Below are 115,343 nucleotides of genomic sequence, written 5' to 3'. Positions count from 1 at the left end.
AGCGCTTCGGCGACCGCGTGCCGACGCACCTGCGTGAGCACGTGCGCGCGGCGGCCGACCGGCTGACCAGGTCCGGGAGCGCGTCATGACCGAGTTGAGGGACTCCGGCGCGGCGGCGTCGGCGCGCAAGCGGGAGCTGCTGGCGCAACGGCTGCGGGCCCGTGCCGCCGCGCCCACCGCGTACCCGCTGTCGTTCGGGCAGCAACGGCTGTGGTTCCTGGACAGGTTCTCCCCCGGCAGCGCGGTCTACAACGTGCCCGTCGCGTTGCGCCTGCGCGGACCACTCGACCGGGCCGCGTTGCAGCGCGCGCTGGACGTCCTGGTGAACCGGCACGCGTCGCTGCGCACCACGTTCCCGGACTCGGGCGGCGAACCGGTGCAGGTGGTCGCGCCTACGGGGACCGCCACGCTCACCGCGCACGACCTGCCCGAGGGCGACCGCGACGGCGAGGCGCAGCGGTTCGCCGACGACCGCGGCGGCGTCGGGTTCGACCTGCACCGGGGGCCGCTGTTCACCGCGAGCCTGGGCCGGTTCACCGACGACGACCACGTGCTGGTGCTCAACCTGCACCACATCGTCGCCGACGCCTGGTCGCTGTCGGTGCTGCTCGGTGAGCTGGGACGGGCCTACGACGCCGCCCTGGAGGGCCGTGACCCGGACCTGCCCGCGTTGTCGTTGCAGTACCCGGACTTCGCGGTGTGGCAGCGCGACCGGATGGCCGACCTGGCCGCCGGGCACCTCGACCACTGGACGCGGCACCTCGCCGACGCACCGGAGCTGCTGACCCTGCCCACCGACCGGCCCCGCCCGCCGGTGGTCACCCACCGGGGCGCGCTGCGGTACGGCCACGTGCCGCTGCGGCCGCTGGAGGACCTGGCCCGCACGCACGGCGTCACCGTGTTCATGGTGCTGCTGGCCGGGTTCGCGGCCCGGCTCGGCCGGTTGGCCGGGCAGGACGACGTGGTGGTCGGCACGCCGGTCGCCGGGCGGTCCCACGCGGACCTGGAAGGCCTGGTCGGGTTCTTCGTCAACACCCTCGCGCTGCGCACGCCGGTGGGCGGCGACCCGACGTTCACCGAGCTGCTGGCCCGGACCCGGGAGGTCGCCGCGGCCGGCCTCGCGCACGCCGACCTGCCGTTCGAGCGGCTGGTGGAGCACCTGAGCCCGCGGCGCAGCACCGGGCACGCGCCGATCTACCAGGCGCAGTTGATCTTCACCAACACCCCGCCGATGGACATCGCCCTGGCGGGGCTGGACGTGACGCCGCTGGTGCCCGACCCGAAGGTGGCGAAGTTCGACCTGACGGTGGCCGCCGACCCGCAGGGCGACATGCTCGCCCTCGGCGTGGAGTACAACACCGACCTGTTCGACGAACCGACCATCGCCGAGTTCACCGACCGGCTGATCGCGCTGCTCCTCGCCGCCGCCGAGCACCCGGAACGGCGGATCAGCGAGCTGGACGGGCTGACCGGCGTGCGGCGGTGGGAGGTGCTGGAGGGCTTCAACGCCACCGACCTGGACCTGCCGCCCGCGCGCACCGCGCTGGACCTGATCGCCGGGAGCGGCACCGCGGTGTCCGGTGTGGGCTCCGCGCTGTCGTACGCGGAGCTGGACACCCGGGCCGCTCGGGTCGCCGCGCTCCTGCGGGCGCACGGCGCGGGTTCGGGGTCGGCGGTGGCGTTGTGCCTGCCGCGCACCCCGGACCTGGTGGCCGCCGTGCTGGGCGTGTGGCGGGCGGGCGCGGCGTACGTGCCGCTGGACCCGACCTGGCCCGCGGACCGGGTGACCGCGATGCTGGCCGACTCCGGCGCGACCGTGCTGGTCACGGACCGGGCGTTGCCGTTCGGCGGCACGGTGCTGGGTCTCGCCGACGCCGACCGCTTCGAGCCGTCCCCGCAACCGTGCCCCGCGTCCGGCGAGGACTTGGCGTACGTCATCTACACGTCCGGCTCGACGGGCACGCCCAAGGGCGTGGAGGTGCCGCACCGGGCCGTGGTGAACCTGCTGGTGTCGTTCCAGCGGCTGCTCGCGCTCGGCGACACCGACCGGCTGGCCGCCGTGACCACGCTGTCGTTCGACATCTCCGTGCTGGAACTGCTGCTGCCGCTGACCGCGGGCGCGGAGGTGCTGGTGGTGCCGTCGGAGGTGAGCGCCGACGGTGGCGCGCTGCGGGACCTGCTGGTCGAACGCCGCGTGACCGCGCTCCAGGCGACCCCGGCGACGTGGCGGCTGCTGCACGCGGCGGGCGGCGTGCCCGCCGGGGTCGCGACCCGGATCTGCGGCGGCGAGGCGCTGCCCCGCGACCTGGCCGACGACCTGCTGACCGACGACGCGGTGCTGTGGAACGCCTACGGTCCCACCGAGACCACGGTCTGGTCGTCCGCCGGCCTGGTCGAGCCCTCCCCGGCACCGGTGGTGCTCGGGCCGCCGATCGGCAACACCCGGCTGTACGTGCTGGGCCCGGGGCTGGAGCCGGTGCCGCCGGGCGTGGTCGGCGAGCTGCACATCGGTGGCGCGGGCGTGGCCCGCGGCTACCGCGGCCGGCCGGGGCTGACCGCGAGCCGGTTCGTGCCGGACCCGTTCGCCGCGGCGCCCGGACGGCGGCTGTACGCGACGGGCGACCTGGTGCGGTACCGGGCCGACGGCACGCTGGAGTTCCTCGGCCGGGCCGACCACCAGGTGAAGGTGCGCGGGTTCCGGATCGAGCTCGGCGAGGTCGAGGCCGCGCTGCTGGACTCCGGCGAGGTGCGCGAGGCGGTCGTGCTGGCCGCCGACGAACGGCTGGTCGCGTACGTGGTGCCCGAGGACGTGCCGCGGGACGGGCTGTGGACCCGCGTGCGGGCACGACTCGCGGAACGGTTGCCGGACTACATGCTGCCCGCCGCGGCGGTGGTGCTGGACGCGTTCCCGTTGACGCCCAACGGCAAGACCGACCGCAAGGCGCTGCCGCCGCCGGTGTGGGACGTCGGAGGCGACCGGGTGCCGCCGCGGGACGCGGTGGAAGAGGTGCTGGCGGGCATCTGGGCGGAGGTGCTGGGCGTGCCGGAGGTCGGCGTGCACGACGACTTCTTCGCGCTCGGCGGCCACTCGCTGCTCGCGGCGAAGGCGCTGGCCAGGGTGCGGGCCGCGTTCGGGGTGTCGGTGCCGATCGGCCGGCTGTTCGCCGCGCCGACCGTCGCCGGGGTCGCCGCCGCGCTCTCCGCCCTGGACGACCCGGCGCGGGTGGCCGCCGTGGCCGAGCTGCGCCTGGAGCTGGCCGGGATGTCGGCCGAGGAGGTCGAGTCCATGCTCGGTGGTGAGCGATGAGCGCGGGTTTGCGCCGGTTCGCCGTGGTGTGGGCCGGTCAGCTGGTGTCGGTGATCGGCTCCGCGCTGACCGCGTTCGTGCTGGGCGTGTGGGTGTACCTGGGCACGGGGTCGGTGACGACGTTCGTGCTGATCCAGTTCTGCGCGGTGGTGCCGGGCATCCTGCTCGCGCCGTACGCGGGCGCGGTGGCCGACCGCTACGACCGCCGGCGGATCATGCTCCTCGCGGACTCCGGCGCGGGCGTGGTCACGGCGCTGCTGCTGGTGGCCGTGTCGACGGACTCGCTGGCGGTGTGGCAGGTCTACGTCGCCACCGCGCTGACCGCGACGCTGAACTCGTTCCACATCATCGCCTACACGGCCCTGGTGCCCGCGCTGGTGCCCAAGGAGCACCTGGGCCGGATCAACGGGCTGATGCAGGTCACGCAGGGCGTCCAGATCGCCGCGCCGCTGGTGGCGGGGGCGTTGCTGGCCTGGGTGGGGCTGCGGGGCGTGCTGCTGGTCGACCTCGTGTCGATGGTGTTCGCGGTCGGCGCGCTGCTGCTGGCCCGGCTGCCCGACGACGCCGTGCGGCCCGCGGGTGCCTCGGACGCCGGGCGCGAGGGCATCGGCGCCGGGTTGCGCTGGCTGCGCGGCGCGCCCGGGTTGTTCGCGCTGTGCGCGGTGTTCGGGGTCTGGAACTTCCTGTTCGCCATCGCGGGCGGGCTGGTGCAGCCGCTGATCCTGTCGTTCTCCAGCCCGGCCACGCTGGGCGTGCTCATGGCGGCGGGCGGCAGCGGGCTGTTCGTCGGCGGCCTGGTGATGGGCGTGTGGGGCGGGCCGCGACGCCGGGTGCACGGCATCTACCTGGGGTTGGCCCTGGGCGGGGTGTTCCTGGTGCTGCACTCGCTCGCGCCGTCGCCGTGGCTGATCGGCGTGGCCGCACCCGCGTTCCTGTTCACCCTGCCGTTGATCAACACGTGTTGCGTGACGTTGCTGCAGACCAAGGTCGACCCGGCCGTGCTGGGCCGGGTGCTGGCCGTGGTGCGGATGCTGAGCACCGCCGCGATGCCGGTCGCGTTCCTCCTGATCGGTCCGCTGACCGACCGGGTGGCCGAGCCCCTGATGGCCGCCGACGGCCCGCTGGCCGGTGGCGTCGGCGCGCTGATCGGCACCGGTGAGGGCCGCGGCATCGCCCTGATCTTCCTCGTCGTCGGCGCGCTGATGCTCGCGCTGGCGGCCTACGCCTGGTCGCGGCCGCGCCTGCGGACCGTGGACGACCTGCCCGACGCGGTGCCCGACGAGACGCCGTCACCTGAAAGGACCCGGGGATGACCGAGCTCTCCGACCACCGCGAACGACTCCTGGCCAAGCTGCTGGCCGAACGCGGCCTGGCCGCCGCGCCGCGCCAAGCCGTGCCGCGTCGGCCCGAGGGCGCGGTCGTGCCGCTGTCGGGCAACCAGCGCGGCCTGTGGCTGACCGGGCGGCTCGGCCTCGACGCGGGCGCGTACGTCATGTTCGCCGCGCTGCGGGTCGCGGGCGAGGTCGACGAGGACCGGCTGCGCGCGGCCGTGCGGACCGTGATGGGGCGGCACGAGGCGTTGCGCACGCGGATCGTGGACGTCGACGGCGTGCCCGAGCAGCAGGTGGTCGACGACGTGCCCGCCGACGTGGTGTTCTCGTCGGTGTCGGGCCAGGCCGAGCTCGACGCGTTCCTGGTGTCCGAAGTGGACACGCCGTTCGACCTGGCCGTGGCGCCGTTGTTGCGCGTGCGGGTGGTGCGGGTCGGTCCCGGTGACACGGCGGTCGTGTTCAGCGCGCACCACATCGTGTGCGACGACCTGTCGCTCGGCGTGGTGGCGGGCGAGGTCGGTGACGTCTACGCGGGCTCGACGCCGGAGCCCGTCGGAGCGCAGTTCCCCGACTACGTGCACTGGCAGGCCGACCGGCTCGCCGACGGCGAGCGGCAGCGGCAGCTCGACCACTGGCACGACCGGCTGGCCGGCGCGCCGGACGTGCTGGACCTGGCCTCGGACCGGCCCCGCACCCCCCACCGCACCACCGCGGGCGGCAGCCACCGGTTCACCGTGCCCGCCGCACTGACCGGGAAGCTCGCCGAGGTGACCCGTGCGCACGGGTGCACGACGTTCGCCGGTCTGCTGGCCGCGTTCGGCGTGCTGCTCTCGCGCCGGTCGGGCGCGGACGACCTGGTGATCGGCTCGCCGACCACGCACCGGCCGTTCCCCGAGCTGGAGCGCTCGGTCGGCATGTTCGTCACCACGACCGCGCTGCGGCTCGACCTGTCCGGTGACCCGACCGTGGCCGACCTGCTCGGCCGGGCGCGGGGCACCGCGATCGACGCGCTGGACCACGCCGAGGTGAGCTTCGACGAGGTCGCCGCCCGGGTCGCGCCCCGCCGCGACCTCGCCCACCACCCGGTGTTCCAGGTGATGCTGGTGCTGAACCGGGGCGGTGCCACCGGGTCGTGGGCGGGCATGGACGCCGCCGAGCTGCCCGTCGACCGCGGGACGAGCCGGTTCGACCTCACGCTGCACGTGCGCGAGACCGACGGCGACTGGCCCGCCAACCTCGACTACAGCACCGACCTCTTCGACGCCGACACCGTGGCGCGGCTGGCCGACCACCTGCTCACCGTGCTCGCCGCGCTCGTGGCCGACCCGTCCGCCCGGCTGTCCGCGGTGGACACGACGACGCCGGCCGACCGCCTGGCCGCGGGCCGGCTGAACGGCGAGCCGCAGGACGCCCTGGACCCGGCGCTGTCGCTGCGCCACCCCGGTGTGCTGGACCGGATCGCCGAGCAGGTCGCCGCCCACCCCGGCACCACGGCGGTGCTGGACCTGGCCGACGGGCGGGAGGTGACGTTCGCGCAACTGGACCGGCGGGCCAACCGGGTCGCGCACGTGCTGGCCGGGTGGGGCGTGGGCCCGGAGACACCGGTCGGGCTGGCGGTGAAGGCCGGGCCGGAGGCGTTGGTGGCGCTGCTGGCCGTGCTCAAGGCCGGCGGCGCGTACGTGCCGCTCGACCCGGCGCACCCGCCGGCCCGGCTCGCCGGGCTGCTCGCCGACTGCGGCGCGCCCGTGGTGATCACCACGCCGGCCGACCGCGACCGGTTCGGCGGGTTCCACGGCGTGCTGCTGGACACCGGTGACGACGCGTTCACCGGCGAAGCCGACGCGCCGCCCGCCGCGGACGTGCCCGAGGACGGGTTGGCCTACGTCGTCTACACGTCCGGGTCGACCGGCGTGCCCAAGGGCGTGCAGGTGCAGCACGACACGCTGGCCAACCTGACCGGGGCGTTCATCGACCTGCACGGGTTCGGGCCGGGCCGGCGGATCCTGATGGTCCCGCCGCTGAGCTTCGACGCGTCGGTGGGCGACGTGTTCCCGGCGTGGTGCGCGGGCGCGGCGGTCGTCGTGCACCCCGAACCGGCCTCGATCGGCGGCGCGGACCTGCTCAAGCTCTGCGCCGACCACGCGATCACCGCCGTCGACTCCCCCGCCGCGCTGTTCAAGCGCTGGGTGGCGGACCTGGCCGGGCTCGCGGTCGACCCCGGTCCGCTGACCGTGATGATGATCGGTGGCGAGGCCGTGCCGACGGCCGCGGTCGCCGAGTGGGCGGCGTCGACCGGCGGGCGGGTGGCCGTGGTCAACCACTACGGGCCGACCGAGACCACGGTCTGCGCCACGGCGTACCGCACGGTCGACGCGTCCGAGGTCGACCCGCGCGCGGTGACGCTGCCGATCGGGCGGCCGCTGCCCGGCGTGCGGGCGTACGTGCTGGACGCCCACTTGCGCACGACACCCGTGGGCGTGCCCGGCCAGTTGCACATCGGCGGTCTCGCTCCCGCGCGGGGCTACCGCGACGACCCGGAGCGCACGGCGTCGGTGTACCTCGCGGACCCGACGGTCCTGGGCGGCCGGATGTACGCCACCGGCGACCTGGTCCGGTTGCTGCCCGACGGCACGCTGGAGTTCCTGGGCAGGGTCGACGACCAGGTCAAGCTGCGCGGCCACCGGATCGAGCCGGGCGAGGTGCGCTCGGCGCTGGTGGCGCACCCGGCGGTCGCCGAGGCCGCGGTGGCGGTGCGCGGTGACGTGCTGGTGGCCTACGTGGTGCCGCGCGCGCAGGCCCCCGAGCTGGACGAGCTGCGGGCGTTCTGCGCGGGGCGGCTGCCGGACGCGATGCTGCCCGGCGCGGTCGTGGTGCTGGACGAGCTGCCGCTCACCCGGCACGGCAAGGTCGACGTCGCGGCGCTGCCCGACCCGGACCCGACGGCCCGGCTGACCCCGTACGAGCCGCCGCGCACGCCGGTCGAGCGGACGTTGGCCGAGGTGTGGTCCGAGGTGCTGGACGTGCCGCTGGTCGGTCGCCGGGACAGCTTCTTCGGCCTGGGCGGGCACTCCCTGATCGCGGCGGCGGTGCTGGCCAGGGTGCGGTCGCTGCTCGGCGTCACGGTGCCGCTGCGCGCCCTGTTCGCCACCGCCGACCTCGCCGAGCTGGCCGGGGTGGTCGAGCAGGCCGCCGCGTCGGACCACACGTTCGCCAAGCGGTACAAGTCCGGGCTGCCGTCCGTGCCGGAGATGCGGGCGGACGCGGTGCCGCCGGAGGACGTCCAGCCGCGGCACCCCGTGCGGACCGGGCCGGCCGAACGGGTGCTGCTGACCGGCGCGACCGGGTTCCTCGGCGCGCACCTGCTGGCCGAGCTGCTGTCCCGCACGGACGCCGAGGTGCACTGCCTGGTCCGGGCCGAGACGCCGGCCGTGGCGCTGGCCCGCGTCCGGGCCAACCTGCGGCGCGCGCGCCTGGACGTGCCCGAGGAGCGGTTCGCGCGGGTGGTGCCGGTGGTCGGCGACATGTCCCAGCCGCTGCTCGGCCTGGCGGAGAAGGACTTCGACGCGCTGGCCGAGGGCATGGACGCGATCTACCACAACGGCGCGGTGATGAACTTCGTCCTCACCTACCAGTGGATGATGCCGCCGCACGTCGGCAGCACGGTGGACGTGCTGCGGCTGGCCACCCGGTACTCGACCAAGCCGCTGCACCTGATGTCGACGCTGGGCGTGTTCCTCGGCGCGAACTACGACAAGCGGCTCGTCACCGAGACCGACCGGCCCGAGGACCCGACCGGCCTGGACACCGGCTACCACACCACCAAGTGGGTGGCCGACATGATGGGCGTGCTCGCGCGGGACCGGGGCGTGCCGGTGTCGATCCACCGGATCGCCGCGATCGTCGGCGACGTGCGCACCGGGACGGCGAAGACCGAGTCGTACCTGAGCCGGCAGATCGCGACCTGCGCGCACGCGGGCGCGGTGCCGCGCACACCGGACGTCATCGACATGCTGCCGGTGGACCGGTTGGCGGGCGCCATCGCGGGCATCTCCACGCAGCCGTCGACGCTGGGCCGGGACTTCCACTACTACCGGGCGGACGGGTTCAGCTACGCCGACCTGGGCGAGGTGCTCACCGCGAAGGGCTACCCGACCCGGCTGCTGGAGTACGCCGACTGGCGGTCGTTGATGCTGGAGAGCCCGGACAGCGCGTTCGGCCCGCTGGCGTTCGGCCTGACCACCACCCACCGGGCGCACCCGGTGTTCGACTGCTCGGCCACGTGGGCCGCGGCGGCGTCGTGCGGGGTGGAGTTCCCGCCCGCCGACGCGGAGATGATCGCCCGCCACGTCGACTTCCTCGCCGCCGCGGGCGTGCTGCCGGAAAGGGGCTGACCATGCCACTGCACCTGGGACCGGACGACGGCCCGCCGTCGTTCCACGACCTGCTCGCCACCGCGGGCTACCGCGCCGTCGCCGCGGGCCTGCGGCTGGGCGTGTTCGACGCGCTGGCCGACGGCCCGCGGCCGGTGGCGTCGCTGGCCGCCGAACTCGGCGCGGACCCGCGCGGCACCGGGCTGCTGGCCGACGCGCTGGTGTCGTTCGGGTACCTGACCGGCGGGCCGGACGGGTACGCCAACACCGACGGGACCACCAGGTGGTTGGCGGGCGGCGGGTACTCGGAGGTGGACAGGTTCTGGTCGGTGGTGCTGTTCGAGTCGTGGGAAGGGCTGGCGGAGTCGGTGCGCACCGGCAAGCCGGCCCTCGACTTCTACGGGTGGCTGGCCGAACGGCCGGAGGTGCTGCGCCGGTTCCAGGGCATGCTGGCCGGGCACGCCGACGCGATCGCGCCGGAGGTGGCGTCGATCGTGCCGGTCGGGTCGACGGTGCTGGACGTCGGCGGTGGGCACGCCAAGCACGCCATCCGGCTGTGCACGGCGCACCCGTCGTTGGAGGCGACCGTGATCGACCTGCCGGACGCGTTGGCGGTGGGTGCGGCGGCGGTGACCGACGCGGGCCTGTGCCGGCGGATCACGTTGCGCGCGGGCGACTACGACACGCTCGACCTGGGCTCGGACTACGACACCGTGCTGCTGTTCAACGTCGTGCACGGCCGGACGGCCGCGGCCAACCGGTCGCTGCTGGACCGGGTCGCCGCGGCGCTGCGCCCGGGCGGCGCGGTCGTCCTGCTGGAACACGACGAGCACTCCCCCGACCGCGCGTCCGACGCCTTCGCCCGCGTCTTCAGCCTCAACCTGTTCCACGGCCAGGGCGGCCAGGTCTACGGCGCGGCCGAGATCACCACCTGGCTCACCGCCGCCGGCCTGACCCCACCGACCACCCACCCCCTGACCACCTCCCCCGGCCAATCCCTCCTCGTCTCCCACAAACCCCAACCCGCGTGAGTCGAACCCCCAGGTCCCGTGAGTCGAACGTTCAGGACCCCTGAATTCAACGCTCAGGACAGGGTCGACCGCCCGGTCGCACCCGGACGGCGCGGCGGAGGGTCGGTGTGGCCACCGCCCCGAGCACGACCACCCACCCGGCGAACAGCAGGGACGTCGTGCCCGGGGTGGCCACGTCGAGCAGGACGCCCGCGGCGGCGGCGCCCACCGGTGTCGCCGCCCAGATCAGCAGGCTGAACGCGGTGCCGACGCGGCCGAGGAGGTGGTCGGGCGTGACTTCCAGCTGGTAGCTCAGCGCGGCCACCCCGAAGCACGGCATCGACACCGTGAACAGGGCCAGCACGACACCCACCGCGATCAGACCACCGGAGAAGGCCAGCACGACCCACAGCACGCCCTGCAGCCACAGCACGGACAGCAGCAACCCGGTCAACCCGAGGCGTGCCTCGAGCTTCGGCGCGACCACCGCGCCGACGACACCGCCGATCCCCAGAGCGGCGAACAACCCGCCGATCGCGGCCGGTGACGCGTCCCGCGCGGCGACGATCGCCACCAGCGCGACACCGGAGATCGCCACCTGCAACCCGGCCGCGGTCAGCGCGATCAGCCGCAACGGCCGGTGGCCCCACAACCACCGCACACCCTCGACGACCTCCGTGCGCAGACCGCCGCGCGCCCGCACGGGCCCGGCCCGGAAGTCGGCGCGCACCAACGCCAGGCACAGCGCCGACGCCAGGAACGACACCGCGTCCACCAGGAACGGCACCCCGCGACCGACCTGGAGCAACGCGCCGCCGACCGGCCCGGCGAGCACCCCCGTGGCCGCCTGCGCGGTCTCCACGCCCGACACCGCGTCGGTCAGCCGGTCCTTGCCCACCACGTTGGGCAGCACGGCGTTCTCGGCGGCGGAGAAGAACACGTACAGCACGCCGCCGAGGAACCCGGTGACGAACAGGTGGGCGGGCGTCAGCGCGGAGAACACCAACGCCACCGGCACGGTCGCCATGTTGACCGCACGACCGAGGTCGCACAGCACCATCGTGCGCCTGCGGTCCCAGCGGTCCACCAGCGCGCCGGCGGGCAGGCCCAGCACCAGGTACGGCACCGCGCGCACGGCCGCCAACGCCCCCGCCGCGGTCGCGGAGCCGGTCAGCGCCAGCATCAGCAACGGGTACGCGAGCTGCGAGACCCCGTTGCCGAACGAGGACAGCGTCTGGGCCGCCCACACCAGCCGGTAGTCGCGGACCCGCCACACGCTCCTCACGAGAACCGCTCCCACGCCGACTGCCTGCTCATGCCCAGCGCGGTGCCGATCCGCGCCCAGGTGACGCCGCGGGCGCGCAGTTCGGCGACCCGCTCCTTGAGCCCGGTCTCGACCTGGCTCGCGGTGGCCGCGATGCGCGGCAGGTGGGCCAGCAGCTCGTCGTCCGACATCACCGACCACTCCGGGACGGTCACGTCGGACTGCCCGTCGTCGGCTTCCAGGATCGCCACGCACGCGGACACGCACCCGTCGCAGATGTAGATGCCCGGCCCGCTGATGATCTTGCGCACGTCGGCGGCGGCCCTGCCGCAGAACGAGCAACCCGGCGGGTACGTCATCAGCCCTCCCATTTGTCAGGCACTGCCTGACAAGCGTAGCGGTGATCACCGAATGCCATCGAACCGGCCTCGAACCTCCCGATCCGTCCCGTTCTGGGGGAGGATGCGCTCCTCCCGATGCGGGTCCGACGCCGGACGCGGACGCAGAAACGCAGGTGATCGCCGTGGATTCCGCCCTGACGAGCGTCGGCCTCCCGATCGCGCTGGCCGTGGTGATGTTCGGGCTCGGGCTGTCGTTGACGGTCGCCGACTTCGCCCGGATCGCGCGCGAACCGCGGGCGGTGGCGGTCGCGCTGGCCACCCAGCTGGTCCTGCTGCCGGTGGTGTGCTTCGGGCTGGTGGTCGCGCTGGGCCTGGACCCGGTGCTCGCGGTCGGCATGATGCTGCTCGCCGCGTCACCCGGCGGCACCACGGCGAACCTGTTCAGCCACCTGTTCCGCGGCGACGTCGCGCTCAACATCACGCTGACCGCGGTGAACTCCGTGGTCGCGGTGATCACCCTGCCGGTGGTGGTGAACCTCGCCCTCGACCACTTCGCGCCGGCGGCCGAGGGCGCGGTCGGGCTGGAGTTCGGCAAGGTCGCGCAGGTGTTCGCGATCGTGCTGGTGCCGGTCGTGCTGGGCATGCTGGTGCGCAGCTGGTCGGCGGCCTTCGCCGAGCGCGCCGACAAGCCGGTGCGGATCTTCTCGGCGGTGGTGCTGGTGGCGGTGATCGCGGGCACGATCATCGCCGAGCGGGACAACGTCGGCGCGTACCTGGCCGACATCGGCCTGGCGGCCGTGCTGTTCTGCGCGTGCAGCCTGGCCGCGGGCTACCTGGTCCCCCGGCTGGCGAAGGTCGGCGAGCGGCAGGCCATCGCGTCGGCGTTCGAGGTCGGGGTGCACAACAGCACGCTGGCGATCACCGTCGCGGTGACCGTGCTCGGCAGCGAACGGCTGGCCGTGCCGGCCGCCGTCTACGGGGTGGTGATGTTCCCGCTCGCCGCCGCGGCCGGGTTCCTGCTGTCCCGCGCGCGGGTCGCGCGCGACACCGTGCCGGACTGACCGCCGGCCCGAACGCCGAACCGGCCTACGGCGGACGGAGTACGCCGGGGCCGATTTTTCGGGGTGACCGATAGGCCGCCCGGATGAGACCGCTCGGTAGCCCTATCCCAGACGGACAAAGCAATGCGTGACGGACATCCCACGTGTCACCCTTCCGTGCTCACCCAGAAGTGTCACGAAGGGAACGAAACGGGCCATGCGATTACTCCGCCGCGCACCATTTTCCCCGCGATCGAGACGCGCGACCGCCGTGGCCGCCGCGGCACTCGTGGTCGCCGCCACCGCGGTGGCTCTCCCGCCGACGGCTGCCGCCGCCGTGCCCGCCGGCTTCGCCGACACCCTCGCCATCGGTGGCCTCACCTCGCCCACCGCCGTCTCGTTCGCGCCGGACGGCCGGGTGTTCATCGCCGAGAAGAGCGGTCTGGTCAAGGTCTTCGACTCGCCGGCCGACACCACCGCCACCGTGTTCGCCGACCTGCGCCCGCAGACGCAGGACTTCTGGGACCGCGGCCTGCTCGGCCTGGCCGTGGACCCGCAGTTCCCGACCCGCCCGTACGTCTACGTCGCCTACACCTACGACGCCGTGCCCGGCGGCACGCACCCGCGCTGGGGCGACCAGTGCCCGACCCCGCCCGGGGCCACCGACCAGGGCTGCGTCGTCACCGGCCGGGTCTCCAAGCTCACCATGGGCGCCGGCGGCACCATGACCGCCGAGCAGCCGCTGGTCACCGACTGGTGCCAGCAGTACCCGAGCCACTCCATCGGCACGGTCGTCTTCGGCCCCGACGGGGGCCTGTACGTCGGCGGCGGTGACGGCGCGAGCTTCAACTTCACCGACTACGGCCAGGTCGGCAACCCGTGCGCCGACCCGCCGTCACCCGCCGGGACGAACCTCACCGCGCCCACCGCCCGCGGCGGCGCGCTGCGCTCCCAGTCGGTCCGCCGCCCGGCGGGCGAGCCGGTCAGCCTCGACGGCTCGATCGTGCGCATCGACCCCGACACAGGCGCGGGCCTGCCCGGCAACCCGTTCGCGGGCCACGCCGACGCCAACGCCCGGCGCGTCATCGCCCACGGCCTGCGCAACCAGTTCCGCTTCGCCTTCCGGCCCGGCACCGAGGAGCTGTGGGCGGGCGATGTCGGCTGGAACACGTGGGAGGAGATCAACCGGATCGCCGACGTGAACGACGCGACGGCGGAGAACTTCGGCTGGCCCTGCTACGAGGGCTCCGCGCGCCAGGGCGGCTACGACGGCGCGAACCTGACCCTGTGCGAGTCGCTCTACACCGGCGCGGGCCAGACCACCCCGTACTACGCCTACAACCACTCGGCGAAGGTCGTGGCCACGGACCCGTGCCCGACCGGCGGTTCGTCGGTGTCCGGCATCGCGTTCGAGTCGACGAGCAACTACCCGCCCGCCTACGACGGCGCGTTGTTCTTCGCCGACAGCTCGCGCGGCTGCATCTGGGCCATGCAGACCACCGCGGGTCAGCCCGACCCGGCCAAGCTCGTGCCGTTCGTGACCGGCGTGAACGTCCCGGTGCAGATCACCACCGGTCCCGGCGGCGACCTGTTCTACATCGCGCTCGGCGCGGGCCAGCTGCGCCGGGTCAGCTACCCGACCGGCAACCAGGCGCCGACCGCCGTCGCCACCGCCACGCCGCAGTCCGGGCCCGCGCCGCTGGCCGTGCAGTTCAGCGGCACGGGGTCGACCGACCCCGACCCCGGCGACACGTTGAGCTACGCGTGGGACCTCGACGGCGACGGCCAGTACGACGACTCCACCTCCGCCACGCCCACCCGCACCTACACCGCGCAAGGCGCGGTGACGGTCCGGCTCAGGGTGACCGACCAGGCGGGCGCGACCGGCACGACCTCGATCACCGTCACGGTCGGCACACCGGTCGCCGAGGACCCCGTGCCGGTGATCGACGCGCCGACCGCGCCGCTCAACTGGGAGGTGGGCCAGAACGTGCCGTTCTCCGGGCACGCCACCGACCCGCAGGACGGCGCGCTGCCCGCGTCCGCGTTGAGCTGGAAGCTGAGCATCCAGCACTGCGCGACCACCGGCTCGTGCCACGAGCACGTGGTGCAGACGTGGTCCGGCGTGGCGTCCGGCTCGTTCATCGCGCCGGACCACGAGTACCCGTCCTACCTGGACCTGACGTTGACCGCGACCGACTCGTCGGGCCGGGTCAGGAGCACCACGACGAAGCTCGACCCGCGGACGGTCGCGCTGACGTTCACGTCGAACCCGAGCGGGCTCCAGCTCAGCGTCGGCGGCACGGCGCAGACCACGCCGTTCACCCGAACGGTGATCGTGGGGTCGAACAACTCGATCAGCGCGCCGAGCCCGCAAGGCGGCGCGCTGGTGTTCCGCTACCGGTACAGCAGTTGGTCCGACGGCGGGGCGCAGACGCACAACGTCACCGCGCCCGCGACCGCCACGACCTACCAGGCGAACTACACGCTGTGCCTGTGCTGACGTGACCGACCGGCCGCGGACACCCGTCCGCGGCCGGTCGTCGTCAGGTCACGCGATGGTCGCGGGGAACCTGTCCCACACCCGGTGGGCGCCGAGCAGCGTCTGCACCTCGGTGAACACGTCCGCCGGGGTCTCGCCGACCACGATGCCCAGGTCGCCGGCCGAGCACCCGGCCTCGACCAGGGCGGCCTCGCCGGTGCCCCACACGCCGATCACCTTGGCGTGCCGGTAGCACTCCTGGACCATCAGGACCACGCGCGGGTCGACGGCCGAGGCGGGCGCGCCGGCCTTGTCGTCCCGGGCCGGGATGGCGTCCGGGGCGGGCGGCGGTGCGGCGGCCAGCAGCACCGCGTCGAACTCGATCGAGCGGGCGGTGAGGAACGTCCTCTGCGCCACCAGCCCCTCGTCCAGCTGACCGCCGCGCGCGGCGATGATCAACGGCACCATGCCGCCGGCGGTGATCGTCTGGCGCAGGGTGTGCAGGCCGTCCAGGCTCGCCGGGTCGTCGGCGTCCACCACGATGCCGATCAGCCTGCCGTCCGGCGGCCACACCTGGCCGATCTGCGACACCGCCGGGCTGGGCGCGACCTCGGCGGCCGGCTCGGTGGCCTCCGGCGCGGGCAGCCCGAGACCGGCGGCCACCAGGGCGCACAGCTCGGCGTCCACGTTGGCCAGCACGCGCAGCTCGCGTTCCTTGACGGCCTGCTCGTAGCACTTGCCCAGCTCGAACGTGAACGCCCGGACCAGGTGCTCCTTCTCCACCGGGGTGAGGCTGCGGTAGAACATCCGCGGCTGGCTGTAGTGGTCGGCGAACGACGCGGGCGCGCGGCGTTCCTTGACGCCTTCCGCGACCGGTGCCGGGAACTCCACGTACGCCCCGGTCTGCAGCCCCGCCATGAACGGGCAGCCGCCGTCCAGGGTGTTCGGCTTGTACGGCGCCACGCCGCTGTGCACGGCGTGCTGGTGGAAGCCGTCGCGCAGCATGTCGTTGACCGGCGCGTGCGGCCGGTTGATCGGGATCTGGTTGAAGTTCGGGCCGCCGAGCCTGCTCAGCTGCGTGTCGATGTAGGAGAACAGGCGGGCGTGCAGCAGCGGGTCGTCGGTCACGTCGATGCCCGGCGGCAGGTGGCCGACGTGGAAGGCGATCTGCTCGGTCTCGGCGAAGAAGTTGGTGGTGTTGCGGTTGAGCGTGAGCATGCCGATCGGCTGGACCGGGGCCAGCTCCTCCGGCACGATCTTGGTCGAGTCGAGCAGGTCGATGCCCTCGAACGTCTGCTCCGGGGTGTCCGGGAAGACCTGGATGCCCAGCTCCCACTGCGGGTACGCGCCGGACTCGATCGCGTCGAACAGGTCGCGCCGGTGGAAGTCGGGGTCGACGCCCGCGATCAGCTGCGCCTCCTCCCACAGCAGGGAGTGCACGCCCAGCTTGGGCTTCCAGTGGAACTTCACCAGCGACGTCTGCCCCTCGGCGTTGACCAGCCGGAACGTGTGGACGCCGAAGCCCTCCATCATCCGGTAGGAACGCGGCACGGCCCGGTCGGACATCTGCCACATGACGTGGTGGGTGGCCTCGGTGTGCGTGGAGACGAAGTCCCAGAACGTGTCGTGCGCGCTCTGGGCCTGCGGGATCTCCCGGTCCGGGTGCGGTTTGGCGGCGTGGATGATGTCCGGGAACTTGATGCCGTCCTGGATGAAGAACACCGGGATGTTGTTGGCCACCAGGTCGAACGTGCCCTCGGACGTGTAGAACTTCGTCGAGAACCCGCGGGTGTCGCGGACGGTGTCGGCGGAGCCGCGTGATCCCACGACCGTGGAGAACCGGGTGAACACCGGGGTGCTCACGCCTTCGGCCAGGAACCCGGCTTTGCACACGTTCGTGGCATTCCCGTAGCCCACGAAAACGCCGTGCACGCCCGCGCCTCGGGCGTGCACCACTCGTTCGGGGATGCGTTCGTGGTCGAAGTGGGTGATCTTCTCGCGCAGGTGGTGGTCCTGCAGCAGTGTCGGACCGCGCGCCCCCGCCTTGAGGGAGTGGTCGGTGTCGTACAGGCGCACGCCGGTCGACGTGGTCAGGTACTCGCCCTGCTGCTCCCGCACGTCGGCCGCGGCGCCGGTCTCCGCGCCGGTCGCCGTCCGCGTCTGGGGGGACGCCTGGTCCGGCTTGCGCGGCAGCGGCCCCTGCGGCTCGCTCGGCGCGTCCAGCGGGGCCGGCGCGCTGCCCGGCGTGCCCGGCACCGGCGGCGTGACCAGGTCGGCCACCTTCTCCACGGCCTTGTCCAGTGCTTCCTTCACGACCTTGGCCGGTTTGAACGCGTCCACGTGCTCCTCCTCGTCGGCAGTCTCCAGCCGACTACCCGCCGCGGAGCGACCTACACGTGCCGAGGCGCACTCGTTCCGAGGGCGATGAGACCCGCGTTGGTGGGCTGGAAACCGCAGTTGTCGAAGTAGAACGGCTCGAGGTGGTCGTCGAAGTCGACGTGCAGCCACTCGCACCCGGCGGCACGTGCGGCGTCCACGGCCGTGGCGACGAGGTGACGTCCGACACCTCGGCTGCGTTCGGCGGTGGTGACGAGGGTGTCGAGGACGAAGGCGTGGATCGCGCCGTCCCAGGCGACGTTGACGAACCCGATGAGGGTGTCGTCGCGGCGTGCGGTCACCCAGCCGAGGCTGTGCCGGGTGACCTGCCCCCACCAGTCGTCGGCCAGGGGCGCGTGGTCGAAGCCTTCCGCGTGCAGGGCGTTGACCTCGGGGTTCTCGAAGTGGCCGCGCCACTCGTAGCTGATCACCCGGTGCAGCGTAGGCGTCGGGCATTCACTCGACCGCGGCGCGCGGCGGATCGCGCCACGTGGGGACCATGACCCGTTCCCGGTCGTGCCTCCTGCCGCCGACCATCGATCCGCCGGCGCGTGCGGCGGTCGAGCGGGGCTTGGCCGTGGGGTCGGCCGTTCCGGCGGGGGCGGTGCGCTACCGCGGCGGGCCGTTGTTCGCCGATCGCGTGGCCGCCGGCCCGGGGCCGGGGTTGCTCGAACCGGCGGACGACTGGTCGCCCGGGTTGCCTGCGGAGCCGGTCGGTCGCCGGGCGCGCGCCCGGCGCCGACAAGGGCTTCCCGGCCCGGGTGTACGCGCACGGCGGTGAGCTGCCGTCGACCTGGCGGACGGGACGGCGGTGCCGGTGATGGCTCGTTTCAGCCGGATCCGCACGTCCGATCGGGCGCGGGCGCTCGACGCGGTGCTGAGCGCGGTTCTTCCTGCGGATCGACCGTTCGTGCGGCCCCATCGGACCTTGGTCTGACGCAGAACTCCAGCCCCTGAGCCGATCCGCAGCCCCCATCCCCTCCGGCATCGTCTCCCCCGTGACCTACACCTTCCCCGGCCGGTGGATCGGCGCCGGCACCCTGATCCTCGCTCCGCTCCTGCTGCTCGCGGGCATCCTGCTGCGCTGGCCGTTCCCCTACTTCTTCCCCCGGCAGTTGGCGGCCGTGGCCGAGCACCCCGGCTTGATGAGCACCGCACACGCGTTGACGATCGCCGGCACCGTCCTGTTGGCACCGGCCGTCATCGGCATGGCCCACCACATCGGACAGACCCGGCCCGCCCTGGCGACCTGGGGCGCGTCACTGGTCCTGGTGGGCTTGTTCGAACGGACGTTCCACGCGGGCATCGACCAGTCCGCCCACAACCTGGTGCGCCACGAGGGCCCGACGACCGCGACTGACCTGATCGCCCAGTCCTACCAGGACCTGCACCTGTTCAGCTTCCTGTCCTTCACCATCCTCCTCGGCTGGCCGACCCTGGCCTTCGCGGCCTACCGAAGCGGAACCCTGGGCCCGTTCCGCGCCCTCGCCCTCGCCACCACGTGCCTGCTCCCGTTGGGCGTCTTGAAGGGCACCGAGCCCACTTCCGTCATCGCGGTCGTGGGCCTGTGCGCCGCCTTCCTCCCCACCGGCGTCCAGCACCTGCAGACCTGCCCGAAGCCAACCCGGAAGTCGGTGATCCTCACTCTGACCATCGCGCCGGCATTAGGCGCACTCGCCTACGCCAGCACCCTGGGCTGACCCGGCCCCAGGCCGCACGCTGCCCGCCGAGCACCATCCGGCAGACCTCACCAGCCCGCCCCTCGCCGGCGCACCCGCCTCCGGTCGGGTAACAGCCATCCGGGGTCACGCCTCGGCAAGCTCACCCTCGGTCAGCACCCACTCGACGATGACCGGCTTGGTTACCGTGCCGGACCGTGAGGATGCCGGCGGGGTCGCCGGCCCCGGTGAACGTGGCCCGGCCCCCGGCCCCCGGCCCCCGGCCTCGCCGGCGAGGTGTGCGTACGGGTGTCGGACGCACGGCGAGAACTTCCGACCAACCCAGCGACCGAACCGAGGGCCCCACCCGCCTCACCCACGTCGGCGACCGGGACTCGACCCTACCGACGAGGTGGATGCGCGGGCGTCGGGCGCACCGCGAACAGTCCAGCCCGATCCGCTGCCCCGGCCGGAGGTCGCCGCCCTACCCACCGACGAGAAGCGCTACAGGTGCCGGACGCACACCGGAAGACTTGACCAGACCACCGACCGAACCGAAGGCCGCCACCGGCTCGTCAACGTCAGCGCGCGGCTCGATCCGGCCACCGGCGCACCCGCCTACCCGCCGGGCCTACGCCGCCCATAGGGGCGCGGACGTGGCGATCAAGTCGACCCACCGGCCGCTCCCTCCACGCCGATGACGAGCCACGGGGCGTCGCCGAACTGGTCCGCCGCGACCTGCGCGCCGACGGACCCGAGCAGCCGCCCAGCTCGCGGTCGTACTCGTGAAGTGGGCGGACCCAGCACCTGGTTCGCCCACGGCGTTGTCACCGAGGCGATCCGGTTCGCGTCCTTCCGGCGCAGCCCTCGCCCCGAACGCCCGGATCCGGATGGGGCGCGACGCCAGGACCAGCCGGTGTCCTGCAGGTGATCAGTCCGGAAGGAGGTTTCGCAGGCCAGATGACGGAACAGGCCAGGCCGGGCATCGCCTGGTGGATGTCGGCTCGGCGTTCTTCGCGGGCGCGGAGTCGTCGGAAGCCTGGATCATGGCGGACGTGGGGTTCACCGGCCGGCGACTTCACCGACGCGAGCCGCACCCGGTCCGCTGAGCGTCATCCGCCCAACGTTTCGCGCGAGGACGATGACGCCTGGAACCGCTCCCTGTCTACCGAACCGGGTCGAGCGCAGCCTGTCCACCGGAGCCCGAGGTGCGTGGGCGCCCGGACCGCAGCCGAGTTCGATGGCGCGGCCGGTCGGCTGAGCACCGGGAAGCGGCACGGCGCAACGGTTCTCTGCGTGGATCGGACGAGCTTCCTCGCGGGCGTCGGCGGCGACGAGGTCGACGCATGAGCGCACCGACAGCGATCAGAGAACGGGGAGGGCGAAGCGGCGGTGGGGTGTTCGGGTTCGGGGGGCCAGGGCTTCGGCCAGGGTGGCGCAGGGGGTGATCTCCTGGGCCAGGCCGCTGATCTCGAACGGCCGGAGGACGTGGCGGTGGTGGGCGACCACGCGCAGCGGCACGCCGGCCGCGCGGGCCGCGCGGTGGCCGCGGTGGAGTTCGTTCAGGCCGGCGGCGGCGAGGAAGTCGACGTCGCTGAGATCCACCACGACCGGGGACGGTGGGGTGGCAAGGGCCAGGCCGATCGCGATCTCGTGTCGCAGTTCGCGGACGGTCATCGCGTCCACTTCGCCGGCGACACGCACCACGACCGCATAGCCGTGCACTTGCCGATCCACCCTGAACGGGTGACCGAACGGTTCCGTCATCACGGTCCGCAGCCTCCTCAGGGTCGAAGAAGGGCAGTGGCTGCTGGCTCAACCCGCTGCGTCGTCCCCCGACCGTACTCCCGAACGCCGAAATTCGCAGCTCACAGCCCTGTGATCAAACCGCGGAGGCGCGTACGCCCACGAACACCGCCACCGGCCACCACTCCGGCCGCACGGGCACCCGCCGGACGTCGACGAAGTCCGAGAACAGCTCGGGTTCGACCCGCGCGAAGCGGAAGTCGTACACCAGCGGCACGCCGCCGGGCCGCAGCACGCGTCCCAGCTCGACCACCGCCCGACGCCGGTCCGGCCACTCGCGCAAGCTCAACGTCGACACGACGACATCCACACCGTCGTCCGGCCGCGGCAACGCCGTGACGTCCCCGACCTCGAACGTGATCCGTGACGCCCGACGGGCGGCGGGCGGCGGGCGGCGGGCGGCGCGAGCGAGGGCCACCATGTCGGTGGACACGTCGACACCGCCGAGCACCAGGTCCGTCCGACGGGCCGCCGGCTCGTGCAACAACCGCCCGGGACCCGGGGCGAACTCGAGCACGACCGCGCCGGGACCGGCGACCGCCGCGACGTCGGCGGCCACCCGCCGGTACAGGCCGCCCAGCAGGCGTGTGGCACGGCGGTCGTAGGACGCGCCGCGCTCGCGGTCGAAGTAGGTGGTGGACACGTCGGCTCCTCGGTGGTGGTTGACGACACCGCCGACTGTGCAACTTCATGCCGACATGAACTCAAGCGAGGAGACGTCGATCGGCGCGGTCGCCGAACGGTTCGGGTTGGCCACGCACGTGTTGCAACACTGGGAGGACGCGGGCCTGCTCGACCCGGACCGCCGGGCGAACGGCCGGCGGCGGTACGAGCCGGCGGACGAGGCGCGGATCGCGATGATCCTGCTCGCCGAGGACGCCGGGCTCGGCCTCGACCGGATCCGGTCGCTGTTCGCCGCCACCGCCGACCGCCCGGCCCGACGCGCCCTCTACCGCGAGCACCACGAGCGGCCGGCCGAGCGGATCGCCTCGCCCCAGGCGTCGCCGGCGGTCCTGGAGCACGCGACGGGGCGCGAAGCCGAGGACATCACCGCGTGCCCGGACTTCCAGGCGAAGGTCGCCGCCCGCATTCCCGACCGCCCGCATCCCCGACCGGCCGCATCCCCGACCGGTCGCATCCCCGACGGCCGCGAGCCCGGCGAGTCGACCCGGGTACCCGTCACTCGCCGGTCGTCAGAGCCTCGAAGTACGCCTTCTGGGAGGGGTAGTAGTCGTCGAAGGCGGGCAGCGCCGCACCCGACCGGGAGGCCACCAGCATGTCGAGGTAGTACTCCCACCCGGGCCCGACCTCGCCGATGCCCTCCTCGGTCGACAGGTGGTGCACCAGGCGCAGCTCGGTCTCACCATCCACTTCGGACAGCAGCAGCTCCATCCGCCACGTACCCGCCTCGTCCACCATCGACAGCGCCAGCCGGCGGGGCGGGTCGCAGGCGTCGATGCGGACCTCCATCCACGGCCCCTGCTCCTCGAACACCATCTGCACCTTCACCGTGCGCCCCGGCCCGGCCTCGCCCTCCCACGGGCCGAACCACCGGGCGGTGCGCTCCGGCTCGGTCAGGCTCGCCCACACGTCGTCGGCGAGCGCGCGGAACGTCCGGGTGAGCACCAGGTCGCTTCCCTTGTCGGTGCGGAACAGGCGACCGGCGGGGGTCGGGGTCATGCGGTGTTCTCCTTGACGTCGGGGTGGGAGAGGGAGTCGGGACGGAGGTCGGGGGGCGCGTCGGCCGGGGCGTCCGAGCGGCGTTCCCGCCGGGTGCGGTACACCTCGGTCTCCAGCGCGTCGAGGCGGTGCGCCAAGCCGGACACCAGGTCCGGCGCGGCCGGTGCCCCGAACGACGCCAGCCACCGCGCGAGCGGCGTCAGCCTGGAGGCGTCGAGCACGTAGAACCGCTGCCGGCCCACGAGTTCGTCACGGACCAGCCCGCTCTCCCGCAGCACCCGCAGGTGCCGGCTCACCGCGGGGCGGCTGATCGCGAACCGCTCGGCGATCTGCCCGGCCGACAGCCGCGCGTCGGCCCGCAGCATCTCCAGGATCTCCCGCCGCACGGGGTCGGCGACTGCCCCCGCCACCTCGTCCACCCCGAACGCGTAACCAGTAGGTTACGCGTTACGCAATGCCCTCCAGGAATGCGATCAACGCCCGCCGGTACGGCTCGACCGTGGTCAGGTCGGCGTACTCGTCCGGCCCGTGCTGCCCGTCGCCGCCCACGCCGAAGATCACCGCGTCGATGCCGCGCTGGAAGTAGAACCGCGAGTCGGCCGCGCCGTGCTTGCGCAGCAGGTCCCCCGAGTACCCCTGCGCACGGGCGGCACGCTGCAACGCCGCCAGGTCGGGGCCGTTTGGGTCGGCCCGGTGGGGTGGCTCGAAGTGGTCGACGACGGCCGTGACGCCGGGTGGGCACAGCGCGGTGAAGTGCGCGGCGACCTCCTCCCGCGTGCGGCCGGTGAAGTCGGCGTCCTCGGGCGGGAACCGGACGTCCAGCCACGCGGTCGCGTCCGCGGGCACCTGGTTGAGCGCCTGGTTCCCGGACGAGACGCGGGCGACGTTCACCGTCGTGCGCCACTCCTCGCCCACCGCCACCGGGTACGCGGTCAGCACGCCGTCCACCGCGCGCATCACCTTCAGCACCGCGTTGTCGCCGAGCCACTGGTACGCGCTGTGCGCGGCCCGCCCCACCGCGTTCAGCCGAACGGTGATCAGCCCCTTCGACTCCGCCACCACCCGCAACGCGCTGTGCTCCCCGATCACCACGAACGACGCCGTCACACCCTGCTCCACCTGGTGCGACGTGCCGTCGCGCCCGCCCACCTCTTCGTCGGTGACCAGTTGCAGCCCGATCGGGTACGGCAACTGCGCGGCCGTCTCCCGGAAGACCGAGGCCAGCACCACTGCGGACAGCTTCATGTCCTGCGCGCCGCGCGCGATGAGCCGGTCGCCCTCACGCCGTGGCCGGAACTGCGAGTCGGCGCCCGGCACCACGTCCAGATGGGCGTTGAAGAGCACCCGGAAGTGCGGCCGGTCCGTGCTGTAGTAGACGAGGGCGCTCGGTTTGCCACCCGACTCGAACCGCTCCACGGTGAACCCCGGCCCGACGAGGTCGAGCACGAACTCCAACGCCCGGTGCAGGTCGTGCGGCCGGTCGGCGGTCGAGCGGATGCCGAGCAGCTCCTCGGCCGGCGGCAGCAGGTCCATGCTCCCCACCAAATCCATCTCCGGTGACAGCTCCATCCCGCCATCGTGCCCACCCGGCGCGGCTCACGGCGCGTCCGGGACCGCCTGCTCCACCCCCTCCACGGCGGCCGGGCAGCGCGGCCGGGCGCGCAGCTCCACGACCGCCACCACCAGCGCCAGCGCCACGGCCACCACCGCGCCGGCCACCGCGACCGACACCGCCACCGGGAAGTCCCGCCCGGTCGCGGTCAGCACCAGGTAGAACACGCCGGTCAACGCCGCCGTGCCGATCGCCGAGCCGATGCGCTGCCCCGTCTGCAACGCCCCACCGGCCGCACCGGCCATCGCCACCGGCACGTGCCGCAGCGTCAACGTGGTGTTCGGCGAGATCACCCACCCGCCGCCGACGCCCGCCACCAGCAAGGCGGGCGCGACCGCCCACCCGGCCACGTGCGGCGGCGCGAACCTCAGCACCGCCGCCGTCACCGCGAGACCGACCAGCACCAGCGTCAACCCGGTCACGGTCAGCTTGCGGCCCCACTTCTCCACCAGCCGCCCGCCGATCACCGCGGACGCCGCCGACCCGACCGCGAACGGCGTCACGGCCAGCCCCGACTGCAACGGCGTGTAGCCGAGCCCGGTCTGGAAGTACAGCGCAAGCACCAGCCAGATGCCGGCGAACCCGACGAAGTAGACCGTCCCGAGCAACGCGCCCGTGCCGTACCCGGGCGTGCCGGTGAACAGGGCTATGGCCAGCAACGGGCTGCGGCCTCGGGCGGCGACCCGCCGTTCCCACCGCACGAACAGCACCAGCAGCACCGCGCCGAGCACGAACAGCCACCACAGCCGCGTCAGCCCGCCCGCCTCGGCCAGCACCAGCGGCAGCATCACGGCCAGCACGCCGGTGCCGAGCAGGGCCGCGCCGACCAGGTCCAGGTGGCCGCGCGGACCGCCGCGGGCGCGGGGCAGCAGCCGGGCGGCCAGCACCAGGGCGACCGCGCCGATCGGCACGTTGACGTAGAAGATCCAGCGCCACCCCTCGTCCTCGCCGGCGACGGCCAGGATGACGCCGCCGACCACCGGTCCGACGGCCGTGGAGATCCCGACCGTGGAGCCGAAGAACCCGAACGCCCGGCCACGTTCCGCACCGCGGAACAGCTGCTGGATCAACGCCGAGTTCTGCGGCGCGAGCGCGCCCGCCGAGATGCCCTGGGCCAGGCGCGCCGCGATCAGCACCTCGGTCGTCGGCGCGAGCCCAGCCAACGCGCTGAACAGCACGAACCCGCCCAGCGCCACCAGGAACATGGTGCGCCGGCCGATCGCGTCACCCAGCCGCCCGGCGGGCACCAGGGCCAGGCCGAATGCCAGCGCGTAGCCCGAGACGACCCACTGCACGCCCGCGGGCGTGGTGCCCAGGCCGTGCTGGATGGACGGCAGGGCGACGGACACGATGCTCACGTCGAGCAGGCTCATGAAGCCGGCGACGAGCGTGACCGTGAGCGCCTTCCACCGCCTCGGGTCCGGCTCGTACGCGCTGGTCATCACCTATTCCTACCCGCCGCCCCGACAGCACGCACGCTCACGACGTGTGGCCGGGGCGGTTGTGGATACCCCTTGGCCATGGACGTCGAGCCGACCCGACTGACCGATGAGGACCTGCGCCGGTTCGTGCTGGACCGGCTGGACGAGGACGAGGAGCGGTTGGCCCGCGAGGAGCTGCCGCTGCTGGACGAGGCCGAGCGCCGCGGGCGGTTCCGCATCCTGCGGTCCGACGACGGCCGCGAGCTGCTGCTCGTGCCGCACGACACGCAGGCCCAGGACCCCCGTGCGCCGGCGCCGTTCGCGGAGAAGGCCGAGTGGCTGCGTAAGGAGGTCGCGGGCGGTGCCGACCGGACCGTGCTCCAGCTGATCGCCTCCGCCTACGACACCCACCACGGTTGGCAGGAGGAGTGGCGGACGTGACCGGTGCCGGCCACCCGGACGACGGCCTGCCGCCACCCGCCCCGCCGCGCAGCGCGTTGACGTTGCGGCTGTGGCTGGCCGGGTTCGGCGTCGTCTTCAACGGTGTGGCCGCCGTGCTGTGCGTCCGGGCGGGGTTGACGTGGCTCGCGGTGCTGCTCGGCGTGATCGTGGTCGCGCTGATCGTCGACTTCGCCTGGGTGGTGCACCGCAAGCGCCGCGGCGATCCGGGCTGACCGGGGACCTCAGCGCGCCACGACGGGCTTGGACGCACGCGGCGCGGGCACGTCGTGGTGGCGGCTGATGTTGTCCTTCAGCAGTGCCTGCGACTCGGCCACGTCGATCGAGTCGTCCGGCAGCACGCCGTCCCGCTCCTTGAGCCGGACCATCGCGTCCTCGATCGCCGCGTGCGCCGCGAACAGGCACGGCGTGCTGTAGATGGCCACGTCGACGCCCAGGTCGGTCAGCTCGCGCAGCGACAGCTTCGGCGACTTGCCGCCCGCGATCTGGTTGAACAGCAGCGCCTTGCTCCCCACCACCCGCCGGACGCGCCGGATCACGTCGACCGACGGCATGCCCTCGACCAGCACCACGTCGGCGTCGGTCTCGGCGAACGCGGCGGCCCGGCGCAGCATCTCGTCCTCGTCGGTGGCGTCCGTGCGGGCCACCACGACCAGGTCGGTCCTGGTCCGGAGCACGAGGTCCAGCTTCTCCAGGTACTGCTCCAGCGGCAGCACCCGCTTGCCCTCGACGTGCCCGCAGCGACGGGGCCGCTGCTGGTCCTCCAGCACCACGCCGGACGCGCCGACCTGCTCCAGGGCGCGGACCACCTGGCAGGCCACCTCGGGGTCGGTGTAGCCGTCGTCGATGTCGACCAGGAGGTGCTGCCGGGGCAGCGCCAACCGCAGCCGCTGCACGAACGCGACCACGTCCGGCCAGGCGATGAACCCGATGTCGGGCAGGCCGTAGTGCGAGGCGGAGAAGCCGAAGCCGGAGACGAACAGCCCGTCGTAGTGCCGGGCCGCGATCGACGCGGACAGCATGTCGAACACGCCGATCAGCGGTGTCGTCCCGGGAGCCGCGAAGGCCTCGCGCAGTGCCTTGCCATGAGCCATGCGACGAAGGTAGGCGGACTCTCGACCGCGGTCGAGGTATCGGAAGGATGATCCACTCGCCGACACCGGTGCCGCGCCGGCGGTGCGCCACGCCCGACCCGTCGGGGTCGGTGGTCCGGCGGGCGATTCGGTATTTCTACGGACCGGCCGACCACCTCTCCCGGGCCACGCTGTGCCGACCACTTCACCAGTGCTGACAGGACGGTCGATCGTGAGTGCGTTGTCCGTGTGCCACGCCGATCACCCGCGGCCGACCGCGTCGCCCGGCGCGGTCGCCTCGGCCGGGGAACTGCGCCTCACGTCCGGCGACGGCACGGACTTCCTCGCCTACCGGGCGGTGCCCGACCAGCCGACCGGGGCCGGGGTCGTGGTGCTGCCGGACGTGCGGGGAGCGCACGAGTTCTACCGCGACCTCGCGCGCGGGTTCGCCGAGGCCGGGGTGGCGGCCGTGGTGCTCGACTACTACGGCCGGGTCGCCGCGGACGACGACCGCGGGCCGGGCTTCGACGGGTTCGCGCACGCGGCCCGGCTCGACCGGGACCTCGTGCTGCTCGACGTCCGGGCGGCGGTGGACCACCTGCCCACCCTCGGCGTCACGGCCGCGTTCACCGTCGGGTTCGGCCTGGGAGGCGCGATCTCGTGGGGTCAGGCCGCGCTCGAGCCGCGCCTGGCCGGCGCGATCGGCTGCTCCGGCCGTCCCGCCGAGTGCCGGGACCTGGTGCGGAGGATGACGCGGCCGGTGCTGGTGCTCGCGGCCGGCGCGGACCCGCTCGCCCCGGTCGAGGACACCCTCGCGTTCGACCGGGAGCTGGCGGAGGCGGGCGTGCCGCACGAGTTCCGGCTCTACGAGGACGCGCCGCACTCGTTCTTCGACGGCGCGCTGCCCGACCAGGCCGACAACGCGGCCGACGCGTGGCGGCGGGTCCTGTCGTTCATCGCCGACCGCTCCGAGCGGGACCCCGGACTGGACTAGGAGACACCCGATGACCGACCCGACGCCGCTGGTGGCGGTCACGACCGGATCCACGACCGCCGAGCAGCCGTCCGCGCCGGACGGGGCCCGTGCGGGGGTGTCCGTGAACGGCGTGCGGACCTCCGACTCGCTGCACGCGGTGATGCTCGCCGAGCACTACGACTTCCGCACGCACCGGCACGTGCTGGACCTCGGCGGGCTGTCCGCCGCGTTCCTGGCGCAGGCCGCGGCCCGGCACCCCAAGCTGACCGGCGCGTTCGTCGGCACCCGCGAGGTCCTGGACGCGGTCAGGTGGTCGGTCCCGCCGGAGGTGGCCGACCGCATCACGTTCCACGAGGCCGACCCGCTGGCCGACCCGGTGCCCGGCCACTACGACGCGGTGCTGCTGGAGCACGTGATCCACCGGCTCGACCCCGGCCGGAACAAGGCGGTCCTGCGCGCGGCGCGGGAGGTGGTCGACCCGGGCGGGCGGCTGCTGGTGCTGGACTTCCTGCTGCTGGCCGAGGACGCGCGACGGCTCGACCCGGTGCTGGCGGGTGGGCACCTGGTGATCGGAGGGGCGGTGGTCTACCCGGAGGACGAGGTGCACGGGTGGCTGGCCGACACCGGCTGGCAGGTGCTGGAGACCCGTCCCCTGCCGGGCAGCCCGCGCGTGGTCATCGCGGAGGCCGTGTGAGTGGCGGGGTCACGCCGGTGACCGGCACCGGGACCGTGCTCCCGGCCGATCGCTGGAGGGGCGGGATGGCGCCAGTCGACCGCGCCCCCGTCGTGGGCTACACCGACCGGTTGTCCGCACGGCCGGGCGAACGGCTCACCGTGCACGCCGGCGCGACGTCACCCGAAGCACGGGTCCGCGTGCTGCGGGTCGACCACGATGGCGCCGCACCCGTCCGCACACCGGTCGACGTGCCCGTGCCGGACCGGGTCGCCGTGCCGCACCAGCGCTTCGACCACGGCTCGTACGGTGTCGTGCCGCGTCCACCCGCGCTGGGGACGGCCGTGACGTTCACCGTGTGGGTGTGGCCGACGGCCCTGCCGGCCGACCGCGCGGGACTGCTCAGCCAGGGCGACGCCCGGCGCGGGCCGCACGCGGAGCTGGCGTTGCTCGCCGACGGCACGGTGGAGTTCGCCGTGCGGACGGTGAACGGCGTGGTGCGCGTGCCCGGTCCGGCCCTGCGCCCGCGTCGCTGGTACCTGCTCGTCGGCGGGTACGGCCCGGCCGGCACCCGGCTGGAGGTGCGGCCGCGCGCCCGGCTCGCCGACGAGGACGCGGTGGCGGTGGCGGTGGCGACCACCGTGTCGGCCGGTCCGCTCGTCGCCGGCGACGCACCGCTGCTGTTCGCCGCACGGCGGGTGGACGGCGAGCGGGTCGGGCACTTCGACGGCAAGCTCGACGGTCCGACCGTGTTCACCGACGTGCCGCCGGACGTGGACGAGGTGTTCACGTCGTCGGTGGCCTGGCAGCTCGGCGCGCGGGCGCACTGGGACCTGTCGCGCGACCTCGGCGGCGACCGGGTGCTCGACGTGGTCGACGGGCGGAACGGCACGCTGGTCAACCACCCGCGGCGCGGCGTGACCGGGCACGACTGGGCGGGTGGCGTGCTGGACTGGCGGCAGGCCGACGGCGGGTACGCGGCGGTGCTCTTCCACTCCGACGACCTGGCCGACTGCGCCCCGGTGCTGGAGGTGCGGCTGCCCGACGACCTGCCCGGCGGCTGCTACGCGGTCGAGCTGACGACCGCCGAGGGCGTGGCCCGGCTGCCGTTCTTCGTCCGGCCGACCCGGCGCACGGCACGGCTGGCGGTCCTCGTGCCGACGTCGCGCCACCTCGCCGACGCGCTGGACCACCTGCCGGGCACGCGGGACGACCCCGTGTTCCGGTACACCCGGTCGCCGCACCGGTACGGCGAGGACCTGCACCTGGTCGGCTGGCTGCGGCGGCAGGGGTTCGCGTTCGACGTGCTGACCGACCACGACCTGCACGCCGAGGGCGCGGCCGCGCTCGAGGGGTACGCGGCCGTCGTCACCGGCAGCCACCCGGAGCACTGGGCCGGGGCGGTGCCGGGGGTGTTCGGCGTCGACCGCCGTGTCGACCTCACGCCGCTCCGCACGCCCGGGGGTGGCGAGGTGTTCGTCGGCCGGCGCGGGGCGCTCTCGCACGACGAGGGCGACAACGACGTCTCCCGCCTCGTCACCGCCGTGCTGCGGCGCTTCGGCGCGGGACCGGACCGCGAGCCGACGCCCTACCCGGCGGGGTCGCGGGTGGCCGGAGCCGAGAGGTCCCGGTAGCGGTGGGCGACACCGCCGGGCAGCAGGTACTCGGTGAGCGGGTTGCCGGTCCGGAGGGAGGGCAGCCCCATGTCGTGCATCAACTCGTCGGCGCAGTGGAGGTCGTAGGGGCCGAAGTCGTAGCCGCCGGTCCCCGGCAGCGCGCGTTCCTGCCAGTCCAGGCGGGCGTCGACGGCCCGCCGCATCCCCGGCTCGTCCGCGGTGACGCGCAGGGTGCCCAGGAAGTGGCGGACCAGCCAGTGCGCCGTGAGCTCCGAGCCCAGGGGGTTGTTGAAGACCTGGCGGAAGCCGACGAACCCCAGCCGGTCGACGCCGGGCGGCACGATGCCCCGGTACAGCCGCAGCCGTCCGGCCCGGTCGTGCACCGGCAGGTCCAGGAACGGGAAGACCCGGTCGTGGCCGGTCGCGAACACGACCACGTCCGCCGGCACCCGCCGACCGCCGGCCAGGCGCAGCCCATCCCCGGTGAACGCCTCGACGGTGCTCACCTCGGCCTTGAGCAGACCGCGGCGCAGCGCGCGCACGTAACCGCGCGGCATCACACCGGCGTGCGCCAGGTGGAACGGCAGGGGCCGGGTGGGCCGCAGGCGCTTGGGCAGCCGGTAGAACCCGGCGGAGAACAGCACGTCGCGGGTGATGAGCCACCACAGCGCCCGCTTGACCCGGTCGTCGATCCGGTCGATCGGGCGGACGCACGCCGGGTCGTGGTAGCGGGGCAGGAGCGCCTCGCCGAACCGGGTGAACAGGATCCACTTGTAGCCGACCGTGCCGAGCACGAACCGCTCGGGGATCATCCAGTTCACCTTGCGCTGCACCAAGGTCGCCGAGGCGGCCTCGTGCGCGGCGCGCGTCGCCAGGTCCAGCGCCGACTTGCCACCACCCACGACGACCACGCGCCGGCCGGCGAACGTCCCGGACCGCACGTCGTTGGAGTGCAGCACGGTCCCGGCGAACGAGTCGCGACCGGGCAGGTCCGGCACCCGCGCGTGGTGGTGGGCTCCGCTGGCGACGACGACGTGGTCGAACGCGTCGCGGCGGACCGGCGCGGACGCGTCGTCGGCGGGCCGGGAGTCGACCGTCCAGCCGTTCGCGCCCACCGCGCCGGGTCCCCCCACCGGTCGCACGGCGACCACCTCGGTGCCCGGTCGCACGCACTCCAGCACGCCGAAGGTCTCGGCGTAGCGCTCCAAGTACCGCTGGGTGTCGACGGCGCCGGCGAAGTGCAGTCGGTTGGGCAGGTCGGCGAACTCGAAGAGGTGGCGCGCGGCCTGGTTGGCCAACCCGTCGTAACAACCCCCGGGCGACCAGATCCCGCCGACCCGCCGGTACTTGTCGAAGACCGTGACGTCGAAGCCGTGCTCCCGCAGCACCTTGGCGGCCACGATCCCGGCGGGTCCCGCCCCGACCACGCCCGCTCTCACCGGCCGCCACCTCCCCGCTGGTCCGACCCGTCCGGCACACCCATCGTCCCGCCCGCCCGACGCGGTGGCCAGAGCTGTCATCCCCGATCGCGGCCGACAGCCGGGAACCCCCGTCGACCTGCGGCGCGCGGTGCCGAACGGCGTGGTTGTCCGGGTCACGCGGTCCGCGTAGGTTGTCCGCCTACGCCGTTTGCCCCGCTCACCAAGGAGGCGCGATGGACACCACCCGGGTGGCCTCGGCGCTGCGCATCGGCGCCGCCCTCGGCAGCGCGGCGGACGTCGAGTGGGACGAGGTGTTCGCCGGCCTGCGCCAGGCCGTGCCGCTGATGTGCGCGGTCCAGGTGACCGGGTGGGACCCGGTGGCGCGGCGGTTCGTGGTCATGGCCGAGCACGGCTACCACCGGACCATCAGCCGGGAGCTGGCGCACGAGCTGCCCAGGACGAAGTGGGGCGGCCAGCTGTTCGACTCGCCCGTGCCGCTGCTGATGGACGACATGCCGCACAACTTCCGCGACTCGCCGCACTACCAGGAGCAGCTGCGGCCCGCCGGGTTCGAGGACGGCCTGTCGGCGACGCTCAAGCTGGGGCCCCGGCAGGTGGTCGGGGTGCTGCACCTGAACGCGCCGGAGCGCTCGGCGTTCGACGAGCGGACCCGCCGGTTCGTCGCCGAGGTGGGCACCTTCCTGGCCCGCCGAGTCGACCCGCTGCACCACCCCCGGCTCGACGCGTGGTTCGGTCCGGAGTGGACGGCGAGCTGGGTGCTGCCGGTCCAGGCGCCGGTCACGGGCCGCTCCCCCGCGCCGCTCACGCACGACCCCGGGCTGCGCGCGCTGGCCGAGCGGTTCGCCGCGCTGGGCGTGCGCACCGTGCCGTTCCTGTGGCCGGCCGAGGACGGCTGGCACCGCGTGCGCCTGCTGCGCGTCACCGACGGCCCGCGCGGCGGCGGCGTGATCGCGGCCTGCACGGCGTTCGAGAACACCGCCAACCTCACCGCCCGCGAGCTGGACATCGCCACCGGTCTGGTCGCGGGCCTGAGCAACCAGGCGATCGCCGAGGCGCTGGTGGTCAGCCGCCGCACGGTGGAGACCTACGTCGAACGCCTGCTCACCAAGCTCGACTGCCAGTCGCGCGGCGAGGCGGCCGGCGTCGCCGCGCGAGCCGGCTTCATCCGCCCGTCCCCCTCGGGCCCGGGCGACCTGGCCCGCCTGACCCGCGGAGCCGACCCGTACTGGGGCTGACCCCAGCCGGGCGGGGCGCTATTGCGTGGGCGGAATGCACGGCGATACGCTGCGTAGCGGTGTCGACACGGTCCGGATACCCCCGGGGGTTGACGATGATCAGGACACGCCGCGCGGTGGTGCTCGCCGTGCTCGCGCTGAGCGCGCCGCTCACCTTCGCCCCACAGGCAACAGGAGTTCCGTCACCCAACGCGGTCGTCGTGTGGGACCTCAACGCGCAGACCGCCATCTGGGACGTCGCCCACCAGTCGCCGCCGCAGGTCGCCGGGCGGGGGTTCGCGATGGTCAACGGCGCGGTCTACGACGCGGTGAACGCCATCGAGGGCACGCCGTACCGGCCCTATCTCGTGGCACCGCGCGCCGATTGCCGCGAGTCGACCGACGCCGCCGTCGGCACGGCCGCCTACCGGGTGCTCGACGCGATCTTCCCGGCGCAGCGGGGCCGGCTGCGCGCGCAGTACCTGCAGTGGCTGGCCCGCGTCCCGGACGGGCCGGCGAAGCGTGGCGGGGTGCGGGTCGGAGCGGAGGCCGCGGCCGCGATGGTCGCGGCACGGCAGGACGACGGCGCGTTCGACCCCCGGCCCTGGACGGTCGGCGTCGAGCCCGGTGAGTACCGACCCACTCCGCCCGACTTCGCCAACACCGGCGCCTGGGTCGGCTTCCTCACGCCGTTCGCCATCCCGGACGCGGCGATGTTCCGCACCCCCGGGCCGCCCGCGGTCACGAGTGACACCTACACCCGCGATTTCGACGAGGTGAAGCGGCTCGGTGCGGCGACGAGCACCGAGCGCACCGCGGACCAGACGGACGCGGCGCTGTGGTGGCACGACCGGCGGTCCGTCAGCTGGGGGATGAAGCGCGACCTGGCCGTCGGCCGGCGACTCGACGTGCTGGACACGGCGCGGTTCTACGCGCTGGCCGACTTCACCGGCACGGACGGCGCGATCGCCTGCGCGAACGACAAGGAGTTCTGGCACTTCTGGCGGCCGATCACGGCGATCCGGTCCGCCGACACCGACGGCAACCCCGCCACCGCCGCCGATCCCGACTGGACGCCGCTGGTGATCACGCCGCCGAACCCGGACCACCCCTCCGGGCACACCTGCCGCACGGCCGCGCAGATGACCGCTTACGCCCGCTTCTTCGGCCGCGACGACGTCCCATTCAGCGCCTTCAGCGTCGACAGCGGCACCACCCGGCGCTTCGACCGCTTCTCGGACGCCACCGCCGAGGTGGTCGGCGCGCGGATCTGGGCCGGGATCCACTTCCGCTCCGCCGACGTGGACGGCACCGCGCTCGGCCGGGCGGTGGGCGAGCACATCGCGGAGCGCTACTTCCGACCACGCCGCTAGGGCTCCCCCATCCGGGCCCTGAGCACGTCGAACTCGCACCCCGGCGCGTCCGGGTCGAAGCCGTGCTCGATCAGCCAGCGCGACGCCGTCAGGCCGCGCAGCGACCACCAGCCGCGGATCACGTCCCGGTCAACGGCGTCGCCGTAGCCGACCAGCAGGTCGTCCAGGCGTTCCTCGTGCCCGAGGGTCAGGGTCGCCAGGTCGAACAGGGCGTCGCCGGGGGCGGCCTCCGACCAGTCGATGACGCCGGTGACCTCGTCGCCGTCCACGAACACGTGCGTGATCTGAAGGTCGCCGTGGATGAACGCCGGTTCCCACGGCCGGAGCGCGGCCTCGGCGATCTCGCGGTTGCGCCGCACCACCTCGGCGGGCAGGACGCCGTTGGCGAGCAACCACGCGCACTCCCGGTCGAGCTCCGCCGCCAGGTCTTCGAGCACCGGTCCCGGCCACGGCGGCAGCGGGGCGTCGTGCAGCTTCCGGATGGCCGCACCCGCCGCGGCCCACGCCGCCGGTGACGCGGTCGACGGCGCGCCGAGGACGCCGAGCGCCTTGCCGGGCACGGCGGCGATCGCCAGCGCGGGCGGCTCGCGCCAGAGCACCGCCGGGGTGGGGATCGGCGCCAGGGCCATCGCCCGCACCTCGACATCGGCGTGCGCCGGGTCGACGTCGACCTTGAGGAACACGTCACCGACGCGCAGCGTCACCCGCCGGCTGTGGGCGACGACGACCTCGACCTCTTCCACGTCGGCCATCCTGGCGGGGACGGCCGACGCTGTCGCCGGAATATCCGGTCGGCGCGGCGCCGGTCAGGACAGGGCGGCGATCACGTCGTCGGCCGTCACCGGCACCGAGAACATCGGGAAGTCGAAGCGCAACGCGTTGTCGTGCTCCTCCTGCGACGTGGCGGCCACGCAGTCGGTCAGGGTGACGACCTTGTAGCCGTTCTCGTAACCGGTGCGCATGGTGGACTCGACGCAGCAGTTGGTCAGGAACCCGCCGAGCACGATGGTGGTGATGCCCTTGCCGCGGAGGATGAAGTCGAGGTTCGTGCTGGCGAACGTGTCCAGCCCCCGCTTGCCCTCGACCACGATGTCCCCGTCGCGGGGCGCGAGGTCGTCCACGATCGCCGCGCCCCAGCTGCCCTTGACGAACGCCTTGCCGTCCACGACGCCCTTGAGGATGCCGTAGGGGTGCGACGAGAGCTCGTGGTAGCCCTCGACGAAGGTGATGGGCGCGTGCATCACCGTCACCCCGGCCGCCCGTGCCGCCTCCACCAGCGCCACGGTCTTGGGCAGCATGCCGGTCGTGCCCATCACCTCGCTGACCGCGCCGTGCAGCACGCCGCCCTCGCTGGTGAAGTCGTTCTGGTACTCGATCAGCACCAGCGCGGTCGTCTTCGGGTCCAGCACCAGCTCGGTCATCGGTGGCTCCTGGGGTTCGGCGGGTCGCGGACCCGATTCAACGACCCCGCGCCCGCGCCCGCAATGCGACGTCCGGGTTCACTCCTGGCTGGTGAACACGTCCGACGCCGCCTCGCGCACGTCCGGGTCGCCGTGCCGGCGCAGGCCGCGCAGCAGCTCGCGCCACGGCGCGGGCCACCCGGCGTCCCGACCGGCCGCGGTCACGACCGCCAGCGCCACCGCCGCCGCTCCCCCGGCCACCAGGGCCCCGGCCACGTCGAGCAGCCGTGCCGGGGACACGCGCCGCACCACGGCCGGGAGCACGCCCGCCACCTCCTCGGCGGCCCGCCACGTCCAGACCGGGCCCGCCGCGAGCCGTGCCACCTCGCGCAACCCGTCGAGCTCCGCGCCCGGCTCCTCCCACGGCACGGCGACCACCGCCAGCTTCACCGCCCACGAGCGGTAGCCGGCGTCGACCAAGGCCCCGACCAGCGCTCGTGCCGCCGCACGCGACCGGTCGGCGTCACGCGTGTCGGCCAGGTGCCGCACGAGCGCCGCGATCCGCTGCCGCGCCGGCAGGTCGCGGTCCTCCTCCGCGTCGAGCCCGCCGTCCGCGGCGAGCAGGGACGCGACCGCGGCACGCAGGGGCGTCACGTCCGCCGTCGCGGCGGACAGCTCCACCAGCGCGGTCAGCGCGGGCCGCCAGGTCGCCGTGTCGCCGAGGTCGGTCACCCGGTCGACCAGCAGGTCCGTGCCGCCCGGCGACCAGCGCGTCCAGTGCGGCAACGCGCCCAGCCCGAGCCGGGCGGTGTCCGGGTCGGTCGAGCCCGCGAGCACGCGCACCAGCTCGGCGTACCGGGCCCGGTGCCGACGAGGCACCCCGTCGGGCCACTGGACCACCGCGCTCGCCACCGCGTGCTCGTCGGCGACGGCCCGGGACAGCAGCTCCCACGCGGCCTCGTCGTCCGGGAACCAGCGCGTCGCCGACACCAGGGCACGGCGCACGTCGCGGTGCGCGCCCTCCCACGCCCGCCTCAACGCCTCCGCCGCACCCGGAACGCGGTGCTGCGCCATCAGCCGGGCCGCCTCCTTGCGGGCGGTCACCTTCGGCCCCGCCAGCGCGGGGGCGAGCAGCGCGCCGAGCCGGTCCGGGGCGGTGAACCGGGCGCACCGGGTCACCGCGTAGACGGCGACCCGCGCCCGGTCGGTGTCGAAGTGGGCCAGCAGGTCGGGCACCACGTCGGCGGGCTCGTCGGTCCACGCCGACGCGGCCAGCGCCGCCTCCGCCACCTGCACCGCGTCGTCGGCGAGGAACCCGCGCACCCGGTCGACCGTGCCCGGCACCCGGCCGAGCGACCGCACGGCCGACGCCCGTTCGAACGGGTTGGCGCGGCGGGACGTGCCCAGCGCGACCAGTTCGGCGGCGTGCGCCTCCACCTGGCGCGGCAGCCACCGGTCGAAGCACTGCCGGAACGGCGGCACGTACCGCACGCCGCGCCGCAGGAACCGGCCGTGCACCGGCCGGCCGATCACCCGGTCCAGCAGGTCGGTGCGGCGCAGCGCGATCGCCCGGAGCACGGCGGGCACCGTGATGGTGGACGGGTCGTCGCGGAACACACGCTCCACCCGCTCGTCCCGGTGGCGCGGCGGCGCGAGCCACAGGTCCACCGCGCGCCGCACCACGCCGTCGTCCTTGGCCGACCGCGCCTGGTCCAGCAGGTCCTGCACGGCGGGCACGTGCCACGCCCGCCGACCCAGTCCCGCGGCCAGCGCGAGCAACACCTCGAACCGGCCGCGCCGGGCGTCCGCGGTCAGCCGGGGTGCCAGCGCCTCCACCACCTGGTGCTCGGCGCCCCGCGGCAGCGCGCGGTCCAGGCCGTGCAGGTTGATCCACGGCACCGAGCCGCCCAGGTGACCCAGACCGGCCAGACCGGCCTCGACCAGGTCCGGGCGCCGGGACACCGCGCCTTCGCGGATCAGCGCGTCGGCCAGGGCGCGCACCGCGTTCTTGGTCTGCCAGGAGCAGTCGCGTGCCTCGGTGGCGTCGGTCATCAGCTTGGTCAGCGCGTCGGCCTCGGTCGGGCGGAACAACCACGCCGGGATCGCGGCGAGGGCGGCCAGCGCCACCGACCGCACCGGGTCCTGCTCGTTGGCGAGCCTGGTCAGGCCCGCGACCACGCCGCCGACCACCTCGGGGTCGCGGGTGGCGGCGGCCGCGGCCAGGTACAGCGGGTAGGCCTCGGCACGCTCGGCGGCGGTGGCGCGGCGGGTCGCGGCGAGCAGCACGTCCCGGGCGTCGGCCCAGTCCAGGCGCGCGGTGACGGCCAGGCGGCGGGCCGGGTCGTCGGCGACCCGGCGCAGTGCCGACAGCCGGCGGGCGACCGCGGGCCGGGCCGACGCGGGCAGTTCGTCCACGGCGGCCAGGGGCGCGTCCGGGCGGTCGCCGAACGCGCCGGTGAACACCGCCGCCCGCCGGGACGGCGCGACGGCGTGCAGGAACCGCGCCAGGTCCGGGCCGTCGAGCAGGCGGGCGAGGGCCGTCAGCTCCTCGTCACCGGTCCCGGCCAGCGCGCGCCACAGGGACCGCCGTCGCGGCAGGCGGCCGGTCCGGCGCGGGTCGGCCAACAGGCGGGCCACGCGCGTGGGCGCGTGCCGGGCGAGGCCGCCGATCGTCCCGTCGAGCTGCCACGGCAGCGGGGCGTGCGGCAGCACGCGGGCCAGCAGGTCCAGCGCGCGGTCCGGTTCGGCCGGCGCGGCGCCGACGACGGCCGCGCCGAACCGGTGCCACACCGTCGGCCACGCCACCGGCGCCGTGGCGTCCAGCTCGGCCGTCACGAAGTCGAGCAGCACGGCCGGGTGGCGACGGCCCAGCGAGGTCCAGTTGGTCACCGCGTGCTCCAGGTCCCGCAACGCCGCCGCGACCACGGCCGAGGAGCACACCGGCAGCAGGCCGACGGCCTCGTGGTCGCCGAACGTGGCGCGCACGACCGGCAGCAACTGTTCAGCGAGCGCGCGACGCCGGTGGCGGCGCACGGTGGTGTAGAGGGTCTGCCGCAGCGCGGACGGCAGGTGCGGCAGCCGGTCCAGGAACACTCCGGAGGGCAGGTCCAGCCGAATGGCCACGCCGATGGCCTGGCGCACCACCGCCGTCTCGCGGGCCGACAGGCAGCGCGTCACGTGCTCGCGGTGGCCCGCCACGTGCGCGAGGTGCAACGCCAGCCGCCGCTCGAACCCGCCGTGCCGGTCCAACTCGCCCAGCAGCGCGTCCAACGCGGGTGAGCCGGTCAGCTCGCGGGCGGTGCGGGCGAGGAGCCGTTGACGCGCGCCGTGCGGCAGCGGGTCCAAATCCTTGAGCAAGCTTCGCGCGGTGGTCACGGCGGGATTCTGGTCACCCGGCGGGCCGCCCGCCACCGGTTTCGCGACAATGCCCGCGGAAATAGTTTGACGGTGCCGCGGCGCGGTCGGCACGATGTGCGCACACCGAGCCGAGGAGCGGACATGCCGAACACGCGTCGACGCCGATCGGGCGGCCCGTGCTCCCCGCCGTGACCTGTTGAAAGGTCCGGTGCCGGGAGTCGCCCGTCGGGGAACCGACCAGGGCGGCTTTCTCTTTTCCGGACACCCGGAGAAGAGAATCCACCGGACCGCGGAAACAATCGAACTCCCGGTGATACCAGGCCCCCATGGCTCAGCAGGACAGAGCGCGCCGCTACGAACGGCGAGGTCCCAGGTTCGACTCCTGGTGGGGGCACCGCTGGAACCCCGTGCCACCGCGACTCTCCGGGACGAGCCCGGCGGGGCGCGGTCGGCGGTTCCAGACCAGCACCGCCTTCGGACGCGGCGGGCGATAATGGCCGCGCGGAGCATTCCCGGCGACCCGGAATGGGCGTCCGGTGACACATATGTGAACCACGCCGTCGAATAGAACGCCACATATGTGAACCCCGCCTGCGGGACGCCAACAGCCGTTGACACGCCCGAAACTTGCGCTACGGTGCGATCAGAGAGCGCTTTCCCGATAACCCCTGCACTCACCCCTCATACGGGAGAGGAAATCGCCATGCCCACATCTTCCGGGAACCGGCGCGCCCTGCTGAAGGTCGTCGTGGCCGCCGCCGCGCTCGCCACGACCACGGTCGTCCTGCCCGGCGCCGCACCGGCGTCGGCGGCGACCACCGCGGACGGGTTCGCCTCGGTGAACGCATTGGGACAGAACGGCACGACCGGCGGCGCGGGCGGCGCCGTCGTCACCGCCACCACCACCGCCCGGTTCCTCGACTACATCTCCCGGCCGGAACCGCTGGTCGTGCAGGTCAAGGGCACGATCACGCTGCCGACCGGCACCAGCGACGGCATGCACGCCGTCGCGTCCGACAAGACGATCATCGGCCTGGGGACCGACGCCAAGCTGGTCGGCGGCGGCCTGAACATCGGCCTGCCGGTCGACGACGACGTCACCTCGCCACCGGCCGACGCCGTGCACAACATCATCATCCGCAACCTCGCGATCACCGGGGCGACGGACGACCTGATCAACGTGCAGATGTTCAGCCACCACATCTGGATCGACCACAACGACTTCTCCCACGGCGACGACGGCGCGGTCGACATCAAGCGCGGCAGCGATTTCATCACCGTCTCGTGGAACAGGTTCCACGACCACGACAAGACACTGCTGCTCGGCCACGACGACGACAACGGCGCGCAGGACATCGGCCGCCTGCGGGTCACCTACCACCACAACCACTTCGACGGCTCCGACCAGCGCAACCCGCGCGTCCGGTTCGGCGAGTCGGTGCACGTCTACAACAACTACTACCGCGACAACAGCTACGGCGTGGCCTCGGCGATGAACGCGGGCGTGGTGCTGGAGGGCAACTACTTCTTCAGCGTGAACAACCCCGGCCGGGTCGACTTCAGCGGCGACCTGGGCCGCATGGTCGCCCGCGACAACATCCTCGTCGAGTGCAACCACGCGATCGAGGTCCGCGGTTCCGTGGTGGAGCCGCGGACGTACTACGGCTACACCCCCGACCGCGCCGCCGACGTCCCCACGATCGTGCCCGCCGGCGCGGGCACCGGCCGCATCTGACAGGAGCACCCGGACCGATGAGCGACATCAGCAGGCGCGGCCTCCTCGCCGGCGCCGCAGCGACAGCACTCACCGCCCTCACCGCCCGTGCCGCTTCCGCCCACCACAGCCCCGCTACCACCAACCCGGTGTGGGCGGCGCCGTTCCAGACCGCCGACGGGTTCGCCGGCACGAACACCCTGGGCCAGAACGGCACCACCGGCGGCGTCGGCGGGCCCGTGGTCACCGTGCGGGACACCGACACGTTCCTGGACTACTGCGACCGCAACGAGCCGTACGTGATCCAGGTCGACGGGATCATGACGTTCAGCAGCAAGCAGGGCCTGCGCTCGAACAAGACCGTGATCGGTCTGCCGGGCGCGGAGATCCGCGGCGGCGGCCTGGACATGTACCGCCGGCAGAACGTGATCATCCGCAACCTGAAGTTCACCGGGGCGGACGACGACGCGATCAGCATCCAGCAGTCCTCGCACCACATCTGGATCGACCACTGCGACCTCAGCGGCGGCGCGGACGGCCTGATCGACATCGTCCGGGGCGCGGACTTCATCACCGTGTCGTGGAACGACTTCCACGACCACAGCAAGACCGCGCTGCTCGGGCACTCCGACTCCAACGCGGGTCAGGACACCGGCAAGCTGCGCGTCACGTTCCACCACAACCACTTCAACGGCACCGACCAGCGCCACCCCCGCGTCCGCTTCGGCGAGCCGGTCCACGTCTACAACAACTACTTCCGCGACAACCGCCTGTACGGTGTCGCGTCCACGGAGAACGCGGGCGTGCTGGTCGAGGCCAACTACTTCGAGAACGTGCCGCACCCGATCTACTCCGGCTACGACGAGAGCGGACCCGGCCGCGTGGTGGAGCGCGACAACGTCTACGTCAACTCCGGCACGCCGCAGACGCTCGGCACGGTCGTGGAGCCACGCACCTATTACGCCTACACCCCCGACAACCCGTCCACGCTGCCCGCCACCGTTCCCGCCGGTGTCGGCGTCGGCCGGATCTGACCCAGGAGGACCGCGCATGAGTCCCATCAACCGCCGACGCCTGCTCGCGGGCTCGGCCCTCGCCGCCGTGGCCGCCGCCGCACCCCGGGCCGCGTGGGGGTCGACCGGCGCGCTCGCCGTCGCCGACGGGTTCGCCGGGGTGAACGCGCTCGGCCAGAACGGCACCACCGGCGGCGCGGGCGGCCAGGCCGTCACCGTGACCACGGCCGCCGCGCTCGCCGACTACGTCGGCCGCAAGGAGCCGTACGTCATCTCCGTGTCCGGCCGCATCCAGGTCGGCGACGAGATGCTGACGGTGGTCGCGAACAAGACCATCGTCGGCGTCGGCTCCACCGCCGAGATCACCGGCGGCGGGTTGCAGCTCGGCTCGACCACCCGTCCCGGCAACAACGTGATCATCCGCAACCTCAGGTTCACCAACGCCGCGGACGACTCGATCAGCGTCACCAACTCCGCGCACCACGTGTGGATCGACCACTGCGACCTGTCCGACGGCTACGACGGCCTGCTGGACGTCAAGCGCAACTCCGACTACGTGACCGTGTCGTGGAACCACTTCCACGACCACAGCAAGGCCGCCCTGCTCGGCCACTCCGACACCTACACCAGCGACAAGGGCAAGCTGCGCGTCACCTACCACCACAACTTCTTCGACGGCACGGACCAGCGCCACCCGCGCGTCCGCTTCGGCGAGCCGGTGCACGTCTACAACAACTACTACCGGGGCAACTCGCTCTACGGCGTCGCGTCCACGATGGACGCGGGCGTCGTGGTCGAGGGCAACTACTTCGAGAACGTGGCACACCCGATCCTGTCCGGCTACGACAAGAGCGGGCCGGGGCGCGTGGTCGAGCGCAACAACGTCTACGCGGGTTCCGGCGCGCCGGAAACGCTCGGGACCGTCGTGGAGCCGCGCACCTACTACAGCTACACCGTGGACGACCCGGCGTCCGTGCCGCGGCTCGTCACGGCCGGCGCGGGTGTCGGCCGCGTGCAGGGGGCGGCGGAGTGAAGCGGGTCGCGCTCGTCGCGGTCCTGCTCGGCGGCCTGGTCGTCACGACGGCACCCGCCGCGGCCGCCGACAGCGCGCCGGTCGGCTTCGCCGCCGTCAACGCCCCGGGCCGGAACGGCACCACGGGCGGCGCGGACGGCCCCGAAGTGACGGTCTCCACCGCCGCCGACCTGATCGCCGCGATCAAGGCCACCGGCAACGACTGCTTCCTGGACGACAGCGACACCGGCCCGGCGTGCCGGGCCCGATGATCGGGGGCAACCACTTCGACAACGTCGAGGAGCCCATGACCACCGGCTACTCCGGCCCGAAGGGCGACATCGTCGAACGGGACAACGTCCACGTCGACAGCGGCGAACCGGTCGTGGCCGGCACCGTCACCGATCCCCGCACCTGCCACCGGTACTCCCTCGACCCTCCTGCCGAGGGGAAAGCCGGGTAGCGCAGGGCGCCGGCACCGGCAAGACCTGACCCCGCCACCACGGTGCGGGGCGGCCCGACCCCTGTGGTCGAACCGCCCCGCACCGTCTTCGGCTGCCGGAGGACGACTTACCCATCGTGGCGTGCAGGTCGGTGACACCAGGCCGTCGCGCCGGCTCGGGCACGGGGTCGACGAAGCGCCACCCGCCCGGATCGGCGGGTGCGAGGTCTTCCTGCTGGTGGGATACCTCTTCCGGGCTTTGGCAGCGACACCCGACGAGGAGTGGCTCCACCCCGTCGACGTTCGGCGGGTGGTGTTCCGCGCCCACCCCTGCCCGGGTGGGCGCGGAACGGTCAGCCGGTCACTGGAAGATGACGTCGCTGCAGAAGTAGTACGACTGGTCGGAGTGGCTGGCCTGCCAGATCGCGTAGACGACGTGGCGGCCGGTGCGGCTGCCCGCGTTCACGGCGACCCGGTAGTGGTCCGAGGGCGCGTAGCGGCCCGTGGTGGCGACCAGCTCCAGGTGGTTCCAGCCCAACGGCGTCGTCGTGGCGTCGTAACCCTGCCGCGACACGTAGACGCGCAGGTAGTCGGCGCCGTGCCGGGCCTGGTCCCAGATGTCGAGGGTGAACTGCCGCGGCTTGGTCACGGCCTTCCACTGGCCCGGGTTGTCCAGCGCCGCGTACCGCGTGCCGCCGGTCCGCCCGCCGCTGCACAGCTGGCCGTTGGGGATCGCGCCTTGGTGGTTGCCCGCGACACCTTCGCGGTACAGGCCGTTCCAGTTCCACATCGCGGTGGTGTCGGCCTGCCACGCCTGCCAGCACATCGGGTCCTGCTGGGCCATCGTCGGGTTCTGGAAGTCACTGCCCCACCGCTGCCAGCAGCCGTAGTTGCGCGACGGCGGGTCGACGGTCGAACCGTGCGCCTGGGCGACGCCGGTGGTCACCATCATCATGCTCGCCAACAGCCCGGCGACGACCGCGAGCGTCGCGAAGGCCTTGCCGAACAGGCTCCTGTTCGCCGGGACGGATATGAGCGCCACTCTTTCCTCCTCGTTGAGGACAACCATGTTGGGTAATGACCATGGGTGGGCTGGGAGCGCTCCCAAATCGCACTGTAACGAGCCGTGCACGCAAAGGGGAAGTGTTGGCGGACAACAGTTTCGCATTCGACGCGCATTCGACCGCAATTCGACGAAACGCCCTCCCGACGGCTGCCGGGAGGGCGTTTCGGGCACGCCGGCGCTACAGCACCGACAGGTCCACGGCCTCGGCCATGGCCCGGTAGCCCGCGTCGTTCGGGTGCAGCCGGTCACCGCTGTCGTAGGCGGGCCGCAACGCGTCCGGGTCGGCCGGGTCGGCCATCGCGCGGTCGAAGTCCACGACCGCGTCGAACTCGCCCGACGTCCGGATCCAGTCGTTCACCTGGTCCCGCACCGCCTCGCCGGCCTCGGTGTAGTACGCGGCACCCTTGAACGGCAGCAGCGTCGCGCCGACCATCCGCACGCCCCGCGCACGCGCCTGGCCGATCAGCTCGCGGTACCCCGCGATCACCTGGTCCGCGGTGACCTCCGGGTTGGGCGAGGTGCACTCGATCGGGAACTGGCTGAACCCGATGTCGTTGATGCCCTCCAGCAGGATCACCGTGCGCACGTCGGGCTGCCCCAGCGCGTCCCGCCCGAACCGCGTCGTCGCCTTCTCGCCGAAGCACGCCGAGTCGTTGAGCACCCGGTTGCCGCCGATCCCCGCGTTCACCACGCCCCGCCGCCCGCCCAGCCGCTCGGCCAGCTCGTCCGGGTAGCGGTTGTCGGCGTCCACAGTGGACCCGACGCCGTCGGTGATGGAGTCGCCGAACGCCACCACGACCTCGCGGCGCGGGACGAAGTCGACCACGTCGACGGCGGCGAGGTAGAACCACGACTGCGCCGCCTCGGTGAACGCGTCCGCGGCCACGTCGGCCCGGTGGTCACCGGACGCCCGCCAGCTCGTCGCGCTGGCGAACGCGTGCCCGGTGGCCGGACCGGTCGGCCCGGCCAGGTACAGCGTCACGGTCACCTGGCCCAGCGCCGCCACCGGCAGCGGCGCGAGGTCGCCGGCCACCTCGCCGCCGACCGGCACGGTCACCGAGCGGTGGCCGCGGAAGGACAGGTGCCGCACGGTGCCCGGCCGCACGGCCGCGCCCTGCGCCGTCCGCGCCACCGTCGCGCCGGTGACCACCAGCGGCGACGTGCCGTAGGCGTTGGACAGCCTGATCCGCAGCGCCGCGCCGCCGTCGCTGATCCGCACGACCTGGCGGACGGTGTGGTTGTCGAACCCGGTCACCCCCCAGTTCGGCCCGAGGAACTCCGTCGGCGCGTGCGGCGAGGCGGCCCACGCGGCGTTCCACCCGGGGCCGGGAACACCGGTCGCCCCCGGGACCGGTGCCGAGCCCGCCGCCACCCCGGGAACCAGCGCGATCCCCAGGGCGGCGACGAGCGTTGTCGCCAGTTTTCTCATGTGCGTGACCCCCAGTCACGTAGTAGATCCACTTGCCACGGTAGTCGCCCGGCTCCGGCGCGGCAGGCGGTTCGAGGGTCTGCCAGGCGTCTTGACTGGCTCTTGACGATCGCCCGGCGGCCGTCTTAGGGTCCGGCATCTCGAAAATTGCCGGATCCATGACGAAACTTTCGAACGCCGCCGTCGTAGTCGTCCGAGAAAGCGAAGACCGCCATGAAGTCGATCCGCCTCGTCACCGCCGCCATCGCCGCGGTGGCGTTGACCTCGCCGGCCCTCGTCGCCGCGGCCTCACCCGACCAGGGTGAGGTGTCGGCGGGGCACGCGAAGAAGGACAGCCTCCGCTGGGTGGCGCCGAAGGGGTTCTACATCGGCACCGCCGCGGCCGGTGGCGGGCACCACGAGTCGCAGCCCTACCCCGACCCGTTCACCAAGGACCTCGAGTACCGCTCCGTGCTGGCCAAGGAGTTCAGCTCGGTGTCCGCCGAGAACCAGATGAAGTGGGAGTACATCCACCCGGAGCGCGACCGCTACAACTTCGGCATGGCCGACGCCATCGTGAAGTTCGCGCAGAAGAACCGCCAGGTGGTTCGCGGGCACACGCTGCTGTGGCACAGCCAGAACCCGGAGTGGCTGGAGCAGGGCGACTTCACCGCCGAGGAGCTGCGCGGGATCCTGCGCGACCACATCAAGACGGTCGTCGGCCGCTACAAGGGCAAGATCCAGCAGTGGGACGTGGCCAACGAGATCTTCACCGAGACCGGCGAGCTGCGCACCACCGAGAACATCTGGATCCGCGAGCTGGGCCCCGGCATCATCGCGGACGCGTTCCGCTGGGCGCACCAGGCCGACCCCAAGGCGGACCTGTACTTCAACGACTACAACGTGGAGAGCGTCAACGCCAAGAGCAACGCCTACTACGCGTTGATCAAGGACTTGCAGGCGCAGGGCGTGCCGGTGCACGGCTTCTCCGCCCAGTCGCACCTCAGCACCCGGTACGGCTTCCCCGGTGACCTGGAGACGAACCTGAAGCGGTTCGCCGACCTCGGCCTGGGCACCGCCATCACCGAGCTGGACGTGCGGATGGACCTGCCCGCGGACGGCGTGCCGACCGCGGAGATGCTGGCCAAGCAGGCCGACTACTACAACCGGACGCTGGTCGCGTGCCTCAACGTCGACGGCTGTGACTCGTTCACGATCTGGGGCTTCACCGACAAGTACTCCTGGGTGCCGGTGTTCTTCCAGGGCGAGGGCGCGGCGACGGTGATGTGGGACGACTTCACCCGCAAGCCGGCCTACGACGTCATGCAGTGCACGCTCGCCAAGGAGTCGGTCAAGCGCGGCGAGCGCCACCCGCACCTGCCCGCCTGCGCCAAGTAGCACCACCCGACGCGCGCACGACCGCGTCACGCCACACGTCGGCCCCCGTCCGAACCGAGAGTTCGGGCGGGGGCCGATTCCACGGTCAGCCGCCGAACGCCACCACCGCGCACGACGCGGCCGGCGCCAGGCACAGCGGCGAGCAGGAGCGCGGGTCCAGCCGGGCGGACTCGGTCGACTTCCGGGACGCCGCGACCAGGCCACCCGCACCGCGCAGCGGGAACACCGCCGTCACGCCCGCCGTGCCCACCACGGGCAGCCACGCCGGGCCGGGCACGCCGACGAGATCCGCGCGGCCCGCGACGGGGCAGCCCGCGAGGCCGAGCACCCCACCGTGAGCAGGGCCAACACCGCCATTCGACACCTCCGTGCGCTTACGTCCGGTCGAGTGGCCGCACGCCGGCGCGCGAAACCCGAGGCAGTGACGCACGTCACAGCAGCGCGGGAACACCGGAGCCGACCGGACCGTTGGAACACTCGGTCGGTGCGGTCCGTGTCCCCGGGCCTCACCAAGCGCCTTCGCGGAATACCGTTCGGCTGGAGCCGCGTCGAGCCACTCGCCGAGAGGCGACCGCCGCGCCGACCCCCTTACCTCGCAGCGGCGGGATCTCCGGCGAGCCGGGACCGGCGACCCGCCGCACCCCCGACGTCACGCACTGGACCGGGTCGATCGTGTGGCGCCCTTCCGCGTCCCGCCGGTCGACCGTGCCGGACGCGTGGGTGAATGGGCGCGTCGACGCTGCGGCCGATCAACCCCGGGGCACTGGCCGTGCCGTCACCTCGCCGGCGGCTGTTCAGGCGAACCGGTGCGCACCCGTTCAGCGGCTGCCGCGCCCCGCGCCGCGTCAACGGCAGGTGTGGATGTCGCGTACAGGGCGGCCAACAGGGTCAGCGCGCAGGCGGCGTAGGCGGTCGTGCGCATGGAGGTGATCTCGGCGAGGGCCGGACCGGCCAGGGCGCCGGCGAACGTGGCCGCCGCCTCGCCGGTGAGCATCACGGCGCTGATCCGGCCCAGTACCGCCGTGGGCGTCACGCGTTGCAGGGTCGTCTGCGTGACGACCAGGACCGCCGAGCCGGACAACCCGATCAGCACGGCGGCGGGCAGGGCCCAGGTCAGCGACGTGGACCCGAACAGCAGCACGAACCCCACCGACGTGACGGCGAGCGCACCGCCCAGCACCGCGCCCGTGCGCAGCCGGTCGACCAGCACTCGGCTCGCCGGGGCGCCGACCAGGAACCCGACGCCGAGTCCGGACATCACCAACCCGACCGGCCCGGTGCCGCCGAGCGCGGTGATGCCGAACGGCGTCACGAGCGCGCTGAGCGACGCGTTGGCCGCCAGGAACACGGTGCTCACGACGAGAAGCGTTCTGGCCGTGCGTTCCGACCTGAGAAAAGCAAGCCCTTCCGCCAGTCCCCCGCCCACACCGGTTCGCCGGTCGCTTCCGGGCCGCCGCGCCATCAGCGCGAGCAACGCGGCCGAGACGAGGTAGCTCACCGCGTCCGCGACCACCAGCGCGGGGAACCCCACCAGTGCCGTCGACGCGCCGCCGAGCGGGGCGCCGACCAACCGCGCCACGCCGTCGGTGAGCGAGTTCAAGGCGTTGGCCCCGCTCAACGCCGTGCCGGTGCCGACCACGACCGGCGTGTGCGCCTGGGCCGCCGGTCGGAACACCACCGTCCCCGCGCTCTCCACCACCAGCGCGAGGTAGACCAGCCAGAGGTCGCCGGGATCGCGGGCGAGGAGCAGCAGGAGGACGGCGGCGGCCCGCAGCACGTCGGCCGCGACCATCGCCCGCCGCCGGTCCCACCGGTCGGCCAGTACCCCCGCGACCGGGCCGAGCGCCACCAGCGGCAGGAACTCCGCGGCCAGCGCCGCGCCCGACGCCAGCAGCGAACCGGTCAGGTGGAAGACGTGCGCGGGCACCGCGACGACGAGCAGCCAGGTGCCGAACACGCTGACCGTCCGTGCCGCCCAGAGCAGGCGGAAGTCGCGTACGCGCAAAGCGGTGATCACCCCGCTGACTATCCCGTGAGAATAGTCAGCGCGGGTAGTGTTCTGACAGAATAAACCGCATGGCGGACGAACTCGGCGGGCGGCTTCGAGCGCTGCGCGCCGCCAGTGGGCGCACGGTGGCCGCGGTCGCCGCCGATGCGGGGCTCTCGGTGCCGTACGTGGCGAACCTGGAGAACGGCCGGGGCAACCCGACCGTGGCCGCCCTCACCCGGTTGGCGCAGGCGCTGGGCACGCGGCTGACCGTCGGGTTCGGCGACACCGGGGAACCGCCGTCGCCACTGCCCGCCGCGCTGGTCCGCCTGGGCCGCACGCCGTCGTTCCGCCGCGAGGTCCACGCCTGGGCCGAGGTGACCGGCCAGGACGCGGACGAGCTGGCCGGGCGGCTGCTGGACGTGCTGTCCCGCCTGTCCGCCCTCACCGGCCGGGAACTCACCGAGCGCGACCGGCTGCGGCTGCTCGACGCCCTGCTGCTGATCGCGCTGCACCCCGACCCGGGCGAGACGGCCCGGATCGAGACGGCCCGGAACGAGGATCAGTAGGCCATGAACAGGATCTCGTCGCGCGAGTAGTCGTGGCCGGGGTGGTTCTCCTTGAGGTGCTGCTGGGTCTTCGCCACCAGGTCGTCCTCGTCCTGCCCCGTGATGTGCTCGCCACAGGGGCAGGTGATGTTCCGCTTCATCGCAATCCTCCGCTGGTGATCTCTCCCGACCGACTCTACTCAACGTGACGACACCGTGACGACGTTGTCGTCCGTTCGGGTTCGGGGCCCTGCTCACGCGGCCGGGGGTGGCCGCGCCGGCGTCGTTGCCGCACGACCACCCCCGGCCGAGGCGTCAGCCCGCGTACGCCTCGAACTCGGCGAGTTGGGCGGCCGGCCAGCCCGTGTTGCCGGTGACGGTCAGCCGCAGGTAGCGGTGGTTCGCCGCGACCGGGACGCTCACCTGGTTGCCCGACGCCGGGTCGAACCGGAACCCGGCCGACGCGACGAGCGGGCTGTAAGCCGAGCCGTCCGCGCTGCCGGACACGCCCAGGGTCTGCGTGCGGGCGGCCCACGCGGCGGCCGGCGGCAGCTTCAGCACGATCCGGTTCACCGCGACGCGACTGCCCAGGTCGACCGTGAACGTCTGCGGGAACGCGTTGTTCGGGCTCTCCCAGTAGGTGTTCACGTCGCCGTCCACCGCGTTGCCGCCCGGGAAGCCGCCGTTCGCCGCGGCCTGGACCGGCTTGCCACGCGCCACGTTGCCGGTCGGCTGGGCGGTGGTCGTGGTGGTGGTGGTCGTGGCGGCGCCCGCGTACACCTCCAGTTCGGCCAATTGCGCGGCCGGCCAAGCGGTGTTGCCGGTGAACGTCAGCCGCAGGTGGCGGTGGGTACCGGAGACCGGGATCGTGACCTGGTTGCCGGACGCGGGGTCGAACCGGAACCCGGCCGACGCCACGAGCGGGCTGAAGGTCGTGCCGTCCGCGCTGCCGGACACGCTCACGGTCTGCGTGCGGGCCTCCCACGCGGAGGGCGGCGGGAGCTTCAGCACGAGGCGGCCGACGTTCTCCGACCGTCCCAAGTCGACGGTCAACGACTGCGGGAACTGGTTGTTCGCGCTCTCCCAGTAGGTGTTCGCGTCACCGTCGACGGCTTGGGCGGCCGGGAAGCCGCCGTTCGCGGTGGACGCGGCGACCGCCCTGCCCCGGGCCAGGTTGCCGCCCGGCGGGACGGTGGTGGTCGTCGTGGTCGTGGTGGTGGTCGGCGGGGTGGTCGTCGGGTCGCTGTAGATCGGGTCCGGCCACGGTCCGCAGTACGCCGGGCCGTCCCAGCCGGAGTTGCCCACGCCCCTGGTGATCTGGAACGCGTTGTCGCCCAGGCAGCTGTAGACACCGGCCCGGCCCAGGCCGGTCGCGGTGACGTTGGTGAACGAGGCCGCGCCCGGCGACTGGAGCTGGATGCCGAACGTCCCCGCGCCGTTGATGCGCACGCCGTCGAAGTGGACGTTCGTGATGGTGCCGCTGATGAACTGGATGGCCTCGTAGTTGCTGTCGACCAGGTCGGTGTCGGTGACGTCGATCCGGCCGGTCATCGCGCCGTCGCGGGCGTCGAACCACAGCGCGCCGACGCCGAACTGCCAGTTCGAGTCGAGCACGCCCGCGCGCAGCGTGGTGTTCCTCGACAGGGTGGTCGTGCCGGACAGCGGCACCGAGGAGAAGCGGTTGCCGACGTGGATGCCACCGCCTTGGTCCTGGGTGTCGGCCACCACGTTCTCGGTGGCCACGTTGTCGCGGCCGCCGTAGATCGCGATGCCGTTGGCCTTCATCGGCACGACCACCGTGTTGCGGCGGATCGTGTTGTCATGGTCCGCCTGGTGCTCGGACCAGAACGCGATGCCGTCGTCGCTGATGTTGCGGAACAGGTTGTGCTCGATCAGCACGTCGCTGATGCCGCGGTGCAGGTTCATGCCGTCGGCGAGCTGGTCCACGACCTTGTTGCCGCGGATGGTGAGGCCGGAGAACGGGCCGTCCAGCCACAGGCCGACCTTGGTGTGCTGCAAAAACATCCCGGAGATGACCGAGCCGCCGCCCAGCGCGCCGCCGATGGCGTTGGTCTGGTCGCAGTCGACCCGGTTGGTGACCTCGCCGATGATCGCGAAGTCGTGCAGGCCGACGCGGGTGCTCACGCCGGAGTTGCCGCCCTGGCCGCAGCTCGACGGCTCACCGAGGCCGTAGAAGCCGACCCGGTCGCCCGTGACCACGCTGTGCCAGTGGCCGGCGCCGCGGACGGTGACCTGGTCGACGGTGATGTGCTTGGTGACGGTGAACCGGCCGGCCGGGATCCACACCTCGCGGCCGGAGGCCTTCGCGGCGGCCACCGCGGCGTCGAAGGCGGCGTTGTCGTTCGAGCCGTCGTTCGGCGTGGCGCCGTGCTCGGTGACGGAGACCGAGTTGGCGGGCCGCGTCGCGGCCGGCGCGACGAGCTCGAAGTCGGCCAGGTCGATGGTGTAGGACGGCGCGGTGTCGCCCGCGTCGACCTGCAGCTTCACCTTCGACCCCGCGGCGAGGGTGCGCGGGAACAGGGCGCGGGTGGAGTCGTAGAGGTGGTGCGGCTTGCCCTGGTTCGGGTCGTTGGCGTAGGGGTAGCCGCCGTAGCGCCACGCGTACTTCGACGTGAGCGTGAGGCTGCCGGTCTTCGTGCCGTCGAGGTACAGCGACAGCGGCGCGGTGATGCCCGCGCCGCCGTTGCCGTCCGGGATGCTGTAGCGGATGTCGATCGAGTTCGCGGGCTCGGTGAGGGTGAACTCGACGTACCGGCCCTGACCGGACAGCGTCACGGCGCGGCGGCCGGACGCCTCGCCCTCCAGCGTGCCCTGGCGGCGGCCGGGGCCGATCTTCGTGCCGTTCGTGGCGGCGGACTCGGCCTCGTGCTCGACGAACGGCACGTCCGCGCCGCGGCCGGGGATGTCGAACGGTGACGTGGGCGCCGCGGCGACCTGGGCGGCGACCTCGTTCGGCGCGACCGCGACCGCCGTCGCGGCCAGCAGGGACGTGGCCACCGCCGCCGCGCCGAGCGCCAGGGGACGCCGGAGGGTGGGGTTGACTCGCATGGGTTCAGCCCTTCGTTGGACGGGACCGCACGGGCAGGGGTGTCACAAGGTGTGGCGTGGCGCACACCATAAGCAGCGACGCCCGGAGCCCGCAATATCTCTACGAGTTAACGCAAAAACCTGACTAGAGGCAGTGTTGACAGACGCAGCGATTTCACTACCACGACAGGGCACGTGGCCAGGTCATTCGACGGGTGAGCGGGCCGCGCGAGGACCTGACCACGCAAACCGCTTGCGTGCTCTTGCAGCGTCAGTAAGCGCCGCTCAGCTTGCGGTGGTCCCAGGAGACGGTCGAGGTCGGCGCGAACCGCAGCCCCACCCGCTTCACCGCCTGCGCGGCCACGAACGCGTCCAGCTCCGGGCCGCTGTGCCCGGAGTACCGGGCCGCCACCGCCGCGCCGATCCGGGCGACCTCGGCCTGCTCGGTCACCAGCCGCGCGTCGCACTCCATGGTCACGCCGCGCAGCTGGTCGTAGGTCTCCCCCGCCTCCAGCTGGAGCGTCGCCTCCGGCTTGCGGCGCAGGTTCGCCACCTTCTGCGACGCCCGGTACGTCCAGCCGACCAGCTCGCCGTCCTCCACCACGAACCACAGCGGCACGAGGTGCGGGCGTCCGTTCGGGCCGAGGGTGGCCACCGTGACCACGCGCTGCTCCTCCAGGAACGCGCGCACCTCGTCCGTCGTCATCGTGATCGAAGCCCGGCGTGACATGGCGTCAGGATAGGCGGCTGTCCTCGCGCGGCGCGGGCCCGGCGTTCAGGTTGCCGACCACGCCCTTCTCCAGCAACGCCAGGAACACGTCCACCAGGTCCGGGTCGAACCGCGCGCCGCGACCGGCCCGCAGCTCCCGCACCGCCTGCTCATGGGTCAACGCGCGCCGGTGCGGCCGGTCGGCGCGCATCGCCGCCCACGCGTCGCACACGGACAGGATCCGCGCCTCGATGCGGATGGTGTCGCGGGTCAGGCCGTTCGGGTAACCCGCGCCGTCCCACCGCTCGTGGTGCTGGCGGATGACCTCGGCCACCTCGCCGTGGTCCGGCAGCACGCTCACCATCCGCGCGCCGCTGTCGGGGTGCTCGTGCAGCAGGTGCCACTGCTGGTCGGTCAGCGGACCGGATTCGGTGAGCAGGTCGTCGGGCAGCACGATCATGCCCACGTCCAGCAGCCGTCCCGCGCGGTGGGCGTTGTGGATCTCGGCCGGGTCCCGCTTGAGGTGGTCGGCGACGGTGCGCGCCCACTCGGCGATGGCCAGACTGCGCCCGGGACTGGCCACGCGCAGGTCGACCAGGTCCGCGACCTGGTTCAGGTAGTCCACCGCGACGTCCTCCCGGTGTTCGGTGAGCGATGTGCCACCGGCGACCGCCCGGTCCCGGCCGAGGTCCTTGGCCAGGTACAGCGCGCGGTCAGCGGCGGACACCAACGCGGACGCGGTGCCGTAGTGCGGCGCGAACGCGGCGGTGCCGGCGGAGAGCGTAACCGTCACCGATCTCCGACCGCTCACAGCGATCGGATGGTGGGAGACGCCGTGCCGCAACCGTTCCGCGAGCCGGCCCGGGTTCTCCGCGTCGGCACCGGTCGCGATCAGCGCGAACTCCTCGCCGCCGTACCGGGCGAGCACCCGGCCCGGCCCGGCGATCGCGCGCAGCCGGTTCGCCACCTCGACCAGCACCCGGTCGCCCGCCGGGTGCCCGAACCGGTCGTTGATCGACTTGAACCGGTCCACGTCGAGGATCACCACGCCCAGCGGGCCGCCGGTGCGCCGGGCCCGGGACACCTCGTCGGCCAGGCGCGCCTCGAAGTAGCGGCGGCTGCGCAACCGGGTGAGGCTGTCGGTGATGGCGAGCCGGCGCTGGTCCACGGCCAGGCCCGCGAGCCGGGTCGCGGTCAGCGCGAACAGCACCGCGCAGCCCGCCGCGATCACCGGCACGTCCCGGCGCACGTCCTGCGCGTGCTGCACGAGCAGCAGCAGCGGGCCGATCAACGCGCCGGCCGACAGGATCGCGAGCCGCGGCCAGCTCAACCGCAGCGCGGGCACGTCCACCGCCTGCGCCATCCGGCCCATCGACGGGTGCAGCGCGCACGCGCCCAGCGCGAGGTTGCCGGTCAGCCAGATCGCGTCCAGGAAGTTGCCCGCCTCGTAGCTGAGGTCGAGGCGCTGCAACACGTACACGGTGTCGGCGGTGAGGATGGCGGCCAGCCACAGGGCGAGCAGCGCGAACGAGCCGTCACGCCGGCCCGCGCCGAACAGCAGCCGCAACGACACCAGCAGCAGCACCAGGTCCATCAACGGGTAGGCCAGCGACACCATCTCGACCAGCACCGGCGTGCCGAGCCGGGTCTGCGGGCCGATCACGAACACCCACGACAGCAGGCCCGCCACCACGGTGAGCGAGACCGCGTCGAGCAGGCTGGGCAGGTCGCGGTCGGAGCGGCGCTGCCGGATGAGCATGAGCAGGCCGACCACGACCAGCGGGTAGTGGCCCAGGTAGAACGCGTCGGCGACGGCCGGGTAGCTGGCGTCGTCGAGCACGTAGTGCGCGATGTAGAACGCGGCGTCGGCGAGGGCGTAGACGAGCTGGCTCAGGCCGAGCACGAGCCACGGCGCGCGGGGCTCGGGCCGGTTGCGCCGCACGCCCCACCAGACGGCGAGCGCGGCGGACGTGCTGACCGCGCAGTAGACGACCACCCGGAGCGGAATCGTGCCCACGAAGATCGGCAGGGCGTAGTAGACCCCGACCGATAACAGGCCGAAAGCCAGGTAACCCATCCACAGCTGATGTTGTTTTCCGATTGGGATTCCGCGGTTTTCGACCGACGTGGCTCCGGCGACGCGCAAACCCGGCTCTCCCTAGTGAGGCAACGCTGACGTTCGACAAGGCGGAGCCATGAGACCGGAAAGGGGGGTCCGCGTCAATCCCTGTTGCCGAGTCTTCATCCGTGCGGCCGGCGCGCAGGCGGTCCCGGACGACTCTATAGAGTGCCTAATGGTCATGCCGCCGTCGCCGGTGACGTGCGGTGGGGTGCGGTGCCCGGACGAGGGGGAACGATGGCGAAGGACGCGAAAGGCCTGTTGGAGCGGGTGCGCGCGGAGTTGAAGCGGGACGGCGGGTCGAACCGGCTGGTGCCGTTGATCGCCTCCGGCGAGGCTTCGTCGGCGGCGTTGCGGGCGTTGGCGGCCGAGGAGCACCGCATCGTGCACAGCGATTGGCGAGCGTTCCTCACTTTGGCGGCGCAGTCCCCCGTGCCGGCGCAGCGCGAGTTCTTCGCCATGGTCGCGGGCGGTGAGGGGTTGGCGTTGGCCAAACTCGCCGATTTCGCGTCGGCGTGCGGCCTGACCCCGGATGACGTGGCCGCGTACCGGCCGTTGCCGGGATGTCAGGCATATCCGTCGTACGTGGCCAGGCTGGCGTTGGACGGCAATCCGCACGATGCGCTCCTCGCGATTCTGGCGAACTTCGCGGAATGGGGTGGCTATTGCGCGACGATCGCCGCCGCGTTGCGCGAGCACTACGGTTTCGACGACGCCGGCTGCGCGTTCTTCGACTTCTTCGCCGAACCCGCCCCCGAACTGGACGCCCTCGGCCTGCGCGCCCTGACCGACGTCCTCGCCACCGGCTGGACCCCCGACGGCGCCCTCCCCGCCGCCCACCTCCTGCACTCCTACGAGCTGATGTTCTGGAACACCCTGGCCGACCTCCCCTGACCCGAGAGTCGAACGCTCAGGTCCCGAGTGTCGAACCTCTAGGACCACTGAGTTCTACGTTCAGGTACCGCCGACCGTTCAACGCCGGGGACCTGAACGGGGAACTCGGGGGTCCTGAGCGTTCGACACTCGGGACCCGGGGGTTCGACACTCGGAGGTCAGTGGGGGACGGAGGGTTGGGCGTCCCAGTTCTCGGCCAGGTCGGGGCGGCCGAAGAGGTAGCCCTGGGCGTAGGCGCAGCCGGCGTTGCGCAGCCAGTCGGCCTGGGCCTGGGTCTCGATGCCCTCGGCGACGGTGTGCGCGCCCAGGACCTCGGCCAGGTCGATGATGCACCGCACCACGCCCGCGGTGCGGCCGGTGTCGGACAGCGCCCCGGTGAACGAGCGGTCGATCTTCACCACGTCGAACGGGTAGCGCTGCAGGTAGCTCAACGACGAGTAGCCGGTGCCGAAGTCGTCCAACGCCACCCGCACCCCCGTCTCCCGCACCTCCATCAGCCCGCGCATCGCCGCGCCGTCGGCCCACACCGACTCGGTCACCTCGATCGTCAACCGCTCCGGCGGCAGCCCGGTGGTCTTGAGCACCCGGTCCAACGACGGCAGGAACGCGGGCGCGGAGAGCTGCCGGGTCGACACGTTCACCGTCACGCCGAGCGCCCGGCCCTGCTCACGCCACCGCATCGCCTGCTCGCACGCGCCGGCCAGCACCTTGTTGCCCAGCGGCACGATCAGCCCGGTCTCCTCGGCCAACCCGATGAACTCGCCGGGCCCGAGCAGCCCGTGCCCCGGCCGCTGCCACCGCACCAACGCCTCCGCGCCCGCCGCCGCCGACGTCGCCAGGTCCACGATCGGCTGGTAGTGCAGCACGAGCTGGCCGTCGGAGACGGCCGTGCGCAGGTCGGACTTGTCGCGCTGGCGGGCCAGCACCTGCTCCCCCATCTCGGGCCGGAACAGCCGGATCCGCCCGCCGCCCTCGCGCTTGGCCACGTACATCGCGGTGTCCGCGTCACGCAGCAGGTCCGCCGTCCCGACGCCCGGTGCCGACACCGCGATGCCGACGCTGGCCCGGATCACGGTCTCGTGCCCCAGCCCCGTCAACGGCCGCGCCAGTTCGGACAGGATGCGGGTCGCCAGCCGGGCCGACTCGCGCACGTCGTGCCCCTGCGCGAGCACCGCGAACTCGTCGCCGCCCAGCCGCGCCGCCGTGGCCACCCGGCCGGTCGCGCGGCTGATCCGCTCGGCCGCCGACACCAGGTACCAGTCGCCCGCCTCGTGCCCCTCGGCGTCGTTGACCTCCTTGAACCCGTCGAGGTCCATCACCAGCAGGCCCACGGCCTCACCGGCCAGCAGCGCCTCGTCGACCAGGTGCAGGAAGTGGGTGCGCCCGGCGAGCCCGGTCAGCTCGTCCCGCTCGGCCCGGCTGCGCAGCGCGTCCTCCAGCTCACGGCGCTTGCTCACGTCCAGCGCGGTGACCAGGGTGTGCTGCTCCGAGACGTGCTCGACGGGCACGGCGTGCACCGCGAGCACGCCGGTCGAGCCGTCCGGGCGGGTGACGCGCACCTCCACCGCGTCGTCGGCGGAACGGCAACCGCGCGCGCAGTCGGTGATGTCCGGGCCGTGCGGGCACGGCACCCGCCCGGTTCCGGCCGCGGGCCACGCGAGCAGCTCCCGCGCCCGGTCGTTGTGCAGCCTGGGCGCGCCGTCGCCGTCGACCAGCACCAACCCGATCGGGCTGGCCCGCACCACCGCCTCGACGGTGCGGTGCGCGTCCAGCACGAGCCGCCCGGAGCGGGCGGTCTCGTGCAGCGCCATCGACGCGACCACCAGGCCCACCAACGGCATCACCACGGAGGTGACGAGCGGGGCGGTCACCGCGACCGGTGTCACGGTGATCCAGACCGCGAAGCCGCTCAGGTACCCCAGCAGCGCGGGCACCGACTGCACCGGGAACCGCTCGTCCTCGCCGCGCAGCGCCCGCCGCACGGTGACCGCGAACAGGAAGCCGATGATGGGCTGCGGGTTGGGCAGCACGAACACCGCGCCGTGGGCGACCACGCACTCCGCCAGCGCGACGAGCCAGCCACCTCGCTTCGGCCGCAGCCACCACGTCAGCAGCACGACCAGGACCAGGGCGGCGAGCACCACCCGGCCCGGCCGGACGCCCACGAACGCCAGTTGCAGGGCGAACGCGACGCAGGTGACCCACGAGTAGACCTCGGTCAGCAACCCGATCCAGCGCAGCGCGGGACGACCGGGTGACGAGAGCGGGTCGTCCACCACGGTGCGGGTTGGACGAGCCACGCCCGGTTACCCCCAAGTCAAGCGGCGATCGACTGAACACCCACGCGGAAGATCGAACTATCCATACCGGTGTTCACGTTCTCAACCGCCATTCGGGTGAGTCCACTATGGACCTCCCGTGAGCACCGCTCAGGAGCCCGGGGTGGCACCCTCCGGCGGCTCGCTGTCGGGCAGCGGGTCGGGCGTGGCCTCGGCCAGGTCGGCGGCCACGTTCTTGGCCTCGTCGATCGTGCGCTGCGACTCGGCCAGCCGCGCGTCCTCCTCCGGCGTCTCGACCCGGAAGGCGTCCGGCGGGTGGGTGTCGCGTTCGTGCTCGTCAGCCATGTGATCAGGATTGCCGCGCGAGCGGAGGCCAAACTTGGACACGGGCCGCGCGGCGGGCTACCGTCGATAAGAGCCCGCTGGTCCGTAAAGCCGTCGAGGAGAGCCGATGTCGAGCACGACCGCGCCGCCCCGCCCGTCGACGCGGCGACGCGTCACGTTCGCGGCGGTGCTCCTCACGGTGACCGCGCTGCTGTTCTGGGTGCCCTGGACGGGACTGCTCGCGCCGGGCGCGCGGTGGCCGTGGCCGGTGCAGGTCCTCGGCACGGCGTTCTTCGTCGTCACGTCGGTGGCGTTCCCGCTGCTGCTGGTCCGCGCGCACGGCCGCCGCCACTCCGACCGGGCGTCCCGGATCGCGCACCTGGTGCTCGGCATCGCGTGGGTCTTCTTCGCGTGGACCGCGATCACGCACGTGCTGCGGCTCGTGCTGGCGGTCGCGGGCGTGGAGAACCCGTTCCGAGCGCGGTTCGTGGCGGTCGTCCTGCTCGTCGTCGGCGTCACGCTGGTGGCCCACGGCCTGCGCGAGGCACGTCGGGTGCCGAGGGTGAAGCGGACCGACGTGGTGCTCCCCCGTGTGGACCGGGCGTTCGACGGGCTCACCATCGCGGTGCTCGCGGACACCCACTACGGCGCGATCGACCGCACGAAGTGGTCGGTGGGCACGGTCGCGGCGGTGAACGCGCTGGAGCCGGACGTCGTCGTGCACGTCGGCGACATCGCCGACGGCACGGTGGCGCAGCGCCGGGGCCAGGCCGCCGCGCTGGGGGACGTCCGGGCACGGCACCGGTTCTACGTGTCCGGCAACCACGAGTACATCTCCAACGCCCAGGCCTGGCTCGACCACATGGCCGAGCTGGGCTGGACCAGCCTGCACAACCAGCACCGCGTGCTGGAGCGCGGCGACGCGCGGCTGGTGTTCGCGGGCGTGGACGACGTCACGGGCGCGCACTCGGGCGAGGCGGGCCACGGCGCGGACCTCGACGCGGCGCTCGCGGGCACGCGGGCCGACGACCCGGTGGTGCTGCTGGCGCACCAGCCGAGCGAGATCGACAAGGCGGTCGCGAAGGGGGTCGACCTCCAGCTGTCCGGGCACACGCACGGCGGCCAGATCTGGCCGTTCCACCTGCTGGTGCGGTTGCAGCAGCCGGTGCTGGCGGGCCTGAGCCGCCACGGCGAGCGCACCCGGCTCTACACCAGCCGGGGGGCGGGGTTCTGGGGCCCGCCGCTGCGCGTCTTCGCGCCGAGTGAGATCTCGCTGCTGACGCTCCGCTCCGCCTGACGGACCGCACGCCCAGCCGGACGGGCACTTCGGGGATTTCGGCCCCACCCACACAGGTGCATGGCTCACACGAACGGGTGAGCGCCGTTGTTGGGAGGCACACCACAGTCGCACGCTCGGCGAGAAGAGGGACGGTCGGTCGCGGTCACGACGCCGTTGGGGGACCTCGACACACCCGATGCCGTCCGAAGGACTGCCATGAACGACCTATCCCGCCGGGACGTGTTCCGCCACGGCGCCGCAGCCGCCCTGATCGCCGTCACCGCGACCGGGCTCGCGGGACTCGCCTCGTCCGGTGCGACCGCGGGCCCGAACCGGGCCGCCGCCCAGGCCGATCCCCGCGACTTCGAGGAGAACTACAAGGGCAAGAAGATCAAGGGCGAGCACGACAAGGAGCGCGGCAAGCACAAGGTCCACATCAACGGCCGCAAGCTCGGGGTCGTGCAGGTCCGGCTCCCCGTCGCGCCCGACTCGACCGAGACCTACCTCGCGGTGCTCAGCACGCTCAACCACTTCGACCCCATCCCGCTGGACGAGGGCGACAACCGCGACGGCCTCAAGAAGCTCGCGCGGCTCGCCGTGGACCAGCTCGGCGACCAGGAGCTGACCCGCGACGCCGACCACGAGCACCCCTGATCCGCGCTCGACCGCCCCCGAGAGGACCGAGCACATGGGCACCCGCAAGAGCGCGGCCGCACTGACCGCCACCGAGAAGTCCGACTTCGTCGCCGCCGTGAAGGCGTTGAAGGCGAAGGCCGACGGCCGCAACTACGACTGGTTCGTCCGCACGCACATGGACTACTTCAGCACCGTCGACAGCCACAACTACGCGCACCAGTCGTCGTCGTTCCTGCCGTGGCACCGGCGGTACCTGCTGGAGCTGGAGAACGCCCTCAAGGCGATCAACCCGGCGGTGAACCTGCCGTACTGGAACTGGACGGCCAACCGCTCCACCACCGGCGCGCCGTTCACGTCCGACTTCATGGGCGGCAACGGCTCCGGCGGCAACGGTCCCGTCACCAGCGGCCCGTTCGCCGGCTCCGCGCAGTGGCGGATCAACGTCAGCGCCACGACCTCCACGTCGCTGCGGCGGGCCATGACGCTGCGCGGCTCGCTGCCCACGACCTCCGACGTCGACGGCGTGATGGGCGTGTCGACCTACGACACGTCGCCGTGGAACTCCTCGTCCAGCAGCGGCATGCGCAACCGCATGGAGGGTGGCCTGTCGCCGAACCTGCACAACCGGGTCCACGTGTGGGTCGGCGGGCACATGGCGCAGGTCGACTCGCCGAACGACCCGGTGTTCTTCCTGCACCACTGCCACGTCGACCGGCTGTGGTCGCGCTGGCAGGAGCGCTGGGGCTTCGACTCCGCCCGGTACCTGCCGGGCGGCGGCGTCGCGAACGTCGTGGACGTCGACGAGGTGCTGCAGCCGTTCGGCGTCACCGTGGCCTCGGTCCTGGACCACCGCGGCAGCTACACCTACGCCTGATCGCCGCCGAACGGGCATGATCGACCCGTGCGCGTTCTGGTGGTGGGTGCGAGCGGGTTGATCGGGCAGCACGTCGTCGAGCGGCTGCGGGCACGGGGGCACGGGGTGACGACGGCCGCGCGGACCGCGCGGGACGGCGTCGACCACGCCCTCGACGCGACCTCGGCGACCGAGGAGGAGTTCCGGGCGTTGCTCGCGGGCCACGACGGCGTCGTGTTCGCGGCCGGCGCGGACGACCGGGACGTGCCGCGCGCGCCCGCGTACCCGGTGTTCCACCGGGGCAACGTCGCACCGGTCGTGCGGCTGCTCACGGCCGCGCGGCAGGAGGGGCTGAGCCGGGCCGCGGTGCTCGGGTCGTACTACACGCACTTCCACCGCGGGCACCCCGAGTGGCGGCTGACCGAACGCCACCCGTACATCCGCAGCCGGGTCGAGCAGGCGCGGGCGGGCCGGGAGGCGGCCGGCCCGGACCTGCCGGTGGCCGTGCTGGAGCTGCCGTTCGTGTTCGGCCGGGCGGGCGACCGGCTGCCGAACTGGTCGGGCCCGCTGGACAGGTGGGCCCGGTCCCGGTCGCCGCTCGTCGCGCCGCCGGGTGGCAGCGCCGCCACGACCGCCGCGCACGTGGCGGAAGTGGTGACCGACGCGCTGGAGCGGGCGTCGGGCGCGGACATCCCGGTGGCGCTGGAGAACCTGACGTGGTCGGACATGATCGGCCGCATCGCCGCCGCCACCGGCCACGACCGCCCGGTGCGCCGGCTGCCGGGCGCGGTGGTGCGGACGGCGTTGCGGTTGACCGGGGTGGTGCAGGGGCTGACGGGGCGGCAGTCCGGGATCGACCCGGCCCACGCCGGCAACCTGCTGCTGCGGGAGCTGTTCGTCACCCCGAGCCGACCGGGCTCGGTGGACGAGGCGCTCGCCGAGACGTTCCCGCGGACGTAGTGCCGCGCACGCGTGCGGCCGACCCAGCGGTCGGTGTCCGCGGCGGTCAGCCGACCGGCTCGGGACGCCGCGAGCGGGTCAGCACCAGCAGTCCCAGGACCACGGCGACCACACCGAGCACCGCGGCCGCGGCCGCACCGACCACACCGTTGCCGCTGCCGGGTCCGCCGTCCGCGACCGCCAGGTCGACCGCGCCGTTGACCCCGCCGAGCAGGCCGGCGGCCAGCGCCACCACAGCTCCCCTCGTGCCGCGGTGGCCGCCGCGGCGGGCGGAGCGGACCCACGCCGACGCCCCGGCGACAACGCCGACCAGCGACACCAGTGCGGCGACGCCGGCCCAGACCCTCTTGGGGGTGCCGACGAAGTTGTCGACACCTTGGTTCGCGCACTCGGCGGCGGTCGAGCAGACCTGACCGGCGGCCGCGGTGAACGTGAGCACGACGGACATGGGGTTTCTCCTCCTGCTTCCGGCTGGACGTCGCCGTGATCCTGTCCGCCGGACCCGCCGCCGGTCGTCCTGCCCACGTGGGCATTCCGCCCTGCCGCGGCTGCCGCAGGAACGGCGCGACTACCGCGTGCGCGGTAGTCGACGATCATCCGCACGCAGGACTCGCCCGCGCGAACGCCCGGTTAGGGTGCCCGCATGAGCAGCGGGCGGTCGGGTCGGAAGACGGCTGTCGGAGACGGGGCGATCGCCGCCGGAGTGGCGGCGATCCTGCTGGTGAACGGACTCTCGGAGCGGCACCCGGCATCGGGTTCCGCCGTCGTTGGCGTCGTGCTCCTGGTGGTGGGCGGTGGTGCGCTGGCCGCGCGCCGCCGGGCTCCGATCACCGTGCTGGCCGTCACCGGGCTGTGCGCGGTCGGCTCCCAGGCGCTGGGGTTCGACGTGCCCGCGGTGGCGTACCTGATCGCGGTCTACACCGCCATGCGGGCCGGGCACCGCCTCGCCGTCGTGGCGGGATCGGTGGCCCTGCTGGCCGCGCTGCCGTTCGCGGTCGTGGTGGCCACGCCGGGCGGGTCCGCGGGTGAGGCGTTCGCTCAGGCCCGCGGCGTGCTGGAGCTGGCCTGGCTGATCGCCGCGGCCGCCGCCGGTGAGGCGCTGCGCCAGGCCGAGCGCCGGGCGGACGAAGCCGAGCGCACCCGCGAGGAGACCGCGCGGCGCCGCGCCGACGAGGAACGGCTGCACATCGCGCGGGAGCTGCACGATTCGCTCACCCACCAGATCTCCGTGATCAAGGTGCAGGCCGAGGTGGCGGTCCACCTTGCGGGTCGGCGGGGTGAACAGGTGCCGGAAGCGCTGCTGGCGATCCGTGAGGCCGGGCGTGAGGCGTCCCGGGAGCTGCGCGCGACCCTGGAGGCGCTGCGCGACGACGCGGGACCCGACGGCGGGAACCCGCCGTACGGGCTGGACCACGTCACGGAACTGGTGCGACGGGCGCGGACGACCGGCCTCGACGCGACGCTGACGATCGAGGGACGCCGCGACGGCGTGCCGGCCGCGGTGGAGCGGGCCGCCTACCGGATCGTGCAGGAGTCGCTGACGAACGTCGCCCGGCACGCCGCCGCGGCCACCGCGTCGGTCCGGATCGACTACCGCCCCGATGCCCTGGTCATCCGGGTCGACGACGACGGGAGCGCCGAGTCCGGGACCGCGCCGACCCCCGGTGTCGGGCTGCTCGGCATGCGCGAACGGGTCTCCGCGCTCGGGGGCAGCCTGCGAGCGGCTCCCCGCCGCGGGGGCGGCTTCACCGTCCAGGCCGAACTGCCCGTGGAGCGCACGCCGTGATCCGCGTCCTGCTGGTGGACGACCAGCCGCTGATCCGCAGCGGCTTCCGCGCGCTCCTCGACATCGAGGACGACATCGAGGTGGTGGCCGAGGCCGCCGACGGCAGCCGGGCCCTCGCGCTGGTCCGGGAGCACCTGCCCGACATCGTGCTCCTCGACGTGCGGATGCCGGTCATGGACGGCATCGAGGCGACCCGGCGCATCGCCGCGGACCCGGCTCTGGCGTCGGTGCACGTCGTCATCCTGACCAACTACGGCCTGGACGAGTACGTCTTCAACGCGCTGCGGGCCGGCGCGGCCGGGTTCCTGGTCAAGGACATCCAGCCGGAGGACTTCCTGCACGCCGTCCGGGTCGCCGCGCGCGGCGACGCCCTGCTCGCGCCGTCCATCACCCGCAGGCTGATCCACCGCTACGTCAGCCGACCGCAGCCCTCCCCCGGCCGCGCCACGGCGCTCGAGGAGCTGACCAACCGCGAGCGAGAGGCGGTCGCGCTGGTCGCGCAGGGGTTGTCGAACGACGAGGTCGCCGACCGGATGGTGATCAGCCCGCTGACCGCGAAGACCCACGTCAACCGCGCCATGACGAAGCTGCACGCGCGCGACCGCGCCCAGCTCGTGGTCTTCGCCTACGAATCCGGTCTGGTGGCCCGGCACGACTCCTGACGGCCGCGCCGGGCGCGCGGGACGTCAGTCAGTAGGCCCGGCGGCCGGTGTGCGGGGCGTCGTAGTCGTAGTCGTCGTCCTCGGGCACGTCGAACGGCAGGGGCCGGTTGGTCCACGAGTCGACGACCACGACGATGGCGGCGCAGACGATGACGACGACGCCGACCCAGGCCAGGCCACCCCAGATCAGGATGCCCGCGATCAGCACCAACGGCAGGACCATGAACAGGCAGAACGGGTCCACTCGCCCGAAATGCCGCTGTCCTCCGGAACTCGCCATCTACGCCCTCCCAGTCAAGCGCCTCCCCGGGTGAACTTACGCGACGAGCCCCCCGCACCGGTCAACCGGGCGGTCACGCGCCGCGCTGTTCGCGGCCGGGGTACCGGCCTCGGGCGCGTTCGAAGACCGTGGCGAGCACGGCCGCGATGATCATGCCGGCTCCGAGGCCGAGGTGCAGCAGGTTGTCCGCGGCGTTGAACGGCGCGAAGTTCGCCGCGCCGCCCTCGTGGTCGATCGAGTGCACGACCGACCCGTAGACCCACAGCACCAGGTAGAGGAACCCACCGGCGCCCAGGAACAGGCGTGACGCGCCCCGCGAGGACGCCGCCAGGATCCCGGCCACGCCGAACAGCAGGTGCAACGCGTTGTGCAGCACCGACACCTGGAACAGGCCGAACAGGAGCGCTTCGGAGTGCGGTCCGGCGAAGCGGAGGCCGTCGAGGGCGGTCGTCACGCCCGGCACGAAGCCCAGCACCCCCACCAGCAGGAACACCGCGCCGACGAACAGCGCGAGCCCCTGGACGGGGCGGCGGCGGGTGCCGACGCGGTCGGTCGAGGTCGTCATGGCAGGTCCTCCGATCAGGGCGTGTGCTGGGCGTACCCGGCGGTTGTCGGGTGAAACCAAGATCACATTTCTCCGCGGGTGCGGAGTTACAATGCTCGACGTGCCGAATCTGCGGATCAGCGATGCCGCCGCCCTGCTGGGGGTCAGCGACGACACCGTGCGCCGGTGGATCGAGCAGGGCCGGCTGGCCGAGGTGCAGCTCGCCAGCGGGCGCAAGGGCGTCGACGGCCGCGAGCTGGCCGAGTTCGCCCAACGCCTGGCCGAGGCGCCCGAGCCCGGCGTCACGGTGGCGGCGTCGGCCCGCAACCGGATGCGGGGGATCGTCACGCGCGTGGTCAAGGACGGGGTGATGGCGCAGGTCGAGCTGCAGGCCGGGCCGTTCCGGGTGGTGTCGCTGATGAGCCGCGACTCCGCCGACGAGCTGGGCCTGGAGATCGGCAGCGTGGCGGTCGCGTCGATCAAGTCCACGCACGTCGTGGTCGAGATCCCGGAGGCGTGATGCGGCCGTTCGCGCTGGTCGTCCTGCTGGTGCTGGTCGGGTGCGGCGCGCCGGGCAGCGCCGCGGACGGCCGGGTCACGGTGTTCGCGGCGGCGTCGCTGACCGAGGCGTTCACCGAGCTGGCCGAGGACTTCGAGGCTGCCCACGCCGGGGTCGACGTGGTGCTGAACTTCGCCGGCAGCTCGGCGTTGGCGCAGCAGATCGGGCAGGGCGCGCCGGCGGACGTGTTCGCTTCCGCCTCACCCGCGACCATGGACCAGGTCGTGGCCGCGAACGCGACGGCCGCCGGACCCGTCACGTTCGCGCGCAACCGGCTGGAGATCGCGGTGCCGGCGGGCAACCCGGCCGGGATCACCGGGCTGGCCGACTTCGCCGACGCGGAGGCCAAGATCGCGTTGTGCGCGGAGCAGGTGCCGTGCGGGGCGGCGGCGAAGCGGGCGTTCGAGGCCGCCGGGGTGACGCCGCGGCCGGACACCCTGGAGCAGGACGTGAAGGCGGTGCTGACCAAGGTGCGGCTGGGCGAGGTGGACGCGGCGCTGGTCTACCGGACCGACGTGCGGTCGGCCGGCGGTGAGGTCGAGGGCATCGCGTTCCCGGGGGCCGACGACACGGTCACCGACTACCCCATCGCGCCGTTGGCCAGGGCGCGCAACGCGGACGGCGCGCGGGGGTTCGTCGCGCACGTGCGGTCCGACCGGGGTCGGGCGGTGCTCGCCGCGGCCGGGTTCGACGCGCCGTGAGGTCGGCCCGCCGTCGGACCGGTGGCCGGCTGCCCGCGGCGCTGGTGCTGCCGGCCGTGCTCGGGCTCGCGTTCCTGCTCGTCCCCCTGGTGGGGCTGCTGGCCCGCGCGCCGTGGAGCACGTTGCCGTCGCGGCTGTTCAGCGCATCGGTCGGTGAGGCGCTGCGGCTGTCCCTGGTGTGCGCGAGCCTGGCGACGGTGGTGTGCCTGGTGCTGGGCGTGCCGCTGGCGTGGCTGCTGGCGCGCGGCGACGTGCCGGGGCGGGGCGTGCTGCGGGCGCTGGTGACGGTGCCGCTGGTGCTGCCGCCGGTGGTCGGCGGGGTGGCGTTGCTGTTCGTGCTCGGCCGGCGCGGGCTGGTCGGGCAGCACCTCGACGCGTGGTTCGGCGTCTCGCTGCCGTTCACCACCGCCGGGGTGGTGCTGGCCGAGGCGTTCGTGGCGATGCCGTTCCTGGTCATCTCGGTGGAGGGCGCGTTGCGCGCGGCCGACCCGCGCTACGAGGAGGCGGCCGCGACGTTGGGCGCGTCGCGCTGGCTGGCGTTCCGGCGGGTCACATTGCCCTCGATCCTGCCGGGAGTGGTCGCGGGCACGGTGTTGTGCTGGGCGCGGGCGTTGGGCGAGTTCGGCGCCACCATCACGTTCGCGGGCAACTTCCCCGGCGAGACGACCACCATGCCGTTGGCCGTCTACCTGGCCCTGGAGACCGATCCGGACGCGGCGATCGTGCTGAGCGTGGTGTTGCTGTTGGTGTCGGTCGGCGTGCTGGCCGCGCTGCGGGACCGGTGGGTGAGCGGGCCGTCATGACGCTGCACGCCGACCTGCGGGTCACCCGCGGCGCGTTCCGGCTGGCCGCGGAGCTGGTGGTGGAGCCGGGCGAGGTGGTCGCCCTGCTCGGCCCGAACGGCGCGGGCAAGAGCACCGCGCTGCGCGCCCTGGCCGGGCTGCTGCCGTTGACCGGCGGCCACATCCGGCTCGGCGAGCGGACGTGGGACGCGCCGCCGGACGTGTTCCACCCCGCCGAACGACGTCCGATCGGCGTGGTGTTCCAGGACTACCTGCTGTTCGCGCACCTGTCCGCGCTGGAGAACGTCGCTTTCGGACCGCGTGCGCGCGGTGCCGGCCGTGCGGCGGCGCGGGCCGAGGCCGCGCGGTGGCTGGAACGGGTCGGGCTGGCCGGGCACGCCAGGGCCAAGCCGCGCACGCTGTCCGGCGGGCAGGCGCAACGCGTCGCGCTGGCCCGCGCCCTGGCCACCGGTCCGGACCTGCTGCTGCTCGACGAGCCGCTGGCCGCGCTGGACGCCGCCACCCGGCTGCACGTGCGCGCCGAGCTCGGCCGCCACCTGCGCGACTACCCCGGCCACACCCTGCTGGTCACGCACGACCCGCTGGACGCGATGGTGCTGGCCGACCGGCTCGTGGTCCTGGAGCACGGCGAGGTGGTGCAGCAGGGCACGCCGACCGATGTCGCCCGCCGGCCGCGCACCGACTACGTCGCCGACCTCGTCGGCCTCAACCTGTACCGCGGCACGGCGCACGGCACGGCGGTGGAGTTGGCCGGTGGCGGCACGCTCACCATCGCCGCGCCGGCGACCGGGCCGGTGCACGTCGTGTTCCCGCCCAACGCGGTCGGCCTGCACCCCGAGCACCCGACCGGCAGCCCGCGCAACGCGTGGCGCGTCACCGTGGCGGGGATCGAGCAGCACGCGCACACCACCCGCGTGCGGCTGGACGGTGTGCCGCCCGTGCTGGCCGACGTCACCACGGCGACCGTCGCCGACCTCCGGCTCCGGCCCGGCGACGAGCTGTGGGCCGCCGTCAAGGCCACCGAGCTGCACGCCTACCCGTCTTAGCAAGTGTGAGTGACCAACCACTCTTATCGCCCACCTGCTTGACATACGGCCTGGCTGCAGCGTTCACTGACTAGTAAGTGACTGACCACTCACATACGGAGGAAGCGATGAGCCGGCAATCCACCGAGCGGGTCGTCGAAGTCGTGCTGCCGGGCGTGGTCGAGCCCGACGGCCTCGTGCTGCGCCACCGGGACCGGCCCGTCCCGGCGCGGGGCCAGGCGCTCGTCCGCGTCGAGGCGTCCGGGGTGTCGTTCGCCGAGCAGCAGATGCGCCGGGCCAAGTACTACGACCAGCCCGCGTTCCCGTTCGTGCCCGGCTACGACCTGGTCGGCACCGTCGCCGAGGTCGGTCCCGACGTGGACGCGACCCTGGTCGGCCGGCGGTGCGCGGCGCTGACCAAGGTCGGCGGCTGGGCCAGCCACGCGCTGGTGGACGCGGCGGACCTGGTGCCGGTGCCGGACGGCGTCGACCCGGCCGACGCGGAGACGTTCGTGGTCAACGGGCTCACCGCCTGGCAGATGCTGCACGGCATCGCCGAGGTCTGCCCGGGGCAGACCGTGCTGGTGCACGGCGCGAACGGCGGCGTCGGCTCGACCCTGGTGCAACTGGCCCGCCTGGCCGGGGCACGGGTCATCGGCACCGCCTCGCCCCGCCACCACGACGCCGTCCGCGACCTGGGCGCGACCCCGGTCGACTACCGCTCCCCCGACCTGGCCGCCGAGGTCCGCGCGCTCGCGCCGAACGGCGTGGACGCGGTGTTCGACCACGTCGGCGGCCCCGGCATCGTGGACTCGTACCGGCTGCTCGCGCCGCGAGGCACCCTCGTCGCCTACGGCACCGCGTCCACCCGCGACCAGCGGGGCTCGTCCCGCCTGCCGGTGCTCAAGCTCTTCGCCCGCCTGCTGTGGTGGAACGCCCTGCCCAACGGCCGCACCACGCGGTTCTTCAACATCTGGGCGGGCAGGCGGAATGCGGCCAGGTTCCGCGCCCGCCTGACCCGCGACCTCGGCGCGGTGTTCGCCCTGCTCGCCGACGGCTCACTGCGGCCGCAGGTGGCGGCACGCGTGCCGCTGGAGCGCGTCGCGGACGCGGTGCGACTCGCCGAGTCCGGCACCGTCACCGGAAAGGTCGTGCTGGTCGCGAGTTGACCTGGAGCGCGCTCCAGCAACTAGCGTCCCCGTGGTCGGTGACGGAGCGTGGGAAACGGAGCACGACGTGCGACTGGGTGTGCACATCAACCGGTTCAACCAGGGTGCGGCACGGCTCGGCGGCGACCTCGCCGCGGCGTGCGCGGCCGCCGAGGCGGGCGGGCTCGGGTGGCTGTCGGTCATGGACCACTACTTCCAGATGGAGCACAACGACGCGGCCGAGGACCCCATGCTGGAGGCGTACACCACGCTCGGGTTCCTGGCGGCGCACACGTCGACCGTCCGGCTCGGCGCGCTCGTCACGGGTGTCACCTACCGCCACCCCGGCCTGCTGGCCAAGATCGTCACCACGCTGGACGTGGTGTCGGGCGGCCGCGCGACGCTGGGTCTCGGCGCGGCCTGGTACGAGCGCGAGCACCGCGGGTTGGGCGTGCCGTTCCCGCCGCTGGGCGAGCGCTTCGAACGGCTGGAGGAAACGCTGCGGATCTGCCTGCGGATGTGGGACCCGACCGACGACGGGCCGTTCGAGGGCGAGCACTACCGCCTGGCCGAGACGCTGTGCGTGCCCGCGCCGGTGAGCGCGCCGCACCCGGAGATCATGATCGGCGGCAACGGCGAGCGGAAGACCCTGCGGCTGGTCGCCCGCTACGCCGACGCCTGCAACCTGCTGCTGCCGTCCGCCGACGAGGTGCCGCACAAGCTCGACGTGCTGCGCCGGCACTGCGACGACGTCGGCCGCGACCACGACGCCATCCGCAAGACCGTGGTGCCGCTCGGCCACCTCCCCGACGACGCGGACGGGCTCACCGCGGCCCTGGCCCGCTACGCGGAACCGGGCATCGACACGGTCGTCCTGCGCTCGCCGGACGGCGACCTCGCCCGCTGGATCGACGGCGTGGTCGCACCGGCCGCCCGACGGCTGGCCGAACTCGGCTGAGCGGTCGACCCGACGTCCACTGTGGACCGCACCGCCGGACGGCCGCCGACCCTGGGCGGGCGACACCGGCGCGGCCTGGAACAATCGCCTCTCCGACGAAGGAGGATGTGCCAGGTGAGTGTCCACCACCAAGGGGTGCCGTCGCTGCTGGAACGGATCGCCACGACGATGTCGGGGGCGATCGGCCGGGTCCGTGCGGACCTGGCGGGCGCGGATCCGGTGGTGCGACGATCCGAGCGCGCGGACTTCCAGTGCAACGCGCCGCTGGCGTTGGCCAAGCGCGTCGGCGTGAAGCCGCGCGACCTGGCGGCGGACGTGGTGGCCCGGCTCGACCTCGACGCGGACCCGGTGCTGGCCTCGGTCGAACCGTCCGGGCCGGGCTTCCTCAACGTCACGGTGACCGACCGTGCGGTGTGGGCGCAGGTCGCCGCCCGCCTGGCCGACCCACGCCTCGGCGTGGGCGAGCCCGAGCTGGGCCGCAAGGTCGTGGTCGACTACTCGGCGCCCAACATCGCCAAGGAGATGCACGTCGGGCACCTGCGCACGACGATCATCGGCGACAGCCTGGCGCGCGTGATCGGGTTCCTCGGCGCGGACGTGCTGCGGCAGAACCACCTGGGCGACTTCGGCACGCAGTTCGGGATGCTGATCCAGTACCTCGACGAGCACCCAGACGCCGCGTGGCACCAGGACGAGCTCGGCGCGGGCACCTCCGCGGTGTCCGCGCTGGACGGCCTGTACCGGGCGGCGCGGGCGGAGTTCGACGCCGACGCCGGGTTCGCCGACCGCGCCCGGTCGCGGGTCGTCGCCCTCCAGTCGGGCGACCCGGCGACGGTCGCGGTGTGGCAGGACATCGTCGCGGAGTCCGAGCGGTCGTTCACCGCGATCTACGACCGCCTCGGCGTGCTGCTCACGCCCGAGGACTCGGTCGGCGAGTCGTTCTACAACCCGATGCTGGCCGACACCGTCGAGGAGCTGGTCGAGGCCGGTCTGGCGGTGGAGAGCGACGGCGCGCTCGTCTTCTACTCGCAGGAGGTGACCGGGCCGGAGGGTCGGCCGGTCACCCTGATGGTCCGCAAGCGCGACGGCGGGTACGGCTACGACACCACCGACCTGGCCACCATCCGCTACCGGCTGCGCGAGCTGAAGGCGACCCGGCTGGTCTACGTCACCGACTCGCGGCAGGCGCTGCACTTCCAGCTGGTCTTCGAGGCGGCCCGGCGCGCCGGGTGGCTGACCGACGGCGCCGGCGCCGAGCACGCCGCCTACGGCACGATCCTCGGCCCGGACGGCACGCCGTTCAAGACGCGGTCCGGTGGCACGGTCCGGCTCATGGACCTGCTCGACGACGCGGTGTCGCGGGCGCGGGCGGTCGTCGAGGAGAAGAACCCCGACCTCGACCCGGCCGAGCTGGACCGGATCGCCGAGTCGGCGGGCATCGCCGCGGTCAAGTACGCCGACCTGTCGACCTCGCGGGTGAAGGACTACGCGTTCGACGTCGACCGCATGGTGTCGTTCACCGGCAACACCGGCGTGTACCTCCAGTACGCCCACGCCCGCATCAGCTCGATCCTGCGCCTCGCGGGCGACCCGGACGTGACGGTCGACCCGACCGTGGCGCCGCACCCCGCGGAGCGGGAGCTCGCGCTGGTGCTCGACGGTTTCGGCGCCGTCGTCACCGAGGTCGCGGCCACCCTCGAACCGCACCGCCTGTGCGGCTACCTGTACGAACTGGCCCGCGCCTACACCGCCTTCTACGACCACTGCCCCGTCCTCAAGGCCGACGAGCCGGTGCGCGGCAACCGGCTGGCCCTGTGCCGCCTGACCGCCCGCACCCTCGGCCACGGCCTCGGCCTGCTGGGCATCACCGCGCCGGAACGGATGTAGTCGCCTCGGGGGCGGCCGTCGCACGCGTGGCGACGACCGCCCCCGACGACGGTGACCGATCGCGCCGACCCGGTGCGGTGGTGCTGGAACGTGCGGGTGTCCGTGCCGCCGCGGTGCTCACGCCTCGGTGTTCCGGTCAGTCGAACGGCGGGCTCTCCGCGCTCGCCAGGCGGGAACCGTCGCTGGTGAGGTCGACCCGGACGAAGTACGAACCCGTCGCGTGGGGCAGGGGGACCCACAGGTCGACGCTCGCGGTGTCCCGGTGCGTCCGCGCCTCCAGGCGGTAGGCCAGGTTGCTGTTCAGCCAGTCACCGTGCAAGCGGCTCTCGCCGGACGTCTGCCACATGGACCAGGTCAGCATCACCGGTTTGCCGCGCAGGCCGACCAGTTCGACGTCCGCGCTGACCACCACGCCCACCGGCTCGTGCCCCCCTTCGACCTTGCGCGAGTCGCCGAGGAGCTTCAGCACCCGGTCGACGATGGCGCGCGGCGGAGCCGGGTTCCCCTGCGGGTCGACGGCGTTGCCGACCACCATCGGCGCGAAGCGCTGCACCAACCGGACCGACGGAGCGCCGTTCCCGGGGACGTCTACGCCGGCACTGAGGAGGATCGTCCCGGACAGCTCCACGACGTCCTCCTCGCTCAGCCCGCGCGGCAGCCGGAATTCCGGATCGAGGCGCCCGGTGGAGGGGGACGTGGAGGGCGCGGTGACGGTTTTCGATGCCGTCCGGCCGGTGGACGAGGTCGACGTGCCGGTGAACCGGGTGGTCGGTGGCGACTTACCGCTGGAGGTCACGGCGGTCGAGCCGCCGGTGGGCCCGGAGCGGGCCGAGGTGGCGCGACCGCCGCCGAACTTCTTCGGCACGGTGTTCTCCGACCGCCGGACGTACTCGCCGAGCGGGACGCGGGACGTCGCCCGCACCGCGGTCACGGCGGCGCTGTCCTCGGGGTCCGAGGGCAACTTCACCGACAGCACCGCGGTGATCGCGGTCGCGACCGCGCCCGTGGTGACGACGGCGGCGATGCCCGCCTTCAGCCACCGCTTGGGCCCGCCCGGCGGAGGTCTCGAAGTCCCGCGCCGGAGGTGCCCCGCAACACGTCTCACCCTGCCCCCCACCTGCCGGCCCTCGGCTCGGCGCGACCGGTGTCGATGTAACCCGGTCAACGATCCCCCGACCGGGGTGACGCGCAACGGCACCACCGCGGGTGGTAACGACTGATGATGTCCGCATGTGGCGAGAAACCCGCAGGTCGCAGCCAGGGACGAGGGTGTGCGCAGGGCATCGGCGATGACCCTCCGATTCACCCGAACGTGCGACACACCGCGATCGTCGCCGGCACTCGGGTGACGGGGTGAGCCGTCCCGGAATCCCCTGGTCGCGGGGTCGCACCCCGGTGATCAGCGCGTGAGCACCAGGGCCTCCCACGGGCGCAGGTCCACCCGACCGGGCGAGACCAGCGCCGCCCCGACGTTGGCCAGCACCACGTCGGCGGCGGACCACCCGCGGTCGATCCCGACGGTCTGCGGTGTGCCGCCGAGGTTGGCGACGACGAGCAGGCGGGTGCCGTCCAGGGTGCGTTCGTAGGCGTAGACGTGCGGGTGGTCGACAAGGAGCATGCGGAAGTCGCCGAGGGCGACCACGGGCAGGTCGTGGCGCAGCCGGATGAGCCGGCGGTAGTGGTTGAAGACGGAGTCGGGGTCGTCGTACTGGGCTTCGGCGTTGAGCCAGGTGTGGTTGGGGTTGACGGCGAGCCACGGCTCGCCGGTGGTGAACCCGGCGTGCGGGCTCGCGTCCCACTGCACGGGCGTGCGGGCGTTGTCGCGGCCCATTGCCCGCAGACCCCGCAGCACCTCGTCGGGGTCGGCGCCCGCCGCGACGGCCAGGCGGTGGTGGTTCAGCGACTCGACGTCCCGCATCTCGTGCACGCCGGCGAACGGCGCGTTGGTCATGCCGAGCTCTTCGCCCTGGTAGACGTAGGGCGTGCCGCGGTGCAGGTGCAGCACGGTGGCCAGCGCGGTGGCCGACTCGCGCCAGTACCGGTCGTCGTCGCCGAACCGGGACACCACGCGCGGCTGGTCGTGGTTGTTCCAGTAGAGGCTGTTCCAGCCGACTTCGCCCAACGCGGTCTGCCACCGGCCCAGCGACGCCTTGAGGTCGCGCAGGTCCAACGGCTTCGGGTCGAACTTGCCGCCCGGCCCGTGGTCGAGCGAGACGTGCTCGAACTGGAACACCATGTCGAGCTCGCGCCGCGCCGGGTCGGTGAACAACCGGGCCTGCTCCCACGTCACGCCCGGCATCTCCCCCACGGTCAGGTACTCCCCCGGCCGGCCCCCGAACACCTCCCGGTGCATCTCCTGGAGGAAGTCGTGCACGCCGGGGCGGGTGCCGAAGTGCGGGAACCCGTCGCCGAGGCCGCCGACGCCGGTCGTCGCACCGTCGGGCAGGTCCGGGTCCTTGGAGATCAGGTTGATCACGTCCATCCGGAAGCCGTCCACGCCCCGGTCCAGCCACCACCGCATCATGTCGTACACGGCGTGGCGGACCTCGGGGTTCTCCCAGTTCAGGTCCGGCTGCTTGACGTCGAACAGGTGCAGGTAGTACTCACCCGTCGCCTCGTCCAACGTCCACGCCGGACCCGAGAAGAACGAACCCCAGTTCGTCGGTTCCGCACCCGGTTGCCCCGCCTCGAAACCGTCGCGCGGCGGGCGCCACCAGTACCAGTCCCGCTTCGGGTCGTCCTTCGACGACCGCGATCGGACGAACCACGGGTGCTCGTCGGAGGTGTGGTTGACCACCAGGTCCATCACCAGCTTCATGCCCCGCGCGTGCACCTCGGCCAGCAGCCGGTCGAAGTCCTCCAGCGTGCCGAACGCCGGGTCGATCGCCTGGTAGTCCGAGATGTCGTAGCCGTTGTCGGCCTGCGGCGAGGCGTACACCGGGGACAGCCAGATCACGTCGACGCCCAACCGCCGCAGGTGGTCCAGCCGCGCCGTGATGCCGTTGAGGTCGCCCACGCCGTCACCGTCGGAGTCGGCGAAGCTGCGCGGGTACACCTGGTACACCACCGCGGAGGTCCACCACGGCGCCGTGGTCGGGGTCGCTTCGGCCTGCTCCAGAGCCATGTTCCATCCTCACCCGGTTCGTCGGACGTCGTCCCAGTTCACCACCGGCCGCGCCGCGCCGCACCCGTCGTCGTCCACCGCCGGCCGTCGGTGACCAGCCCTCTCCCGGTGCCGCCGCGCGCCGGTAGGGGTGTACCCGCGGCGAAGTAGCAGATCACTAGGGGTTACTCCGCCTTCCGCACGCCGGCTACGGTCGTGCCACCTCGGCCGGGCAGGGCCGTTCGAGTGATCTTCGCGACGTCCGGCCGGACGTCCCCCACCGCCGACACCGTCGAAGAGGTCGCCAAGTCCATGATGAAGCGAGTGCTGTTCGCCGCCACGGGTGCCCACGGCCACGTGCTGCCGCTGCTGCCGCTGGCCGTCGCCGCCCGCGACGCGGGCCACGAGGTCGTGTTCGCCACCAGCGAGGGCATGTTCGGGTTGGTGCGCAAGGCGGGCCTGGAGCCGATCAAGGCGGGTCTGGAGCCCGCGGAGGCGTTCGCGCTCGCCACGGACCACCGCCCGGACGCGGTGCCGCCGGAGGAGATCCCGGTCGTCATCGCGAAGGTGTTCGGCGACGTGCAGCCGCGCCGGGTGTTCGCCGACCTCACCGCGCACCTGGAGCGGCACCCGGCCGACCTGGTCGTGTTCGAGATCGCCAACCCGGGCGCGGGCCTGGCCGCGGAGAAGATGGGCGTGCCCGCGGTGCGGCACACCATCGGCCGCGTCGTCACGGGTCCCATCTCGGCGCCGATCAAGGCGATGACCAACGCGGTCGCCGCGGAGCTGGGACTGACCCGGCCGGACCTCCCGGTGGTCGACATCTGCCCGACCTCGGTGCAGGAAGCCGACTTCCTGGCCGACGCGGACCGGATCCCGATGCGCCCCACCACGTGGAGCGAGCCCGGTGACGAGCTGCCGGCCTCGGTGCGCGACCGCGACGGCACGCGCCCGCTGGTCTACCTCACGTTGAGCACGACCGAGGCGTTCGACGTGACCGCGCTGCGCGCCACGATCGACGGCATCGCGCGGCTGCCGGTGGACCTGCTGGTCTCCACCGGGAACGCGGTCGACCCGGCCGCGCTCGACGGCCTGCCGGACAACGTGCACCTGCAGGCGTGGGTGCCGCAGCACCTGGTGCTGCCGCACGTGGACCTGATCGTGCACCACGCGGGCGCGGGCACGGCGCTCAACGCGTTCAGCGCGGGCGTGCCGCAGCTGGTGCTGCACAACCCGTGGGTGGACGAGCAGCGCATCGCGGACACCGTCGTCGCCGCGGGCGTCGGCGACCGGATCGCGCAGCACGAGATCGCCGCGGACGCGGTGGCCGAGGCGGTCGGCAGGCTGCTGGACGACCCGTCGGCGCGGGCCGCCGCCGGGAAGCTGGCCGCGGAGGTCGACGGGATGCCGTCCCCCGCGGAGGTCCTCACGCGGCTGCTCGCCGTCACGGGCTGAGCGCCGGCAACGCAAGCCGGCCGGCCCTCCCCCGAGGACCGGCCGGCACACCTGGTGGGAAGCGGGGCGCTGGCATGCGAACACTGGACAATCCGAACACCTCGGACCGACTGGCCCGGTCCGCGCTGGCCCGCGACGAGGCCGTGCTCGACCTGGACTCCTACCTCGCCGCGCGGGCCGAGGCGGCGACGTCCATGTACACCAACGTCGAACGCGTGCCGCTGAGCGCGTTGTCCGACTGGTACACCGACGACGCCACCGGCTCCATCCGGCACGTGAGCGGCAAGTTCTTCTCCATCCACGGCGTGGACGTGCGGATCCCGAACGCCCTGGTGCCGCACTGGGACCAGCCGATCATCCTGCAGCCCGAGGTCGGCATCCTGGGCATCCTGGTCAAGGAGATCAACGGCGTCCTGCACTGCCTGATGCAGCTCAAGGCCGAGCCGGGCAACTACAGCGGCATCCAGATCTCGCCGACCGTGCAGGCCACGCGCAGCAACTACACGCGGGTGCACGGCGGCAACGCCATCCCCTACCTGCGCTACTTCATGGACCGCGCGCGGCACCGGGTGGTGGCCGACGTGCGGCAGTCCGAGCAGGGCAGCTGGTTCCTGCGCAAGCGCAACCGGAACATGGTCATCGAGGTGACGGAGGACGTCGAGGTGGTCGACGGCTTCCACTGGTTGACCATCGCGCAGGTCAACGACCTGCTCGGGATGGACGACATGATCAACATGGACACCCGGTCGGTGCTGTCCTGCCTGCCGTTCATCGACATGAACGCACCGGGCCCGCTGCTCGGCTACGACGGCTTCACCCGGTCCCAGATCAGCTCGTGGACCGGCGAGGGCGCGGGCCTGCACAGCATCGGCGACCTGCTGAGCTGGATCACCGAGCAGCGGGCCGCGACCGAGGTGACGGTCGAGCCGATGCCGCTGCACCGGATGACCGAGTGGCGCTACGACGGCGACGTGGTCTCCCACCTGAGCGCCCGGTTCTTCGACGTCATCGGGCTGCTGGTGGAGGCGCGCGGCCGCGAGGTCGGCCGGTGGAACCAGCCGATGCTGGCCGCCCGCGGCATCGGGCTGGTGGCGTTCCTGGTGACCCGCGTCGAAGGCGTGCTGCACGTCCTGGTGCACGCGAAGGCGGAGCCGGGGATCTTCGACGTCGCCGAGCTGGCGCCGACCGTGCAGTGCGTGCCGGAGAACCACGCCGACTCGCCGCCCGCGTCCCGGCCGCCGTTCCTGGACGTGGTGCTGGCCGCGGACCCGGGCCGGATCAAGTTCGACACGATCCAGTCCGAGGAGGGCGGGCGGTTCTTCCACACCCGCACCCGGCACGTGATCGTGGAGACCGACGAGCTGCACGACCACCCGGACTTCCGGTGGATGACGCCGCACCAGCTCACGACCCTGTTGCAGCACAGCCACTACGTGAACATCCAGTGCCGCAGCCTGCTGGCCTGCCTGCGCGCGTTGGCGTCCTCCACCGAGGGGGGCGCATGAGGACGGTCACCGTCCTGGGCGCGTCGGGGTTCCTGGGCGGCGCGGTCGCCGAGGCCCTGGCGGCGCGGCCGGTGCGGCTGCGGCTGGTGTCGCGGCGGCCGGCGGCGGTGCGTCCGGGCGCCGTGGCCGACGTCGACGTGCGGACGGCCGACGTGACCGAGCCGGGCGCGGTCGCCGACGCGGTCGAGGGCTCGGACGCGGTGGTGTACGCGGTGCGGCCCGGCGGGTACTGGCGCGACCTGGAGCACGACCCCGCCAGCCGGGTGGTCGCGGTCGGCGCGATGAGGGCCGTGGTGGAGGCGTTCCGCTCGACCGCCGACCGGCCGCTGTGCGTCTACACCGGGTCGCACCTGGGCCGGGGCGACGCCGAGCCGCACACCGAGTACGAGCGGCAGAAGCGGGACGCCGAACGCGCGCTGCTGGACGCGCACGCGGACGGCGTGCTGCGCGGGATCGGCCTGCGGCTGCCCGTGGTGTTCGGGCCGGAGATCGTGCACAGCCCGTCCGGGCCCGGCTCGGTGGTGGGCATGGTGCGCCGCGCGTTCGCGGGACAGCCCCTGACCTACTGGGGCGACGGCACCCTGCGCCGGCACTTCATGTTCGTCGAGGACGCCGTGTCGGCCGTGCTGACCGCCCTCGACCTGCCCGGACCGCTGGCAGGCCGGTGCTGGTCGATCGCCTCGCCGGCGGCGCGCGAGCTGCGCGACGTGTTCGGCGTGATCGCCCGCGCGGTCGCCGACCACACCGGGCTGCCGCCGGCGCCCGTGGTGTCCACCCCCGCGCCCGCCGACACCGACGCGCGGGACTTCCAGCACGACGTGATCGACCCCGGCCCGTTCCACGACGCGGTGGGCTGGACGCCTCGGGTGGGTCTGGAGGAGGGCGTCGCCCGCACGGTGGCGGCCCTCGCCGGCAGTGGATCGGAACGGCCTGGCGCGGCGCCCGCGGTCGCCGGCGCGCGGGCACACACATCGGGAACGGAGTGACGGACATGACCATCCGGGTCTGGGACTACCTCGCGGAGTACGACGCCGAGCGCGAGGACATCATCGACGCGGTGGAGACGGTGTTCCGCTCCGGCCAGCTCGTGCTGGGGCAGAGCGTCAAGGGGTTCGAGGCGGAGTTCGCCGCCTACCACGGCGTGGGGCACAGCGTCGGCGTGGACAACGGCACGAACGCGATCAAGCTGGCGTTGCAGGCACTCGGCGTGGGCCCGGGTGACGAGGTCGTGACGGTGTCGAACACGGCCGCGCCCACGGTGGTGGCGATCGACGCCGTCGGCGCGACGCCGGTGTTCGTGGACATCCGCGAGCAGGACTACCTGATGGACACCGACCAGGTCGCGTCGGTGCTCACCGACCGGACCCGCTGCCTGCTGCCGGTGCACCTGTACGGGCAGCCGGTGGACCTGGGCCCGCTGGTCGACCTGGCCGCGAAGCACGACCTGCGGATCCTGGAGGACTGCGCGCAGGCGCACGGCGCGCGCCGGGACGGCGTGCTGGCCGGCACCACGGGTGACGCGTCGGCGTTCTCCTTCTACCCCACCAAGGTGCTCGGCGCGTACGGCGACGGCGGCGCGATCGTCACCGACGACCAGGAGATCGCCGACCGGTCGCGGCGGCTGCGGTTCTACGGCATGGCGGAGCGGTACTTCGTGGTGGAGACGCCCGCGCACAACAGCAGGCTGGACGAGGTGCAGGCGGAGATCCTGCGCCGCAAGCTCGGCCGGCTGGACGAGTACGTGGCCGGTCGGCGGGCCGTCGCGCAGCGCTACGCCGAGGGCCTGGGCGACACCGACCTGGTGCTGCCGCACGTGACCGAGGGCAACGAGCACGTCTACTACGTCTACGTGGTGCGCCACCCCCGCCGCGACGAGATCATCGAGCGGCTCAAGGGCTACGACATCCACCTCAACATCAGCTACCCGTGGCCGGTGCACACGCAGACCGGTTTCGCGAAGCTGGGCTACGCGGCCGGGTCCTTGCCGGTGACCGAGCGGCTGGCGGGCGAGATCTTCTCGCTGCCCATGTACCCGTCGCTGTCGGCGGACGCGCAGGACAAGGTGATCGACGCGGTCCGCCAGGTGCTGGCCGCGCTCTGACCCACGCGACGCGGAAGGGGCCGCCCCGGTCGGGGTGGCCCCTTCCGCGTGTGCTCAGAGCGCGTCGTGCAGTCGCAGGCTCTGCTGGTAGTCGGGCAGCAGGCCCTGCTCCAGCGCCTGCGCGACGGTGGGCGCCACGGTGTCGCGCGGGGACATGATCGGCTCGATGTTCTTCGGGATCGGCAGGTCCAGTTCCGGGTCGAACGGCGTGATCGCCAGCTCGTTGTCGGCCACGTACTGCCCGGAGAGCATGTAGGACACCACCGTGTCGTCGGTCAACGCGACGAACATGTGGCCCATGCCGAGCGGGATGTAGACGGCCTTGGCCTCCTCCCGGTCGAGCACCACGCTGTCCCACTTGCCGAACGTGGGCGAGCCGACCCGCAGGTCGATGATGATGTCCAGCGCCTGCCCCTGCGGGCAGTGCACGTACTTCGCCACGCCCGGTGGCGTCCTGGTGTAGTGGATGCCGCGCACCACGCCGCGCCGGGACTGGCTCAGGCTCATCTGGGCCACCGGGAACAGCGGCCTGCCGATCGTCTCCACCAGGTCGGACTGCTGGAACGGGGACACGAAGAACCCGCGCTCGTCGCGGAACACGTCCGGCGTGAACACGTACGCGCCCTCGACCTGTAGCTCGGTCGCTTTCATTGCCATCCTCACTGTTCTTGCCGGACACCGACGAACAGGCCGGGCCCGTACAGGCCCGGCCGCGGCGACTGGACGTGCCGCGCCGAGATGCCCGCCGCCGCGAAGGCCTTCTCGTACCGCTCCCGGGCGACGACCGCGAGCACGTGCACGTCGGCGAAGTGCCGGATGCCCTCCTCGGGGTGCGCGACCACGTAGTGCGCCTCGATGTGGTGCGAGTCGCCGACCCGCTCACCGCGCGAGACGCGGGCGATCGTGCGGCCGTCGACCTGGGCGACGTCGGACATCACGTGCCGGTCCACCGCGGTCTCCGGGAAGTACCAGGGCTCCACCACGACCACGCCACCCGGCTCCAGGTGCGCGGCCAGCCGCCCGATCGCGACCTCGATGTCGGCCGCGCCGGGCAGGTAGGCGATCACGCTGAACAGGCAGGCGATCGCGTCGAACCGCCGGCCGAGGTCGAAGTCGCGCATGTCGCCCACGTGCAGCCCGACGTCGGGCATCTTCGCCCTGGCCACCCGCACCATGTCCGCGGCCAGGTCGATGCCCTCGACGTGGTCGAACTCCTCGCGGAACCGGGACAGGTGCGACCCGGTGCCGCACCCCACGTCGAGCAGTGACTTCGCGCCCGGGTTGTGCTCGCGGACCAGGTCCAGGACCACGTCGGCCTCGGCCCGGTAGTCCTTGCCACGCCCGCGGTAGACGTCGTCGTAGAGATCGCCCTGCCGGAAGATCCCCTCGAGCGAGTCGACCTGTTCCCCCATGTCCGTGCTCCTTCTCCGGGCGCTCGCGTTGTCGGCCGCCGTCAACTGATAGCGCACCCGACGGCCGCGGCAGCAGGTCGCGGCGACTTATTCGGGGTGTGACTAAGGGTCATCCGACCCGCCTAGGGGTCGGCCGGGCGGCACGCCCGCGCACGGCGGGGTGGGGGTAGCTCTACCCCGCGTCTGGTGCCCAAGCGGATTCCGGCGCCACCGGCCAGGCTCCTACGTTCTGATCAGCACATCGGCACAGCGAGGCAGGTGGGGATGAGCGTCATCGAGGTGGCGAACTTACACAAGCGCTACGGCGACAAGGTCGCCGTGGACGACGTCTCGTTCAGCGTGGACCGCGGCGAGATCTTCGGAATCCTCGGACCCAACGGCGCGGGCAAGTCGACCACGGTCGAGTGCGTCACCGGCGTGCGCCGCCCCGATGCCGGGCTGATCTCGGTGCTCGGCTTCGACCCGCGGCAGGACCGGGAGGCGTTGCGCCGGCGCGTCGGCGTGCAGCTGCAGAAGTGCCACCTGCCGCCGCAGCTCAAGGTCTCCGAGGCGTTGCGGCTGTACGCGTCGTTCTACCCGGACCCGGTCGACTGGCGCGGCCTGCTGGACGAGTTCGGCCTCGCCGAGCAGCGCGACACCAACTACAACCACCTCTCCGGCGGTCAGCAGCAGCGGCTGTCGATCGCGCTGGCGCTGGTGGGCAACCCGGAGGTCGTCGTCCTGGACGAGCTGACCACCGGCCTGGACCCGCGGGCGCGGCGCGCCACGTGGGACGTGATCAAGCGGCTCAGCGCGGACGGTGTCACGGTCGTCCTCGTCACCCACATGATGGACGAGGCGGAGCGGCTGTGCAGCCGGATCGCGTTGATCGACGCGGGCCGGGTCGTCGCCACGGACACGCCCGCGAACCTGGTCGCGCAGGTCAACGGCGAGCAGCGGCTGTCGTTCCGGCCGAGCGGGCCGCTGGACACCGCCGTGCTGGACGCGCTGCCCGAGGTGGTCAAGGTCATCGAGACACCGGACCAAGTCGTCGTGATAGGCACCGGTGAGCTGCTGGCCGCGGTCAACGCGGCCCTGGTCCGGCACGGCACGGCCGCGACCGAGCTGCGGCTCGACCAGGCCACGCTGGAAGACGCGTACGTGGCCCTCACCGGCCGTGCGTTAGCGCAGAACGGACTCGACTCATGACCGGGCTCGCCAGGCTCACCGCGACCGAATCGAAGCTCTTCTTCCGCAGCAAGCCGTCCGTCGGCTACGCGATCGTCGTGCCGATCGCCGTCCTGCTGATCTTCGGGCTGATCCCGTCGTTCCGGGCGGCGAAGCCCGAGTACGACGGGCTGCGGCTGATCGACGCCTACATGCCGGTGCTGATCGGCATGGTGATGGTGATCGTGGTGCTCAACCTGATGCCGGCCACGCTGGCGTCCTACCGGGAGCGCGGCATCCTGCTGCGGCTGTCCACCACACCGATGCGGCCGTCGTTGCTGCTGACCGCGCACATGCTGGTCAGCCTGGCGGTGACGGTCGGCACCAGCGTAATCATGATCGTGCTGGGTGCGGTGCTGTTCGACACCGCGCTGCTGCCGGGCCACGTGCTCGGGTTCCTCGTCCCCTATGCGCTGACCGCCACGTCGATGATCTCGATCGGGCTGCTGATCGCGGCCCGCGCGTCGAGCGAGCTGGCCGCGTTCGGCGCCGGGTTCGGGTTGTTCTTCCCGCTGCTGTTCCTCGCCGGGCTGTGGACGCCCGGCCCGTTGATGCCGCAGTGGGCGCACGCGATCGGCGAGTTCACCCCGCTGGCGGCGGGCGTGCAGGCCATGGAGGCGGCGTGGCTGGGCGAGTTCCCGGCCGGCCTGCCGCTGGCCGTGCTCGCCGGGTACACGGTGGTGGCCGGGTTCGCCGCGGTCCGGCTGTTCCGGTGGGAGTGACCGTGGCGCAGCGAGGAGGTCGGCGGCCCGCGCCGGGCCCCGTGATCGAGGTGGTCGGCCTGACCAAGCGGCGGCCGGGCGGCGAGGTGCTGCGCGACGTGTCGTTCCACGTGCGGCGGGGTGAGATCTTCGGCATCATCGGTCCGGACGGCGCGGGCAAGACGACCACCATCGAGTGCGTGGCGGGCGTGCGCAAACCGGACGCCGGCCGCATCTCGGTGCTGGGCCTGGACCCGCAGCGGCACCAGAGCCGGGTGCGGCAGCAGGTGGGCGTGCAGCTGCGCCGCGAGCGGCTGCCGAAGGCCATCAAGGTCGGCGAGGTGCTGAAGCTGTTCGGCTCCGGCTACGCCCACCAGGCCAACCACGAGGACCTGCTGATCCAGTGCGGGCTGTCGGAGACGCGCGACCTGCCGTACTCGGAGCTGACCGAGCGGCAGCAGCACCGGTTGTCGATCGCGGTGGCGCTGCTGGGCAACCCGGAGATCGTGCTGCTGGACGAGTTCGCGCCGGTGTTCGACCCGCACACCCGGCGCGACATCGCCCAGCTCATCCAGCGGATCCGGGAGCGCGGCACCACCGTGGTGCTGGTGACGCGCTCCATCGCGGAGGCCGAGCGGCTGTGCGACCGGATCGCGCTGCTGGCCGACGGCAGGCTCGTCGCGGTGGACACGCCGGCCGGGCTGCTGTCCCGGGTGGACGCCGAGCAGCGGTTGCGGTTCCGGCCCTCCGCGCCGCTCCCCGAGCGGGTGCTGACCGACCTGCCGGAGGTGACCAGCGTGACCACCACGGCCGACCGGACGGTGGTCGTCGGCACGGCCGACCTGCTGCTGGCGGTCACCTCCGCGCTCGCCCGCCACCGCGTGATGGCCGCGGACCTGAAGGTGGAGAAACCCAACCTCCAGGACGTGTACGTGGCCCTCACCGGTGGTTGAGGGGTCCGGGCAGGACGGCCGCCCCTCGACCGTCCTGCCCGGACCGCGTTCACAGCAGCCGGTCGCCGGGCAGCGCCACCCCCGGCCCGGCCTCCACCGGGAACGCGCCCGACCCCGGGCCCGGGTTGGCCAGGATCGGCAGGTCGGTGCGCCGGTTGATGTTCAACTTCCGGTAGGTGCGGGTCAGGTGCTGCTCGACCGTGCTGACGGTGATGTAGAGCCGGCGGCTGATCTCGCGGTTGGTGTAGCCGAGCGCGGCCAGGCCCGCGACCCGCCGCTCGGCGGCGCTCAACGGGGCCAGCGACTCGCCGTCGTCCCGGCCGTCGCTGAAGTCGAGCCCGCCGGTGGCGGTGCGGTGGTGCTGCAGGTGCTCCTGCAGCAGCTTCGCGTGGCAGCTCTTGGCCAGCCGCAACGCGCGCCGCGCGGCGACCCGTGCCTGGTCGAAGTCCTCCAACGCCTGGTAGGCGCAGCTGAGGTCGGCGAACGCCAGTGCCAGCTCGTACCAGTCGCCCAGGCCGCCGAGCAGGTCGACCGCCTCCCGCAGCATCGGCAGCCGCCGACCCGTGTCGCTGGCCGAGGCCAGCACCCGCAGCGACACGCCCCGGATGCGCGGGCCGGTCGCGCCCGGCATGGTCAGCTGCTCGCCGACCAGCTCCCGGGCCCGGTCCGGTTTGCCCATCCGCACGTAGACCTGCGCGGCCTCGTGCCGCCACGGCAGCAGCACCGGCAGGTCGAGCTGCCACTCACCGGCCAGCTCACCCACCGCCAGGAAGTCGCCGAGCGCGGCGCGCAGCCGGTCCGTGGCCAGGTGGTGCTGGCCGCGGGCGAGCAGGTACTGGGGCCAGTACCTGGTCTGCTGCATGGCCTGCGGCACGCCTTGGCGCAGGTGCGCGTCGGCCTCCTCGAACTTGCCGAGCCGCGTCGCCGCCTGCACCAGCGTCGCCAGCGGCGACCCGATGCCCACACCCCAGCTCGGGGCGGGCAGCGCGCCCAGGGCGGCGCGCGCCAGCCGTTCGGCGGAGAGCAGGTCACCCCGGCGCAGCGCCACCGTGGCGGCGACGTCGGAGATCGCGGCACGCCACGTGATCGCCCGGTGCGTGCGCGCTTCCTCGAGCAGCTCGTCGCACCAGTAGCCGGCCCGGTCGCCGCGGTCGCCGTGGTTGAGCGTCTGCAACGCGCCGATCAGCTCCTCCAGCGGGGTCTCGCCGATGCGGGAGCTCTGCAGGACGCGTTCCGCGCCGTCGATCGCGCCGGGCGTGACGCCGAACGCGGCCACCGACGCGAGCGTGCCCAACCGCTGTCGCTCCAGGTCCGCCGCCAGGTCGCGGGCCACCAGGCGCGGCTGCACGTGCACCAGCCACTGCCGGGTGACCTGCCGTTCGGTGGCGGTGGCGCTGTCCACCTCGTCCGGGCGGTCGAGCTCCGCGAGCATGGCCGCGGCCTCGTCCGACCGGCCGAACCACACCAGCGCCCGCACCAGGCCCCACGCCTGGCGTCGGGCGAGCAGGCCCCGGTCGAACGCCGTGCCGAGCTGGGTCAGGTGCGCGGCGGCGGCGGCCGGGTCGACCAGCCACTGCACGGAGGTGAGCGTCGACGTGATGGCGGTGCACTCGCGATCGTCCTGGCACGCGGCACGCGCCAGTTCCAGGCAGTCCACCGCGCGGCCGATGTCGTTGCGCACCAGCGCTTCCGTGGCCGCGTCGCGCAGCACCGGCACCGCCCACGCGCCGGGCGCGCGTTCGGCCGCCGTGATGTGGCCGGCGACGTCGACCGCGGGCACGCCGTCGTCGTGCAGCAGCCGGGCCGCCTTGAGCCGCAACGACGACAGGTCGTCCGGGTCGAGGTCGCGCAGCACGGCGGCGCGGGCCACCGGGTGCCGGAACCGGCCGGCGTCCATCAGGCCGGCCTCGTTCATCGTCCTGGACAGGTCCTGCACGGTGCGGGAGTCCAGCTCGAGCAGCCGGGCGAGCGCGGCCGGCGTGCCGAACTCGCCGAGCACCGCGACACCCTGCGCGATGCGCAGCAGCAGCGGCTCGCCGCGGCGCAGGCACGTGAACACCGCCTGCGCGAAGGAGTCGCCGGTGACCGTTTCGGACACGCCGTGGTCGGTGACCGGGCGGCCCGCCGCGACGAAGTCCTCGATCAGCGCGTGCACCAGCAGCGGGTTGCCGCCGCTGAGCGCGTGGCACGGCTCGTCCAGCTGTGCCGCGGCCTGCGTGCCGAGGTGCCGTGCCAGCAGGTCCCGCACCCCGTCCTGGCTCAGCGGTGTGAGGCGCAGGTGCCGTGACTGCGGTTGCCGCACGATCTCGTCCCGCAGCACGGTGTGCGCCTGGCGGGCGCCGGTGCCGGACGCACCGGTGGCTTCCCCGAGCAGCAGCAGGATGCGGGCCGATCTGATCCGGCGTTGCAGGTGCAGCAGCACGCGCAGGGACGTCTGGTCGGCGAACTGCACGTCGTCCACAGCGATCACCAGCGGTCGGTCGCGGGACAGCTCCAGCAGCAAGGCGCAGAGGTCGTGCACCAGGCGGGCGTCCGCGTCCGCGCCGTGCGGCTGGTTCGTCGTCGTGCCGGACGACAGCAGGGCGCCTGCCCGTGCCGCCGCGTCGCCGGGCAGGGCCGCGCTGTAGAACAGCTGCTCGACCACGCCCAGCTCCAGCCGCTGCTCGGCCCGCGCGCCCGTGGCGCACAGCACCAGGGCGTCGCGGACGGACTCGGTGAAGCCGTAGATCAGCTCCGTCTTCCCGGTGGCGATGCCGCCGGAAACCAGCGCGATCCGCCCGCGACCGTCCAGGCCGTCCGCGAGCAGACCGTCGAGTATTTCTAAATGACTTCCTCTTTCGACAAGATTCATTTACTGCCGTCCCCCAGGCCGGCACGCTGCTGCCAGCGACATGTCACGAGCTGGACCGCTCCTCCATGGTGACCACGAACACCTCCACACGCGACGGATATGCCCCGGTATACGCCCCGTGCGGGTCGTCGGAATGAGCCGGCGACCACGAGACAGTACTTAAGCACTGATCTGGGGCGTCCGCAGTAAGCCCTGTCCGATTTGCGGAGTTCAGCCCAGCCCGTTCGGCCGCTTGAAGCAGTGGCCGCCACCCTTGATGGTCCGGAAAGGTGGAGCACAAGGCCTGTACCCACAGGTAACCAGGGTAGGTAGGGGTGGGAGTAGGGGTGAGTGGGCCGTCCGGGCGCAGGGGCGTCGGGACGGAGGACCGGCGACGCGTTAAACCAGTGTTTACACGGTTGTCGGAAAAGGACGACTGGCTGGATTCATCGGCCAACGAGTTGTCACCGACGGCTATCGGTCGTTCGACCGACAACGGTGATCGCCCGGTGTGATATGGCGTTCGGGGTGGGCGGTGGAACGTGAGCGTCGCACGGTCGGCGGCGGGCGCGGGCGGCGGCGGGGTGCCCGGGCGGCCGGGCGGCCGGCGTTTGGATACCCGCAGATTTGCGTAAATAGACGCTGAATCGACGCTGAATACGCTGCTGGGCGGGGGCCCGAAGACCTCCGCCCAGCAGCGTCCCAGCAGTGCCGCGGTACCCACCGGATCACTCCGACCGCACCGCGGGTCGGTACCTCAGTCCCCCGGCCAGTACCGCCGGCGCTGGAAGGCGTACGTGGGCAGCGGGACTCGCGCGCCGCCCCGTCCGGCGAAGAACGCCGCCCAGTCGACGGCCTGGCCCCGCTCGAACAGCGCCGCCACCGTCTCAACAGGCCCGCCGGACCCGTCGATCACCACACGCTCCGCCTCCACCGATCCGCCGTCCACAGGCCCGCCGTCCACAGGCCCACCGAACCGGAGCACCCTCACCTCACCCTGCTCACCAAGCCGCCCGAGCGGCACCACGGGCACCACCGCCCCCGCCCAGCCGACATCCTCCCGCCCCAGCACGACCCGCGTGGCGTCCTCGAGCGACAACACCCCCGCCACGTGCGCCGCCACCACAACCCCCACCTCACCGGACCGGCGGCCACCCCCACCGACCACCTGACGGAGCCCATCCGGCACCTCATCCACCCCCGGGCCATCCACGACCACCAGATCGGCCCGAACCCCCCACCGCTCCAACACCCGCACCAACGCCACCCGAACCACGAACCCCAACGCCGCCGCGTACTTCTCTTCCTGGCCACCGGCGCCATCCTGCGGCTCGGTCGCGCCGAGCGCCTCCGCCGAGCTCATCAAGGCCGCCAGCGGACGCTCCAGCTCCTTGTCGAAGTACGCGCACGTCTCGTCGAACGCGACCGCGAACGATCCGCCCTCGGCGTACCACTCGCGGGCCGCGATCGCGAGCCCGTCACCCGTGGCGTCCCCGGCAGCGTCGGGGAAGGCGAAGGCCAGGCGGGCACGGGTGGTGGGGGTTGGGGGGATCGTCCCGCCCGCGAGACGGGTCAGCCAGTCCCGGAGGGCGGGCTGGTCTCCCACGTGCGCGGCGCGGTAGGGGAGGGTGGCGCGGGCGGTGGCGAGGGTGGTGGCGACGTTCAGGGGGGACAGGTCGGGTGCCGCGCCGCCGCCTCCTTCTTTCCCGGCAACGTCGATGGTGCGGTGGAAGTTTCCGGGACCGGTCGCTCGACCGGGTGAATCCAGGGCCGCCAGCAGACGTGCGGCCTGTGCCCGCAACCCCTCGGGACTGGCCGCACTCAGGACCCACGGTACCCGGGTCGGGGCGGCCGTGCCCGGACGTTCAGTCGTAGGAGTGGGTGCGGGTGGTTCCTCCAGCACGGCGTGGGCGTTGGTGCCCGTGATGCCGAACGACGAAACGCCCGCACGACGAGGCCGGTGGTCGGGGCGCCGCCACGGGCGGGATTCGGTCAGCAGCCGGACGTTGCCCGAGGCCCAGTCCACCTTGGTCGACGGAACGTCCACGTGCAACGTGCGCGGCAGCACGTGGTGCCGCATGGCCATCACCATCTTGATCACGCCGGCCACGCCGGACGCGGCTTGCGGGTAGCCGATGTTCGACTTGATCGATCCGAGCCAGAGCGGCTCGGCGCGGTCCTGCCCGTAGGTGGCCAGCAAGGCCTGCGCCTCGATCGAGTCGCCCAGCGCGGTGCCGGTTCCGTGTCCTTCCACGACGTCCACCTGGTCCGGGGTGATCCCGGCGTCGGCCAGCGCCCGCCGGATCACGCGTTGCTGCGACGGCCCGTGCGGCGACGTCAGGCCGTTCGACGACCCGCTCTGGTTCATGGCGGTCCCGCGCACGACCGCCAGCACGGGGTGCCCGTTGCGCTGCGCGTCCGCGAGCCGTTCCACCAGCAGCACGCCGACACCTTCGCCGTACCCGATGCCGTCGGCCGCGTCGGCGAACGCCTTGGTGCGCCCGTCCCCCGGCAGCCACCGCTGCCGGCTGGCCTCGGCGAACGTCGCGGGTGTGGCCATCACGACCGCCGCGCCCGCCAACGCCATGGAGCACTCGCCGCGCCGCAACGCCTGTACCGCCAGGTGCAGCGCCACCAACGACGACGAGCACGCCGTGTCGACCGTGACCGCCGGGCCTTCCAGCCCGAAGGTGTAGGCGATCCGCCCTGATGCGGCGCTGGCGTTGATGCCCGTGCCCATGAACCCGGCGCCGGTGGCGCTCTGGTGCAGCCGCACGCCGTAGTCGTGGTAGATCAGCCCGGCGAACACACCGGTTTCGGTGCCCCGCAGGGACGTCGGGTCGATCCCGGCCCGTTCGAACGCCTCCCAGGACGTCTCCAGCAGCAACCGCTGCTGCGGGTCGGTCTGCACGGCCTCGTCGTCGCTCATGCCGAAGAACCCGGCGTCGAACCGGGCCGCGTCGTGCAGGAACCCTCCTTCGCGCACGTGCGACGAGTCGAGCTCGACGCCGTCCCACCCGCGGTCGGCGGGGAAGCCGCTGATGGCGTCCCGCTCCCCCGCCACCAGCTCCCACAGCTCTTCGGGCGAGGAGGCGCCGCCGGGGAAGCGACAGGCCATGGCGACGATGGCGATCGGTTCGTCACCGGTCACCGCGGTCGTGACCGGGACGACCGGCGCGGCCGCGGCGGGCACGAGGCTGTCGCGCAGGTGCGCGGCGAGCGCGAGGGCCGTGGGGTGGTCGAAGACGACGGTCGGTGGCAGGGCGAGGCCGGTGGCGGCGCCGAGCCGGTTGCGCAGTTCGACCGACGTCAGCGAGTCGAACCCGAGTTCCTGGAACGCCCGGTCGGGGTCGACGGACGCGGCGCCGGCGTGGCCGAGGACCGCGGCGACGTGGGTGCTCACCAGGTCGAGCAGCTGCCGGTCCTGTTCGGACCGGGTGAGTGCGGCCAGTCGTCCCTTGAGCCCGTCGGTGACGGCCGTGTCCTGCCGCGCCGCACGTCGGGTGCGGCGCAGCAGGCCGCGGAACAGGGGTGGCACGTCGTCGCCGACGGGGCCTGCCATCTCGAGCTTGGCGGGGACGAGTAGCGCGGACGGCGTGGCGAGGGCGGTGTCGAACAGGTCCATGCCGTGCGCGGTGGTGAGGGCGGCCATGCCGGAGCGGGACAGGCGGCGCAGGTCGCCGTCGTCGAGCCGGTCGGTGATGCCGCTGCTGTCGGCCCACAGGCCCCAGGCGAGGGAGGTGCCCGGCAGACCGCGGGCGCGGCGGTGTTGGGCGAGGGCGTCGAGGAACGCGTTGGCGGCGGCGTAGTTGGCTTGGCCGGGCGCGCCGAACACGCCGGCGGCCGACGAGTAGACGACGAACTGCTCGACGTCGCCGACCAGGGAGTGCAGGTTCCACGCGGCGTCGACCTTGGGCCGCAGCACGGCGTCGACGCGTTCGGGGGTCAGCGACGTGATCACGCCGTCGTCGAGCACGCCGGCGGTGTGGACGACGCCGGTGAACGCGTGGTCGCGCACGAGGTCGGCCACGGCGGACCGGTCGGCGACGTCGCAGGCGACGATCCGCACGTGCGCGCCCAGCGCGGTGAGTTCCGCGGCCAGTGACGACGCGCCGGGGGCGTCGGGTCCGCGGCGGCTGGTGAGCACGAGGTGACGGACGCCGTGCGCGGTGACGAGGTGCCGTGCCGCGACCGCGCCGAGGGTGCCGGTGCCACCGGTGACGAGGACGGTGCCGTCGGGGTTCCAGCCGGTCCCGGCGGCGGGTCGGGTGACGCGGGCCAGTCGGGGCGCGTACAGCTTGCCGTCGCGCACGGCGACCTGGGGTTCGTCGGCGCTGAGGGCGAGGTCGACATCGTCGCCGTCGACGAGGACGAACCGGCCGGGGTGTTCGGACTGCGCGGACCGCACCAGGCCCCAAACGGTGGCCGCGACCGGGTCGGGGGCCTCGTCGCCGATGGCCACCGCGTTGCGGGTCCGCACGACCAGCGTCCGGTCGCCTTCGAGCTGTCGCCGCACGGCTTCCAGCACGCGGTGCGCGGCTTCCCGGGCGGCCTCGGGCACGTCGCCGCCGATGTCGATGGTGATCAGGTCGTGGTCGACCGCGGCACGGCCGGGTGTCACCTCGCGCCATTCGACCTGGAACAGCGAGTCGACGAACCCGGCCGCCGCGCCGAGTTCGGCGGCGGACGGGGTCCGGTGTCGCACGCGGGCGGTGAGCACGGCCGCTCCCGTGCCGTCGGCCGCGACCACGTCGTCCTTGGACGCCCGGACCCTGAGGGTGGCGGCCCCGGACGCGTGCAGCACGAGGTCCGTCCAGGTGACGGGCACGCCGTCGGCGGCGGTGGCCAGGCCGGCGACCTGGGACAGGGCTTCCAGCAGCACGGGGTGCAGGCCGAAGCCGCCGTCCTCGCCGCGGATCTCGGCGAACACCTCACCGCCGCGCCGCCACGCCTTGGTCAGCACGCGGTAGGCGTCGCCGTAGGTGGCTGGTGCTTCGGCGTAGACGAGGTCGACGTCCAGCGGTGTGGCGTCGGCCGGCGGCCAGTCGACCAGGTCGGTCGGAGCCGCGCCGCCGGGGGCGACGACAGCGGTGGCGTGCGGCGTCCACGGTGCGTCCGGCTCGTCCACGCGGGTGTGCACGGCGACTTCACGTCGGCCGTCCGCGTCGGGGGCGTTCACCACGACCTGCACCTGCACGCCGCCGCGTGCGGGCAGGACGAGGGGCGTGTCGACCGTGACGTGCTCGACCAGCGTGCAGCCGACTTCGTCGGCCGCGCGGATCACCAGTTCGGCGGTGACGGCGGCGGGGACGACCGGTGTGTCCAGGACGGTGCGGGCGGTCAGCCACGGGTGTTCGGTGGCGGACAGGCGCCCGGTGAGCAGCGTGGCGTCCAGTCCGGGCAGGGTGACGGCCGCGCCGAGCAGGGGGTGCCCGGCGGCGGTGAGGCCGAGGCCGGACGGGTCGCCGGCGCGCCGGGTGGCGCGTGGCCAGAACCGCTCGTGCCGGAACGCGTAGGTGGGCAGTTCGACGGTTCGCGCGTCGCGGCCGGCGAAGAACGCGGGCCAGTCCACCTTGACGCCGCGCACGTGCAGGGCGGCGACCGCTTCGACCAGGGCGCGGTCCTCGGACCGGTCGCGGCGCTGGGTGGCGACGAGCGCGCCGTCGCCGGTCAGGTTCTCCTCGCCCATCGCGGTGAGCACGCCGTCGGGGCCGAGTTCGAGGAACGTGGCGACGCCTTCGTCCTGGAGCACGGTCATGGCGTCGCCGAACCGCACGGAGTCGCGGACGTTGCGCACCCAGTACTCCGGTGCGCTCATCTCGTCGCCGACCGGGCGTCCGGTGACCGTGGAGACGATCGGGACGGTCGGGGTCGCGTAGGTCAGGCCGCGGGCGACGTCGCCGAACTCGGCCAGCATCGGTTCGACCAGCGGTGAGTGCGCGGCGAGCCGGACGTTCAGCCGCTTGTGCTTGCGGTCGGGGAACGCGGCGACGACCCGGTCGACGGCGTCCTCGGTGCCGGACAGGACGAGCGAGTCGGGGCCGTTGACCGCCGCGATGTCGACGTCGGCCGTGAGCAGCGGTGTCACCTCGTCCTCGGGTGCCTGCAGCGCCACCATGACGCCCGTTCCGGGCAGGGCTTCCATGAGCGCGCCGCGGGCGACGATGAGGGTGGCGGCGTCGTCCAGTGACAGGACGCCGGCGACGTGGGCGGCGGCGAGTTCGCCGACGGAGTGCCCGGCCAGGAAGTCCGGTCGCACGCCCCAGTGCCTGATCAGCCGGAACAGCGCCACCTGGAGTGCGAACTGGGCGGGCTGGGTGTTGACGGTGCGGTCGATGTCGTCGGACCGGATCGCGTCGCGGATGGAGCGGCCGAGGCGGGCGTCGACCGCCGCGCACACCTCGTCGAACGCTTCCGCGAACACCGGGAACGCGGCGTGCAGCTCGCGTGCCATGTCGCGTCGTTGCGCGCCCTGGCCGGTGAACAGGAACGCGAGCTTGCCCGCCCGCGCCACGCCGCCGAGGTCGCCCGCCGCGATGGCGGCCAGGCCCCGGCGGAGCTCTTCGGTGTCGGTGCCGACGACCGCGGCCCGGTGGTCGAACGCGGTGCGGCTGGTGGCGAGCGAGTGGGCGATGTCGAGCGGGGTGCCGCCGTCGTGGGCGAGCAGCCGTTCGGCCTGGGCGGCGAGGGCTTCGGCGGACTTGCCGGACAGCACCCACGGCACGACGCCGGGCTTCGGTTCGGGCCGCGGCTTGAGCGGGGCCGGCTGTTCGAGGATCACGTGCGCGTTCGTGCCGCTGACGCCGAACGACGAGACGGCGGCGCGGCGGGGCCGGTCGACGTCCCAACCGCGGGCTTCGGTCAGCAGCTCGACCGCGCCCGCGTCCCAGTCGACCTGGGGCGTGGGCTCGTCCACGTGCAGGGTCGCGGGCATGATGCCGTGCCGCATGGCCATGACTATCTTGATGATCCCGGCCGCGCCGGCCGCCGCCTGGGTGTGACCGATGTTGGACTTGATCGAGCCGAGCCGAAGGGGCTCGCCATCGCGGTCGCGGCCGTAGGTGGCCAGCAGGGCCTGTGCTTCGATCGGGTCGCCCAACGTCGTGCCGGTGCCGTGCGCTTCGACCAGGTCGACGTCCGCGGTGGACAGGCCTGCGGTGGCCAGGGCTTGCCGGATCACGCGTTGCTGCGAGGGGCCGTTGGGTGCGGTGAGGCCGTTCGAGGCGCCGTCCTGGTTCACCGCGCTGCCCCGCACGACCGCCAGCACGGTGTGGCCGTTGCGGCGGGCGTCCGACAGGCGCTCCACCAGGATCATGCCGACGCCCTCGGACCAGCCGGTGCCGTCGGCCGCGCCCGCGAACGACTTGCAGCGGCCGTCGGGCGACAGGCCGCGCTGGCGGCTGAAGTCGACGAACGTGCCGGGCGTGGCCATCACCGTGACGCCACCCGCCAGCGCCAGGTCGCACTCGCCGTTGCGCAGCGCCTGGATCGCCCAGTGCAGCGCGACCAGTGACGACGAGCACGCCGTGTCGATGGTGACCGCGGGTCCTTCGAGGCCGAGCAGGTAGGCGACGCGGCCGGACGCGACGCTGCCCGCCGTGCCGGTGCCGGCGAAGCCTTCGACGTCCTCCTCCGTCCCTTGGAGGGTGGCGATGTAGTCGTGGTACATGACGCCCGCGAACACTCCGGTCCGGCTGCCGCGCAACGTCACCGGGTCGATCCCGGCCTGTTCGACGGCTTCCCAGGACGTTTCCAGCAGCAGGCGCTGCTGGGGGTCCATGGCGAGGGCTTCCCGCGGCGAGATGCCGAAGAAGGCGGGGTCGAAGTCGGCGGCCGTGTGCAGGAACCCGCCTTCGCGCGTGTACGAGGTGCCCTGGTGCTCGGGGTCGGGGTGGTAGAGGGAGTCGACGTCCCAACCGCGGTCGTCCGGGAACAGCGTGATGCCGTCACGGCCTTCGGCGACCAGCCGCCACAGGTCGTCCGCGTTGCCGATCCCGCCCGGGTAGCGGCAGGCCATGCCGACGATCACGATCGGGTCGTGGTCGGTCGACGTCCGCCGCTGCACGGGCACGACGGGACCGGTCTCGCCGACGAGTTCGTCGCGCAGCAGCCCGACCACGGCGGTCGAGGTCGGGTAGTCGAACACGAGGGTGGCGGGCAGGCGCAGGCCGGTGGCGGCGTTGAGCCGGTTGCGCAGCTCGACGGCCATCAACGAGTCGAAGCCCAGTTCCTGGAACGCCCGGTCGGCCTCCACGGAGGCCGTGTTGGCGTAGCCGAGGACGCCCGCGACCTGAGAGGCGACCAGGTCGAGCAGCACTTCGTCCCGTTCGACCCCGGTCAGGCCGGCCAGGCGCTGGGCGAGGCCGGTCGCGGCGGCGGTGTCGCCGACGACGCGCCGGGACGTGCGCACCAGGCCGCGGAACAGCGGCGGCACGTGGCCCGCGTCGGCGACGGCCTTGGCGTCGAAGCGGATCGGGATCAGCAGGGCCCGGTCGGTGCGGGTGGCGATGTCGAACAGCCGCACGCCCTCGTCGGACGACAGGGCCGCCGCGCCGTCCCGTGCCAGCCGTTGCCGGTCACCGTCGTCGAGGGTGCCGGTGATGCCGCTGGTCTCGGCCCACAGGCCCCACGCGAGGGAGGTGCCCGCCTTGCCGTGGGCGCGGCGGTGGTGGGCCAGGGCGTCCAGGAACGCGTTGGCGGCGGCGTAGTTGCCCTGCCCGGCCGCGCCGAACACGCCCGCGGCCGAGGAGTAGAGGACGAAGTTGCGGGCGTCGGGCAGCAGCTCGTGCAGGTGCTGCGCGGCGTCGACCTTGGGCCGCAGCACGGCGTCGATCCGGTCGGGGGTGAGCGCGGTGACCACGCCGTCGTCCAGCACACCGGCCGTGTGCACGACACCGGTGAACGCGTAGTCGGCGACCAGGTCTTCGACGGCGTCGCGGTCGGCGACGTCGCACGCCACCACCGCCACTTCCGCGCCCAGTTCACGCAGTTCGGCGGCGAGTTCGGGCGCGCCGGGAGCGTTCGAGCCGCGACGGCCGGCCAGCACGAGCCGCCGGACGCCGTGCTCGGTCACCAGGTGCTTGGCGACGAGCGCGCCGAGCGTGCCCGTGCCGCCGGTGATCAGCACCCGGTCGTCGGCGTGCCAGACCGGGTCGGCGTCGGTGGCGGGGACGCGGGCGAGCCGGGGCGCGAACAGCTTGCCGTCCCGCACGGCGACCTGCGGCTCGTCGGCGCTCAGCGCCAGTGCGACGTCGTCGCCGTCGACCAGGGTGAACCGGCCGGGGTTCTCCGACTGGGCGGAGCGGACCAGTCCCCAGGCCGCGGCCGCGCCGAGGTCCGTGACGTCCTCGCCGACCACGGCGACCGCGCCGTCGGTGTGGACGACGAGCCGTTCGGCCCGTTCGTCGGCCAGCCACCGCTGCACCGCTTCGAGGGCGCGGTGCGCGGCGTCACGGGCGGGCAGGCCGGTGATCGTGACGACCTCGTGGTCCGGCGTGTCACCGCCGGGCGTGACAGGCTGCCACTCCACCTGGAACAGCGAGTCCACCTGCGCGGTGGTGCCTTCGAACGCCGCGGCGGGGCGCAGCGCGAGGGCGCCCACGGTGGCCACGGGAAGCCCGGCGGCGTCGGCGACGGCCAGCGTGATGCCACCGTCCCCGCTGGGTGAGACCCGCACGCGCAGGCTCGGCGCGCCCGAGGCGTGCAGGGTGACGCCGGTCCAGCTGAACGGCAGCTGCGCCTGGCCCTCGGGCAGGAACCCGCCGAGGCCGACGGCGTGCAGCGCGGCGTCCAGCAGGGCGGGGTGCAGGCCGAACCGGGCCGCGTCACCGTCGGCGGGCAGGGCGATCTCGGCGAACACGTCGTCACCGGCGCGCCAGGCCGCGCGCAGTCCCCGGAACACCGGGCCGTAGCCGAAGCCGATGCCGGCGAGGCCGTCGTAGAGGGACGTCACGTCCAGCGGTTCCGCCTGCGCGGGCGGCCACTGGGCGAACTCGAAGTCGGGGGCGGGTGGGGTGCGGCCGAGCAGCCCGGTGGCGTGCCGCGTCCACGGCTCGTCCTCGACCTGCGAGTAGATCGACAGCTCGCGCCGTCCGCTGTCCGTGGGCGCGCCCACCGCGACCTGGACCCGAACTCCACCCCGGGGCGGGAGGACCAGCGGCGCTTCCAGGGTCAGTTCTTCGATCGTGGCGCAACCCGCTTCGTCACCGGCGCGGATCGCCAGTTCCACGAACGCGGTTCCGGGCACCAGGACCGACCCCATCACCACGTGATCGGCCAGCCACGGCTGCGCCCCGACCGCCAGCCGCCCGGTCAGCAGCACTTCGCCGGAGTCCGCCGCCGTGACGACCGCACCCAGCAACGGGTGCCCGGCCGCCGCGAGCCCGGCCGCCGCCACGTCACCGGCCCCGACCCCGGCCCTGGGCCAGAACCGGGACCTCTCGAACGCGTAGGTCGGCAGCTCGATCCGCTTCGCCCCACGTCCGGCGAAGAACCCGGCCCAGTCCACCGCGACACCGCGCGCGTGCACCTTCCCGACCGCTTCGAGGACCGCCCGGTCCTCGGGCCGGTCCTTGCGCTGCGCCGCCACCAGTTCCGGCACGTCCGTGGTCAGGCAGTCCTGCCCCATCGCGGCCAGCACACCGTCCGGCCCGACCTCCAGGAACGTCGTGACCCCTTCGGCCTCCAACCGCCGCACCGCATCGCTGAACCGCACCGTCGCGCTGACGTGCCGCACCCAATAATCCGCGTCGAACACCGTGCCTGCGGAGGGGTCCCCGCCCAGGGGAACCCTGTTTTCAACGCTACTCGAACCGTCCGACAACACCGTGGACACGATCGGGATCTGTGGATCATTGAACGTCAAACCGGCGACCACAGCCCGGAACTCCGCGAGCATCGGGGCCATCAACGGCGAGTGGAAAGCATGACTCACCCGCAACCGCTTCGACTTGGCGTCAAGACGCGCAACCAGCGCATCCACCGCCGCTTCCGAGCCCGAGACAACCACCGAACGCGGGCCGTTGACCGCGGCGATACCCACGCCCTCGGTGAGCAGGGGCACGACGTCAGCTTCGTTGGCCTGCAACGACACCATCACACCACCGGCGGGCAAAGCCTGCATCAAACGACCACGAGCCGTCACCAAACGAGCCGCGTCAGCCAAAGACAACACACCCGACACGTGCGCCGCCGCGATCTCACCGATCGAGTGACCAGCCACGAAGTCCGGACGCACCCCCCATGATTCAAGCAAGCGGAACAGAGCCACCTCGAACGCGAACAGAGCGGGCTGCGTGAACCCGGTCTGATCAAGCCGGTCCTCGTCCTCCCACATCACGTCACGCAGAGCGGGCTCCAGGACCGCGCACACCTCATCGAACGCCGAAGCGAAGGCAGGAAACGCACGATGCAGCTCCCGACCCATCCCCACCCGCTGCGCACCCTGACCGGTGAACAGGAACGCCAGCCGTCCGGGCCGTCCCGCCGGCACCGGCGACCCCTCGGCCACCTCCCGTACCCCGGTGACCAGCGACTCCCGGTCCTCGCCGACCACGACCGCCCGGTGCTCGAACGCCGAACGGGACGTGGCCAGCGAGAACCCGATGTCCACCGGCGACGGCGTCGGGTCGGTGTCGAGCCACGCCAGCAGGTTCGCCGCCTGCCCGGCCAACGCCGTTCCCGTCCGCGCCGACAGCACCCACGGCACCAAGCCGGCGCCGACACCGGCCGGAGCGTCCTCGACCGGCGCGGCTTCCTCCACGATGACGTGCGCGTTCGTGCCGCTGATCCCGAACGACGACACACCGGCCCGCCGCGGCCGTCCGTCGACCTCCCACGGCCGCGCCGACGTCAGCAGCGACACCGAACCGGCCGACCAGTCGACCTGCGGTGTCGGCTCGTCCACGTTCAACGTCGGCGGCAACACACCGTGCCGCATCGCCATGACCATCTTGATGATCCCGGCAACACCCGCCGCCGCCTGCGTGTGACCGATGTTCGACTTCACCGACCCCAACCACAACGGCTCACCACCACGACCCTGACCGTAAGTCGCCAACAACGCCTGCGCCTCGATCGGATCACCCAACGTCGTACCCGTACCGTGCGCCTCCACCGCGTCCACCTGGTCGGCGGACAGGCGGGCACTGGCCAGCGCGTCCCGGATCACCCGCTGCTGGGACGGACCGTTCGGCGCCGTCAGGCCGTTCGACGCACCGTCCTGGTTCACCGCGCTACCGCGCACGACGGCCAGCACGGTGTGGCCGTTGCGGCGGGCGTCGGACAGCCGCTCGACGAGCAGCATTCCCGCGCCCTCGCCCCACGCCGTACCGTCCGCGCCACCCGCGAACGCCTTGATCCGGCCGTCCGGGGCCAGCCCGCGCTGCTTGCTGAACTCGACGAAGATGCCGGGCAGGGTCATCGCGGTCACGCCGCCGGCCAGCGCCAGGTCGCACTCGCCGGTGCGCAGGGCGTGTGCCGCCAGGTGCAGCGCGACGAGCGACGACGAGCACGCCGTGTCGATCGTGACCGCCGGGCCCTCCAGCCCCAACGTGTAGGAGATGCGGCCGGAGGCGACGCTGGCGGCCGTGCCGGTGCCGATGAACCCGGCCACGTCGTCCTCGGTCTCGGCCAGGCGGGCGACGTAGTCCTGCCCGTTCATCCCGGCGAACACGCCGACCTTGCCGCCCCGCAACGAGGTGGGGTCGATGCCGGCCCGTTCGATCGCCTCCCACGACGTCTCCAACAACAACCGCTGCTGCGGGTCCATCGCCAACGCCTCACGCGGCGAGATCCCGAAGAACGCGGGGTCGAAGTCCGCGAGCCCGTGCAGGAAGCCGCCCTCGCGCACGTAGGACGTGCCTTCGTGCTCGGGGTCGGGGTGGTAGATCGAGTCGACGTCCCAGCCCCGGTCGGTGGGGAACGGGGTCATCGCGGACGTGCCGGTCGACACCAGCTCCCACAGCTGCTCGGGCGTGCCGACACCGCCGGGGAACCGGCACGCCATCCCCACGATGGCCACCGGCTCCCGCAGCACGCCGGTCAGCTTGCGGTTCTGCTCGCGCAGGAACTCGCTCTCCTTCAGCGACTTGCGCAGGGCTTCGACTAGGCGCTCGTCCGGCATCGCGGTGTCACACTTCCTCGGTCGACTCGTCGGCGCCGCCGCCTTCGAGGGCCATCAGGATCAGGGCTTCGGTGTCCATCACGTCGATCGAGTCGCGCTCGGTCGCGTTCTCCCCGGCGTCGGTGTCGGCGGTGACGCCGCCGAGTTCGAGGAGGCTGTCCAGCAGTCCCGCGTCACGCAGCCGGGACAGCGGGATCTCGGCGAGCACGCGCCGGATCCGGTCCTCCCCCGCCGCGTCGGTGTCGCCGTCGGGCAGCAGTTCGGCTTGCAGGTGCTCGGCCAGCGCCTGCGCGTTCGGGTGGTCGAAGACGAGCGTCGCGGGCAGTTGCAGGCCGGTTTCGGCGTTGAGCCGGTTGCGCAGCTCCACGGCGGTCAACGAGTCGAAGCCCAGCTCCTGGAACGCGCGACGCGGGTCGATCGCCCCCGCGTACCCGAGCACGGCGGCGGCCGCCGTGCCGACCAGGTCGGCCAGTTCCCGGCTCCGGTCGGCCGCCGACAGGGTCAGGAGACGGTCCCGCAGGCCGCTTCGGGAGCCGGTGCGGGCGGTGCGGCGGGACGATCGGGCGAGGCGGCGGAACAGCGCCGGCACGTCCCCGACGCCCGCCAGTGTCGCCGCGTCGAACCGGGTCGGCACCAGCAGCGCGTCGGGCAGGGCGGTGGCGATGTCGAACAGCCGCAGGCCTTCGTCGGTCGACAGGGCCGTCATGCCGGAACGTGCGACGCGTTGGCGGTCCCCGTCGTCGAGCCCGCCGGTGATACCACTGGCTTCGGCCCACAGGCCCCAGGCCAGGGACGTCGCCGGCAGCCCGTTCGCGCGACGAAGCCGCGCCAAAGCGTCCAGGAACGCGTTGGCCGCCGCGTAGTTCCCCTGACCCGCCGCGCCGAACACACCAGCGGCCGACGAGTACAGGACGAAGTTCCGCACGTCCCCGACCAGCTCGTGCAGGTGCCAGGCCGCGTCCACCTTCGGCCGGAACACCGCATCGACCCGCTCCGGCGTCAACCCGGTCACCACACCGTCATCCACCACACCCGCCGTGTGCACCACACCCGTGAACGAGTGATCGGCCACCAACTTCTCGACCGCCTCACGATCGGCCACATCGCACGCCACCACCGTGACGCGGGCGCCGGACTTCTCGAGGTCGGCCACCAACTCGCCGGCACCTGGCGCCTCAATGCCGCGACGACTGGTCAACACCACGTCCCGCACACCCCGTGACACCAGGTGGCGAGCCGCGAGAGCGCCCAACGCGCCCGTGCCACCGGTGATCAGCACCCGGTCGTCGGAGTTCCAGGACGGTTCGACGTCGGTGGCCGCCACCTGCACCAGGCGGGGCACGAACAGCTTCCCGTCCCGGACCGCGACCTGCGGCTCGCCGACGCTCAACGCCGCCGCGACGTCGTCACCGTTGACGAGCGCGAACCGGCCCGGGTGCTCCGACTGCGCCGACCTCACCAGACCCCACACCGTCGCCGCCACCGGGTCGGTCTCGACCCCGGACGTGCGCACGACGAGCATCCCGGTCCGTTCCGCGGCCAGCCAGTCCTGCACCGACCGCAGCACCCGGTGCGCGGCGGTCCGCGCGGCCTCCGGGACGTCGCCGCCGGCCGTCACGGTGACGATCTCGTGCTCCGGTGTCGCGTGGCCCGGCTCGACCGGGTGCCACTCGACGCGGAACAGGGAGTCGACCACTTCGCGCACGGCGAGTTCCGCCGGGTCGACGGCGCGCAGCCCGACCCGCCCGGACAGGACCGGCGCGCCGGTGCCGTCCGCCGCGGTCAACGACCACGCGTCGCCCACCGGTGACAGCCGCACCCGCAGTTCGGTCGCACCGGACGCGTGCAGCGTCACGTCGTGCCACGACCCGGGCAGGTCGCCGTCCGCGATGGTGTGCACGGCGGTCTCGAGCAACGCCGGGTGCACGCCGAAGTCGTTCTCGGGCACGTGCACTTCCGCGTACACGTCATCGCCGTGCCTCCAGGCGGCACGCAGGTCGCGGAACGCGGGCCCGAGGTCCACGCCCTCGTCGAGCAGGGAGGCGTGGAGCCGATCGACGTCCACCGCGTCCGCCCCGGCGGGCGGCCACGCGGTCAGGTCGAAGTCCGGCTGGGAGGCGGCGGTGAGGAGACCGGTCGCGTGCCGGGTCCACGTTTCAGCCTGGTCGGCGCGGGCATAGACCGACACGGTGCGGTTGCCGGGGCCGCCGACGACGACCTGGACCCGGACCCCGCCGACATCGGGCAGCACCAGCGGCACCTCGGTGGTCAGCTCGGCCACGCACGGGCTGCCGACCTCGTCCCCGGCCCGGATCGCCAGCTCCACGAACACCGACGACGGCACCACGACCGCGCCCTGCACCTCGTGGTCGGCCAGCCAGGGCTGGGCGCTCACCGACAACCGTCCGGTCAGCAGCACGCCGTCGTTCTCGGGCAACGGCACGGCCGCGCCGAGCACCGGGTGCCCGGCGGGGACCAGCCCGGCACCCGTCACGTCACCGACGTCCACCGCCGGCCGCGGCCAGTACCGTTCGTGCTGGAACGCGTAGGTGGGCAACCCGACGCGCCGCGCGCCACGCCCGGCGAAGAACCGCGGCCAGTCCACCCGGACGCCGCGGACGTGGAGCTGACCGACGGCTTCGACCAGCGCCCGGTCCTCGGGTCGGTCCTTGCGCTGCGACGCGACCAGCGCCGGTCCTTCGGTGGTGAGGCAGTCCTGGCCCATGGCGGCGAGCACACCGTCCGGCCCGAGCTCCAAGAACGTCGTCACACCTTCGGCTTCCAGCGCCCGCACCGCGTCCTGGAACCGCACCGTCTCACTGACGTGCCGCACCCAGTAGTCCGCGTCGAACGCCGTGCCTGCGGGAGGGTCCCCGCCCAGGGGATCCCTGTTTTCAACGCTACTCGACAGGTCCGACAAAACCGTCGACACGATCGGGATCTGTGGATCGTTGAAGGTCAACCCGGAAACAACCGCACGGAACTCGTCAAGCATCGGAGCCATCAACGGCGAGTGGAAGGCATGACTCACGCGCAGACGCTTCGACTTGCGGTCCGGCAGTCCTGCCAGCACCTTCTCCACCGCGATGTCACTGCCCGACACGACCACCGATCGCGGCCCGTTGACCGCCGCGATGCTCACCTCATCCGTGAGCAGCGGGAGCACCTCGGCCTCGGTGGCCTGCACGGACACCATCGCGCCGCCGGCGGGCAGTGCCTGCATCAGCCGACCACGAGCGGTGACCAGACGAGCGGCGTCGGCCAGGGACAACACACCGGAAACGTGCGCGGCGGCGATTTCACCGATCGAGTGACCGGCCAGGAAGTCCGGGCGCACGCCCCACGACTCCAACAACCGGAACAGAGCCACCTCGACCGCGAACAACCCCGGCTGCGCGAACTCCGTCCGATCGATCCGCTCGGAACTCCACAACACCTCACGCAACGACGGGTCCAACTCCGCGCACACCTCGTCAAAGGCCGAAGCGAACACCGGGAACGCCGAGTACAACTCCCGACCCATCCCCATCCGCTGCGCACCCTGGCCCGTGAACAGGAACGCCAGCCGACCGGGCTTCGGGGTACCCGCGCCCGACGCCCAGCCGCCGTTCGCCATCGCGGCCAGCCCCTGCCGGAAGTCGTCCGCCGACTCGCCGACCACCACGGCCCGGTGCTCGAACACCGCCCGTGACGTCGCCAGCGAGAACGCGACGTCCACGACGGGGTGCGCGTCGACCCGGTCCAACAGCCGTGCCGCCTGACCGGACAACGCCTCGGATGTCTTCGCCGACAGCACCCACGGCACGACGGCCGCCTCCGGTTCGGGCTCCGCCTTCGCGGCCGGCGGCTGCTCCAGGATCACGTGCGCGTTCGTGCCGCTGATCCCGAACGACGACACCCCGGCCCGCCGCGGACGCCCGTTCGTCTCCCACGGACGCGCCGACGTCAGCAGCTCCACCGCACCGGCGTCCCAGTCCACCTGAGGTGTCGGCTCGTCCACGTGCAGCGTCTTAGGCAGCACGCCGTGCCGCATGGCCATGACCATCTTGATGATCCCGGCCGCGCCGGCCGCCGCCTGCGTGTGCCCCAGGTTCGACTTGATCGAGCCCAGGCGCAGCGGTTCGCCCTCACGGTCACGGCCGTAGGTGGCGATCAGCGCCTGCGCCTCGATGGGGTCGCCGAGCATGGTTCCGGTGCCGTGCGCCTCCACCGCGTCGACGTCCGCGGTGGACAGGCCGGCGGTGGCCAGGGCTTGCCGGATGACCCGTTGTTGCGAGGGGCCGTTGGGTGCGGTGAGGCCGTTGGACGCGCCGTCCTGGTTCACCGCACTGCCCCGCACGACCGCCAACACCTCGTGGCCGTTGCGACGCGCGTCCGACAGGCGCTCCACCAGGATCATGCCCACGCCCTCGGACCACCCGGTGCCGTCGGCCGCGCCCGCGAACGACTTGCAGCGGCCGTCCGGGGCCAAACCCCGCTGCCGGCTGAAGTCGACGAACGTCCCAGGTGTCGACATCACCGTGACACCACCGGCCAACGCCAGGTCGCACTCGCCGCTGCGCAGCGCCTGGACCGCCCAGTGCAACGCCACCAGCGACGACGAGCACGCCGTGTCGACCGTGACCGCCGGACCTTCCAGCCCCAACGCGTAGGCCACGCGACCGGACGCGATGCTGCCCGCCGTGCCGGTGCCGGCGAAGCCCTCCACGTCGTCGGCGGCGGTCTGGAGGTAGGCGACGTAGTCGTGGTACATGACGCCCGCGAACACCCCGGTCCGGCTGCCGCGCAACGTCACCGGGTCGATGCCCGCGTGCTCCAACGCCTCCCACGACGTCTCCAACAGCAGCCGCTGCTGGGGGTCCATCGCCACCGCCTCACGGGGCGAGATGCCGAAGAACCCGGGGTCGAAGTCGGTGGCCGTGTGCAGGAACCCGCCTTCGCGCGTGTACGAGGTGCCCTGGTGTTCCGGGTCGGGGTGGTAGAGCGCGTTCACATCCCAACCGCGGTCGGTGGGGAACAGCGTGATGCCGTCACGGCCTTCGGCGACCAGCTGCCACAGGTCGTCCGGGTTGCCGATCCCGCCCGGGTAGCGGCAGGCCATGCCGACGATCACGATCGGGTCGTGGTCGGTGGCCGTGCGGCGCTGGGTCGGGATCGCCGGTGCCGCCTCCCCTACCAGCTCGGTGCGCAGCAACCCCACCACGGCGGCCGGGGTCGGGTAGTCGAACACCAGCGTCGCGGGCAGCCGCAGCCCGGTCACCGCGTTCAGCCGGTTGCGCAGCTCGACGGCCGTCAGCGAGTCGAAGCCCAGGTCCTGGAACGCCCGGCCGGCTTCGACCTGCGCCGGGTTCGCGTACCCGAGGACACCGGCGACCTGCGAGGCGACCAGGTCGAGCAACACGTCGTCCCGCTCGTCCTCGGCGAGGCCGGCCAACTGCCGCGCCAGCCCGCTCGCGGCCACCGCCGCCGCTTCGACCGCCCGCCGCGCCGGTGCCCGCACCAGGCCGCGGAACAGCGGCGGGACCTCGGGCGCGGACGCCATCGCCTTCAGGTCCAGCTCGATGGGCACCAGCAGCGCCCGGTCGGCGCGGGTCGCGATGTCGAACAGGTGCATTCCGTCCGCGGTCGACAGGGCGGTGCCCGAGCGCGAGATGCGTTGACGGTCCACGTCACCGAGCGCGCTGGTGATGCCGCTGCTCTCCGCCCACAGACCCCACGCTAGGGACGTCGCCGCACGACCCGTCGAACGCCGAAGCTCGGCGAGCGCGTCCAGGAAGGCGTTCGCGGCGGCGTAGTTGCCCTGCCCGGCCGCACCAAACACGCCCGCGGCCGACGAGTAGAGGACGAAGTTCCGCACGTCGGGCAGCAGCTCGTGCAGGTGCCAGGCGGCATCGACCTTGGGCCGCAGCACCGCGTCCACCCGTTCGGGAGTCAGCGCGGTGATCACGCCGTCGTCCAGCACACCGGCCGCGTGCACGACACCGGTGAAGGTGTGTTCGGCGAGCCTGGCCACGGCGTCGCGGTCGGCGACGTCGCACGCGACCACCGCCACCTCGGCACCCAGTTCACGCAGTTCGGCGGCCAGTTCGGGAGCGCCGGGGGCGTCCAGGCCCCGACGGCTGGTCACCACGAGGTTGCGCACGCCGTGCTCGGTCACGAGGTGCCGGGCGACGAGCGCGCCGAGCGCGCCCGTGCCGCCGGTGATCAGCACCCGGTCGTCGGCGTGCCAGACCGGATCGGTGTCGGTGGACGGCACCCGGGCCAGCCTCGGCACGAAGAACTTGCCGTCCCGCACGGCCACCTGCGGCTCGTCCAACGCCAACGCCTGGGTTACGGCAGCGTCGTCGTCGGTGTCGACCAGCACGAATCGGCGCGGGTTCTCGCTCTGCGCCGACCGCACCAGCCCCCAGGCCGCCGCCGCGCCCACGTCCGCGACGCCCACGTCCCCGATGGCGACCGCGCCTCGCGTGCGCACCACCAGCGGCTGGGGCCGGTCTCGGGCCAGCCAGTCCTGCATCGCCGCCAGCACCCGGTGGGCCGCGTCGCGCGCGCCGTCCGGGCCGCCCTGCGACTCGACGGTGACGATCTCGTGGTCGACCGGCTCGGCCTGGCGCGCGTCGACTTCCCGCCAGTCGACCTGGAACAGCCGGTCCACGAACTTCGGCGTGCGGGACAGCTGGTCGGCCGCGATGGGCCGCAGCGCCAGGTGGCCGACGGTGGCGACCGGCGCGCCGGCGGCGTCCGCGACCAGGATCTCCGCCGCGCCGTCCCCGATCGGCGACACCCGCACCCGCAGGGCGGGCGCGCCGGACGCGTGCAGGGTCACGTCGCGCCACGCGAACGGCAACCGCGCCCCGCCGACCGCGCCGCCGAGGGCGACCGCGTGCACGGCCGCGTCCAGCAGGGCGGGGTGCAGGCCGAACCGGGCCGCGTCACCGTCGGCGGACAGGGCGATCTCGGCGAACACCTGCCCGTCGCGCCGCCACGCCGCCCGCAGTCCCTGGAACAGGGGTCCGTAGCCGAACCCGATCTCGGCCAGACCGGGGTAGAAGCCGTCGAGCCCGATCCGCTCCGCGTCCGCGGGCGGCCACTCGGTCAGGCTGAAGTCCGGTACCGCCGGGGCGTTGGTGAGGACGCCGGTCGCGTGCCGGGCCCACGGCTCGTCACCTTCCCGCCCGTACACGGAGACCGAACGCGCTCCCGTGCCGTCATCCGCTCCCACCACCACCTGCACCTGTACGGCGCCGTTCGGCGGGAGGATGAGCGGCGCTTCGACGGTGAGTTCTTCGAGCGTGCCGCAGCCCGCTTCGTCGCCCGCCCGGATCGCCAACTCCACGAACGCGGTTCCGGGCACCAGGACCGACCCCATCACCACGTGATCGGCCAGCCACGGCTGCGCCCCGACCGACAACCGCCCGGTCAGCACCAGCCCACCGGACTCGGGCAGCTCCACGGCCGCACCGAGCAACGGGTGCCGTGCCGCCGCCAACCCGGCCGCCGTGACGTCACCCGCCCCGAGCCCGCCTCGCGGCCAGAACCGGTCCCGTTCGAACGCGTAGGTCGGCAGGTCCACCCGTCGCGCACCCCGACCGGCGAAGAACCTCTCCCACTCCACCCGAACGCCTCGCGCGTGGATCCGGGCAACAGCCTCGACGAGCGCGCGCTCTTCGGACCGGTCTTTGCGCTGTGCCGCGACCAGTGCTGGTTCATCCGTGGTGAGGCAGTCCTGGCCCATGGCGGCCAGTACACCGTCCGGCCCGATCTCGAGGAACGTGCTCACGCCCTCGGCTTCCAGCGCCCGCACCGCATCGCCGAACCGCACCGTCGCGCTGACGTGCCGCACCCAGTAATCCGCGTCGAACACCGTGCCTGCGGAAGGGTCCCCGCCCAGGGGATCCCTGTTTTCAACGCTACTCGAACCGTCCGACAACACCGTAGACACGAACGGGATCTGTGGATCGTTGAACGTCAACCCCGACACCACAGCCCGGAACTCCGCGAGCATCGGAGCCATCAACGGCGAGTGGAAAGCATGACTCACCCGCAACCGCTTCGACTTCACGTCCAGACGCGCCACCAGAGCATCCACCGCCGCTTCCGAGCCCGAGACAACCACCGAACGCGGACCGTTGACCGCCGCGATACCCACCTCGTCGGTGAGCAAGGGCACGACGTCAGCTTCGTTGACCTGCAACGACACCATCACACCACCGGCGGGCAAAGCCTGCATCAAACGACCACGAGCCGTCACCAAACGAGCCGCGTCGGGCAAGGACAGCACACCCGAGACGTGAGCGGCGGCGATCTCGCCGATCGAGTGACCAGCCAGGAAATCGGGACGGATGTGCCACGACTCCAGCAAGCGGAACAGAGCCACCTCGAACGCGAACAAACCCGGCTGCGTGAACCCGGTCTGATCGAGCCGATCCGCGTCCTCCCACATCACCTCGCGCAGAGCCGGGTCCAGAACCGCGCACACCTCGTCGAACGCCGAAGCGAACGCGGGGAACGCGCGGTACAGCTCGCGACCCATCCCCACCCGCTGCGCACCCTGACCCGTGAACAGGAACGCCACCCGACCGGGCCGTGCGACGTCCCGGATGCCGCCCGAACCGTCCACGAACGCGGTCAGTCCCCGAACGAGGTCCGCCTGCTCCCCCACCACCACGGCGCGGTGCTCGAACGCGGCACGCGTGGTCGCCAACGAGTACGCGATGTCCGCAGCCGGGGTGTCCCCGACGGCCGCGAGCAGCCGTGTGGCCTGGCCCGTCAACGCACCGGCCGACTTCGCCGACAGCACCCACGGCACGACACCACCGGTCGGCGTCGGCCGCTCCACCGGCTCGGGCACGTACTGCTCCACGATGACGTGGGCGTTCGTGCCGCTGATCCCGAACGACGACACCCCGATCCGACGCGGCCGGTCGACGGCGGGCCAGGTGCGGGCCGAGGTGAGCAGCGAGACAGCGCCGGCCGACCAGTCGACCTGCGGTGTCGGCTCGTCCACGTTCAACGTCGGCGGCAACACACCGTGCCGCATCGCCATGACCATCTTGATGATCCCGGCAACACCCGCCGCCGCCTGCGTGTGACCGATGTTCGACTTCACCGACCCCAACCACAACGGCTCACCACCACGACCCTGACCGTAAGTCGCCAACAACGCCTGCGCCTCGATCGGATCACCCAACGTCGTACCCGTACCGTGCGCCTCCACCGCGTCGACGTCCGAAGCGGTCAAACCGGCCGCGGCCAGCGCCGCCCGGATCACCCGCTGCTGCGACGGACCGTTCGGCGCGGTCAACCCGTTCGACGCGCCGTCCTGGTTCACCGCGCTGCCCCGCACGACCGCGAGCACGGGATGTCCCTTGCGCTGTGCGTCGGACAGCCGCTCGACCAGCAGCATCCCGACGCCCTCGCCCCACGCCGTGCCGTCCGCCCCGCCCGCGAACGCCTTGATCCGGCCGTCCGGGGCCAGCCCGCGCTGCCTGCTGAACTCCACGAAGATCTCGGGCAGGGTCATCACGGTCACGCCGCCCACGAGAGCCATCTCGCTCTCACCGTGCCGCAGCGATCCCATCGCGAGGTGCAGCGCGACGAGCGACGACGAGCACGCCGTGTCGATCGTGAGCGCGGGGCCCTCCAGCCCCAACGTGTACGCGACCCTGCCGGAGGCGACGCTGGCGGCCGTGCCGGTGCCGATGAACCCGGCGACCTCGTCACCCGCGCCCTGCAGGTGGGCGACGTAGTCCTGCCCGTTCATGCCCGCGAACACGCCGACCTTCGCGCCGCGCAACGACGTCGGATCGATGCCGGCCCGTTCGATCGCCTCCCACGACGTCTCCAACAACAACCGCTGCTGCGGGTCCATCGCCAACGCCTCACGCGGCGAGATCCCGAAGAACGCGGGGTCGAAGTCCGCGACGTCGCTCAGGAACGACGCCTCCCGCACGTACGAGGTGCCTTCGTGCGAGGGGTCCGGGTGGTAGATCGCGTCCACGTCCCAGCCCCGGTCGGTGGGGAACGGCGACACGGCGGCCGTGCCGCCGGACACCAGCTCCCACAGCTGCTCCGGCGTGCCGACACCGCCGGGGAACCGGCACGCCATGCCGACGACGGCGATCGGCTCGGACTCCAGCTCGTGGATCCGGCGCCTGCTCTCGCGCAGGTCGATCGTCGCCTGCTTGAGGTACGAGACGAGCTTGTCCTCGTTCGACACCTGGATCAGTCCTTTCGTCTCAGTCGACCGGTGCCTCACGAGCGACCGAATTCCTTGTCGAACACGTCGAGCAGTTCCTCCACCGAGGCGTCCCGGACGTCGCTGTGGTCCGGTTCGCCCGCGGTCGGGCGGTTGCGGCGGTGCTGGGCGAGCAGGTCTTCGAGACGTCGGGTGATCTCGGTGTGCGTGTCGTCCTCGCCCGTCACCGCCGTGAGTTCGGCGGCCAGCCGGTCCAGGGCGGCCAGCACGTCGTGCTCGTCGCCGCCGCCGAGCTCACTGTCGAGGTGGGCGGCCAGGGCGGCGGTGTTGGGGTGGTCGAAGACGAGCGTCGCGGGCAGCTGGAGGCCGGTTTCGGCGTTGAGCCGGTTGCGCAGCTCCACGGCCGTCAACGAGTCGAAGCCCAGCTCCTGGAACGCGCGCCCGGCGTCGACCCGACCCTGGTAGCCGAGCACGTCGGCGACGGCCGCGCTGACCAGGTCGACCAGGGTGCGTTCGCGGTCGGCGGGGGCGACGTCGGTGAGCCGTTCCCGCAGACCGCCCTTGATCCCGGACCGGGCCGCGCGCCTCGTGCCGCGCACCAGCTCCCGGAACAGCGGCGGCACCGCGCCCGCCAGGGCTTTCCGGTCCACCCGCACCGGCGCGACCGCGGGCAGGTCGTGGGCGAGTGCCGCGTCGAACAGCCGCATGCCGTCGTCCGCGGACAGCGCCGTCATGCCGGACCGCGCCATGCGCTGCCGGTCGTTCTCGTCCAACGTGCTCGTGATGCCGGACGGGTCGGCCCACAAACCCCAGGCCAGGGACGTCGCCGGCAGCCCGTTCGCGCGACGAAGCCGCGCCAAAGCGTCCAGGAACGCGTTGGCCGCCGCGTAGTTCCCCTGACCCGCCGCGCCGAACACACCAGCGGCCGACGAGTACAGGACGAAGTTCCGCACGTCCCCGACCAGCTCGTGCAGGTGCCAGGCCGCGTCCACCTTCGGCCGGAACACCGCATCGACCCGCTCCGGCGTCAACCCGGTCACCACACCGTCATCCACCACACCCGCCGTGTGCACCACACCCGTGAACGAGTGATCGGCCACCAACTTCTCGACCGCCTCACGATCGGCCACGTCACACGCCACGACGGTGACCTCGACACCCAAGTCCTCGAGGTCGGCCACCAACTCGCCGGCACCTGGCGCCTCGATGCCGCGACGACTGGTCAACACCAGCTCGCGCGCACCGCGTGCCGCGAGGTGCCGGGCCGCGACCGCGCCCAACGCGCCCGTGCCGCCGGTGATCAGCACCTTGCCCGACCAGTCGGCGTCGACGGGCGTGCCGGACACGCGCACCAGTCGGGGCACGAACACCTTCCCGTCGCGAACGGCCACCTGCGGCTCGTCCACGCTCAGCGCGAGCGCGACGTCATCGCCCTCCACCAGCACGAACCGGCCCGGGTGCTCGGACTGCGCCGACCGCACCAAACCCCACACCGCGGCGGCGGCCGGGTCGACGGCGAGCGTGTGGACGACCAGCAGCTCGGACCGTTCCTCGGCGAGCCACTGCTGGAGCATTCCCAGCACCCGGCAGACCGCGTCACGTGCCGCCACAGGCACCGGGCCGTCCGTCGTCACGGTCACGACCTCGTGGTCCGGCACGGCCCGCCCTGGCTCGACCTGCTTCCACTCGACCCGGAACAGCGAGTCGACGCCGCCGGTGACGGGTTCCGGTGCGCGCAGCCCGACTTCGTCGGCGGTCACGACCGGCGCGCCCGTGCCGTCCGAGGCGAGCAGCGCCCACGTGCCGTCACCGTTGGGCGTCATCCGCACGTGCAGCTCGGTCGCGCCGGTGGCGTGCAGGGTGACGCCGCGCCAGGTGGCCGGGAGCAGGTCGTCGGACACCAGGCGCGCGGCTTCGTCCAGCAGGTTGGGGTGGATGCCGAACCCGGAGGCGTCGAGCAGGCTCACGTCGCCGACCACGTCACCGTCCGCCGCCGGGCGTTCGGCCGCGGGTCGGGACGCGGCCACCGTGCCCGTGGCGTGCCGGGTCCAGTCGTCTTCGCCGCGCGAGTAGACGGCGACCGACCGCTTGCCCAGCTCGTCGGGGGCGCCGACGACCACCTGCACCCGCAGCCCGTTGGCGGGCAGCACGCACCAGGTCTCGGTGACCAGCTCGTCGATCCGGTCGCAGCCGACCTCGTCGCCCGCGCGCACGGCCAGTTCCACGAACACCGACGACGGCACCACGTCGTGCTCGGCCAGCCACGGCTGGGTGCTCGCCGACAACCGGCCGGTGAGCACCACGCCGCCGTCCTCCGGCAACGACACCGCCGCACCCAGCACCGGGTGCCCGGCCGACACGAGCCCGGCCGCCGTCACGTCACCGGCCGACGCGGACACCTTCGGCCAGAACTCCTCGTGCTGGAACGCGTAGGTCGGCACCTGCACCAGCCGACCTCCCGCGACCAACGGCGACCAGTCGACGTGCTGCCCGCGTGCGCAGAGACGGCCGACGGCGTCCAGCAGCACCCGGTCCTCCGGGCGGTCCTTGCGCTGGGAGGCGATCAACACCGGTCCATCGGTGGTCAGGCAGTCCTGCCCCATCGCGGTGAGCACACCGTCCGGGCCGACCTCGAAGAACGTGGTGACGCCCTGCGCTTCCAGCACGCGGACCGCGTCCCGGAACCTCACCGCCGCCATCACGTGCCGCACCCAGTACTCGGCGTCGAACACCGCGCCTGCGGAAGGGTCCCCGCCCAGGGGATCCCTGTTTTCAACGCTACTCGAACCGTCCGACAACACCGTGGACACGATCGGGATCTGTGGATCGTTGTAGACCAAGGACGACGCGACCGCCCGGAACCCGTCCAGCATCGGGGCCATCAACGGCGAGTGGAAAGCGTGACTCACCCGCAACCGCTTGGACTTGCGGCCCGGCAGTCCTGCCAGCACCTTCTCCACCGCGTCCTCCGCGCCGGACACGACGACGGCGTTCGGCCCGTTCACCGCGGCGATCCCCGCACCCGACGGCAGCAGCGGCAGCACCTCGGCCTCGGTCGCCTGCACCGCCACCATCGCGCCACCCGTCGGCAACGCCTGCATCAGCCGACCACGAGCCGTGACCAGACGAGCGGCGTCGGCCAGGGACAACACACCGGAAACGTGCGCGGCAGCGATCTCGCCGACCGAGTGGCCCGCCAGGAAGTCCGGGCGCACGCCCCACGACTCCAACAACCGGAACAGAGCCACCTCGAACGCGAACAACCCCGGCTGCGCGAACTCCGTCCGATCGATCCGCTCGGAACTCCACAACACCTCACGCAACGACGGGTCCAACTCCGCGCACACCTCGTCAAAGGCCGAAGCGAACACCGGGAACGCCGAGTACAACTCCCGGCCCATACCCATCCGCTGCGCACCCTGACCGGTGAACA

General features: G+C 73.0%; 79 protein-coding genes, 1 tRNA gene and 1 pseudogene (2 of these 81 only partly in view). 45 read left to right on the top strand and 36 right to left on the bottom strand.

The window, feature by feature from the left end; genetic code table 11:
• The 5 genes in view from FHX81_RS00760 to FHX81_RS00740 are tightly spaced (at most 2 nt apart) and all read left to right on the top strand, a layout consistent with a single transcriptional unit that may run on beyond the window.
• Positions 1 to 89: the 3' end of a DUF6875 domain-containing protein gene (locus FHX81_RS00760; RefSeq protein ID WP_141974734.1), read on the top strand. The gene continues 589 nt to the left of window position 1, outside the view; only the last 89 of its 678 coding nucleotides appear in the window; its start codon lies off the left edge, out of view; its stop codon occupies positions 87 to 89.
• A complete protein-coding gene (locus FHX81_RS00755) occupies positions 86 to 3,307 on the top strand; it encodes a non-ribosomal peptide synthetase (protein ID WP_141974733.1) in 3,222 nt (1,073 codons plus the stop codon). The genes FHX81_RS00760 and FHX81_RS00755 overlap by 4 nt, the downstream gene beginning before the upstream one ends.
• Positions 3,304 to 4,620, top strand: coding sequence for an MFS transporter (locus FHX81_RS00750; protein WP_141974732.1), 1,317 nt, complete (start codon positions 3,304 to 3,306; stop codon positions 4,618 to 4,620). The genes FHX81_RS00755 and FHX81_RS00750 overlap by 4 nt, the downstream gene beginning before the upstream one ends.
• Positions 4,617 to 9,029: a non-ribosomal peptide synthetase family protein gene (locus tag FHX81_RS00745; protein ID WP_141974731.1), complete on the top strand. Its 4,413-nt coding sequence runs from the start codon at positions 4,617 to 4,619 to the stop codon at positions 9,027 to 9,029. Before FHX81_RS00750 ends, FHX81_RS00745 begins: the two co-directional genes overlap by 4 nt.
• A 2-nt stretch (positions 9,030 to 9,031) precedes the next feature.
• On the top strand, positions 9,032 to 10,039 hold the full coding sequence (locus FHX81_RS00740) for a methyltransferase (protein WP_141974730.1): 1,008 nt from the start codon (positions 9,032 to 9,034) through the stop codon (positions 10,037 to 10,039).
• Between the two features lie 46 nt (positions 10,040 to 10,085).
• On the opposite strand, the gene FHX81_RS00735 is transcribed toward FHX81_RS00740, so the two are convergent.
• The gene (locus FHX81_RS00735; protein WP_170231873.1) at positions 10,086 to 11,303 is read right to left on the bottom strand and encodes an MFS transporter; all 1,218 of its coding nucleotides are present in this window, start codon (positions 11,301 to 11,303) and stop codon (positions 10,086 to 10,088) included.
• Positions 11,300 to 11,641 (bottom strand): ClpX C4-type zinc finger protein, encoded by a 342-nt coding sequence (locus FHX81_RS00730; protein ID WP_246107545.1) that lies wholly within the window; start codon positions 11,639 to 11,641, stop codon positions 11,300 to 11,302. The genes FHX81_RS00735 and FHX81_RS00730 overlap by 4 nt, the downstream gene beginning before the upstream one ends.
• Before the next feature lie 164 nt (positions 11,642 to 11,805).
• Between FHX81_RS00730 and FHX81_RS00725 the strand changes: the two genes are divergently transcribed.
• Positions 11,806 to 12,684, top strand: coding sequence for a bile acid:sodium symporter family protein (locus FHX81_RS00725; protein WP_141974727.1), 879 nt, complete (start codon positions 11,806 to 11,808; stop codon positions 12,682 to 12,684).
• A 196-nt stretch (positions 12,685 to 12,880) separates the two neighbouring features.
• The gene (locus FHX81_RS00720; RefSeq protein WP_141974726.1) at positions 12,881 to 15,166 is read left to right on the top strand and encodes a PQQ-dependent sugar dehydrogenase; all 2,286 of its coding nucleotides are present in this window, start codon (positions 12,881 to 12,883) and stop codon (positions 15,164 to 15,166) included.
• A 48-nt stretch (positions 15,167 to 15,214) separates the two neighbouring features.
• Here the strand turns inward: FHX81_RS00720 and FHX81_RS00715 are convergent, their stop codons facing one another.
• Positions 15,215 to 17,485, bottom strand: coding sequence for a catalase (locus FHX81_RS00715; RefSeq protein WP_141974725.1), 2,271 nt, complete (start codon positions 17,483 to 17,485; stop codon positions 15,215 to 15,217).
• A 50-nt stretch (positions 17,486 to 17,535) separates the two neighbouring features.
• Positions 17,536 to 17,952, bottom strand: coding sequence for a GNAT family N-acetyltransferase (locus FHX81_RS00710; RefSeq protein ID WP_141974724.1), 417 nt, complete (start codon positions 17,950 to 17,952; stop codon positions 17,536 to 17,538).
• Between the two features lie 567 nt (positions 17,953 to 18,519).
• Here FHX81_RS00710 and FHX81_RS00705 point away from each other — a divergent pair.
• Positions 18,520 to 19,221, top strand: coding sequence for a hypothetical protein (locus tag FHX81_RS00705; protein ID WP_141974723.1), 702 nt, complete (start codon positions 18,520 to 18,522; stop codon positions 19,219 to 19,221).
• Positions 19,222 to 20,544: 1,323 nt separating this feature from the next.
• Here the strand turns inward: FHX81_RS00705 and FHX81_RS00700 are convergent.
• Positions 20,545 to 20,946 (bottom strand): STAS domain-containing protein, encoded by a 402-nt coding sequence (locus FHX81_RS00700; protein ID WP_141974722.1) that lies wholly within the window; start codon positions 20,944 to 20,946, stop codon positions 20,545 to 20,547.
• Between the two features lie 115 nt (positions 20,947 to 21,061).
• Positions 21,062 to 21,628: a class I SAM-dependent methyltransferase gene (locus tag FHX81_RS00695; protein ID WP_141974721.1), complete on the bottom strand. Its 567-nt coding sequence runs from the start codon at positions 21,626 to 21,628 to the stop codon at positions 21,062 to 21,064.
• Positions 21,629 to 21,683: 55 nt separating this feature from the next.
• On the opposite strand from FHX81_RS00695, the pseudogene FHX81_RS41650 reads away from it, so the two are divergent.
• A pseudogene (locus FHX81_RS41650) lies at positions 21,684 to 21,842 on the top strand (helix-turn-helix domain-containing protein); the annotation flags it as partial.
• 322 nt (positions 21,843 to 22,164) lie between these two features.
• Here FHX81_RS41650 and FHX81_RS00685 read toward each other — a convergent pair.
• Genes FHX81_RS00685 through FHX81_RS00670 form a run of 4 tightly spaced genes read right to left on the bottom strand, consistent with a single transcriptional unit; the run spans position 22,165 to position 25,719 of the window.
• Positions 22,165 to 22,665, bottom strand: a complete 501-nt coding sequence (locus tag FHX81_RS00685) for an SRPBCC family protein (protein WP_141974720.1) — start codon at positions 22,663 to 22,665, stop codon at positions 22,165 to 22,167.
• On the bottom strand, positions 22,662 to 23,075 hold the full coding sequence (locus FHX81_RS00680; protein WP_246107543.1) for a metalloregulator ArsR/SmtB family transcription factor: 414 nt from the start codon (positions 23,073 to 23,075) through the stop codon (positions 22,662 to 22,664). Before FHX81_RS00680 ends, FHX81_RS00685 begins: the two co-directional genes overlap by 4 nt.
• A 37-nt stretch (positions 23,076 to 23,112) precedes the next feature.
• The gene (locus FHX81_RS00675) at positions 23,113 to 24,234 is read right to left on the bottom strand and encodes a M20 family metallopeptidase (RefSeq protein WP_246107542.1); all 1,122 of its coding nucleotides are present in this window, start codon (positions 24,232 to 24,234) and stop codon (positions 23,113 to 23,115) included.
• 27 nt (positions 24,235 to 24,261) lie between these two features.
• Positions 24,262 to 25,719: an MFS transporter gene (locus FHX81_RS00670; RefSeq protein ID WP_246107541.1), complete on the bottom strand. Its 1,458-nt coding sequence runs from the start codon at positions 25,717 to 25,719 to the stop codon at positions 24,262 to 24,264.
• A 78-nt stretch (positions 25,720 to 25,797) separates the two neighbouring features.
• Here FHX81_RS00670 and FHX81_RS00665 point away from each other — a divergent pair, with 78 nt between their 5' ends.
• Positions 25,798 to 26,139 carry a hypothetical protein gene (locus tag FHX81_RS00665; protein WP_141974718.1) on the top strand — a complete coding sequence of 114 codons (342 nt, stop codon included), beginning with the start codon at positions 25,798 to 25,800 and terminating at the stop codon, positions 26,137 to 26,139.
• Positions 26,136 to 26,372, top strand: a complete 237-nt coding sequence (locus tag FHX81_RS00660) for a DUF6343 family protein (RefSeq protein WP_141974717.1) — start codon at positions 26,136 to 26,138, stop codon at positions 26,370 to 26,372. The genes FHX81_RS00665 and FHX81_RS00660 overlap by 4 nt, the downstream gene beginning before the upstream one ends.
• Positions 26,373 to 26,381: 9 nt before the next feature.
• Here the strand turns inward: FHX81_RS00660 and FHX81_RS00655 are convergent, their stop codons facing one another.
• Positions 26,382 to 27,251: an isocitrate lyase/PEP mutase family protein gene (locus FHX81_RS00655; RefSeq protein WP_141974716.1), complete on the bottom strand. Its 870-nt coding sequence runs from the start codon at positions 27,249 to 27,251 to the stop codon at positions 26,382 to 26,384.
• A 211-nt stretch (positions 27,252 to 27,462) separates the two neighbouring features.
• Between FHX81_RS00655 and FHX81_RS00650 the strand changes: the two genes are divergently transcribed.
• From FHX81_RS00650 to FHX81_RS00640, 3 genes are all read left to right on the top strand, one after another.
• Positions 27,463 to 28,224, top strand: a complete 762-nt coding sequence (locus FHX81_RS00650; protein ID WP_170231871.1) for a dienelactone hydrolase family protein — start codon at positions 27,463 to 27,465, stop codon at positions 28,222 to 28,224.
• Positions 28,225 to 28,234: 10 nt separating this feature from the next.
• Positions 28,235 to 28,900, top strand: a complete 666-nt coding sequence (locus FHX81_RS00645; protein ID WP_141974714.1) for a methyltransferase — start codon at positions 28,235 to 28,237, stop codon at positions 28,898 to 28,900.
• Between the two features lie 65 nt (positions 28,901 to 28,965).
• On the top strand, positions 28,966 to 30,513 hold the full coding sequence (locus FHX81_RS00640; RefSeq protein WP_141974713.1) for a N,N-dimethylformamidase beta subunit family domain-containing protein: 1,548 nt from the start codon (positions 28,966 to 28,968) through the stop codon (positions 30,511 to 30,513).
• On the opposite strand, the gene FHX81_RS00635 is transcribed toward FHX81_RS00640, so the two are convergent.
• On the bottom strand, positions 30,468 to 31,934 hold the full coding sequence (locus FHX81_RS00635; protein WP_170231870.1) for a flavin-containing monooxygenase: 1,467 nt from the start codon (positions 31,932 to 31,934) through the stop codon (positions 30,468 to 30,470). The genes FHX81_RS00640 and FHX81_RS00635 overlap by 46 nt on opposite strands.
• A 215-nt stretch (positions 31,935 to 32,149) precedes the next feature.
• Here FHX81_RS00635 and FHX81_RS00630 point away from each other — a divergent pair, with 215 nt between their 5' ends.
• Positions 32,150 to 33,172: a helix-turn-helix transcriptional regulator gene (locus FHX81_RS00630; protein ID WP_141974711.1), complete on the top strand. Its 1,023-nt coding sequence runs from the start codon at positions 32,150 to 32,152 to the stop codon at positions 33,170 to 33,172.
• A 95-nt stretch (positions 33,173 to 33,267) separates the two neighbouring features.
• Positions 33,268 to 34,524 carry a vanadium-dependent haloperoxidase gene (locus FHX81_RS00625; protein WP_141974710.1) on the top strand — a complete coding sequence of 419 codons (1,257 nt, stop codon included), beginning with the start codon at positions 33,268 to 33,270 and terminating at the stop codon, positions 34,522 to 34,524.
• Here FHX81_RS00625 and FHX81_RS00620 read toward each other — a convergent pair.
• The 3 genes from FHX81_RS00620 to FHX81_RS00610 all read right to left on the bottom strand — a co-directional run bounded on the left by FHX81_RS00620 (position 34,521) and on the right by FHX81_RS00610 (position 39,299).
• Positions 34,521 to 35,276, bottom strand: coding sequence for a phosphotransferase family protein (locus FHX81_RS00620; RefSeq protein ID WP_211363336.1), 756 nt, complete (start codon positions 35,274 to 35,276; stop codon positions 34,521 to 34,523). The two genes, FHX81_RS00625 and FHX81_RS00620, sit on opposite strands and share 4 nt — an antisense overlap.
• 54 nt (positions 35,277 to 35,330) lie before the next feature.
• On the bottom strand, positions 35,331 to 35,945 hold the full coding sequence (locus tag FHX81_RS00615) for a cysteine hydrolase family protein (protein WP_141974708.1): 615 nt from the start codon (positions 35,943 to 35,945) through the stop codon (positions 35,331 to 35,333).
• A gap of 78 nt (positions 35,946 to 36,023) precedes the next feature.
• A complete protein-coding gene (locus FHX81_RS00610) occupies positions 36,024 to 39,299 on the bottom strand; it encodes a hypothetical protein (RefSeq protein ID WP_141974707.1) in 3,276 nt (1,091 codons plus the stop codon).
• 302 nt (positions 39,300 to 39,601) lie between these two features.
• Between FHX81_RS00610 and FHX81_RS00605 the strand changes: the two genes are divergently transcribed.
• The 6 genes from FHX81_RS00605 to FHX81_RS00580 all read left to right on the top strand — a co-directional run bounded on the left by FHX81_RS00605 (position 39,602) and on the right by FHX81_RS00580 (position 43,483).
• Positions 39,602 to 39,675: transfer RNA gene (locus tag FHX81_RS00605), tRNA-Arg, on the top strand.
• A 309-nt stretch (positions 39,676 to 39,984) separates the two neighbouring features.
• On the top strand, positions 39,985 to 41,016 hold the full coding sequence (locus FHX81_RS00600) for a pectate lyase family protein (protein WP_141974706.1): 1,032 nt from the start codon (positions 39,985 to 39,987) through the stop codon (positions 41,014 to 41,016).
• 17 nt (positions 41,017 to 41,033) lie between these two features.
• Positions 41,034 to 42,029: a pectate lyase family protein gene (locus FHX81_RS00595; RefSeq protein WP_141974705.1), complete on the top strand. Its 996-nt coding sequence runs from the start codon at positions 41,034 to 41,036 to the stop codon at positions 42,027 to 42,029.
• A gap of 16 nt (positions 42,030 to 42,045) precedes the next feature.
• Positions 42,046 to 43,041, top strand: a complete 996-nt coding sequence (locus FHX81_RS00590; RefSeq protein ID WP_141974704.1) for a pectate lyase family protein — start codon at positions 42,046 to 42,048, stop codon at positions 43,039 to 43,041.
• Positions 43,038 to 43,292, top strand: coding sequence for a hypothetical protein (locus FHX81_RS00585; protein ID WP_141974703.1), 255 nt, complete (start codon positions 43,038 to 43,040; stop codon positions 43,290 to 43,292). Before FHX81_RS00590 ends, FHX81_RS00585 begins: the two co-directional genes overlap by 4 nt.
• Positions 43,289 to 43,483, top strand: coding sequence for a hypothetical protein (locus tag FHX81_RS00580; RefSeq protein WP_141974702.1), 195 nt, complete (start codon positions 43,289 to 43,291; stop codon positions 43,481 to 43,483). The genes FHX81_RS00585 and FHX81_RS00580 overlap by 4 nt, the downstream gene beginning before the upstream one ends.
• Before the next feature lie 340 nt (positions 43,484 to 43,823).
• On the opposite strand, the gene FHX81_RS00575 is transcribed toward FHX81_RS00580, so the two are convergent.
• Together FHX81_RS00575 and FHX81_RS00570 are read right to left on the bottom strand one after the other, a co-directional pair.
• The gene (locus FHX81_RS00575) at positions 43,824 to 44,504 is read right to left on the bottom strand and encodes a lytic polysaccharide monooxygenase auxiliary activity family 9 protein (protein WP_425473792.1); all 681 of its coding nucleotides are present in this window, start codon (positions 44,502 to 44,504) and stop codon (positions 43,824 to 43,826) included.
• Between the two features lie 202 nt (positions 44,505 to 44,706).
• Positions 44,707 to 45,957 carry an SGNH/GDSL hydrolase family protein gene (locus FHX81_RS00570; RefSeq protein ID WP_141974701.1) on the bottom strand — a complete coding sequence of 417 codons (1,251 nt, stop codon included), beginning with the start codon at positions 45,955 to 45,957 and terminating at the stop codon, positions 44,707 to 44,709.
• A 213-nt stretch (positions 45,958 to 46,170) separates the two neighbouring features.
• Between FHX81_RS00570 and FHX81_RS00565 the strand changes: the two genes are divergently transcribed.
• On the top strand, positions 46,171 to 47,334 hold the full coding sequence (locus FHX81_RS00565; RefSeq protein WP_141974700.1) for an endo-1,4-beta-xylanase: 1,164 nt from the start codon (positions 46,171 to 46,173) through the stop codon (positions 47,332 to 47,334).
• 85 nt (positions 47,335 to 47,419) lie between these two features.
• On the opposite strand, the gene FHX81_RS00560 is transcribed toward FHX81_RS00565, so the two are convergent.
• Together FHX81_RS00560 and FHX81_RS00555 are read right to left on the bottom strand one after the other, a co-directional pair.
• Complete coding sequence (locus FHX81_RS00560; protein WP_170231869.1) at positions 47,420 to 47,662, bottom strand: DUF3995 domain-containing protein; 243 nt, start codon at positions 47,660 to 47,662, stop codon at positions 47,420 to 47,422.
• Between the two features lie 447 nt (positions 47,663 to 48,109).
• Complete coding sequence (locus FHX81_RS00555; RefSeq protein ID WP_170231868.1) at positions 48,110 to 49,351, bottom strand: MFS transporter; 1,242 nt, start codon at positions 49,349 to 49,351, stop codon at positions 48,110 to 48,112.
• Positions 49,352 to 49,410: 59 nt separating this feature from the next.
• Here FHX81_RS00555 and FHX81_RS00550 point away from each other — a divergent pair, with 59 nt between their 5' ends.
• Positions 49,411 to 49,890 carry a helix-turn-helix domain-containing protein gene (locus FHX81_RS00550; RefSeq protein ID WP_141974697.1) on the top strand — a complete coding sequence of 160 codons (480 nt, stop codon included), beginning with the start codon at positions 49,411 to 49,413 and terminating at the stop codon, positions 49,888 to 49,890.
• Here the strand turns inward: FHX81_RS00550 and FHX81_RS00545 are convergent.
• The 4 genes from FHX81_RS00545 to FHX81_RS00530 all read right to left on the bottom strand — a co-directional run bounded on the left by FHX81_RS00545 (position 49,884) and on the right by FHX81_RS00530 (position 55,703).
• Positions 49,884 to 50,030 carry a DUF1059 domain-containing protein gene (locus FHX81_RS00545; protein ID WP_073892909.1) on the bottom strand — a complete coding sequence of 49 codons (147 nt, stop codon included), beginning with the start codon at positions 50,028 to 50,030 and terminating at the stop codon, positions 49,884 to 49,886. The two genes, FHX81_RS00550 and FHX81_RS00545, sit on opposite strands and share 7 nt — an antisense overlap.
• 154 nt (positions 50,031 to 50,184) lie before the next feature.
• Positions 50,185 to 52,938, bottom strand: coding sequence for a discoidin domain-containing protein (locus FHX81_RS00540; RefSeq protein ID WP_141974696.1), 2,754 nt, complete (start codon positions 52,936 to 52,938; stop codon positions 50,185 to 50,187).
• Positions 52,939 to 53,188: 250 nt separating this feature from the next.
• On the bottom strand, positions 53,189 to 53,647 hold the full coding sequence (locus tag FHX81_RS00535; RefSeq protein ID WP_141974695.1) for a pyridoxamine 5'-phosphate oxidase family protein: 459 nt from the start codon (positions 53,645 to 53,647) through the stop codon (positions 53,189 to 53,191).
• Positions 53,648 to 53,651: 4 nt separating this feature from the next.
• Positions 53,652 to 55,703: a bifunctional diguanylate cyclase/phosphohydrolase gene (locus FHX81_RS00530; protein ID WP_141974694.1), complete on the bottom strand. Its 2,052-nt coding sequence runs from the start codon at positions 55,701 to 55,703 to the stop codon at positions 53,652 to 53,654.
• 279 nt (positions 55,704 to 55,982) lie between these two features.
• Here FHX81_RS00530 and FHX81_RS00525 point away from each other — a divergent pair, with 279 nt between their 5' ends.
• On the top strand, positions 55,983 to 56,639 hold the full coding sequence (locus FHX81_RS00525; protein WP_141974693.1) for a thiaminase II/PqqC family protein: 657 nt from the start codon (positions 55,983 to 55,985) through the stop codon (positions 56,637 to 56,639).
• 158 nt (positions 56,640 to 56,797) lie between these two features.
• Here the strand turns inward: FHX81_RS00525 and FHX81_RS00520 are convergent, their stop codons facing one another.
• Both FHX81_RS00520 and FHX81_RS00515 read right to left on the bottom strand, forming a co-directional pair.
• Positions 56,798 to 58,939, bottom strand: coding sequence for a putative bifunctional diguanylate cyclase/phosphodiesterase (locus tag FHX81_RS00520; RefSeq protein WP_141974692.1), 2,142 nt, complete (start codon positions 58,937 to 58,939; stop codon positions 56,798 to 56,800).
• Between the two features lie 129 nt (positions 58,940 to 59,068).
• Complete coding sequence (locus tag FHX81_RS00515; RefSeq protein WP_141974691.1) at positions 59,069 to 59,263, bottom strand: hypothetical protein; 195 nt, start codon at positions 59,261 to 59,263, stop codon at positions 59,069 to 59,071.
• Positions 59,264 to 59,369: 106 nt separating this feature from the next.
• Between FHX81_RS00515 and FHX81_RS00510 the strand changes: the two genes are divergently transcribed.
• From FHX81_RS00510 to FHX81_RS00495, 4 genes are all read left to right on the top strand, one after another.
• Entirely contained in the window at positions 59,370 to 60,539 is a 1,170-nt protein-coding gene (locus FHX81_RS00510) for a metallophosphoesterase (RefSeq protein ID WP_141974690.1), read from the top strand.
• Between the two features lie 198 nt (positions 60,540 to 60,737).
• A complete protein-coding gene (locus tag FHX81_RS00505) occupies positions 60,738 to 61,175 on the top strand; it encodes a tyrosinase family oxidase copper chaperone (RefSeq protein WP_141974689.1) in 438 nt (145 codons plus the stop codon).
• A gap of 34 nt (positions 61,176 to 61,209) precedes the next feature.
• A complete protein-coding gene (locus FHX81_RS00500) occupies positions 61,210 to 62,031 on the top strand; it encodes a tyrosinase family protein (RefSeq protein ID WP_141974688.1) in 822 nt (273 codons plus the stop codon).
• 27 nt (positions 62,032 to 62,058) lie between these two features.
• Positions 62,059 to 62,970, top strand: coding sequence for an NAD-dependent epimerase/dehydratase family protein (locus FHX81_RS00495; protein WP_141974687.1), 912 nt, complete (start codon positions 62,059 to 62,061; stop codon positions 62,968 to 62,970).
• A 46-nt stretch (positions 62,971 to 63,016) separates the two neighbouring features.
• Here FHX81_RS00495 and FHX81_RS00490 read toward each other — a convergent pair whose 3' ends face one another.
• Positions 63,017 to 63,418, bottom strand: a complete 402-nt coding sequence (locus FHX81_RS00490; protein WP_141974686.1) for a DUF6223 family protein — start codon at positions 63,416 to 63,418, stop codon at positions 63,017 to 63,019.
• Positions 63,419 to 63,613: 195 nt separating this feature from the next.
• Between FHX81_RS00490 and FHX81_RS00485 the strand changes: the two genes are divergently transcribed.
• Together FHX81_RS00485 and FHX81_RS00480 are read left to right on the top strand one after the other, a co-directional pair.
• Entirely contained in the window at positions 63,614 to 64,756 is a 1,143-nt protein-coding gene (locus tag FHX81_RS00485) for a sensor histidine kinase (RefSeq protein ID WP_141974685.1), read from the top strand.
• Positions 64,753 to 65,418, top strand: coding sequence for a response regulator (locus FHX81_RS00480; RefSeq protein ID WP_141974684.1), 666 nt, complete (start codon positions 64,753 to 64,755; stop codon positions 65,416 to 65,418). The genes FHX81_RS00485 and FHX81_RS00480 overlap by 4 nt, the downstream gene beginning before the upstream one ends.
• A gap of 28 nt (positions 65,419 to 65,446) precedes the next feature.
• Here FHX81_RS00480 and FHX81_RS00475 read toward each other — a convergent pair whose 3' ends face one another.
• Complete coding sequence (locus FHX81_RS00475) at positions 65,447 to 65,698, bottom strand: hypothetical protein (protein ID WP_141974683.1); 252 nt, start codon at positions 65,696 to 65,698, stop codon at positions 65,447 to 65,449.
• A gap of 73 nt (positions 65,699 to 65,771) precedes the next feature.
• Complete coding sequence (locus tag FHX81_RS00470) at positions 65,772 to 66,263, bottom strand: DUF4383 domain-containing protein (protein ID WP_141974682.1); 492 nt, start codon at positions 66,261 to 66,263, stop codon at positions 65,772 to 65,774.
• Between the two features lie 100 nt (positions 66,264 to 66,363).
• On the opposite strand from FHX81_RS00470, the gene FHX81_RS00465 reads away from it, so the two are divergent.
• The 7 genes from FHX81_RS00465 (at position 66,364) to argS (ending at position 73,323) form a co-directional block, all read left to right on the top strand.
• Positions 66,364 to 66,762: a TOBE domain-containing protein gene (locus tag FHX81_RS00465; RefSeq protein WP_141974681.1), complete on the top strand. Its 399-nt coding sequence runs from the start codon at positions 66,364 to 66,366 to the stop codon at positions 66,760 to 66,762.
• Positions 66,762 to 67,502 carry a molybdate ABC transporter substrate-binding protein gene (gene modA / locus FHX81_RS00460; RefSeq protein WP_141974680.1) on the top strand — a complete coding sequence of 247 codons (741 nt, stop codon included), beginning with the start codon at positions 66,762 to 66,764 and terminating at the stop codon, positions 67,500 to 67,502. Before FHX81_RS00465 ends, modA begins: the two co-directional genes overlap by 1 nt.
• Entirely contained in the window at positions 67,499 to 68,305 is an 807-nt protein-coding gene (gene modB, locus FHX81_RS00455) for a molybdate ABC transporter permease subunit (protein WP_141974679.1), read from the top strand. The genes modA and modB overlap by 4 nt, the downstream gene beginning before the upstream one ends.
• Entirely contained in the window at positions 68,302 to 69,351 is a 1,050-nt protein-coding gene (locus FHX81_RS00450; protein WP_141974678.1) for an ABC transporter ATP-binding protein, read from the top strand. Before modB ends, FHX81_RS00450 begins: the two co-directional genes overlap by 4 nt.
• A gap of 107 nt (positions 69,352 to 69,458) precedes the next feature.
• Positions 69,459 to 70,499: a medium chain dehydrogenase/reductase family protein gene (locus FHX81_RS00445; RefSeq protein ID WP_141974677.1), complete on the top strand. Its 1,041-nt coding sequence runs from the start codon at positions 69,459 to 69,461 to the stop codon at positions 70,497 to 70,499.
• A gap of 67 nt (positions 70,500 to 70,566) precedes the next feature.
• A complete protein-coding gene (locus FHX81_RS00440) occupies positions 70,567 to 71,436 on the top strand; it encodes an LLM class F420-dependent oxidoreductase (protein WP_141974676.1) in 870 nt (289 codons plus the stop codon).
• A 114-nt stretch (positions 71,437 to 71,550) separates the two neighbouring features.
• A complete protein-coding gene (gene argS, locus FHX81_RS00435; RefSeq protein WP_246107540.1) occupies positions 71,551 to 73,323 on the top strand; it encodes an arginine--tRNA ligase in 1,773 nt (590 codons plus the stop codon).
• Between the two features lie 136 nt (positions 73,324 to 73,459).
• Here argS and FHX81_RS00430 read toward each other — a convergent pair whose 3' ends face one another.
• Both FHX81_RS00430 and FHX81_RS00425 read right to left on the bottom strand, forming a co-directional pair.
• Positions 73,460 to 74,428, bottom strand: a complete 969-nt coding sequence (locus FHX81_RS00430) for a hypothetical protein (protein ID WP_141974675.1) — start codon at positions 74,426 to 74,428, stop codon at positions 73,460 to 73,462.
• 294 nt (positions 74,429 to 74,722) lie between these two features.
• Positions 74,723 to 76,447 (bottom strand): alpha-glucosidase, encoded by a 1,725-nt coding sequence (locus tag FHX81_RS00425; protein ID WP_141974674.1) that lies wholly within the window; start codon positions 76,445 to 76,447, stop codon positions 74,723 to 74,725.
• Between the two features lie 225 nt (positions 76,448 to 76,672).
• Between FHX81_RS00425 and FHX81_RS00420 the strand changes: the two genes are divergently transcribed.
• The 4 genes from FHX81_RS00420 (at position 76,673) to FHX81_RS00405 (ending at position 81,487) form a co-directional block, all read left to right on the top strand.
• Positions 76,673 to 77,881 carry a glycosyltransferase gene (locus tag FHX81_RS00420; RefSeq protein WP_246107539.1) on the top strand — a complete coding sequence of 403 codons (1,209 nt, stop codon included), beginning with the start codon at positions 76,673 to 76,675 and terminating at the stop codon, positions 77,879 to 77,881.
• A gap of 74 nt (positions 77,882 to 77,955) precedes the next feature.
• Positions 77,956 to 79,386, top strand: coding sequence for an NDP-hexose 2,3-dehydratase family protein (locus FHX81_RS00415; protein ID WP_141974673.1), 1,431 nt, complete (start codon positions 77,956 to 77,958; stop codon positions 79,384 to 79,386).
• Positions 79,383 to 80,372, top strand: coding sequence for an NAD-dependent epimerase/dehydratase family protein (locus FHX81_RS00410; protein ID WP_141974672.1), 990 nt, complete (start codon positions 79,383 to 79,385; stop codon positions 80,370 to 80,372). The genes FHX81_RS00415 and FHX81_RS00410 overlap by 4 nt, the downstream gene beginning before the upstream one ends.
• A gap of 5 nt (positions 80,373 to 80,377) precedes the next feature.
• Positions 80,378 to 81,487 (top strand): DegT/DnrJ/EryC1/StrS family aminotransferase, encoded by a 1,110-nt coding sequence (locus FHX81_RS00405; RefSeq protein WP_141974671.1) that lies wholly within the window; start codon positions 80,378 to 80,380, stop codon positions 81,485 to 81,487.
• A 54-nt stretch (positions 81,488 to 81,541) separates the two neighbouring features.
• Here FHX81_RS00405 and FHX81_RS00400 read toward each other — a convergent pair whose 3' ends face one another.
• Both FHX81_RS00400 and FHX81_RS00395 read right to left on the bottom strand, forming a co-directional pair.
• The gene (locus tag FHX81_RS00400; protein WP_141974670.1) at positions 81,542 to 82,138 is read right to left on the bottom strand and encodes a dTDP-4-dehydrorhamnose 3,5-epimerase family protein; all 597 of its coding nucleotides are present in this window, start codon (positions 82,136 to 82,138) and stop codon (positions 81,542 to 81,544) included.
• A gap of 8 nt (positions 82,139 to 82,146) precedes the next feature.
• On the bottom strand, positions 82,147 to 82,899 hold the full coding sequence (locus tag FHX81_RS00395) for a class I SAM-dependent DNA methyltransferase (RefSeq protein ID WP_141974669.1): 753 nt from the start codon (positions 82,897 to 82,899) through the stop codon (positions 82,147 to 82,149).
• A gap of 264 nt (positions 82,900 to 83,163) precedes the next feature.
• On the opposite strand from FHX81_RS00395, the gene FHX81_RS00390 reads away from it, so the two are divergent.
• The 3 genes from FHX81_RS00390 to FHX81_RS00380 are packed head-to-tail and all read left to right on the top strand — an operon-like array spanning position 83,164 to position 85,759.
• The gene (locus FHX81_RS00390; protein ID WP_141974668.1) at positions 83,164 to 84,087 is read left to right on the top strand and encodes an ABC transporter ATP-binding protein; all 924 of its coding nucleotides are present in this window, start codon (positions 83,164 to 83,166) and stop codon (positions 84,085 to 84,087) included.
• Positions 84,084 to 84,827 (top strand): ABC transporter permease, encoded by a 744-nt coding sequence (locus FHX81_RS00385; RefSeq protein WP_141974667.1) that lies wholly within the window; start codon positions 84,084 to 84,086, stop codon positions 84,825 to 84,827. The genes FHX81_RS00390 and FHX81_RS00385 overlap by 4 nt, the downstream gene beginning before the upstream one ends.
• Positions 84,828 to 84,829: 2 nt before the next feature.
• Positions 84,830 to 85,759, top strand: coding sequence for an ABC transporter ATP-binding protein (locus FHX81_RS00380; RefSeq protein WP_246107538.1), 930 nt, complete (start codon positions 84,830 to 84,832; stop codon positions 85,757 to 85,759).
• A 49-nt stretch (positions 85,760 to 85,808) separates the two neighbouring features.
• On the opposite strand, the gene FHX81_RS42535 is transcribed toward FHX81_RS00380, so the two are convergent.
• The 4 genes from FHX81_RS42535 to FHX81_RS00360 form a co-directional block, all read right to left on the bottom strand.
• Positions 85,809 to 88,610, bottom strand: coding sequence for an AAA family ATPase (locus tag FHX81_RS42535; protein WP_141974666.1), 2,802 nt, complete (start codon positions 88,608 to 88,610; stop codon positions 85,809 to 85,811).
• 736 nt (positions 88,611 to 89,346) lie between these two features.
• Positions 89,347 to 101,712 carry a type I polyketide synthase gene (locus tag FHX81_RS00370; RefSeq protein WP_141974665.1) on the bottom strand — a complete coding sequence of 4,122 codons (12,366 nt, stop codon included), beginning with the start codon at positions 101,710 to 101,712 and terminating at the stop codon, positions 89,347 to 89,349.
• Positions 101,713 to 101,719: 7 nt separating this feature from the next.
• Positions 101,720 to 111,931, bottom strand: coding sequence for a type I polyketide synthase (locus FHX81_RS00365; RefSeq protein ID WP_141974664.1), 10,212 nt, complete (start codon positions 111,929 to 111,931; stop codon positions 101,720 to 101,722).
• Between the two features lie 35 nt (positions 111,932 to 111,966).
• A protein-coding gene (locus FHX81_RS00360) for a type I polyketide synthase (protein WP_141974663.1) crosses the window boundary here: on the bottom strand, positions 111,967 to 115,343 show its 3' portion. The gene runs 6,643 nt beyond the window's last position; only the last 3,377 of its 10,020 coding nucleotides appear in the window; the start codon falls outside the window, past its right edge; the stop codon is at positions 111,967 to 111,969.

Origin of the sequence: Saccharothrix saharensis, assembly GCF_006716745.1 — a bacterium.
GTDB classification, from domain to species: Bacteria; Actinomycetota; Actinomycetes; order Mycobacteriales; family Pseudonocardiaceae; genus Actinosynnema; species Actinosynnema saharense.
This window is presented reverse-complemented; position numbering and strand designations above follow the sequence as displayed.

Bases quoted from the DNA above. Each gene is read 5' to 3' on its own strand.
- FHX81_RS00625 (WP_141974710.1), top strand. From the start codon at position 33,268: ATGATCAGGACACGCCGCGCGGTGGTGCTCGCCGTGCTCGCGCTGAGC.
- FHX81_RS00450 (WP_141974678.1), top strand. From the start codon at position 68,302: ATGACGCTGCACGCCGACCTGCGGGTCACCCGCGGCGCGTTCCGGCTG.
- FHX81_RS00490 (WP_141974686.1), bottom strand. From the start codon at position 63,418: ATGTCCGTCGTGCTCACGTTCACCGCGGCCGCCGGTCAGGTCTGCTCG.
- FHX81_RS00620 (WP_211363336.1), bottom strand. From the start codon at position 35,276: ATGGCCGACGTGGAAGAGGTCGAGGTCGTCGTCGCCCACAGCCGGCGG.
- FHX81_RS00425 (WP_141974674.1), bottom strand. From the start codon at position 76,447: ATGGCTCTGGAGCAGGCCGAAGCGACCCCGACCACGGCGCCGTGGTGG.
- FHX81_RS00500 (WP_141974688.1), top strand. From the start codon at position 61,210: ATGGGCACCCGCAAGAGCGCGGCCGCACTGACCGCCACCGAGAAGTCC.
- FHX81_RS00405 (WP_141974671.1), top strand. From the start codon at position 80,378: ATGACCATCCGGGTCTGGGACTACCTCGCGGAGTACGACGCCGAGCGC.
- FHX81_RS00530 (WP_141974694.1), bottom strand. From the start codon at position 55,703: ATGGGTTACCTGGCTTTCGGCCTGTTATCGGTCGGGGTCTACTACGCC.
- FHX81_RS00750 (WP_141974732.1), top strand. From the start codon at position 3,304: ATGAGCGCGGGTTTGCGCCGGTTCGCCGTGGTGTGGGCCGGTCAGCTG.
- FHX81_RS00615 (WP_141974708.1), bottom strand. From the start codon at position 35,945: ATGACCGAGCTGGTGCTGGACCCGAAGACGACCGCGCTGGTGCTGATC.
- FHX81_RS00675 (WP_246107542.1), bottom strand. From the start codon at position 24,234: ATGGAGCTGTCACCGGAGATGGATTTGGTGGGGAGCATGGACCTGCTG.
- FHX81_RS00415 (WP_141974673.1), top strand. From the start codon at position 77,956: ATGCGAACACTGGACAATCCGAACACCTCGGACCGACTGGCCCGGTCC.
- FHX81_RS00640 (WP_141974713.1), top strand. From the start codon at position 28,966: ATGGCGCCAGTCGACCGCGCCCCCGTCGTGGGCTACACCGACCGGTTG.
- FHX81_RS00550 (WP_141974697.1), top strand. From the start codon at position 49,411: ATGGCGGACGAACTCGGCGGGCGGCTTCGAGCGCTGCGCGCCGCCAGT.
- FHX81_RS00655 (WP_141974716.1), bottom strand. From the start codon at position 27,251: ATGGCTCATGGCAAGGCACTGCGCGAGGCCTTCGCGGCTCCCGGGACG.
- FHX81_RS00400 (WP_141974670.1), bottom strand. From the start codon at position 82,138: ATGAAAGCGACCGAGCTACAGGTCGAGGGCGCGTACGTGTTCACGCCG.
- FHX81_RS00540 (WP_141974696.1), bottom strand. From the start codon at position 52,938: ATGCGAGTCAACCCCACCCTCCGGCGTCCCCTGGCGCTCGGCGCGGCG.
- modA (WP_141974680.1), top strand. From the start codon at position 66,762: ATGCGGCCGTTCGCGCTGGTCGTCCTGCTGGTGCTGGTCGGGTGCGGC.
- FHX81_RS00670 (WP_246107541.1), bottom strand. From the start codon at position 25,719: ATGACCAGCGCGTACGAGCCGGACCCGAGGCGGTGGAAGGCGCTCACG.
- FHX81_RS00525 (WP_141974693.1), top strand. From the start codon at position 55,983: ATGGCGAAGGACGCGAAAGGCCTGTTGGAGCGGGTGCGCGCGGAGTTG.
- FHX81_RS00570 (WP_141974701.1), bottom strand. From the start codon at position 45,957: ATGAGAAAACTGGCGACAACGCTCGTCGCCGCCCTGGGGATCGCGCTG.
- FHX81_RS00755 (WP_141974733.1), top strand. From the start codon at position 86: ATGACCGAGTTGAGGGACTCCGGCGCGGCGGCGTCGGCGCGCAAGCGG.
- FHX81_RS00445 (WP_141974677.1), top strand. From the start codon at position 69,459: ATGAGCCGGCAATCCACCGAGCGGGTCGTCGAAGTCGTGCTGCCGGGC.
- FHX81_RS00505 (WP_141974689.1), top strand. From the start codon at position 60,738: ATGAACGACCTATCCCGCCGGGACGTGTTCCGCCACGGCGCCGCAGCC.
- FHX81_RS00720 (WP_141974726.1), top strand. From the start codon at position 12,881: ATGCGATTACTCCGCCGCGCACCATTTTCCCCGCGATCGAGACGCGCG.
- FHX81_RS00390 (WP_141974668.1), top strand. From the start codon at position 83,164: ATGAGCGTCATCGAGGTGGCGAACTTACACAAGCGCTACGGCGACAAG.
- FHX81_RS00595 (WP_141974705.1), top strand. From the start codon at position 41,034: ATGAGCGACATCAGCAGGCGCGGCCTCCTCGCCGGCGCCGCAGCGACA.
- FHX81_RS00385 (WP_141974667.1), top strand. From the start codon at position 84,084: ATGACCGGGCTCGCCAGGCTCACCGCGACCGAATCGAAGCTCTTCTTC.
- FHX81_RS00515 (WP_141974691.1), bottom strand. From the start codon at position 59,263: ATGGCTGACGAGCACGAACGCGACACCCACCCGCCGGACGCCTTCCGG.
- FHX81_RS00535 (WP_141974695.1), bottom strand. From the start codon at position 53,647: ATGTCACGCCGGGCTTCGATCACGATGACGACGGACGAGGTGCGCGCG.
- FHX81_RS00665 (WP_141974718.1), top strand. From the start codon at position 25,798: ATGGACGTCGAGCCGACCCGACTGACCGATGAGGACCTGCGCCGGTTC.
- FHX81_RS00485 (WP_141974685.1), top strand. From the start codon at position 63,614: ATGAGCAGCGGGCGGTCGGGTCGGAAGACGGCTGTCGGAGACGGGGCG.
- FHX81_RS00700 (WP_141974722.1), bottom strand. From the start codon at position 20,946: ATGACGGAACCGTTCGGTCACCCGTTCAGGGTGGATCGGCAAGTGCAC.
- FHX81_RS00470 (WP_141974682.1), bottom strand. From the start codon at position 66,263: ATGACGACCTCGACCGACCGCGTCGGCACCCGCCGCCGCCCCGTCCAG.
- FHX81_RS00590 (WP_141974704.1), top strand. From the start codon at position 42,046: ATGAGTCCCATCAACCGCCGACGCCTGCTCGCGGGCTCGGCCCTCGCC.
- FHX81_RS00630 (WP_141974711.1), top strand. From the start codon at position 32,150: ATGGACACCACCCGGGTGGCCTCGGCGCTGCGCATCGGCGCCGCCCTC.
- FHX81_RS00645 (WP_141974714.1), top strand. From the start codon at position 28,235: ATGACCGACCCGACGCCGCTGGTGGCGGTCACGACCGGATCCACGACC.
- FHX81_RS00685 (WP_141974720.1), bottom strand. From the start codon at position 22,665: ATGACCCCGACCCCCGCCGGTCGCCTGTTCCGCACCGACAAGGGAAGC.
- FHX81_RS00565 (WP_141974700.1), top strand. From the start codon at position 46,171: ATGAAGTCGATCCGCCTCGTCACCGCCGCCATCGCCGCGGTGGCGTTG.
- FHX81_RS42535 (WP_141974666.1), bottom strand. From the start codon at position 88,610: ATGAATCTTGTCGAAAGAGGAAGTCATTTAGAAATACTCGACGGTCTG.
- FHX81_RS00580 (WP_141974702.1), top strand. From the start codon at position 43,289: ATGATCGGGGGCAACCACTTCGACAACGTCGAGGAGCCCATGACCACC.
- FHX81_RS00395 (WP_141974669.1), bottom strand. From the start codon at position 82,899: ATGGGGGAACAGGTCGACTCGCTCGAGGGGATCTTCCGGCAGGGCGAT.
- FHX81_RS00740 (WP_141974730.1), top strand. From the start codon at position 9,032: ATGCCACTGCACCTGGGACCGGACGACGGCCCGCCGTCGTTCCACGAC.
- FHX81_RS00410 (WP_141974672.1), top strand. From the start codon at position 79,383: ATGAGGACGGTCACCGTCCTGGGCGCGTCGGGGTTCCTGGGCGGCGCG.
- FHX81_RS00730 (WP_246107545.1), bottom strand. From the start codon at position 11,641: ATGACGTACCCGCCGGGTTGCTCGTTCTGCGGCAGGGCCGCCGCCGAC.
- FHX81_RS00370 (WP_141974665.1), bottom strand. From the start codon at position 101,712: ATGCCGGACGAGCGCCTAGTCGAAGCCCTGCGCAAGTCGCTGAAGGAG.
- FHX81_RS00600 (WP_141974706.1), top strand. From the start codon at position 39,985: ATGCCCACATCTTCCGGGAACCGGCGCGCCCTGCTGAAGGTCGTCGTG.
- FHX81_RS00745 (WP_141974731.1), top strand. From the start codon at position 4,617: ATGACCGAGCTCTCCGACCACCGCGAACGACTCCTGGCCAAGCTGCTG.
- FHX81_RS00545 (WP_073892909.1), bottom strand. From the start codon at position 50,030: ATGAAGCGGAACATCACCTGCCCCTGTGGCGAGCACATCACGGGGCAG.
- FHX81_RS00510 (WP_141974690.1), top strand. From the start codon at position 59,370: ATGTCGAGCACGACCGCGCCGCCCCGCCCGTCGACGCGGCGACGCGTC.
- FHX81_RS00475 (WP_141974683.1), bottom strand. From the start codon at position 65,698: ATGGCGAGTTCCGGAGGACAGCGGCATTTCGGGCGAGTGGACCCGTTC.